The 110,721-nt window shown below is 68.6% G+C and carries 121 protein-coding genes, 4 tRNA genes and 2 pseudogenes (2 of these 127 running past the window's edge); 38 read left to right on the top strand and 89 right to left on the bottom strand.

The annotated features are described in order from the left end of the window. A protein-coding gene (locus OG746_RS08910) for a serine/threonine-protein kinase (RefSeq protein ID WP_266713183.1) crosses the window boundary here: on the bottom strand, positions 1–1,102 show its 5' portion. The gene continues 896 nt to the left of window position 1, outside the view; 1,102 of the gene's 1,998 nt are visible here — the first part of the coding sequence; the start codon lies at positions 1,100–1,102; the stop codon falls past the left edge of the window. Positions 1,103–1,242: 140 nt separating this feature from the next. On the opposite strand from OG746_RS08910, the gene OG746_RS08905 reads away from it, so the two are divergent. Continuing rightward, entirely contained in the window at positions 1,243–2,262 is a 1,020-nt protein-coding gene (locus tag OG746_RS08905) for a serine hydrolase domain-containing protein (protein WP_266713181.1), read from the top strand. A 58-nt stretch (positions 2,263–2,320) separates the two neighbouring features. Here OG746_RS08905 and OG746_RS08900 read toward each other — a convergent pair whose 3' ends face one another. Next, positions 2,321–4,027, bottom strand: a complete 1,707-nt coding sequence (locus OG746_RS08900; RefSeq protein WP_266713179.1) for a glycerol-3-phosphate dehydrogenase/oxidase — start codon at positions 4,025–4,027, stop codon at positions 2,321–2,323. Positions 4,028–4,537: 510 nt separating this feature from the next. On the opposite strand from OG746_RS08900, the gene OG746_RS08895 reads away from it, so the two are divergent. Further along, the gene (locus tag OG746_RS08895) at positions 4,538–5,791 is read left to right on the top strand and encodes a nucleotide sugar dehydrogenase (RefSeq protein ID WP_266713177.1); all 1,254 of its coding nucleotides are present in this window, start codon (positions 4,538–4,540) and stop codon (positions 5,789–5,791) included. A gap of 61 nt (positions 5,792–5,852) precedes the next feature. After that, positions 5,853–6,455, top strand: a complete 603-nt coding sequence (locus OG746_RS08890; RefSeq protein WP_266713175.1) for a hypothetical protein — start codon at positions 5,853–5,855, stop codon at positions 6,453–6,455. A 73-nt stretch (positions 6,456–6,528) separates the two neighbouring features. On the opposite strand, the gene OG746_RS08885 is transcribed toward OG746_RS08890, so the two are convergent. The 4 genes from OG746_RS08885 to OG746_RS08870 form a co-directional block, all read right to left on the bottom strand. After that, complete coding sequence (locus OG746_RS08885; RefSeq protein WP_266713173.1) at positions 6,529–7,653, bottom strand: GuaB3 family IMP dehydrogenase-related protein; 1,125 nt, start codon at positions 7,651–7,653, stop codon at positions 6,529–6,531. Between the two features lie 120 nt (positions 7,654–7,773). Beyond that, entirely contained in the window at positions 7,774–9,285 is a 1,512-nt protein-coding gene (guaB, locus tag OG746_RS08880; RefSeq protein ID WP_266713171.1) for an IMP dehydrogenase, read from the bottom strand. A 129-nt stretch (positions 9,286–9,414) separates the two neighbouring features. Continuing rightward, entirely contained in the window at positions 9,415–10,002 is a 588-nt protein-coding gene (locus OG746_RS08875) for a sigma-70 family RNA polymerase sigma factor (protein WP_266713169.1), read from the bottom strand. 275 nt (positions 10,003–10,277) lie between these two features. Then, positions 10,278–10,889, bottom strand: coding sequence for a response regulator transcription factor (locus tag OG746_RS08870; protein WP_003948568.1), 612 nt, complete (start codon positions 10,887–10,889; stop codon positions 10,278–10,280). A gap of 392 nt (positions 10,890–11,281) precedes the next feature. Here OG746_RS08870 and OG746_RS08865 point away from each other — a divergent pair, with 392 nt between their 5' ends. Next, the gene (locus tag OG746_RS08865; protein ID WP_266713167.1) at positions 11,282–11,623 is read left to right on the top strand and encodes a WhiB family transcriptional regulator; all 342 of its coding nucleotides are present in this window, start codon (positions 11,282–11,284) and stop codon (positions 11,621–11,623) included. Between the two features lie 69 nt (positions 11,624–11,692). Here OG746_RS08865 and OG746_RS08860 read toward each other — a convergent pair whose 3' ends face one another. Further along, the gene (locus tag OG746_RS08860; protein ID WP_266713165.1) at positions 11,693–12,589 is read right to left on the bottom strand and encodes a LysR family transcriptional regulator; all 897 of its coding nucleotides are present in this window, start codon (positions 12,587–12,589) and stop codon (positions 11,693–11,695) included. Between the two features lie 81 nt (positions 12,590–12,670). Here OG746_RS08860 and OG746_RS08855 point away from each other — a divergent pair, with 81 nt between their 5' ends. Together OG746_RS08855 and OG746_RS08850 are read left to right on the top strand one after the other, a co-directional pair. Next, positions 12,671–13,339 carry an MOSC domain-containing protein gene (locus tag OG746_RS08855; RefSeq protein ID WP_266713163.1) on the top strand — a complete coding sequence of 223 codons (669 nt, stop codon included), beginning with the start codon at positions 12,671–12,673 and terminating at the stop codon, positions 13,337–13,339. Between the two features lie 76 nt (positions 13,340–13,415). Beyond that, positions 13,416–14,189 (top strand): SDR family NAD(P)-dependent oxidoreductase, encoded by a 774-nt coding sequence (locus OG746_RS08850; RefSeq protein WP_266713161.1) that lies wholly within the window; start codon positions 13,416–13,418, stop codon positions 14,187–14,189. Positions 14,190–14,325: 136 nt separating this feature from the next. On the opposite strand, the gene groL is transcribed toward OG746_RS08850, so the two are convergent. From groL to OG746_RS08830, 4 genes are all read right to left on the bottom strand, one after another. Continuing rightward, positions 14,326–15,951: a chaperonin GroEL gene (gene groL / locus OG746_RS08845; RefSeq protein WP_266713159.1), complete on the bottom strand. Its 1,626-nt coding sequence runs from the start codon at positions 15,949–15,951 to the stop codon at positions 14,326–14,328. Positions 15,952–16,069: 118 nt separating this feature from the next. After that, entirely contained in the window at positions 16,070–16,378 is a 309-nt protein-coding gene (gene groES / locus OG746_RS08840) for a co-chaperone GroES (protein WP_018528412.1), read from the bottom strand. A 203-nt stretch (positions 16,379–16,581) separates the two neighbouring features. Next, positions 16,582–17,211, bottom strand: coding sequence for a polysaccharide deacetylase family protein (locus OG746_RS08835; RefSeq protein ID WP_266713155.1), 630 nt, complete (start codon positions 17,209–17,211; stop codon positions 16,582–16,584). Further along, positions 17,208–18,164, bottom strand: coding sequence for a polysaccharide deacetylase family protein (locus tag OG746_RS08830; RefSeq protein WP_266713153.1), 957 nt, complete (start codon positions 18,162–18,164; stop codon positions 17,208–17,210). The genes OG746_RS08835 and OG746_RS08830 overlap by 4 nt, the downstream gene beginning before the upstream one ends. Positions 18,165–18,246: 82 nt before the next feature. Here OG746_RS08830 and OG746_RS08825 point away from each other — a divergent pair, with 82 nt between their 5' ends. Then, on the top strand, positions 18,247–19,434 hold the full coding sequence (locus OG746_RS08825; RefSeq protein WP_266718791.1) for a class I SAM-dependent methyltransferase: 1,188 nt from the start codon (positions 18,247–18,249) through the stop codon (positions 19,432–19,434). A gap of 552 nt (positions 19,435–19,986) precedes the next feature. Beyond that, a complete protein-coding gene (locus tag OG746_RS08820; RefSeq protein WP_266713151.1) occupies positions 19,987–20,577 on the top strand; it encodes a class I SAM-dependent methyltransferase in 591 nt (196 codons plus the stop codon). A gap of 19 nt (positions 20,578–20,596) precedes the next feature. Here the strand turns inward: OG746_RS08820 and OG746_RS08815 are convergent, their stop codons facing one another. Genes OG746_RS08815 through tsaB form a run of 4 tightly spaced genes read right to left on the bottom strand, consistent with a single transcriptional unit; the run spans position 20,597 to position 23,112 of the window. Further along, on the bottom strand, positions 20,597–20,845 hold the full coding sequence (locus OG746_RS08815) for a hypothetical protein (protein ID WP_266713149.1): 249 nt from the start codon (positions 20,843–20,845) through the stop codon (positions 20,597–20,599). Continuing rightward, on the bottom strand, positions 20,842–21,936 hold the full coding sequence (tsaD, locus tag OG746_RS08810; RefSeq protein ID WP_266713147.1) for a tRNA (adenosine(37)-N6)-threonylcarbamoyltransferase complex transferase subunit TsaD: 1,095 nt from the start codon (positions 21,934–21,936) through the stop codon (positions 20,842–20,844). The genes OG746_RS08815 and tsaD overlap by 4 nt, the downstream gene beginning before the upstream one ends. Next, positions 21,929–22,420, bottom strand: coding sequence for a ribosomal protein S18-alanine N-acetyltransferase (gene rimI / locus OG746_RS08805; RefSeq protein WP_266718789.1), 492 nt, complete (start codon positions 22,418–22,420; stop codon positions 21,929–21,931). The genes tsaD and rimI overlap by 8 nt, the downstream gene beginning before the upstream one ends. Positions 22,421–22,446: 26 nt before the next feature. After that, a complete protein-coding gene (gene tsaB, locus OG746_RS08800; RefSeq protein WP_266713145.1) occupies positions 22,447–23,112 on the bottom strand; it encodes a tRNA (adenosine(37)-N6)-threonylcarbamoyltransferase complex dimerization subunit type 1 TsaB in 666 nt (221 codons plus the stop codon). Positions 23,113–23,228: 116 nt separating this feature from the next. Between tsaB and OG746_RS08795 the strand changes: the two genes are divergently transcribed. Next, positions 23,229–23,783: a hypothetical protein gene (locus OG746_RS08795; RefSeq protein ID WP_266713143.1), complete on the top strand. Its 555-nt coding sequence runs from the start codon at positions 23,229–23,231 to the stop codon at positions 23,781–23,783. A gap of 327 nt (positions 23,784–24,110) precedes the next feature. Here OG746_RS08795 and tsaE read toward each other — a convergent pair whose 3' ends face one another. The 3 genes and pseudogenes from tsaE to alr form a co-directional block, all read right to left on the bottom strand. Next, positions 24,111–24,650 (bottom strand): tRNA (adenosine(37)-N6)-threonylcarbamoyltransferase complex ATPase subunit type 1 TsaE, encoded by a 540-nt coding sequence (tsaE, locus tag OG746_RS08790; protein ID WP_266713141.1) that lies wholly within the window; start codon positions 24,648–24,650, stop codon positions 24,111–24,113. Then, positions 24,613–25,906 (bottom strand): annotated as a pseudogene (locus tag OG746_RS08785) (alpha/beta fold hydrolase). The gene tsaE and the pseudogene OG746_RS08785 overlap by 38 nt, the downstream one beginning before the upstream one ends. 120 nt (positions 25,907–26,026) lie before the next feature. After that, complete coding sequence (gene alr, locus OG746_RS08780) at positions 26,027–27,235, bottom strand: alanine racemase (protein WP_266713137.1); 1,209 nt, start codon at positions 27,233–27,235, stop codon at positions 26,027–26,029. Positions 27,236–27,336: 101 nt separating this feature from the next. On the opposite strand from alr, the gene OG746_RS08775 reads away from it, so the two are divergent. From OG746_RS08775 to infA (OG746_RS08765), 3 genes are all read left to right on the top strand, one after another. Beyond that, positions 27,337–28,782, top strand: a complete 1,446-nt coding sequence (locus OG746_RS08775; RefSeq protein WP_266713135.1) for an NAD(P)H-hydrate dehydratase — start codon at positions 27,337–27,339, stop codon at positions 28,780–28,782. Between the two features lie 167 nt (positions 28,783–28,949). After that, positions 28,950–29,744: a GNAT family N-acetyltransferase gene (locus tag OG746_RS08770; protein ID WP_266713133.1), complete on the top strand. Its 795-nt coding sequence runs from the start codon at positions 28,950–28,952 to the stop codon at positions 29,742–29,744. After that, a complete protein-coding gene (infA, locus tag OG746_RS08765) occupies positions 29,741–29,986 on the top strand; it encodes a translation initiation factor IF-1 (protein WP_266713131.1) in 246 nt (81 codons plus the stop codon). Before OG746_RS08770 ends, infA (OG746_RS08765) begins: the two co-directional genes overlap by 4 nt. Positions 29,987–30,021: 35 nt before the next feature. Here the strand turns inward: infA (OG746_RS08765) and OG746_RS08760 are convergent, their stop codons facing one another. Together OG746_RS08760 and OG746_RS08755 are read right to left on the bottom strand one after the other, a co-directional pair. Continuing rightward, positions 30,022–30,393: a holo-ACP synthase gene (locus OG746_RS08760; protein ID WP_266713129.1), complete on the bottom strand. Its 372-nt coding sequence runs from the start codon at positions 30,391–30,393 to the stop codon at positions 30,022–30,024. Positions 30,394–30,453: 60 nt separating this feature from the next. Next, on the bottom strand, positions 30,454–30,714 hold the full coding sequence (locus tag OG746_RS08755) for a hypothetical protein (RefSeq protein WP_266713127.1): 261 nt from the start codon (positions 30,712–30,714) through the stop codon (positions 30,454–30,456). 176 nt (positions 30,715–30,890) lie between these two features. Between OG746_RS08755 and coaA the strand changes: the two genes are divergently transcribed. Both coaA and OG746_RS08745 read left to right on the top strand, forming a co-directional pair. Then, on the top strand, positions 30,891–31,904 hold the full coding sequence (coaA, locus tag OG746_RS08750) for a type I pantothenate kinase (protein WP_443063130.1): 1,014 nt from the start codon (positions 30,891–30,893) through the stop codon (positions 31,902–31,904). A 31-nt stretch (positions 31,905–31,935) separates the two neighbouring features. After that, positions 31,936–32,886, top strand: coding sequence for a DUF389 domain-containing protein (locus OG746_RS08745; protein WP_266713123.1), 951 nt, complete (start codon positions 31,936–31,938; stop codon positions 32,884–32,886). A gap of 6 nt (positions 32,887–32,892) precedes the next feature. On the opposite strand, the gene glmM is transcribed toward OG746_RS08745, so the two are convergent. The 3 genes from glmM to rplM all read right to left on the bottom strand — a co-directional run bounded on the left by glmM (position 32,893) and on the right by rplM (position 35,354). Next, the gene (gene glmM, locus OG746_RS08740; RefSeq protein WP_266713121.1) at positions 32,893–34,251 is read right to left on the bottom strand and encodes a phosphoglucosamine mutase; all 1,359 of its coding nucleotides are present in this window, start codon (positions 34,249–34,251) and stop codon (positions 32,893–32,895) included. 99 nt (positions 34,252–34,350) lie between these two features. After that, on the bottom strand, positions 34,351–34,866 hold the full coding sequence (gene rpsI, locus OG746_RS08735; RefSeq protein ID WP_266713119.1) for a 30S ribosomal protein S9: 516 nt from the start codon (positions 34,864–34,866) through the stop codon (positions 34,351–34,353). 44 nt (positions 34,867–34,910) lie between these two features. Beyond that, complete coding sequence (gene rplM, locus OG746_RS08730; protein WP_266713117.1) at positions 34,911–35,354, bottom strand: 50S ribosomal protein L13; 444 nt, start codon at positions 35,352–35,354, stop codon at positions 34,911–34,913. 350 nt (positions 35,355–35,704) lie between these two features. On the opposite strand from rplM, the gene OG746_RS08725 reads away from it, so the two are divergent. Further along, on the top strand, positions 35,705–36,553 hold the full coding sequence (locus OG746_RS08725; RefSeq protein ID WP_266713115.1) for a hypothetical protein: 849 nt from the start codon (positions 35,705–35,707) through the stop codon (positions 36,551–36,553). Positions 36,554–36,577: 24 nt separating this feature from the next. Here OG746_RS08725 and truA read toward each other — a convergent pair whose 3' ends face one another. The 31 genes from truA to rpsJ form a co-directional block, all read right to left on the bottom strand. Further along, complete coding sequence (truA, locus tag OG746_RS08720; RefSeq protein ID WP_266713113.1) at positions 36,578–37,432, bottom strand: tRNA pseudouridine(38-40) synthase TruA; 855 nt, start codon at positions 37,430–37,432, stop codon at positions 36,578–36,580. Positions 37,433–37,511: 79 nt separating this feature from the next. Continuing rightward, complete coding sequence (gene rplQ / locus OG746_RS08715) at positions 37,512–37,997, bottom strand: 50S ribosomal protein L17 (protein WP_266713111.1); 486 nt, start codon at positions 37,995–37,997, stop codon at positions 37,512–37,514. 165 nt (positions 37,998–38,162) lie between these two features. After that, positions 38,163–39,185, bottom strand: coding sequence for a DNA-directed RNA polymerase subunit alpha (locus OG746_RS08710; protein WP_003966937.1), 1,023 nt, complete (start codon positions 39,183–39,185; stop codon positions 38,163–38,165). Positions 39,186–39,345: 160 nt separating this feature from the next. Next, entirely contained in the window at positions 39,346–39,750 is a 405-nt protein-coding gene (gene rpsK / locus OG746_RS08705) for a 30S ribosomal protein S11 (RefSeq protein WP_003948617.1), read from the bottom strand. 68 nt (positions 39,751–39,818) lie between these two features. Then, a complete protein-coding gene (gene rpsM / locus OG746_RS08700) occupies positions 39,819–40,199 on the bottom strand; it encodes a 30S ribosomal protein S13 (RefSeq protein ID WP_266713109.1) in 381 nt (126 codons plus the stop codon). 209 nt (positions 40,200–40,408) lie between these two features. Continuing rightward, positions 40,409–40,522, bottom strand: a complete 114-nt coding sequence (rpmJ, locus tag OG746_RS08695; protein ID WP_003974245.1) for a 50S ribosomal protein L36 — start codon at positions 40,520–40,522, stop codon at positions 40,409–40,411. Positions 40,523–40,580: 58 nt separating this feature from the next. Next, positions 40,581–40,802 (bottom strand): translation initiation factor IF-1, encoded by a 222-nt coding sequence (gene infA, locus OG746_RS08690; RefSeq protein WP_003948620.1) that lies wholly within the window; start codon positions 40,800–40,802, stop codon positions 40,581–40,583. 269 nt (positions 40,803–41,071) lie between these two features. Next, positions 41,072–41,908 carry a type I methionyl aminopeptidase gene (map, locus tag OG746_RS08685; RefSeq protein WP_266713107.1) on the bottom strand — a complete coding sequence of 279 codons (837 nt, stop codon included), beginning with the start codon at positions 41,906–41,908 and terminating at the stop codon, positions 41,072–41,074. Between the two features lie 119 nt (positions 41,909–42,027). Then, positions 42,028–42,675: an adenylate kinase gene (locus tag OG746_RS08680; RefSeq protein ID WP_266713105.1), complete on the bottom strand. Its 648-nt coding sequence runs from the start codon at positions 42,673–42,675 to the stop codon at positions 42,028–42,030. Continuing rightward, positions 42,675–43,988, bottom strand: a complete 1,314-nt coding sequence (gene secY, locus OG746_RS08675) for a preprotein translocase subunit SecY (RefSeq protein WP_266713103.1) — start codon at positions 43,986–43,988, stop codon at positions 42,675–42,677. Before secY ends, OG746_RS08680 begins: the two co-directional genes overlap by 1 nt. 242 nt (positions 43,989–44,230) lie before the next feature. Then, entirely contained in the window at positions 44,231–44,686 is a 456-nt protein-coding gene (gene rplO, locus OG746_RS08670; RefSeq protein ID WP_266713101.1) for a 50S ribosomal protein L15, read from the bottom strand. Between the two features lie 2 nt (positions 44,687–44,688). Further along, complete coding sequence (gene rpmD, locus OG746_RS08665; protein ID WP_030567278.1) at positions 44,689–44,871, bottom strand: 50S ribosomal protein L30; 183 nt, start codon at positions 44,869–44,871, stop codon at positions 44,689–44,691. Next, positions 44,871–45,476: a 30S ribosomal protein S5 gene (gene rpsE, locus OG746_RS08660; protein ID WP_266713097.1), complete on the bottom strand. Its 606-nt coding sequence runs from the start codon at positions 45,474–45,476 to the stop codon at positions 44,871–44,873. Before rpsE ends, rpmD begins: the two co-directional genes overlap by 1 nt. A gap of 67 nt (positions 45,477–45,543) precedes the next feature. Beyond that, positions 45,544–45,927, bottom strand: coding sequence for a 50S ribosomal protein L18 (rplR, locus tag OG746_RS08655; RefSeq protein ID WP_266713095.1), 384 nt, complete (start codon positions 45,925–45,927; stop codon positions 45,544–45,546). Positions 45,928–45,930: 3 nt separating this feature from the next. Further along, positions 45,931–46,470: a 50S ribosomal protein L6 gene (gene rplF / locus OG746_RS08650; protein ID WP_266713093.1), complete on the bottom strand. Its 540-nt coding sequence runs from the start codon at positions 46,468–46,470 to the stop codon at positions 45,931–45,933. 24 nt (positions 46,471–46,494) lie between these two features. Next, positions 46,495–46,893: a 30S ribosomal protein S8 gene (gene rpsH / locus OG746_RS08645; RefSeq protein ID WP_266713091.1), complete on the bottom strand. Its 399-nt coding sequence runs from the start codon at positions 46,891–46,893 to the stop codon at positions 46,495–46,497. A gap of 209 nt (positions 46,894–47,102) precedes the next feature. Beyond that, positions 47,103–47,288, bottom strand: coding sequence for a type Z 30S ribosomal protein S14 (locus OG746_RS08640; RefSeq protein ID WP_003948630.1), 186 nt, complete (start codon positions 47,286–47,288; stop codon positions 47,103–47,105). 5 nt (positions 47,289–47,293) lie between these two features. Further along, complete coding sequence (rplE, locus tag OG746_RS08635; protein WP_266713089.1) at positions 47,294–47,851, bottom strand: 50S ribosomal protein L5; 558 nt, start codon at positions 47,849–47,851, stop codon at positions 47,294–47,296. Then, positions 47,851–48,174, bottom strand: coding sequence for a 50S ribosomal protein L24 (gene rplX, locus OG746_RS08630; protein ID WP_266713087.1), 324 nt, complete (start codon positions 48,172–48,174; stop codon positions 47,851–47,853). Before rplX ends, rplE begins: the two co-directional genes overlap by 1 nt. Positions 48,175–48,176: 2 nt before the next feature. Beyond that, positions 48,177–48,545, bottom strand: coding sequence for a 50S ribosomal protein L14 (rplN, locus tag OG746_RS08625; RefSeq protein WP_003974257.1), 369 nt, complete (start codon positions 48,543–48,545; stop codon positions 48,177–48,179). Between the two features lie 105 nt (positions 48,546–48,650). Next, complete coding sequence (gene rpsQ / locus OG746_RS08620; RefSeq protein WP_266713085.1) at positions 48,651–48,935, bottom strand: 30S ribosomal protein S17; 285 nt, start codon at positions 48,933–48,935, stop codon at positions 48,651–48,653. Then, complete coding sequence (rpmC, locus tag OG746_RS08615; protein ID WP_010036720.1) at positions 48,935–49,159, bottom strand: 50S ribosomal protein L29; 225 nt, start codon at positions 49,157–49,159, stop codon at positions 48,935–48,937. Before rpmC ends, rpsQ begins: the two co-directional genes overlap by 1 nt. After that, complete coding sequence (gene rplP / locus OG746_RS08610) at positions 49,159–49,578, bottom strand: 50S ribosomal protein L16 (protein ID WP_018528356.1); 420 nt, start codon at positions 49,576–49,578, stop codon at positions 49,159–49,161. The genes rpmC and rplP overlap by 1 nt, the downstream gene beginning before the upstream one ends. Positions 49,579–49,583: 5 nt before the next feature. Next, positions 49,584–50,426 (bottom strand): 30S ribosomal protein S3, encoded by an 843-nt coding sequence (gene rpsC, locus OG746_RS08605; protein ID WP_266713081.1) that lies wholly within the window; start codon positions 50,424–50,426, stop codon positions 49,584–49,586. Beyond that, positions 50,426–50,773 (bottom strand): 50S ribosomal protein L22, encoded by a 348-nt coding sequence (rplV, locus tag OG746_RS08600; protein ID WP_266713079.1) that lies wholly within the window; start codon positions 50,771–50,773, stop codon positions 50,426–50,428. Before rplV ends, rpsC begins: the two co-directional genes overlap by 1 nt. A 42-nt stretch (positions 50,774–50,815) precedes the next feature. Further along, on the bottom strand, positions 50,816–51,097 hold the full coding sequence (rpsS, locus tag OG746_RS08595; protein WP_266713077.1) for a 30S ribosomal protein S19: 282 nt from the start codon (positions 51,095–51,097) through the stop codon (positions 50,816–50,818). Between the two features lie 12 nt (positions 51,098–51,109). Continuing rightward, on the bottom strand, positions 51,110–51,946 hold the full coding sequence (rplB, locus tag OG746_RS08590) for a 50S ribosomal protein L2 (RefSeq protein WP_266713074.1): 837 nt from the start codon (positions 51,944–51,946) through the stop codon (positions 51,110–51,112). Positions 51,947–51,984: 38 nt separating this feature from the next. Next, a complete protein-coding gene (gene rplW, locus OG746_RS08585; protein WP_266713072.1) occupies positions 51,985–52,404 on the bottom strand; it encodes a 50S ribosomal protein L23 in 420 nt (139 codons plus the stop codon). Then, on the bottom strand, positions 52,404–53,057 hold the full coding sequence (rplD, locus tag OG746_RS08580) for a 50S ribosomal protein L4 (protein WP_266713070.1): 654 nt from the start codon (positions 53,055–53,057) through the stop codon (positions 52,404–52,406). The genes rplW and rplD overlap by 1 nt, the downstream gene beginning before the upstream one ends. A 7-nt stretch (positions 53,058–53,064) precedes the next feature. Continuing rightward, a complete protein-coding gene (gene rplC / locus OG746_RS08575) occupies positions 53,065–53,709 on the bottom strand; it encodes a 50S ribosomal protein L3 (RefSeq protein WP_266713068.1) in 645 nt (214 codons plus the stop codon). 17 nt (positions 53,710–53,726) lie between these two features. Beyond that, positions 53,727–54,035 carry a 30S ribosomal protein S10 gene (gene rpsJ / locus OG746_RS08570; RefSeq protein ID WP_003948644.1) on the bottom strand — a complete coding sequence of 103 codons (309 nt, stop codon included), beginning with the start codon at positions 54,033–54,035 and terminating at the stop codon, positions 53,727–53,729. A 608-nt stretch (positions 54,036–54,643) separates the two neighbouring features. Between rpsJ and OG746_RS08565 the strand changes: the two genes are divergently transcribed. Further along, the gene (locus OG746_RS08565; RefSeq protein WP_266713066.1) at positions 54,644–56,635 is read left to right on the top strand and encodes a PIG-L family deacetylase; all 1,992 of its coding nucleotides are present in this window, start codon (positions 54,644–54,646) and stop codon (positions 56,633–56,635) included. A gap of 121 nt (positions 56,636–56,756) precedes the next feature. Here OG746_RS08565 and tuf read toward each other — a convergent pair whose 3' ends face one another. The 16 genes from tuf to OG746_RS08485 form a co-directional block, all read right to left on the bottom strand. Beyond that, on the bottom strand, positions 56,757–57,950 hold the full coding sequence (gene tuf, locus OG746_RS08560; protein WP_266713064.1) for an elongation factor Tu: 1,194 nt from the start codon (positions 57,948–57,950) through the stop codon (positions 56,757–56,759). Between the two features lie 152 nt (positions 57,951–58,102). After that, a complete protein-coding gene (fusA, locus tag OG746_RS08555) occupies positions 58,103–60,229 on the bottom strand; it encodes an elongation factor G (RefSeq protein WP_266713062.1) in 2,127 nt (708 codons plus the stop codon). Positions 60,230–60,268: 39 nt separating this feature from the next. Next, a complete protein-coding gene (rpsG, locus tag OG746_RS08550) occupies positions 60,269–60,739 on the bottom strand; it encodes a 30S ribosomal protein S7 (protein WP_266713060.1) in 471 nt (156 codons plus the stop codon). A 2-nt stretch (positions 60,740–60,741) separates the two neighbouring features. Then, entirely contained in the window at positions 60,742–61,113 is a 372-nt protein-coding gene (rpsL, locus tag OG746_RS08545) for a 30S ribosomal protein S12 (RefSeq protein WP_003948652.1), read from the bottom strand. 271 nt (positions 61,114–61,384) lie between these two features. Further along, on the bottom strand, positions 61,385–61,912 hold the full coding sequence (locus OG746_RS08540) for a DUF1707 and DUF4190 domain-containing protein (protein WP_266713058.1): 528 nt from the start codon (positions 61,910–61,912) through the stop codon (positions 61,385–61,387). A 119-nt stretch (positions 61,913–62,031) separates the two neighbouring features. Further along, complete coding sequence (locus tag OG746_RS08535; RefSeq protein WP_266713056.1) at positions 62,032–65,931, bottom strand: DNA-directed RNA polymerase subunit beta'; 3,900 nt, start codon at positions 65,929–65,931, stop codon at positions 62,032–62,034. 96 nt (positions 65,932–66,027) lie between these two features. Beyond that, positions 66,028–69,513: a DNA-directed RNA polymerase subunit beta gene (gene rpoB / locus OG746_RS08530; RefSeq protein ID WP_266713054.1), complete on the bottom strand. Its 3,486-nt coding sequence runs from the start codon at positions 69,511–69,513 to the stop codon at positions 66,028–66,030. A gap of 584 nt (positions 69,514–70,097) precedes the next feature. Further along, positions 70,098–70,484, bottom strand: coding sequence for a 50S ribosomal protein L7/L12 (gene rplL / locus OG746_RS08525; protein WP_266713052.1), 387 nt, complete (start codon positions 70,482–70,484; stop codon positions 70,098–70,100). A gap of 121 nt (positions 70,485–70,605) precedes the next feature. After that, the gene (gene rplJ, locus OG746_RS08520) at positions 70,606–71,136 is read right to left on the bottom strand and encodes a 50S ribosomal protein L10 (protein ID WP_266713050.1); all 531 of its coding nucleotides are present in this window, start codon (positions 71,134–71,136) and stop codon (positions 70,606–70,608) included. Between the two features lie 288 nt (positions 71,137–71,424). After that, a complete protein-coding gene (locus OG746_RS08515; protein WP_266713048.1) occupies positions 71,425–72,363 on the bottom strand; it encodes an SCO4651 family lipoprotein in 939 nt (312 codons plus the stop codon). A 74-nt stretch (positions 72,364–72,437) separates the two neighbouring features. Continuing rightward, on the bottom strand, positions 72,438–73,121 hold the full coding sequence (locus OG746_RS08510) for an SCO4651 family lipoprotein (RefSeq protein WP_266713046.1): 684 nt from the start codon (positions 73,119–73,121) through the stop codon (positions 72,438–72,440). Positions 73,122–73,266: 145 nt separating this feature from the next. After that, entirely contained in the window at positions 73,267–73,998 is a 732-nt protein-coding gene (gene rplA / locus OG746_RS08505; protein ID WP_266713044.1) for a 50S ribosomal protein L1, read from the bottom strand. A gap of 77 nt (positions 73,999–74,075) precedes the next feature. Continuing rightward, positions 74,076–74,510, bottom strand: a complete 435-nt coding sequence (gene rplK, locus OG746_RS08500) for a 50S ribosomal protein L11 (protein WP_040252631.1) — start codon at positions 74,508–74,510, stop codon at positions 74,076–74,078. 203 nt (positions 74,511–74,713) lie between these two features. Next, positions 74,714–75,613: a transcription termination/antitermination protein NusG gene (gene nusG, locus OG746_RS08495; protein WP_266713040.1), complete on the bottom strand. Its 900-nt coding sequence runs from the start codon at positions 75,611–75,613 to the stop codon at positions 74,714–74,716. A 79-nt stretch (positions 75,614–75,692) separates the two neighbouring features. Next, on the bottom strand, positions 75,693–75,971 hold the full coding sequence (secE, locus tag OG746_RS08490) for a preprotein translocase subunit SecE (RefSeq protein WP_266713038.1): 279 nt from the start codon (positions 75,969–75,971) through the stop codon (positions 75,693–75,695). 107 nt (positions 75,972–76,078) lie between these two features. Then, positions 76,079–76,151: transfer RNA gene (locus tag OG746_RS08485), tRNA-Trp, on the bottom strand. Positions 76,152–76,353: 202 nt separating this feature from the next. Between OG746_RS08485 and OG746_RS08480 the strand changes: the two genes are divergently transcribed. Both OG746_RS08480 and OG746_RS08475 read left to right on the top strand, forming a co-directional pair. Next, on the top strand, positions 76,354–77,601 hold the full coding sequence (locus OG746_RS08480) for a pyridoxal phosphate-dependent aminotransferase (RefSeq protein ID WP_266713036.1): 1,248 nt from the start codon (positions 76,354–76,356) through the stop codon (positions 77,599–77,601). Positions 77,602–77,727: 126 nt separating this feature from the next. Then, positions 77,728–78,750, top strand: a complete 1,023-nt coding sequence (locus OG746_RS08475) for an adenosine deaminase (protein WP_266713034.1) — start codon at positions 77,728–77,730, stop codon at positions 78,748–78,750. Between the two features lie 43 nt (positions 78,751–78,793). On the opposite strand, the gene OG746_RS08470 is transcribed toward OG746_RS08475, so the two are convergent. Then, the gene (locus OG746_RS08470; protein ID WP_266713032.1) at positions 78,794–79,408 is read right to left on the bottom strand and encodes a TetR/AcrR family transcriptional regulator; all 615 of its coding nucleotides are present in this window, start codon (positions 79,406–79,408) and stop codon (positions 78,794–78,796) included. Between the two features lie 108 nt (positions 79,409–79,516). Here OG746_RS08470 and OG746_RS08465 point away from each other — a divergent pair, with 108 nt between their 5' ends. After that, on the top strand, positions 79,517–80,149 hold the full coding sequence (locus OG746_RS08465) for an NAD(P)-dependent oxidoreductase (protein ID WP_266713030.1): 633 nt from the start codon (positions 79,517–79,519) through the stop codon (positions 80,147–80,149). Between the two features lie 22 nt (positions 80,150–80,171). On the opposite strand, the gene OG746_RS08460 is transcribed toward OG746_RS08465, so the two are convergent. The 8 genes from OG746_RS08460 to OG746_RS08425 all read right to left on the bottom strand — a co-directional run bounded on the left by OG746_RS08460 (position 80,172) and on the right by OG746_RS08425 (position 84,937). Continuing rightward, on the bottom strand, positions 80,172–81,227 hold the full coding sequence (locus OG746_RS08460; RefSeq protein WP_524540386.1) for a UDP-N-acetylmuramate dehydrogenase: 1,056 nt from the start codon (positions 81,225–81,227) through the stop codon (positions 80,172–80,174). Between the two features lie 82 nt (positions 81,228–81,309). Further along, positions 81,310–82,746, bottom strand: a complete 1,437-nt coding sequence (locus OG746_RS08455) for a DHA2 family efflux MFS transporter permease subunit (RefSeq protein WP_266713026.1) — start codon at positions 82,744–82,746, stop codon at positions 81,310–81,312. Between the two features lie 84 nt (positions 82,747–82,830). Then, positions 82,831–83,385, bottom strand: a complete 555-nt coding sequence (locus tag OG746_RS08450) for a TetR/AcrR family transcriptional regulator (RefSeq protein WP_266713024.1) — start codon at positions 83,383–83,385, stop codon at positions 82,831–82,833. Positions 83,386–83,513: 128 nt separating this feature from the next. Continuing rightward, positions 83,514–83,942, bottom strand: coding sequence for a MaoC family dehydratase (locus OG746_RS08445; RefSeq protein WP_266713022.1), 429 nt, complete (start codon positions 83,940–83,942; stop codon positions 83,514–83,516). 5 nt (positions 83,943–83,947) lie between these two features. Continuing rightward, a complete protein-coding gene (locus OG746_RS08440) occupies positions 83,948–84,400 on the bottom strand; it encodes a MaoC family dehydratase N-terminal domain-containing protein (protein ID WP_266713020.1) in 453 nt (150 codons plus the stop codon). A 98-nt stretch (positions 84,401–84,498) separates the two neighbouring features. After that, a complete protein-coding gene (rpmG, locus tag OG746_RS08435) occupies positions 84,499–84,663 on the bottom strand; it encodes a 50S ribosomal protein L33 (RefSeq protein ID WP_003948671.1) in 165 nt (54 codons plus the stop codon). A gap of 94 nt (positions 84,664–84,757) precedes the next feature. Beyond that, positions 84,758–84,830: transfer RNA gene (locus OG746_RS08430), tRNA-Met, on the bottom strand. Between the two features lie 34 nt (positions 84,831–84,864). Continuing rightward, positions 84,865–84,937: transfer RNA gene (locus OG746_RS08425), tRNA-Thr, on the bottom strand. 231 nt (positions 84,938–85,168) lie between these two features. Between OG746_RS08425 and OG746_RS08420 the strand changes: the two genes are divergently transcribed. Then, positions 85,169–86,419 carry an amidohydrolase family protein gene (locus OG746_RS08420; protein ID WP_266713018.1) on the top strand — a complete coding sequence of 417 codons (1,251 nt, stop codon included), beginning with the start codon at positions 85,169–85,171 and terminating at the stop codon, positions 86,417–86,419. Between the two features lie 70 nt (positions 86,420–86,489). Further along, on the top strand, positions 86,490–87,146 hold the full coding sequence (locus tag OG746_RS08415; protein ID WP_266713016.1) for an SDR family oxidoreductase: 657 nt from the start codon (positions 86,490–86,492) through the stop codon (positions 87,144–87,146). A 168-nt stretch (positions 87,147–87,314) separates the two neighbouring features. On the opposite strand, the gene OG746_RS08410 is transcribed toward OG746_RS08415, so the two are convergent. From OG746_RS08410 to OG746_RS08390, 5 genes are all read right to left on the bottom strand, one after another. Further along, entirely contained in the window at positions 87,315–87,533 is a 219-nt protein-coding gene (locus tag OG746_RS08410) for a hypothetical protein (protein ID WP_266713014.1), read from the bottom strand. 90 nt (positions 87,534–87,623) lie between these two features. Beyond that, positions 87,624–88,244, bottom strand: a complete 621-nt coding sequence (locus tag OG746_RS08405; protein WP_266713012.1) for a DUF5825 family protein — start codon at positions 88,242–88,244, stop codon at positions 87,624–87,626. Beyond that, a complete protein-coding gene (locus OG746_RS08400) occupies positions 88,241–90,112 on the bottom strand; it encodes a RiPP maturation radical SAM C-methyltransferase (protein WP_266713010.1) in 1,872 nt (623 codons plus the stop codon). Before OG746_RS08400 ends, OG746_RS08405 begins: the two co-directional genes overlap by 4 nt. Positions 90,113–90,578: 466 nt before the next feature. Next, complete coding sequence (locus OG746_RS08395) at positions 90,579–90,917, bottom strand: hypothetical protein (RefSeq protein ID WP_266713008.1); 339 nt, start codon at positions 90,915–90,917, stop codon at positions 90,579–90,581. Positions 90,918–91,787: 870 nt separating this feature from the next. Continuing rightward, positions 91,788–92,582 (bottom strand): hypothetical protein, encoded by a 795-nt coding sequence (locus OG746_RS08390; protein ID WP_266713006.1) that lies wholly within the window; start codon positions 92,580–92,582, stop codon positions 91,788–91,790. A 491-nt stretch (positions 92,583–93,073) separates the two neighbouring features. On the opposite strand from OG746_RS08390, the gene OG746_RS08385 reads away from it, so the two are divergent. From OG746_RS08385 to OG746_RS08375, 3 genes are all read left to right on the top strand, one after another. Further along, positions 93,074–93,349 (top strand): hypothetical protein, encoded by a 276-nt coding sequence (locus OG746_RS08385; protein WP_266713004.1) that lies wholly within the window; start codon positions 93,074–93,076, stop codon positions 93,347–93,349. A gap of 306 nt (positions 93,350–93,655) precedes the next feature. Further along, the gene (locus OG746_RS08380; protein ID WP_266713002.1) at positions 93,656–94,891 is read left to right on the top strand and encodes a helix-turn-helix domain-containing protein; all 1,236 of its coding nucleotides are present in this window, start codon (positions 93,656–93,658) and stop codon (positions 94,889–94,891) included. Continuing rightward, positions 94,873–95,451 (top strand): flavoprotein, encoded by a 579-nt coding sequence (locus OG746_RS08375; RefSeq protein WP_266713000.1) that lies wholly within the window; start codon positions 94,873–94,875, stop codon positions 95,449–95,451. The genes OG746_RS08380 and OG746_RS08375 overlap by 19 nt, the downstream gene beginning before the upstream one ends. A 216-nt stretch (positions 95,452–95,667) precedes the next feature. Here the strand turns inward: OG746_RS08375 and OG746_RS08370 are convergent, their stop codons facing one another. Beyond that, complete coding sequence (locus tag OG746_RS08370; protein WP_266712998.1) at positions 95,668–96,063, bottom strand: GntR family transcriptional regulator; 396 nt, start codon at positions 96,061–96,063, stop codon at positions 95,668–95,670. Positions 96,064–96,522: 459 nt separating this feature from the next. Here OG746_RS08370 and OG746_RS08365 point away from each other — a divergent pair, with 459 nt between their 5' ends. After that, positions 96,523–97,338 carry a DUF4097 family beta strand repeat-containing protein gene (locus tag OG746_RS08365; protein WP_266712996.1) on the top strand — a complete coding sequence of 272 codons (816 nt, stop codon included), beginning with the start codon at positions 96,523–96,525 and terminating at the stop codon, positions 97,336–97,338. Here OG746_RS08365 and OG746_RS08360 read toward each other — a convergent pair. After that, positions 97,335–97,796 (bottom strand): hypothetical protein, encoded by a 462-nt coding sequence (locus OG746_RS08360; RefSeq protein ID WP_266712994.1) that lies wholly within the window; start codon positions 97,794–97,796, stop codon positions 97,335–97,337. The two genes, OG746_RS08365 and OG746_RS08360, sit on opposite strands and share 4 nt — an antisense overlap. Before the next feature lie 307 nt (positions 97,797–98,103). Here OG746_RS08360 and OG746_RS08355 point away from each other — a divergent pair, with 307 nt between their 5' ends. From OG746_RS08355 to OG746_RS08320, 8 genes are all read left to right on the top strand, one after another. Further along, positions 98,104–98,394: a hypothetical protein gene (locus tag OG746_RS08355; protein WP_266712992.1), complete on the top strand. Its 291-nt coding sequence runs from the start codon at positions 98,104–98,106 to the stop codon at positions 98,392–98,394. Further along, positions 98,391–99,413, top strand: coding sequence for a DUF2637 domain-containing protein (locus OG746_RS08350; protein WP_266712990.1), 1,023 nt, complete (start codon positions 98,391–98,393; stop codon positions 99,411–99,413). The genes OG746_RS08355 and OG746_RS08350 overlap by 4 nt, the downstream gene beginning before the upstream one ends. Before the next feature lie 326 nt (positions 99,414–99,739). Continuing rightward, positions 99,740–101,926, top strand: a complete 2,187-nt coding sequence (locus OG746_RS08345; protein ID WP_266712988.1) for an FtsK/SpoIIIE domain-containing protein — start codon at positions 99,740–99,742, stop codon at positions 101,924–101,926. 141 nt (positions 101,927–102,067) lie between these two features. Beyond that, positions 102,068–102,319 carry a hypothetical protein gene (locus OG746_RS08340; protein WP_266712986.1) on the top strand — a complete coding sequence of 84 codons (252 nt, stop codon included), beginning with the start codon at positions 102,068–102,070 and terminating at the stop codon, positions 102,317–102,319. A gap of 56 nt (positions 102,320–102,375) precedes the next feature. Next, complete coding sequence (locus OG746_RS08335; RefSeq protein ID WP_266712984.1) at positions 102,376–102,564, top strand: hypothetical protein; 189 nt, start codon at positions 102,376–102,378, stop codon at positions 102,562–102,564. A 10-nt stretch (positions 102,565–102,574) separates the two neighbouring features. Further along, positions 102,575–102,775 carry a hypothetical protein gene (locus OG746_RS08330; RefSeq protein ID WP_266712982.1) on the top strand — a complete coding sequence of 67 codons (201 nt, stop codon included), beginning with the start codon at positions 102,575–102,577 and terminating at the stop codon, positions 102,773–102,775. Continuing rightward, entirely contained in the window at positions 102,772–103,053 is a 282-nt protein-coding gene (locus OG746_RS08325; protein ID WP_266712980.1) for a hypothetical protein, read from the top strand. The genes OG746_RS08330 and OG746_RS08325 overlap by 4 nt, the downstream gene beginning before the upstream one ends. Beyond that, positions 103,050–103,466 (top strand): hypothetical protein, encoded by a 417-nt coding sequence (locus OG746_RS08320; RefSeq protein WP_266712978.1) that lies wholly within the window; start codon positions 103,050–103,052, stop codon positions 103,464–103,466. The genes OG746_RS08325 and OG746_RS08320 overlap by 4 nt, the downstream gene beginning before the upstream one ends. On the opposite strand, the gene OG746_RS08315 is transcribed toward OG746_RS08320, so the two are convergent. Next, a complete protein-coding gene (locus tag OG746_RS08315) occupies positions 103,431–104,030 on the bottom strand; it encodes a hypothetical protein (RefSeq protein WP_266712976.1) in 600 nt (199 codons plus the stop codon). The genes OG746_RS08320 and OG746_RS08315 overlap by 36 nt on opposite strands. Positions 104,031–104,549: 519 nt before the next feature. Between OG746_RS08315 and OG746_RS45605 the strand changes: the two are divergent. The 3 genes and pseudogenes from OG746_RS45605 to OG746_RS08300 form a co-directional block, all read left to right on the top strand. Beyond that, positions 104,550–104,927 (top strand): annotated as a pseudogene (locus OG746_RS45605) (DnaB-like helicase N-terminal domain-containing protein); the annotation flags it as partial. Between the two features lie 69 nt (positions 104,928–104,996). Then, positions 104,997–106,538, top strand: a complete 1,542-nt coding sequence (locus tag OG746_RS08305; protein WP_266718788.1) for a YfjI family protein — start codon at positions 104,997–104,999, stop codon at positions 106,536–106,538. A gap of 542 nt (positions 106,539–107,080) precedes the next feature. Then, positions 107,081–108,442 carry a tyrosine-type recombinase/integrase gene (locus OG746_RS08300; protein ID WP_266712974.1) on the top strand — a complete coding sequence of 454 codons (1,362 nt, stop codon included), beginning with the start codon at positions 107,081–107,083 and terminating at the stop codon, positions 108,440–108,442. A 155-nt stretch (positions 108,443–108,597) separates the two neighbouring features. Here the strand turns inward: OG746_RS08300 and OG746_RS08295 are convergent. Beyond that, positions 108,598–108,679, bottom strand: a tRNA-Tyr gene (locus OG746_RS08295). Between the two features lie 224 nt (positions 108,680–108,903). Here OG746_RS08295 and OG746_RS08290 point away from each other — a divergent pair. Further along, positions 108,904–109,392: a YajQ family cyclic di-GMP-binding protein gene (locus tag OG746_RS08290; protein ID WP_266712972.1), complete on the top strand. Its 489-nt coding sequence runs from the start codon at positions 108,904–108,906 to the stop codon at positions 109,390–109,392. 120 nt (positions 109,393–109,512) lie between these two features. Here OG746_RS08290 and OG746_RS08285 read toward each other — a convergent pair whose 3' ends face one another. After that, the gene (locus OG746_RS08285) at positions 109,513–109,785 is read right to left on the bottom strand and encodes a GlsB/YeaQ/YmgE family stress response membrane protein (RefSeq protein WP_266712970.1); all 273 of its coding nucleotides are present in this window, start codon (positions 109,783–109,785) and stop codon (positions 109,513–109,515) included. A 175-nt stretch (positions 109,786–109,960) separates the two neighbouring features. Between OG746_RS08285 and OG746_RS08280 the strand changes: the two genes are divergently transcribed. Further along, positions 109,961–110,721, top strand: partial view of an APC family permease gene (locus OG746_RS08280; protein ID WP_266712968.1) — the 5' portion only. Its footprint extends 508 nt past the window's final position; only the first 761 of its 1,269 coding nucleotides appear in the window; its start codon is at positions 109,961–109,963; the stop codon falls past the right edge of the window.

Genomic DNA, 110,721 nt, shown 5'->3' with positions numbered 1-110,721 from the left:
TCTCCGCGGTCTCCGCGCTCTTCGCGGCGACACCGGCCGCGGCCGAGGCGGCAGCGGTCCTGGCGGCAGCCGCCCTGGCCGCCGAAGCGCCCTTCTCCCTGGGCTCCTTGCGCTTCTTCGGCGCGGGGGCGGGCGGCAGCGGCACCACCTTCGTGGCCTCGACCGGCTCCGGCTCGGGGGCCGGCTTCGGCTCCGGGGCGTGGATGACGTCGTTGAGCATCGACCGCGCCGCCGCGTCGTCGAGCCGGTGGTCGGGGTCCTTCTCGAGCAGGCCGTAGATCACGGGCTCCAGCGGCCCGGCGTTCTTCGGCGGGTCCACCGGCTCGGTCATCACGGCGGTCAGCGTGGCGATCGCCGACCCCTTGTCGTACGGCGGGACGCCCTCCACGGCCGCGTACAGCAGACCGCCGAGCGACCACATGTCGGCGGCGGGACCCGGCTTGTGGCCGCGGGCGCGCTCCGGCGAGATGTACGAGGGGGCGCCGACCAGCATGCCGGTGGAGGTGATCGAGGGGTCGCCCTCGACCTGCGCGATCCCGAAGTCCGTCAGAACGACGCGACCGTCCTCCGAGATCAGCACGTTCGACGGCTTCACGTCGCGGTGCAGGATGCCCTCGCGGTGCGCGGAGCGCAGCACGTCGAGCACGGCGAGCCCGACCTCGGCGGCCCGCCGGGGTTCAAGCAGCCCGTCCTCGCGGATGGCCTCGGCGAGGGACATGCCCTCGACCAACTCCATGACGATCCACGGCCGGTCGTCCTCGTCGACCACGTCGTAGACCGTCACCGCGCCGTTGTTGCGGATCCGCGCGATCGCCTTCGCCTCACGCAAGGTGCGCGTGATCAGGCGGCGCTTCTCGTCGTCGTCGATGGCGTTCGGGAAGCGCAGCTCCTTCACCGCCACCGTGCGCCCGAGCGTCTCGTCCTTGGCCCGCCACACGGTGCCCATGCCGCCACGGCCGAGCACGTCGCCGAGCCGGTACCGGCCGGCGAGCAGCCGGCCCTCCGGGTCCTTCACGGAAGCCCCCTGAGTGTCCCGACCGGATGAATCCTGGCGAGTGCCCTTGTCTTCACGGGCCTCGCCCGCCCGCTCCGCCTCCGACATGCGTCCCCTCTAGCAACCCGCCCTGACAGAGCCTTCATTGTCCCATCACTGGACCACCACTCCGCGCGCCGGGTCACCCCCACCCGACACGCACAGGAACGTCCCACAATGATGGCCCGCGCCGCCGAAAGGGACCGTCGTTGCCCGCACTCCGGACACTCCTGGCCATACCGCTGGCCGTGGCCGTGCTGTGCCTGGGCCAGGGCAGCGCGCCCGGCCCTACGACACCTGCGGACGACACTCTTCCGCTGCTCGTGACGCGAGGCAAGGCCCCATCGGCCGCGCTCCTCGCAACCGCCGGTTCCACCGGCCACTTCACCACCACCAGCCCCACCCTCACGCGCTCCGATCATGTGCGCGCGGGCAGCATCACCAAGACTTTCATCGCGACGGTCGTCCTCCAACTTGCCGCGGAACACCGTCTGAAACTCTCCGCACGCGTCACCACCTACCTCCCCTCCCTCACAGGCACCCGTACGCTCACGGTCCGCTCGCTGCTCACCCAGACCAGCGGCCTCTACGACTTCACGACCACCACCCGCGGCCACGTCCCGCTTACCCCGACGGCGGTGGCGAAACTCTCCCTGTCCGAGCCGCGCACGACCCAGCGCGGCACCTGGGCGTACTCCAACACCAATTACGTACTCCTGGGCATGATCATCCATCAGGTCACGGGCCACTCCTACGCCACGGAGGCCCGCAGCCGCATCATCGACCCGCTCCACCTCACCGGCACCATGTTCCCCGGCACCCGCACCACGGTCCCGAGCCCGCACGGCCCCGACGCGGTCCGCCTCGACCCACGCACGGCCGGCGCATCCGGCGAGCTGATCTCCACGCTCCCCGACCTGAACCACTTCTACGCGGCCCTCCTGGAGGGCCGCCTCCTCCCACCCGGGGCCCTCCGCACGATGCTCAACACCCGCCCCACGGACGGCCATTACGGCATGGGCCTCTACCCGGAAAAACTCCCCTGCGGCACCACGGTCTGGGGCCACAACGGCCGCATAGCCCACACCTACATCCGCGCAGCAGCCACCCGCACCGGCTCACACGTCGTCACCTACCGCACGACAAAGGCAACTTTGTCGGGCAGCGGGGCCCCTGAGCGCCGAATACTCACGGCAGAGTTCTGCCAGTCCAGCCCCGCCGGCGATTGAGGCGCGGGGCCCGGGGCAGAGCCCCGTGGCCGCAACCCCGCCTCCGCGCAACAGGACGTCAGAGCGGAACGATGTCCGGTGCCCCCAACCTCGCCGCGTCAGCCGTAAGGTCATCCGGCTGCCGCTGCGACTCCCGCTCCGCCTCCACCCGCTTCTCGTAATGCTCGACCTCCCGCTCCACCTGATCCTTGTCCCACCCCAGCACGGGCGCCATCAGCTCCGCCGCCTCCCGCGCACACCGCGCCCCCCGGTCGAACGTCTCGATGGAGATCCGCGTACGCCGCGTCAGCACGTCGTCGAGATGCCGCGCCCCTTCGTGCGAGGCCGCGTACACGACCTCGGCCCGCAGATAGTCGTCGGCCCCGGTGAGCGGCGCACCCAACGCCGGATCGGCGGCCACCAGTTCGAGCACCTCCTCGGCCAGAGCCCCGTACCGGTTCAGCAGATGCTCGACCCGCACCACGTGCAGCCCCGTGCGCGCAGCGATCCGCGCCCGCGCGTTCCAGAGCGCCCGGTACCCCTCGGCGCCCACCAGCGGCACCTCCTCGGTCACGCACTCGGCGACCCGCTGGTCGAGCCCGTGCACGGCCTCGTCGACGGCGTCCTTGGCCATGACCCGGTACGTCGTGTACTTGCCGCCCGCCACGACGACCAGACCCGGCGCGGGATGCGCCACCGTGTGCTCCCGCGACAGCTTGCTGGTGGCGTCGGACTCCCCGGCAAGCAGCGGCCTCAGACCCGCATAGACGCCCTGCACGTCATCACGCGAAAGCGGGACACCGAGAACGGAATTGACGTGCTCCAGCAGGTAGTCGATGTCGGCGCTCGAAGCCGCCGGATGCGCCTTGTCGAGATCCCACTCGGTGTCGGTCGTCCCCACGATCCAGTGCCGCCCCCACGGAATGACGAACAGCACGCTCTTCTCGGTACGCAGGATGAGCCCGGTCGTCGAGTTGATCCGGTCCTTCGGAACAACAAGATGAATCCCCTTGGAAGCCCGCACATGGAACTGCCCGCGCTCGCCGACCATGGCCTGCGTGTCGTCGGTCCACACGCCCGTCGCGTTCACGACCTGCTTGGCCCGGATCTCGTACTCGCCGCCGCCCTCGACGTCCTCCACCCGCGCGCCGACGACCCGCTCGCCCTCCCGCAGGAACCCGGTGACCCGCGCGCGGTTGGCGGCCTTGGCGCCGTACATGGCGGCGGTCCGCACCAGGGTCGCCACATACCGGGCGTCGTCCATCTGCGCGTCGTAGTACTGCAACGCTCCGACCAGCGCGTCCTTCTTCAGGCAGGGGGCGACCCGCAGCGCGTGCTTGCGCGTCAGATGCCGGTGCATCGGGAGGCCGCGCCCGTGCCCGCGCGCCATCGACATCGCGTCGTACAGCGCGACGCCCGACCCGGCGTACACCCGCTCCCAGGCCTTGTGCTGCAACGGATACAAGAAGGGAACCGGCTTCACGAGATGGGGGGCCAGCCGCTCAAGAAGCAGCCCCCGCTCCTTCAACGCCTCTCGTACGAGCGCGAAGTCCAGCATCTCCAGATACCTGAGCCCGCCGTGGATCAGCTTGCTGGACCGGCTCGACGTGCCGGAGGCCCAGTCCCGCGCCTCGACGATCCCGGTGGACAGGCCGCGGGTCACCGCGTCGAGCGCCGTGCCCGCGCCGACCACCCCGGCGCCCACCACGAGAATGTCCAGCTCGCGCTCGGCCATGTCCGCCAGAGCCTGTGCACGCTGCTCGGGTCCCAGTGTCGCTGCCTTCACTGCTGCCTCCCGCTGTCGTCGGCGTGGCTCACGCGTGTGGTGTGCCCGGCCTCATGCCCCTCGAAGCACACGCCGCGCTCTTCCTACATGCCCCGATTCTTCACCCGCTGACCGGTTCGGGCCAGTAGGGCCCTGCTGACGGATCCTGCTGGAGTCGCAGGCCCTGGCACGCACATCTGCGGCGTTGTCGTCGGTTGCCAACGCTCCGCGTTGACGCCCTCCTCCGCCTTGCAGCTGCACGCACCAGGCCCCGCTTGTCGGCACCGGACAGTCACGGCCGCCCGAATCCAGCCTGACCCGTCAGCAGGACCCCAGCAGGCACGCACCTGTGGACAACCTGCGGAGACTCGCGGCGCAACACTCGCAAATCCATCTCCGCGCAATGCCACATATCGGTCATATTTACTCCTAGTCTGACAGTGCGCTCGCTCGTCTTGTCCACAGGGCTTGCGCCCTCGTCCCGCTCCGGTTAATGACCGGTCCGCTCCTCGGGAAAGGACGGCAACCGCCATGCCCGCAGACCTCGCCGTCATCGGCCTCGGCCACCTCGGCCTGCCCCTCGCACAGGCCGCCGTGGCGGCCGGGATCGCGACGATCGGCCACGATCCGGCCCGTGCCAGGGATCTCGCTGCGGGCCGGCTGCCCGGCGGCGGCGACGCGGCGGCCCTGACCGCCGCCGACCTCCGCCGCATGCTCGCCGCGGGCTTCCGCCCCACGGCCAACCCCGCCGAACTCGCGCGCGTCCGCACCGCCGTGATCTGCGCCCCGACCCCGCAGGGCCCCGACGGGGCACCGATGCTCACCCCGGTCGTCGAGGCGACCCGCACCCTCGCCGCCCGGCTCCGGCCGCACACCACGGTGATCATCGAGTCGCCCGTGCCGCCCGGCACCACGCAGACGCTCCTCCTCCCCGTCCTCGAAGAGGGCTCGGGCCTGCGCGCGGGACGCGACTTCCACCTCGCCCACGCCCCCGGCCGCGTCGACCCCGGCAACCGCCTGCACCCCTACACGTCGACCCCCAAGGTGATCGGCGGCCACACCCCCGCCTGCACCGAGTCGGCGGCCACCTTCTACAGCCGGCTGACCGACAAGGTCGTACGCGCGCGTGGTCCACGGGAAGCGGAGACCGTGCACCTCCTGGAGACCAACTACCGGCACGTCAACATCGCCCTGGTCAACGAAATGGCCGTGCTCTGCCACGAGTTGGGCGTGGACCTGTGGGACGTCATCCGCTGCGCGGAAACGAAGCCCTTCGGCTTCCAGGCCTTCCGCCCCGGCCCCGGCGTCGGCGGCCACGCCCTCGCCCAGGACCTCTCGGGCCCGCACCTCCCCACCCGCCCCCTGCGCATGGTCGAACTGGCCCGCCAGGTCAACCACCACATGCCGTCGTACGTGGTCCAGCGCGCGGCCACCCTCCTCAACGAACACGGCAAGTCGGCCCGCGGCGCCCGCGTCCTCCTCCTCGGCGTCACCTACAAGCCCGACCTCGCCGACCAACAGGCCGCCCCGGCCGAGGAGATCGCCACCCGCCTCATGCAACTCGGCGCCGCCGTCAGCTACCACGACCCGTACGTCCCGTCCTGGAACGTCCTGGACCGCCCGGTCCCGCGCGCCGACTCCCTCTACGAGGCCGCGGCCGACGCCGACCTGACGATCCTTCTGCAACAGCACCGCACGTACGACCTGCAAGGCCTGTCCGTAAAGGCCCAACTCCTCCTGGACACAAGGGGAGCCACTCCGGCAGGGGCCGCACACCGCCTCTGACTGCTACATTGCGGCCACTCTGCGCACATCAGCGCCAGGGCTCACACCCCAGGGGGACCGCATGACCCAGCCGCCTCACATACCCGACGGCAACCCGTACGCCCAGCAGCCGCAGCCGCCGCAGCAGCCCCAGTACGGCTACCCGCAGCAGCCCCCTGCCGGGCCTCCGCCGCAGCAGCAGCCGTACGCCCCGTTCCCCCAGCAGCAGGGCATGCCGGGTATGAAGGGCGGTTTCCAGCCGGTGCCGCCGCCCGCCCCCGCCCGCGGCAACCTGGGGCTCGGCATCCTCGCCGGCTTCGTGGCGATGCTGGTCATCGCCGGCGTCTACGGCGGCATCGTCGGCGCAACCGAGCACGAGATCGGTTACGCGGCCGTGGCCGTCGGCGTCGTGGTCGGATTCGCTGCGGGCAAGGTCGGCGGCAACAACCCGGTGGTCCTGATCGTCAGCCCGATCCTGTCGCTGGTGGGCGTCTACCTGGGTCAGCTGCTCGGCGAGTCGATCATCGGCTCGAAGGTGCTGCCGTTCTCCGTGCCCGAACTGCTCTTCCAGCACTTCAACTGGGTCCACGAGGCCTGGAAGACGGACTCGGACCCCATGACCTTCCTCTTCTTCGCCCTCGCCGCGGTGGCCTCCTTCGGCGCCGCGAAGCGAGCATCTTCGTAGGGACGCAAAAGCGGGTGGGCCCCACCTTTCCGATGGGGGCCCACCCGCTTCCCGCTACGACTCAGCGTCAGCGCTACCGCTTATGCGTGGCGTCCGCCACCGTGACCTCGACCCGCTGGAACTCCTTGAGCTCGCTGTAGCCGGTCGTCGCCATGGCCCGCTTCAGCGCGCCGAAGAAGTTCATCGACCCGTCGGGCGTGTGCGAGGGCCCGGTCAGGACCTCCTGGGTCGTCCCGACCGTGCCGAGGTCGACCTTCTTGCCGCGCGGCACGTCCTCGTGGACGGCCTCCATGCCCCAGTGGTGACCGCGGCCGGGCGCGTCCGTGGCGCGGGCCAGCGGGGACCCCATCATCACGGAGTCGGCACCGCAGGCGATCGCCTTGGGCAGGTCGCCGGACCAGCCCACGCCACCGTCGGCGATGACGTGCACGTAGCGGCCACCGGACTCGTCCATGTAGTCACGGCGCGCGGCGGCGACATCGGCCACAGCGGTGGCCATCGGCACCTGAATGCCCAGCACGTTCCGCGTGGTGTGCGCGGCGCCGCCACCGAAGCCGACGAGCACACCCGCGGCACCGGTCCGCATGAGGTGCAGCGCGGCGGTGTACGTGGCGCAGCCACCGACGATGACCGGGACATCCAGCTCGTAGATGAACTGCTTCAGGTTCAGCGGCTCCGCGGCACCGGAGACGTGCTCGGCGGAGACCGTGGTCCCGCGGATCACGAAGATGTCGACGCCCGCGTCCACGACCGCCTTGGAGAACTCGGCGGTGCGCTGCGGGGAGAGCGCGGCGGCGGTGACGACACCGGAGTCGCGCACCTCCTTGATGCGCTGCCCGATCAGGTCGGCCTGGATGGGCGCGGAGTAGATCTCCTGGAGGCGGCGGGTCGCGGCCTCGGGCGACAGCTCGGCGATCTCGTCGAGCAGCGGCTGCGGGTCCTCATAACGGGTCCACAGGCCCTCGAGGTTCAGCACCCCGAGTCCGCCCAGCTCACCGATGCGGATCGCGGTCGCCGGAGAGACGACGGAGTCCATGGGCGCGGCCAGGAACGGCAGCTCGAAGCGGTAGGCATCGATCTGCCAAGCGATCGAGACCTCCTTCGGGTCGCGGGTGCGCCGGCTCGGAACGACGGCGATGTCGTCGAAGGCGTACGCGCGGCGGCCGCGCTTGCCGCGCCCGATCTCGATCTCAGTCACGTTGGGGGGCGCCTTTCACATCTGGGTCCCACTTGGGCCTTGCCTGTCCAGTATCCCTGACACACGCGTGTGGGGCGGTCCCGGTGATCCCGGATCCGCCCCACACGGTCTGACCTGCTGTTACTTGCTGTTGCGGCTGTAGTTCGGCGCCTCGACCGTCATCTGGATGTCGTGCGGGTGGCTCTCCTTGAGGCCCGCCGAGGTGATCCGGACGAACTTGCCGTTGGTCTGCAGCTCCGGAACCGTGCGCCCGCCGACGTAGAACATCGACTGGCGCAGACCGCCGGTGAGCTGGTGCACGACCGCCGACAGCGGGCCGCGGTAGGGCACCTGGCCCTCGATGCCCTCGGGCACGAGCTTCTCGTCGGAGGCGACGCCCTCCTGGAAGTACCGGTCCTTGGAGAAGGACTTCTGGTCGCCGCGCGTCTGCATGGCGCCCAGCGAACCCATGCCGCGGTACGACTTGAACTGCTTGCCGTTGATGAAGAGCAGCTCGCCCGGCGACTCCTCGCAGCCCGCGAGCAGCGAGCCGAGCATCACGGTGTCGGCGCCGGCGACGAGCGCCTTGGCGATGTCACCGGAGTACTGGAGGCCACCGTCACCGATGACCGGGACTCCGGCCTCCTTGGCGGCGAGCGACGCCTCGTAGATGGCCGTGACCTGCGGGACACCGATACCGGCGACCACGCGCGTGGTGCAGATGGAGCCCGGGCCGACACCGACCTTGATGCCGTCCACGCCGGAGTCGATGAGCGCCTTGGCGCCGTCACGGGTGGCGATGTTGCCGCCGATGACGTCGACGCCGCCGGAGTTGGACTTGATCTTGGCGACCATGTCACCGACGAGCCGCGAGTGCCCGTGCGCGGTGTCGACGACGATGAAGTCGGCGCCCGCCTCGATCAGCGCCTGCGCCCGCTCGTAGGAGTCACCGGCGACGCCGACCGCGGCACCGACGAGCAGCCGGCCCTCGGAGTCCTTCGCCGCGTTCGGGTACTGCTCGGCCTTCTTGAAGTCCTTGACCGTGATGAGGCCCTTGAGGATGCCCGAGTCGTCGACCAGCGGAAGCTTCTCGATCTTGTGGCGGCGCAGCAGCTCCATGGCGTCGACGCCGGAGATGCCGACCTTGCCCGTGACGAGCGGCATCGGCGTCATGACCTCGCGGACCTGACGGCTGCGGTCGTTCTCGAAGGCGATGTCGCGGTTGGTGACGATGCCGAGCAGCTTGCCGCCGCCGTCGGTCACCGGCACACCGGAGATGCGGAACTTCGCGCAGATCGCGTCGGCCTCGGCGAGCGTCGCGTCCGGGTGCACCGTGATCGGGTCGGTGACCATGCCGGACTCGGAGCGCTTCACGAGGTCCACCTGGTTCGCCTGGTCGGCGATCGACAGGTTGCGGTGCAGCACGCCGACGCCACCCTGCCGCGCCATGGCGATCGCCATGCGGGACTCGGTGACCTTGTCCATCGCGGCGGACAGCAGCGGGATGTTCACCCGCACGTTCTTCGAGACGTGCGAGGCGGTGTCGATCTGGTCGGGCGCCATGTCCGACGAGCCCGGCAGCAGCAGCACGTCGTCGTAGGTCAGCCCGAGTGTCGCGAATTTCTCGGGCACTCCGTCGACGTTTGCAGTCATGACACCTTCCCCAAATGGCCTTGATCGGTGCGGATGTCCATGCTAACGGCCCGCGGGGGTGTCTCATTCCACGATCAAGATCATCGGCGTTCTTTGGACGTTCACACGTGCGTGACCGAGGCCTCGTGACTACTGCTCGGCGAGCGCCCGCAACCGACTCAGCGCACGGTGCTGCGCGACGCGCACGGCGCCGGGTGACATGCCCAACATCTGCCCGGTCTCCTCCGCGGTGAGCCCGACGGCGATGCGCAGCAGGAGCAGCTCCCGCTGGTTCTGCGGAAGGTTCGCGAGCAGCTTCTTGGCCCACGCGGCATCGCTGTTCAACAGCGCCCGCTCCTCAGGACCGAGGGAGTCGTCGGGCCGCTCGGGCATCTCGTCGGAGGGCACGGCCGTGGATCCGGGCCCGCGCATGGCCGCCCGCTGCAGATCGGCGACCTTGTGCGCGGCGATGGCGAAGACGAACGCCTCGAAGGGCCGCCCGGTGTCCTTGTAGCGCGGCAGCGCGAGCAGCACGGCGACGCAGACCTCCTGGGCGAGATCCTCCACGAAGTGCCGCGCGTCACCCGGCAGTCGGGAAAGACGCGTGCGGCAGTAGCGGATCGCGAGGGGGTGGACATGCGCGAGCAGATCGTGCGTGGCCTGCTCGTCTCCGTCGACGGCGCGGCCGACGAGCGTACCGATGACCCCCTGGGGCGTCGCTGCCTCGTCGTCACGCATCGGTCCATGGTGCCCCGACACCTTCCGGTCCGTGACACCGTGCCCGTAGTTGTGCACCGAAGCGTTATGAGCAGGTGCGCCGGAACTCATCTCCTGCGCCCTCCCCTCTCGCTGACCCTGCTCGCCCGACTCGTCCCCGAGGAACTCCACACCCCCAAGGATGCGGCATCGCGCGCGAAGCGTCGAAAAGCGCGGCGCGACGGGCCGGAGCGGCCCCCCTCACGGCGGGTCCACCGCGCCCCGGAGGGCGCGGGGGTGTGCCGATCAGCGGCTCGTCAGCGAACCAGGCCCCAGCGGAACCCGAGCGCCACCGCGTGCGCACGGTCCGAGGCGCCGAGCTTCTTGAACAGGCGACGCGCGTGCGTCTTGACCGTGTCCTCGGAGAGGAACAGCTCACGCCCGATCTCGGCGTTGGACCGCCCGTGGCTCATGCCCTCGAGCACCTGGATCTCCCGCGCGGTGAGCGTGGGGGCGGCCCCCATCTCGGCCGAGCGCAGTCTGCGCGGGGCGAGCCGCCAGGTCGGGTCGGCGAGCGCCTGCGTCACCGTGGCCCGCAGCTCGGCGCGCGAGGCGTCCTTGTGCAGATACCCGCGGGCGCCGGCGGCGACCGCGAGGGCCACACCGTCCAGATCCTCGGCCACGGTGAGCATGATGATGCGCGCACCGGGATCGGCGGAGAGCAGCCGCCGCACTGTCTCGACGCCGCCCAGACCGGGCATGCGTACGTCCATCAAAATCAGGTCCGAGCGGTCGGCGCCCCAGCGGCGGAGGACTTCCTCGCCGTTGGCCGCGGTCGTCACGCGCTCGACGCCGGGCACGGTCGCGACCGCGCGGCGCAGCGCCTCTCGGGCAAGCGGGGAGTCGTCGCAGACGAGGACGGATGTCATGACCGTCCTCCGCAGCTGATGCGCGTCACCTTGAGCCTCCAGGCTGTGTACGAATCGTCACCTGTGCGGTCGACATTCAACAAGGCAATCGGACACCTGCCCGAGCGCTTGTTCTTTCAACCGCCTCCGCACTCTCAACGACGGTCACTCGAAAGAGTTACGGGTCGGACGGCCTCCTTCGGCACTCTACGTGAGGGCGCGAACACGGTGCGGACAGCGCGGCGGACCCACAAGGTTTCATCACAAGCTATGCCCCATTTGGAAGGTTTTCCTTCCTTTTGCTGGTGTCTGTAGCTAGATTCGCAATGAGTCATATTTTCATCTCCTTAGACAGTAGATGTACGGTCATGGGCACCGTATCCGCGTCTGAACGGCTACAAGGGGACACAGCAATGGCAGATTTCTCCCGCCTTCCCGGACCGAACGCCGATCTGTGGGACTGGCAGCTCCTCGCGGCCTGCCGCGGGGTGGACAGCTCTCTCTTCTTCCACCCGGAGGGCGAACGTGGGGCGGCACGCAGCGCCCGTGAGAACTCGGCCAAGGAGGTCTGCATGAGGTGCCCGGTGCGCGCGGAGTGCGCTGCTCACGCCCTACAGGTGCGTGAGCCGTACGGCGTGTGGGGCGGCCTCACGGAGGACGAGCGCGAAGAGCTCATGGGACGGGCCCGCAATCGGCTCGTCACGGCGTCGGCCCCGAGTGGAGGACAGGCCGCCACAAGCGGCGCGCACAACTGAAGGAACGTTTCTGCACGCGTCTGAACGGCCTGCGGAGGTAGGCGTGCCGAGGCGCGCCCGCCTCCGCGTTCAGCGTGTCGCGGCCTTCGCGAGGTGGTCGAGGGTCGCGCGGACCGCGGGCACCTGGGCCAGATCGGGCAGGGTGAGCGCGACGATCTCGCGGCGCACCGCGGGCTCGACGGTCACTGTGCGTGCACCCTTGGGGCGAACAGACTCGATGGCCAGTTCGGGGAGCACCGCCACGCCGAGCCCGGCGCTGACGAGCCCGACCACCGCCGGGTAGTCGTCCGTCGCGAAGTCGATGCGGGGGGCGAATCCCGCGCCCCTGCACACCTCGACCAGCTGGCGGCGGCAGCGCGGGCAGCCCGCGATCCACGGCTCGTCCGCGAACGCGTCGATGGTGACCGAGCCGGCTCCGGCCAGCGCGTGCCCCTCGGGGACGAGGCCCACGAGCCGGTCCGCGAACAGCGGGCGTACGACGAGGTCTTCCCAGTCCTCTCCGGCGTGCGCGCCCTCGTACCGGAAGGCCAGCGCGACGTCGCAGTCGCCCTCGCGGAGCATCTCCACGGAGCGGGGCGGTTCGGCCTCGACCAGCGACACGCGCGTGCCGGGGTGTTCGGAGCGCAGGGCAGCGAGGGCCGTCGGGACGAGCGTCGAGCTGCCGCTGGGGAACGAGACGAGGCGGACCCGGCCGGCCCGCAGGCCCGCGATCGCGGCGATCTCCTCCTCTGCGGCCGTGAGCCCGGCGAGGATGCCCGACGCGTGCCGCACGAGGGCCTCGCCGGCCTGCGTCAGGCGCATCTCGCGGCCGGTGCGGATCAGCAGCGGGGTGCCGGCCGAGGACTCCAGGGCCTTCATCTGCTGGCTCACGGCGGGCTGGGTGCAACCCAGCTCGCGGGCCGCCGCGGAGAAGGAGCCGGTGGCGGCGACGGCGCGCAGGACACGGAGATGACGGGCCTCGATCACCCCTCAAGCATAAGCGACTCTTGGGGATCGCGCCGGATAATGCGTGGCGGCTTTGGGTGTCGGTCCCGTAGCGTTCCGCACATGAAGCTTCTGTCGCTGAATCTGGGGCGGCCCGAGTCCGCCGAGTACACGGACCAGCCCGAGGGGGTCACGGGCATCGACAAGCGGCCGGTCACCGGCCCCGTGCGGGTGTCGGCGCCGGGCCCCAAGGGGACCGGCGCGAGCGGGCTCGCCGGGGACGCGGTGTGCGACCTGCGGCACCACGGCGGGGACCACCAGGCCGTGTACGCGTACGCGCGTGAGGACCTGGACGCGTGGGGCAAGGAGCTGGACCGTTCGCTGCCCAGCGGCACGTTCGGCGAGAACCTCACGACCGAAGGGGTCGACGTGTCGGGCGCGCGGATCGGCGAGCGCTGGCGGGTCGGGGCCGAGCTCGTCCTGGAGGTCACGTCGAGCCGGATTCCGTGCCGGACCTTCCAGGGGCACCTGGGCGAGCGGGGCTGGGTCAAGCGGTTCACCCGGGAAGGGGCGCCGGGGGCGTATCTGCGGGTGATCGAGCCGGGCGAGATCCGGGCGGGCGACTCCATCGAGGTCGTGCACCGGCCGGACCACGAGGTCACCGTGGCCCTTCAGTTCCGTGCGGTGACGACCGAGCGGGAGCTGCTGCCGCGATTGCTCGCCGCGGGGGACGCGCTGCATCCGGAGTCGGTTCGCTCCGCGCGGGAGTACGTCGAGAAGTACGGCTCGTAGGCTCGTTGCGGCCGGCCGTTCCCACGCCCCGGGGCCGTGATCACGAGCACCACTCCGCGCTCATTAACCTTGGCGCATGACTACCGCCCTGATCACCGGATCCACCGCGGGCATCGGCGCCGCGTTCGCACGGCAACTCGCCGCCGACGGACACAACCTGGTGCTCGTCGCGCGCGACACCAAGCGGCTGCACGAGCAGGCGACAGAGCTGCACGACCGGCACGGCATCGAGGCCGAGGTGCTCACCGCCGACCTGGCCACGGAGGACGGGATCGCGGCGGTCGAGGCGCGCCTGACGGACCGTAAGGCCGCGGTCGATCTGCTGGTCAACAACGCCGGGTTCGGCAACAAGGGGCACTACCTCGAGGTCCCGATGTCCGACGAGCTGACGATGCTGAAGGTGCACTGCGAGGCGGTGCTGCGGCTGACGTCGGCGGCCGCGGGGGCGATGCGCGAGCGTGGGCGCGGTGGCGTGGTCAACGTGGCGTCGGTGGCGGCGTTCGTGCCGCGCGGTACGTACGGCGCCTCGAAGGCGTGGGTCGTGCAGTTCACGCAGGGCGCGGCGAAGGACCTCGCGGGCAGTGGGGTCCGACTGATGGCACTGTGCCCCGGGTTCGTCCGTACGGAGTTCCACGAGCGGGCCGGAATGGGCACGGGCAACATCCCGAAGTGGATGTGGCTCGACGCGGACAAGTTGGTGTCGGCGGCGCTCGCGGACCTCGCGCGTGGCAAGTCGCTGTCGATCCCGGACCCCCGGTACAAGGCCCTGATGGGCGTGGTGAAGGTGACGCCGCGCGTCCTCCTCGGCGGGATCACGTCCCGTACGGGCCGCAAGTACGGGCCCCAGTAAGGGAGTTCCTCCTACACCACGGGGCTCCGCCCCGGACCCCGCGAGTCTCGTCCCAGAGCGGGGCTTAAAGCGCAAAAGCCGAGGCCCGGCCCCCCGCGACGGGGAGCCGGGCCTCGGGTTACTTCAGCGGAGCGGGTCAGTGCGAGTGACCGTGGCCGTGGCCGCCGGCCTCCGGCTCCTCGTCCGCCGGCTTCTCGACGACCAGGGTCTCGGTCGTGAGGAGCAGCGCAGCGATGGACGCGGCGTTCTCCAGGGCGGAGCGCGTGACCTTGACCGGGTCGATGACGCCGGCCTTGACCAGGTCCACGTACTCGCCGGTCGCGGCGTTGTAGCCGCTGCCCTTCTCGAGCTCCTTGACCTTGGAGACGATCACGTAGCCCTCCTGGCCGGCGTTCTCGCCGATCCAGCGGAGCGGCTCGACGACGGCGCGGCGGACGACGGCGACACCGGTGGCCTCGTCACCCTCCTTGCCGAGGGAGTCGTCCAGGACCTTGGAGGCGTGCACCAGAGCGGAGCCACCACCGGAGACGATGCCCTCCTCGACCGCGGCGCGGGTCGCGGAGATGGCGTCCTCCAGACGGTGCTTCTTCTCCTTGAGCTCGACCTCGGTCGCGGCACCGACGCGGATGACGCAGACGCCGCCGGCCAGCTTGGCCAGGCGCTCCTGCAGCTTCTCGCGGTCCCAGTCCGAGTCCGTGTTCTCGATCTCGGCCTTGATCTGCGCGACGCGGCCCTGCACGTCCTCGGACTTGCCGCCACCGTCGACGATGGTGGTGTCGTCCTTGGTGATCGTCACGCGGCGCGCGGAGCCGAGCACCTCGAGACCGGCCTGGTCGAGCTTGAGGCCGACCTCCTCGGCGATGACGGTGGCACCGGTGAGGGTGGCCATGTCCTGCAGCATCGCCTTGCGGCGGTCACCGAAGCCGGGGGCCTTCACGGCGACGGCGTTGAACGTGCCGCGGATCTTGTTCACGACCAGGGTCGACAGGGCCTCGCCCTCGACGTCCTCGGCGATGATCAGGAGCGGCTTGGAGCCACCGTTCTGGATGACCTTCTCCAGGAGCGGGAGCATGTCCTGGATCGAGCCGATCTTGCCCTGGTGGATCAGGATGTACGGGTCGTCGAGGACGGCCTCCATACGCTCCTGGTCGGTGACGAAGTACGGGGACAGGTAGCCCTTGTCGAAGGCCATGCCCTCGGTGAAGTCGAGCTCCAGACCGAAGGTGTTGGACTCCTCGACGGTGATGACACCGTCCTTGCCGACCTTGTCCATCGCCTCGGCGATGAGCTCGCCGACCTGGTTGTCCTGGGCGGACAGACCGGCGACGGCGGCGATGTCGGACTTCTCGTCGATCGGACGGGCGGTCGCGAGGAGGTCCTCGGACACGGCCTTGACCGCGGCGTCGATGCCCTTCTTCAGGGCGGCCGGGGAGGCACCGGCGGCAACGTTGCGCAGGCCTTCCTTGACCAGGGCCTGGGCGAGCACGGTGGCGGTGGTCGTACCGTCACCCGCGATGTCGTTGGTCTTGGTCGCCACCTCCTTCACCAGCTGCGCGCCGAGGTTCTCGTACGGGTCCTCGACCTCTACCTCACGGGCGATGGTGACGCCGTCGTTGGTGATGGTCGGGGCGCCGAACTTCTTGTCGATGACGACGTTGCGGCCCTTGGGGCCGATCGTCACCTTGACCGTGTCGGCAAGCTTGTTGACGCCGCGCTCGAGGGCGCGACGGGCGTCCTCGTCGAACTTCAGGATCTTCGCCATGGAGCTGAATCAGTCCTCTCGAAACGAACCGCGCCCCTCGCACCCGGCATTCTCAGCGGGGGCCAGGGGCGCAGTTCAAAGCGTTCTGCTTCGGTGAAGCTTCAAAAGCCTCGGTGAATTACTTCTCGACGATCGCGAGCACGTCGCGAGCCGAGAGGACGAGGTACTCGTCGCCGTTGTACTTCACCTCGGTGCCGCCGTACTTGCTGTACAGCACGACATCGCCGACCTTGACGTCGAGCGGAAGGCGCTCGCCGTTCTCGAAGCGGCCCGGGCCCACGGCGAGGACGGCGCCCTCCTGGGGCTTCTCCTTCGCGGTGTCCGGAATGACCAGGCCAGAGGCCGTGGTCTGCTCGGCGTCGAGCGGCTGGACCACAATGCGGTCCTCGAGCGGCTTGATGGCAACCTTGGAGCTGGTGGTCGTCACGATCCGGTCTCCCCCTTCGGAGATCTCACGGGGTTAACAGTCTGGGGTGGCGACCAGGTGGATCCGTCGTCGCGGGTGCCGGACCTGCCCGTCGCTGTTGGCACTCTCCAGTGGTGAGTGCCAGGGCCGAGACTATGACTGCGATTAGCACTCGGTCAAGCGGACTGCTAATCGACTCCGCCGCTGATCGGTGGACCGGCGGCTCACAGGTAGTCCTCCAGGGCCGCCACCTCGTACCCCTCGGCCTCGATACGGCGCACGAGAGCCGGCGTGGTCTCCGCCCGCGCCCCGAGGATGTCGCCGGGGCGCAGCCGCTCCGCCGGCTCGCGCCACAGGACGATCGCGTCGACGCCGCACTCGGCCGCCGCCTGGAGCGTGTTCGCGTCGTACGCGCCCCGGGGCGGATGGAACAGGCGGGGCGCCGCCCCGAAGCGGGCCTGGACGCGGTCGCGCTGGCCGCAGATCTCGGCGTGCTGCTCCACGTATCCGAGGCCGGGCAGGAGGGCGTGGGTGAGGGTGCGGTTCTGCACCCGGGCGCCCAGGGCGGTCAGTTCGCCGAGGCGGCCCGCGCCCGGGCCCGCGAGGAACAGCGAGACCGGGAGGCGTCGGTCGCGGACCAGGCCGACGAAGCGGGGGTCCCGCCCGGCCCCGTCCTCGTACGCGAGGAAGACCACCTTGTCGCGGGTGGGGACACGGGAGACGACCGGCGGGACCGCCGCCTCGGCGCCCGCCGCAGGACGCGGAGGCGGGGCGGCCTCTTGCGCGCACCCGGTGAGCAGAACGGCGGCCAGGGCGCAGCCGAGCAGCCGCGCCCGCGGCCCACGCGGTGTCACAGGTAGTCCTCCAGGCGCGCCACCGCGTAGCCCCGGTCGGTGAGGTACTTCATGAGGTTCCGGATCATGTCGGGCATCGTGCCCTTCCAGTCCTTGCGGCCCCTGAAGTGCGTGAGCAGGATGTCGCCCGGATGGATGCTGCGGTCCCACTCTCGGTAGTCCATGCGGTCCACGAACGCCTCTGCGTTCCAGATCGGGGCGTACTCGATGCCGCAGGCCTTGGCGGCGCGCAGGGTGTTCTGGTTGTAGTCGCCGAACGGCGGTCGGAAGAGGGTGGGCCGCTTGCCGTACTTCTTCTCGATGACGTCCTGCATGCCGCAGATCTCGTGCTTCTGACGCGCGTACGAGAGGGCGGGCAGGAACGGGTGGTGGAGCGTGTGGTTGTTGAGGGTGACGCCGCGGGCCTGCATCTTCTTGAAGTAGCCGTACTTCGGCCTGACTTCGGCGTCGGTCAGGAACGCCGTGTACGGGATCCGCAGCTCGCTCATCATCTTCAGGAACCGCGGGTCCTTCTCGGCGCCGTCGTCGATGGTGAGGAAGACGACCTTGTCCTTGGTCGGGATCGTCGTGAACACCGGCGGCAGGCCGAGCTTCTTCTGGCCGTCGACCTCGAAGCCCGTCCGCGCCTCGATGACCGGCTTCTTCGCCGGTGGGCGCGGGGCGGTGAGCGGCACGTCGGCGAGGCCCCAGCGCTTGGTCGCCGCGACGAGCGCGGCCCGCTGGGCGCGCAGCTTCGTCGCGTACGAGTCGAGGGCCCGGGCGGGAGCGGCCTGGAGGCCCTGTTGGCCGGGGGCCGGTTTCACGGGGGTCTTCTCCGGGGTGCCGGCCGCGCATCCGGTGGCGAGGGCGGACGCGGCGAGGAGGCCGGCGAGGAGGCGGACGCCGGTCGTCGGGCCGGGTCTCTCCCGGGTCCCCTTTGAGGCGGATTTCTCATTTTGTCGTACTAGTTGCATGGCGCCGGATCCTTACAGCTCACGGGCCCGTTCCGGAGCCGACACCTCCGCCTGGCGCGCACCGTCGCCCGCCTGGCCCACAATGGGCCGGGTGAACGACCCCGCCGCCTTCTCCGCCCTCCTGGCCCCCGAGGGCCTGGCCCTGCTCGACGAACTCCGCGATCACGATCCGGCCCAGGAGCTCGCCCTCGCCACGAAACTGCGCCGCGAGCACCCCGCCGAGCTCGTCTCGGCCGCGCTCGCCCAGGCGCGGCTGCGGCAGCGGGCGGTGGCGAAGTTCGGGGCCGAGGACGCGGCCCGGATGTTCTTCACGCCGAACGGGGTCGAGCAGGCGACGCGGACGAGCGTGGCGGCGTACCGGGCCGGCGCCTTCGAGCGGCTCGGCGTGCGCTCCGTGGCCGACCTGTGCTGCGGCATCGGCGGCGACGCGATCGCGCTCGCCCGCGCGGGGATCCGGGTCCTTGCCGTCGACCGGGACCCGCTGACGTGCGAGGTGGCGCGGGCGAACGCCGAGGCGCTCGGCCTCGCGGGGCTCATCGAGGTGCGCGAGGCGGACGTCACCGAGGTGGACACGGCCGCGTACGACGCCGTGTTCGTGGACCCCGCGCGCCGGGGTGGCCGGGGCCGGATCTTCGACCCCGAGGCCTACTCTCCGCCGCTGTCCTGGGCCGTGTCCGCCGCGCTCAAGGCGCCGCGCGCCGCGCTGAAGATCGCCCCCGGCATCCCGCACGAGGCGATCCCCGCGGAGGCCGACGCCGAGTGGATCTCGGACGGGGGTGACGTGAAGGAGGCGGTGCTGTGGTTCGGGACCGCTCCCGGGCGGATGCGGGCGACGCTGCTTCCGGGGCCGCGGGCGCTGGTGGGCAGGGGGCTTCCCGACCCCGAAGTACGGCCCGTCGGGCGGTACTTGTACGAGCCCGATGGCGCCGTCATCCGGGCGCACCTGGTCGCCGAGGTGGCCGAGGAGGTCGGCGGCGGGCTCGTCGACGAGACGATCGCGTACGTGACGGCGGACGAGCTGCACGCCACGCCCTACGCCGCCGCGTACGAGATCACCGACCAACTTCCCTTCAACGTGAAGAAGTTGAAGGCGTTGCTGCGGGAGCGGGAGGTCGGCGTGCTGACGGTGAAGAAGCGGGGGTCGGCGGTCGAGCCGGAGGAGTTGCGGCGCAAGGCAATGCCGAAGCCCTTCGGGAGGCGGGCGGTGACGGTGTTTTTGACCCGGGTTGCGGGTGCGCCCACGATGCTTGTCGGCGCGCCGGTGGGTTGAGGCGTCGGGGCTCCGCCCGCGGGGCTGTTTTCGCCGACCCGGCGTTACGGCCACGGGGCTCCGCCCCGGACCCCGCGCCTCAATCGCCGGCGGGGCTGATTTTGCCGAGCCGGCGTTACGGACTCGGGGCTCCGCCCCGAACCCCGCTGCTCAATCGCCGCAGGGGCTTGAATTGCCCACCCGCCGCAGGGGCTTGAATCGACTCGCCCACCCGCAGGCAATCGCCCGGCTCCCGCCCATCTCCCACCCACCCGCCCCCTCCGGGGGCTCGGCTCGACGGGGTACCGCCAGCCGCCTTGGGCGATCCGGCAGCAGCCACAACTCCCCGCCCGCCTCGGGCAACCTCCGCCAGCCACGGCTCCCCGCCCGTCGCGGTCAACCGCACCCGCCTTGGGCAATCTGCCGCCTTGGGCGGCAGGGTGGGCAAGGCGGCACCCCGGTGCAGGCTGCACATGCGGAAGGCGCCGGCCACGGCACCGCCCCAGAACACCGGTGCCGCGTCATCATGGCGCGGGGCCCGACCCCGTCGTCCCGATCCGCCGGAGGCCCGACGTGCCGTTCGATCACAATGACCACTACCACCCGCTACTGCTGCGCCAGTTGCCCCCGCAGGGGCGAACCGCACTCGACGTCGGCTGCGGCACCGGCCGCTTCGCGCGGCGGCTCGTGGCGCACGGGTACCGGGTCGACGCGCTCGACCCGGATCCGGCGACGCTGGCCGTGGCGGAGGCCGCCGGTGGCGGGCCGCGCTACCGCGTCGCCGACGCCGCGCAGGCCGAACTCCCGCCCGCCCACTACGACGTGATCAGCTGCCTGGCGAGCCTGCACCACATGCCGTTCGAGACGCTGACCCGCTTCCGCAAGGCCCTCGCGCCCGGCGGCCGGCTGCTCGTACTGGGCTGCTACGACGGCGTGACGCCGTGGGACGTGGTCGCGTCCCCGACGAACGCGGTGGCGCGCCTCGCCGTGTACGCGGGCGAACGCGCCCGGGGCGTCCGCACTCCCCCGCCGCAACCGCCGGTGCAGCAGCCGGAGATGCAGCTTCCGGAGATCCGCCAGGAGGCGGCACGCCTGCTCCCCGGCAGCGAGGTGCGCCAACTGCTCTTCTGGCGCTACCTGTTGACGTGCACAGCGGACCGCTAGAGCCCTGGGACTTACGGCCCTACGCGGCCTCGAAACGCCAGCGGTGGACCGTGCGGGTCACCAACTCACCGTCCGGTTCCGGAAGTTCCGGAAGGTCCGCGTCGTACGCCGCATCCCACCACGTAATGACGAGCACCCGGTCCCGCGGCGCCCGGAACGTCTCGCGGCGCTCCGGGGCCGGTTCGAGAACCTGCTCCTTCGCCCAGCTCAGCAGCTTCTCGCCACGCCCCTCGACGGCGCGGGCCTCCCACATCAGCGCGACGGTCATGAGTAGAGGTTCTCCTTGCTGACCTCGTGCACGTGGTCGTGATGGTGGTGGCCGGGGACGTGCGGCTCCGTCACCGGGAGCGAGGAGTCCGCGGACAGGTCCCACGAGGACGGCATCCGGTTGCGCGCCACCATTTCCGCGCCGAGCGCCGCGACCATCGCGCCGTTGTCCGTGCACAGCTTGGGCCGCGGCACACGCAGCCGGATCCCGGCCCGCTCGCAGCGCTCCTCGGCGAGGACACGGAGCCGCGAGTTGGCGGCGACGCCACCGCCGATCATGAGGTGGTCGACGCCCTGGTCCTTGCAGGCCTTCACGGCCTTCCGCGTCAGCACGTCCACGACGGCCTCCTGGAAGGACGCCGACACGTCGCGCACCGGCACGTCCTCCCCCGCCGCCCGCTTGGCCTCGATCCAGCGGGCCACCGCGGTCTTCAGGCCGGAGAAGGAGAAGTCGTACGCGGGGTCGCGCGGCCCGGTGAGCCCGCGCGGGAAGGCGATCGCGTTCGGGTCGCCCTCCTTCGCGTACCGGTCGATGACGGGCCCGCCCGGGAAGCCGAGGTTCAGCACCCGCGCGATCTTGTCGAAGGCCTCACCGGCGGCGTCGTCGATGGTCGCACCGAGCGGCCGCACATCGGACGTGATGTCGGTGGACAGGAGCAGCGACGAGTGCCCGCCCGACACAAGGAGCGCCATCGTCGGCTCGGGCAGCGTGCCGTGCTCCAGCTGGTCGACGCAGATGTGCGAGGCGAGGTGGTTGACGCCGTAGAGCGGCTTGTCGAGCGCGTACGCGTACGCCTTGGCGGCCGACACCCCGACCAGCAGGGCGCCCGCAAGGCCAGGACCCGCGGTGACGGAGATGCCGTCGAGGTCCTTCGCCGTGACGCCCGCGTCCTTCAGGGCGCGCTGGATCGTGGGGACCATCGCCTCCAGGTGCGCGCGGGAGGCGACCTCGGGGACGACGCCGCCGAAGCGGGCGTGTTCGTCGACGCTGGAGGCGACGGCGTCGGCGAGCAGGGTGGTGCCGCGGACGATGCCGACGCCGGTCTCGTCGCAGGAGGTCTCGATGCCGAGGACGAGCGGTTCGTCAGCCATGGGTCTTCTCTTCGTTCACAGTGTCGTTCGCGGTGTCGTTCGCGGTGGTCGTGGTCAGGCGCATCACGAGGGCGTCGATGTTGCCGGGCTGGTAGTAGCCGCGCCGGAAGCCGATCGGCTCGAAGCCGAAGCGCTCGTACAGCTTCTGCGCCCGCGTGTTGTCGACGCGCACCTCGAGCATCACCTGGTCGACCTCGAAGGCGGTGGCGTGCCGCAGCAGTTCGGTGAGCAGCCGGGCGCCGAGCCCGGTGCCCCAGTGGTCGCGGGCTGCGGCGATGGTCTGGATGTCGGCAAGGTCCCCGGAGGCGGCGACGCCCCCGTACCCGACCAGCTTCTCGCCCTCGTACGCGACCACGTAGCGCCGCGTGGAACCGACGCCGCGGGCGTGCGCGAGCTCGGACCAGAACATGCCGCGCGACCAGGCGTCGTCCGGGAAGAGGTCCTTCTCCAGGGCGAGCACGGGATCGATGTCCCACCAGCGCATCTCGCGCAGCGATACGTCCACGGCTGTCACTTGGGGGTGACCACCTTGTAGTTCTTGGGGACCTGCGCGTCGGGGCGGCGCAGGTAGAGGGGGCGCGGTTCGAGGAGCTCCTCGCCCGCGGCCAGCCTCTCGGCGGCGAGGGCGGCGAGCGCGGCGGCCGACACGTTCTCGGGCCCGCGCGCGTCCGGGAAGGTGTCCGGGTACAGCCGCGCGCCGGCGCCGACGGCGGGCAGGCCCTCCACGAGGGAGGCGATGTCGGCGGGCCGGTCGACGGCGGCCTCGGTGACGCGGGTCCGCGCATCGTCGTAGCGCGCCCAGTACACCTCCTTGCGCCGCGCGTCGGTGGCGACGACGAAGGGGCCCGCCCCGTCCAGGGCATCCCCGGCCTCGTAAGCGAGCCCGTCCAGCGTGCAGACGCCGTGCACGGGCACGCCGAGCGCGAGGCCGAACGTGTCGGCGGTCATCAGGCCGACACGCAGGCCGGTGTACGGGCCGGGGCCCACGCCCACGACGATGCCGGTGACGGCGTCGAGCCGCAGGCCGGCCTCGGTGAACATCCGGTCGACGGCGGGCAGCAGCAGTTCCCCGTGTCTACGAGCATCCACCTGACTCGACTCGGCTACGACGGAGGTCCCGTCGTGCAGAGCGACGGTGACGGCGGGGGTGGCGGTATCCAGAGCGAGCAACAGCACGCGAACAGCCTACGACCACCGGAAGGCGGACACGTCCGGACTTCCCGCAAGACCGGGCCTCCGGGCCTCGACTGCTACCGTCACCCTGAGGTTCGTACTTGAGAGGCAGGCACCTGGTGGCACGGAGCAGCACCGGATTCGTGACCGCGCTCACGGCGGGGTCACTCGTCGTGGTCGGCTTCCTCGCCTACCAGGCGTCGGCGAGCGCGCCCACCGACCTCGCCGAGAAGAAGGAGGGCTCCTCGCCCTCCGCCTCGGCGTCGAAGACACCCAAGAAGAAGACGGACCCGAAGGCGCTGCCCGCGGGCTCCGGCTCGGGCGAGCGTGTCGTGTACGCGCTCGGCGGGGACCGGGTGTGGCTGGTCGGCGCGGGCAACAAGACGAAGTCGACGTTCCGGGTGACGCCCGGCACGGTGGACCCGGCGCCCGGCTCGTACTCGGTGACCTCGCGCTCCGGCTCCGTCACCGGCACCGACGGCGTCCCGATCGAGCACGTGGTCCGCTTCGCCACCACGAACGGCGTGGCGATCGGCTTCAGCGCCGCCGTCAACGGTTCGACGGCCGCCCCCGACCCCGGCAAGCAGACCGGCGGCATCCGCGAGTCCCGCGAGGACGCCGACGCCATGTGGCAGTTCGCGACGATCGGCGCCAAGGTCGTCGTCGTCAAGTAACGGTTGCCGCGTCCCTCACGGGTGCGCCGACGGGCGCCACTCGCTGCGCTGCGGCTCGCTGCGTGGCTGGACCGGGCGTCCGCGCGGAGCCGGCGGGACCGACACGGCCCGCGCCGCCGCACACGACGCCAAAAGATCCCGCATCGACACTGCGCGCGCGCCTTCACGTTCCGAAGTCGACATGGATGCCTCCCGGCCACGGTCGAGGGGACGTAGTTAGGTAGACCTAACCAACACCGGTCTCCATGTGAACACGCCGAAGCCGCGCCGCGCAAGAATTTGCCGACGCGTTGTCGGGATACGTACGGGACAGGTGCGGATACGAGCTCAGCCCGCGAGCGACCCCAGGTCCGCCTCGGTCCACCGCTCCCCGATCCCGTTGAACGTCACGACCCGGACCTCGTCCGTGGTGTCACCGGTGGCCCGGTCGATGATCACGTGCAGCCGGTCGTCGGACAGCTCCTCGACCTTGCCGTCGCCCCACTCCACGACCACCACGGAGTCCGGCAGGGACACGTCGAGGTCGAGGTCCTCCATCTCGTCGAGGCCGCCCCCGAGCCGGTACGCGTCCACGTGCACCAGGGCAGGACCCTCGCCCAGCGGCGGATGCACCCGGGCGATCACGAAGGTCGGCGAGGTCACCGCGCCGCGTACGCCCATGCCCGCGCCGAGCCCGCGGGTCAGCGTCGTCTTGCCCGCGCCGAGCTCGCCGGTGAGCATGACGAGGTCGCCCGGGCGCAGCTGTTTGGCCAGGGCGAGCCCCAACTCCCGCATCTCGTCCGGGGAGTTGACGGTCACGGTGACCGTGCTGACGGGGGTGGTGGCGGGCTCAGCCGCCGGGCTGTGCGGTGTTGCCGGTGTCTCCATAAATCCCCACGGTAGCGGCTGTCGGCACTCCCTCCCGTCTCCCACCGCCACCCCTACGAGGCCGCGCTTCGCGCCTTTTCCCTTGCACGCACCAAAAGGTCCGCGAGCCGGTCCGTCACGACCTCGGGGTGTTCCAGCATCACGAGGTGCCCGGCGTCCGGCACGAGCACGTACTCGGCGTCCGGCAGCAGCGCCGCGATCGCCTCGCTGTGGTCGCTCGGCGTGACCAGGTCGCGCTCCCCCGCGAGGACGAGCACGGGCAGGTCCGCGAAGTGCGCCAGGGCGTCCGCCTTGTCGTGCTCCTCGAACGCCGGGTAGAACTCGGCCACCACGTCGATCGGCGTCCCCTCGATCATCCGCTCGGCGAACCGGGCGACCGCCGGGTCGACGTCCCGCGAGGCGAACGAGTACCGCTTGATGATCCCGGCGAACAGGTCGGCCGTCGCCCGGCGCCCCTTCTCCACGAGGTCGGCCCGCTGCCCGAGCACCTTCAGTACGCCGGGCAGCACCCGCCGCACCGCGTTCACCCCGGCCACCGGAAGCCCGTAGTTCACCTCGCCGAGCTTCCCCGACGACGTACCGACGAGGGCGACGCCCACGACCCGGTCGCGGATCAGCTCGGGACACCGGTCGGCGAGCGCCATCACGGTCATGCCGCCCATGGAGTGGCCGACGAGGACGAGCGGCCCCTCGGGCGCGGCCGCGTCGATGACGGCCTGCAGATCGCTGCCGAGCCGGTCGATGGAGACGGGCACCCCGTCCTCGACCTGCTCGGCGCCCCGCCCCGAACGCCCATGACTGCGCTGGTCCCAGTACACGCAGCGGACGACGCCGCGCAGCGCAGCGCGCTGGAAGTGCCAGGAGTCCTGGCCCAGGCAGTAGCCGTGGCTGAAGACGACGGTGACGGGCGCCGGGGTCTTGCGGCCGAACAGGCGGCGTCTGCGCGGCGTCGTGCCACCGGCCTCCGGGTCCGCCTCGTCGACCTCGTAGTACAGCTCCGTGCCGTCCTCCGCGTACGCCTTCCCCGGCACGCCGCGCAGTGCTCCGTAGGGCCCCGACGCGTCGAGGGCGAGCCGCGCCTTCCTGCGCATCCCGCGCCCCACGGTCAGCCGCTCGACGGCGACGCCCGCGGCCGCCCCGGCCGCGACCACGCCTATGGCGGCGCCCGCGAGGCCGGCCCGCCGCCAGTTCCCCGATGCGGCCCTTTCCGCCGCTTCGACGACGGCCGCCGTGGCCGGTGCGCTGCTCTCGCTCACGTGCCGCTCCCTGCTCCGCGTCCTGCCTGTCGTCCGGTGTCGGGTTACCCGTTCCGTTGTTGCTTCACATGGTGGCGGCTCGGACGGCTGTGTCGGTGGACCTTCAAGCCGTGACGCCGGTCACGCGCGCGTGGCGCCGCTCTCTTCGTCTACGGTGCCGCCCTCTTCGTGCACGGTGCCGCCCTCTCCGTCTACGTAGACGCGCGGTACTCGGGATCCGATGCGCGTGACGATCTCGTACGCGATGGTGCCCGACGCGACCGCCCAGTCCTCCGCGGTCGGCTCGCCGCCGTCACCGGGTCCGAAGAGCACCGCCTCGTCCCCCGCTGCCGGCTCGTCGCCGCCCAGGTCGACGACGAACTGGTCCATGGCCACCCGGCCCGCGATCGTGCGCCGCTTGCCGTCGATCAGGACCGGGGCCGTGCCGGACGCGTGTCGCGGGATGCCGTCCGCGTAGCCCAACGGGACGAGGCCGAGCGTCGTCTCGCCCGGTGTGACGTAGTGATGCCCGTAACTGACGCCGAGTCCACCCGGCGCGTGCTTCACGAGCGCGAGATTCGCCTTCAGCGTCATCACGGGGCGCAGACCGAAGTCGCCGGGCGTGCCGACCTCGGGGCTCGGCGAGATCCCGTACATCGCGATGCCGGGGCGCACGAGGTCGAAGTGCGTCTCGGGAAGGGTCAGCGTCCCCGGCGAGTTGGCGATGTGCCGGACCTCCGGGGCGACGCCCTCGCCCTCCGCGTGCGCGACCATCTCCCGGAAGGCGGTCAGTTGGGCGGCGATGGACGGATGGCCGGGCTCGTCGGCGCACGCGAAGTGCGACCAGAGGCCTGTGACGTTCACGAACCCGTCCCGCTGCGCCTTCAGCGCCTCCCGCACGAGCTCGGGCCAGTCGGCGGGCAGGCATCCGTTCCGCCCGAGGCCCGTGTCGGCCTTGAGCTGGATACGGGCGACCCGGCCCGTCGCACGCGCGGCGTCGACGACCTCCCGCAGCGCCCACATGCCGCTCACCGACATGTCGAGATCGGCCTCGATGCCCGCCTGCCAGGGCCCGCCGGGCACCCACAGCCAGCACATGATGCGCCCGGTGAGACCCGCCGCGCGCAGCTCCAGCGCCTCCTCGGCGGTGGCGGCCCCCAGCCACTCGGCCCCCGCGTCCTTGGCGGCCCGCGCGACCGGGATCATGCCGTGCCCGTACCCGTCCGCCTTCACAACCGCCATGAACGCGGCCCCGGGCGCATGGGCCCGCAGGGCTCGCACATTGGCCTTGAGCGCGGCCAGGTCGATCTCGGCGCGGGCGCGGAGCGGGGCAGTCACGTTCTCGTTCATGGTGAGGTCAGTGTCTCAGAGGGGTGTGACACGAGATCCGTTGGCCAATCCGGCACAAAACACTTCGGCCGGGGCAACAACCCTGCGAGACACTCGATGGCATGCGACTCGCTCACGACGTAGAGACGGTCAGGTCCGCCGAGCGCGCCCTCATGGCGCGGCTGCCCGAGGGCGCGCTGATGCAACGCGCGGCGGCCGGTCTCGCGACCGCCTGCGCCGATCTGCTCGGCAAGGTGTACGGCTCCCGCGTCACCCTCCTCGTCGGCTCGGGGGACAACGGCGGCGACGCCCTGTACGCGGGCGCCCGCCTCGCCCGCCGGGGCGCGGGCGTCACGGCGCTGCTGCTGAACCCCGACCGGGCCCACGCCGGAGGCCTCGCGGCGCTGCGTGCGGCGGGCGGCACGGTCCTCGACGCACAGGACGAGAACGCCACGGAACGCGTCGGCCGCGCCGACCTCGTCGTCGACGGCATCGTGGGCATCGGCGGCAAGGGCGGCCTGCGCCCCCGCGCGGCAGAACTGGCCGACGCCGCAAGGGGAACCGTCGTGGCCGTCGACCTCCCGAGCGGCGTGGACGCCGACACCGGCGAGGTGCGCGGCGAAGCGGTGCGGGCGGACGCGACGGTCACCTTCGGAACGTACAAGCCGGGTCTGCTCATCGACCCGGCCCGCGGGTACGCGGGCGCGCTCCGCCTCGTCGACATCGGCCTCGAACTCGCCCCTGCCGAAACGGGGTTGGAGGCGCTCCAGTACGCGGACGTGGCGGCGCTGCTCCCCCGGCCGACCGGCGAGAGCGACAAGTACCGGCGCGGCGTCGTCGGCATCGTCGCGGGCTCGGCCCGCTACCCCGGCGCGGCGGTCCTTGCGGTGGCGGGCGCGCTGCACGGCGGGGCGGGCGCCGTCCGGTACGTGGGCCCGGCCGCGGACGCGGTGCTCGCCCGCTTCCCGGAGACGCTCGTCTCGGCCGGACCGCCCGCGAAGGCGGGCCGGGTCCAGGCCTGGGTGCTCGGCCCCGGCCTCGGCGACGACACGTCGGGCCTGCACGACGTCCTGGCCTCGGACGTCCCGGTCCTGATCGACGCGGACGGGCTGCGCCTCGCGGACCCGGCGACGGTCCGCGCCCGCACGGCGCCCACCGTGCTGACCCCGCACGCCGGGGAGGCGGCCGCGCTCCTCGGCGTGACGCGCGACACGGTGGAGGCCGAACGCCTGGAATCCGTACGGGAGTTGGCGGCCCGGTACGACGCCACGGTCCTCCTGAAGGGCTCGACGACCCTGGTGTCGCCGCCGGACGAGACCCGCCCGACCCGTGTGAACCCCACCGGCACCCCGTGGCTCGCCACGGCCGGCAGCGGCGACGTCCTCTCCGGCCTGACCGGCTCCCTGCTCGCGGCGGGCCTCGCCCCCTTGGACGCGGCCTCGGTCGGCGCCCATCTGCACGGGCTCGCGGCGCGGCACGCGGCGGACGGGGCGCCGATCTCGGCGCAGGACGTGGCGGGGGCGCTGCGGAGCGCCTGGCAGGACGTGGTGGAAAACCGCTTCGCCTGACGCCCACCCCTTGCTACTGTCGCCGACGACCGTGCAGTCATAGCTGGGAGGTGAGACCCGTGAACGCAGTCACCCATGGGTGCTCCCTCAGCTCGTCACGGTCCGGCGGCTGACAGCAGGTGTCGCCGGGAGCGCCCCGAGATCGAGGGCTTCCCGAGGAGACACCGATGAACACAAAAAGCACCCGCCCCACAGCCCCACCCCAGCTCACCGTCATCCGCGTCGCGGATCACCAGTGGCATGCCCTGGAGAACGACGAGGTGATCGGCCGCGGCCACGCCGCGCACCGGCCCGACGGCCGCCTCTTCATCAGCGTCGACGCCTGGCACGACACCGCGTTCGCGGCCCTGGCCGAGACCCTGCTGGCGGGCCTGCCGGGCCCGCTGCACACCGTCGTCGACGAGAACGACACCGAACTGACGTCGAAATGGCGGGAGTTCGGCTTCACGATCGGCCGCCGCGAGTGGGAGTACGCGGTACCCACCGACCCCGCCGTCACGGGCCTCGGCGCGGTGCGCCCGCCCGCGGACGTCACCGTCGTCCCGGCCGGCGCGGCGGACGGGACGCGGCTGCGCGCCCTCGACCGCACGATCCGGGACGAGATCGAGGCCACGGTCGGCTGGCGCACCATGCCGGCCGAGGTGCGACCACTGCCACCGGGGATCACCGTCGTCGACCCGACGAAGTACACCGTGGCCGAGGCCCCGGACGGCGCCTACCTGGGCCTCCTGCGCCTGGCGACGGCCACCCGGCGCCCCCGCATCGGGCTGCTCGCGGTCCGCACCGACGCGCGGCGCCGCGGCATCGCGCGGGCCCTCCTGGCCGACGTACTGAACACCCTGCACCGCTCCGGCGTGCAGACGGCGTCCGCCGAGGTCGACGAGTCGAACGAAGCGGCGGCGGCCCTCTTCGACGGCATCGGCGCGCGGCGCGTGAACCGCGCACTGGAGCTGGTCCGATGACCGGGACAAGGGGGACCGCGAAGAACACCGGAGGCGGCGTGCACGCCGAGGGCACCGTCGTGGAGTGCCTGCGCAGCGCGATGTTCACCGTGGAGCTCGACAACGGGCACCGGGTGCTCGCGCACGTCAGCGGCAAGATCCGCAAGAACTACATCAAGATCCTGCTGGCGGACCGGGTCCAGGTGGAGATCACTCCGTACGACCTGACACGCGGCCGGATCGTCTTCCGCCACCGGGCGTAGGGCCTGTGGGCCGAGGGGTAGGGGCGGCGCCGTCCCTACCCCTCGGCCACCACCACCGCCGACGCGACCCCCGCGTCATGGCTCAGCGACACATGGAACCCCCGCACACCCAGCTCGGCCGCCCGCGCGGCCACCGTCCCGGTCACCCGGAGCCGGGGCTGCCCGCTCTCCTCGACCCACACCTCCGCGTCGGTCCAGCGCAGCCCGGCCGGCGCGCCGAGCGCCTTGGCGACGGCCTCCTTCGCGGCGAACCGGGCGGCGAGCGAGGCGATCCCGCGCCGCTCCCCGCTGGGCAGCAGCAGCTCGTCGTCCAGGAAGAGGCGTTCGGCCATGCTCGGCGTGCGCTCCAGCGACGCCGCGAACCGCTCGATCTCGGCCACGTCGATACCGACCCCGATGATGCTCATGCAGCAGACCTTACGGTCGCCGGGCCAGGGGCCGGGCCGCACTCCCCCGTGGATCCGGCCTCAGGCCGTCCATCCCCTGTCGATCCGGTCCTGCGCGTCCCGCACGAGCGCCAGATACTCGATCTCCTCGCAGCGCGGCTTGCTGCCGAAGCGGTAGAAGTCGAGGCAGTCGTCCAGGTCCTCGGCGATGTCCTCGTCGGGCAGTTCCAGCGCGAGTTCGCTGCAGACGTGACTCGCCCAGTCGTCCATCGCGGAGGCATCCATCGCGGAGGCATCCACCGTCCTGCGGCGGACGAAATTCGGCACACGAAGCGCTGCCATCATGGTTCCCCTCCCGACCCGCGGGCAGCCTTGCGTCCCACGGGTGCACGGAATGTATCGCCACCCCCACGTACGGTCCATACCTGTGGCGAACCTGTGACGAACGGGGTTCCCCGATCCCCCGGCGTGACACACCCCACCTGCCGCCGCGCGCCACACTGCCGTAACAATGGACTGTGATCTCTCCGGTCTCCGAGTCCAAGCGACAAGCGACCTCCCGGAGCGCCCACCGGCAGAAGCCGGAGGTGACTCCCTACGTCGACCTCACCCGCACCGAATGGAGCGCACTGCGCGACAAGACGCCACTGCCGCTGACAGCGGAAGAGCTGGAACGGCTGCGCGGCCTTGGTGACGTGATCGACCTGGACGAGGTCCGCGACATCTATCTGCCGCTCTCCCGTCTGCTGAATCTGTACGTGGGCGCGACCGACGGCCTGCGCGGGGCGCTCAACACGTTCCTCGGCGAGACGAACAAGAAGGCCGCCCAGTCCGGCACGCCCTTCGTCATAGGAGTCGCAGGATCCGTCGCGGTCGGCAAGTCGACCGTCGCCCGCCTCCTCCAGGCCCTGCTCTCCCGCTGGCCCGAGCACCCGCGCGTCGAGCGCGTCACCACCGACGGCTTCCTGCTCCCCACCAAGGAGCTGGAGGCCCGCGGCCTGATGTCGCGCAAGGGCTTCCCCGAGTCGTACGACCGGCGCGCCCTGACCCGCTTCGTCGCCGACATCAAGGCCGGCAAGGACGAGGTGACCGCCCCGGTCTACTCGCACCTGATCTACGACATCGTGCCCGGCGAAAAGCTCGTCGTGCGCCGCCCCGACATCCTCATCGTCGAGGGCATCAACGTGCTGCAGCCCGCCCTGCCCGGCAAGGACGGCCGCACCCGCGTCGGTCTCGCCGACTACTTCGACTTCAGCGTGTACGTCGACGCGCGCGCCGAGGACATCGAGGCCTGGTACCTCAACCGCTTCCGCAAGCTGCGCGCGACGGCCTTCCAGGACCCGTCCTCGTACTTCAGGAAGTACACCCAGGTCTCCGAGGAGGAGGCCCTGGACTACGCGCGCAACACCTGGCGCACCGTCAACAAGGTCAACCTTCTGGAGAACGTGGCCCCCACCCGCGGCCGCGCCGGACTCGTCATCCGCAAGGGCCCCGACCACAAGGTCCAACGGCTGCGCCTGCGCAAGCTGTAGCGCGCGGAACGGCAACTGCTAAAAAGACCCCATGCTGCATCTGCGCCTCATCACGCCGTCCGACACCACGGACGACGTGGTGCGTCTGATCGAGAAGACGACCGGGACCACGCACGTCGTGGTCCTCCCGGACGCCGCCCGCAATCCGTCGGGCGATGTCGTCATGTGCGACGTCGCGCGCGAGGCCGGTGACGAACTCATCGGCGGGCTGCGGAAGTTGGGCATCGACCGGTCGGGCTCGATCTCCGTCGAGAACATCGACCTGTCGCTGTCCCTGCGCGCCGACAGGGCCGAGAAGGACGCTCCGGGCGAGGGCGCGGACGCGGTCCTGTGGGAGCAGCTGTCCGACGCCACGCACGAGGAGTCCACGCTCACGGTCACGTACGTGGCGTTCCTGGTCATCGCGACGATGATCGCGGCGTGCGGTGTCGTGCTCGACAACGCGATCCTGATCGTGGGCGCCATGGCGGTCGGCCCGGAGTTCGGTCCGCTCGCCGGATTCTGCACAGCTCTGGTGCGGAAATCGCCGCGCCTCGCGTGGCGTTCCCTGGTCGCCCTGCTCGTCGGCTTCGCGGTGGCGATGGCGGTGACGGTGGGCTTCAGCTACTTCATGGACGCGATGCACCTGTTCAGCGAGGGCAAGCTGGAGGGCGACCGCCCCAACACCAGGTTCATCTGGGACCCCGACGCGTTCTCGTTCGTCGTGGCCGTGCTCGCGGGCGCGGCCGGCACCCTGTCGCTCACCTCGGCGAAGTCCGGCGCCCTCGTGGGCGTCGCCATCTCGGTGACCACGGTCCCGGCGGCGGCGAACGCCGCGGTGGCGCTGAGCTACGACGACATGGGCCAGATGTGGGGCTCGACCCAGCAACTCCTGCTGAACCTGCTGGGGATCGTCCTGGCCGGTACGCTCACGCTCCTCGCCCAGAAGTACTTCTGGGCCAAGCAGCGCGAACGTACCGCCAAGAAGCTCGCGAGGAGCTAAGAGCTACTAGCCGAGCGCCGACTTCACGACGTCGGCCAGGCGCTCCGCGACGGACCGGGCCTGCGCGATGTCCGCGGCCTCGACCATCACCCGCACCAGCGGCTCCGTACCCGAAGAGCGCAGCAACACCCGCCCGGTCGCGCCGAGTTCACGCTCCGCGTCCGCGACGGCCGTCTGCAGCTCCGCGGACGTGGTGACGCGGGACTTGTCCACGTCCGGCACGTTGATGAGCACCTGCGGCAGCCGCTCCATGACGCTCGCCAGGTCCTTCAGCGTCCGCCCGGTCTGCGCGACGCGCGCCGCGAGCAGCAGGCCCGTCAGCGTGCCGTCACCGGTCGTCGCGTGGTCGAGAACGATGACGTGCCCGGACTGCTCGCCGCCGAGCGCGAACCCGTTCTCCTTCATGTTCTCCAGGACGTACCGGTCGCCGACGGCGGTCTGCACGAGGTCGATGCCCTCGCGCTCCATCGCCAGCTTCAGGCCCAGGTTCGACATGACGGTCGCGACCAGCGTGTCGTCGCGCAGTACGCCGCGCTCCTTCATGTCGAGCGCGAGCACCGCCATGATCTGGTCGCCGTCGACCTCGGACCCGGTGTGGTCCACGGCCAGGCAGCGGTCGGCGTCCCCGTCGTGCGCGATGCCGAAGTCGGCCCCGTGCTCGACGACGGCGGCCTTCAGCAGGTCCAGGTGAGTCGAACCGCACCCGTCGTTGATGTTGAGCCCGTCGGGCTCGGCGCCGATCGTGACGACCTCGGCACCGACGCGGATGAAGGCCTCCGGGGAGACCCGCGAGGCCGCGCCGTGCGCCTCGTCGAGGACGATCTTGAGCCCTTCGAGGCGGTTCGGCAGCACGCCCGCGAGGTGCGCGATGTACTGGTCGAGCCCCTCGCCGTACGACTTCACGCGGCCGACGCCGGAGCCCGTCGGACGGCCCCACGGGGCGCCGGTGCGGTGCTCCTCGTAGATCGTCTCGATGCGGTCCTCAAGGGCGTCGTCCAGCTTGTGGCCGCCGCGGGCGAGGAACTTGATGCCGTTGTCCGGCATGGCGTTGTGGCTCGCGGAGAGCATCACGCCGAGGTCGGCGCCGAGCGCGCCCGTGAGGTATGCGACCGCGGGCGTGGGCAGCACGCCCACGCGCAGCACGTCGACTCCGGCGCTGGCCAGGCCCGCGACGACCGCGGCCTCCAGGAACTCGCCCGAGGCGCGCGGATCACGGCCGACCACGGCCACCGGACGATGGCCTTCGAAGCTGCCGACCTCGCCCAGAACATGTGCCGCCGCGACCGACAGACCGAGCGCGAGCTCCGCCGTCAGATCCGCATTGGCGACACCGCGCACGCCGTCCGTGCCGAAGAGTCGTCCCACCTTGATGTCCTCCGAACCTTCACATCGTCATAAGCCGAACGCCCCGGCGGCACGATACGTGCCGCCGGGGCGAACGGAAAAACAAGCAGGCAGCGGAATTTAGCGCTTGCTGTACTGCGGGGCCTTGCGGGCCTTCTTGAGACCGGCCTTCTTGCGCTCGACCGCACGGTCGTCGCGGCGGAGGTAGCCGGCCTTCTTGAGGGCGCCGCGGTTGTTGTCCGCGTCGGCCTCGTTCAGCGCGCGGGCCACGCCGAGGCGCAGGGCACCGGCCTGACCGGAGACGCCGCCACCCGAGATGCGGGCGATGACGTCGTAGCGGCCGTCGAGCTCGAGCACCTTGAAGGGCTCGTTGACTTCCTGCTGGTGGACCTTGTTCGGGAAGTAGTCCTCGAGCGTGCGCCCGTTGACCTTCCACTTGCCGGTGCCGGGCACGATGCGAACGCGCGCGATGGCGTTCTTGCGGCGGCCCAGGCCGGCGGCCGGCTGCGGGTCACCGAAGCGGGCGGGGTTGGACTCCGAGGTGTACTCGCCCTCGACGGGCGCGTCGGACTCGGTGGTGTAGCTCTCGACGTCGGCGATCTCTTCGACCGGCGTCTCGGCAGTGGTCTCGGCCACGATTCTCCTCAGATTCTTTTCTGTCTTAGGGGGTGTGGCCGGAACTACTGCGCGACCTGAGTGATCTCGAACGGCACCGGCTGCTGGGCAGCGTGGGGGTGCTGGTCGCCCGAGTAGATCTTCAGCTTCGAGAGCATCTGACGGCCGAGCGTGTTCTTCGGGATCATGCCCTTGATGGCCTTCTCGACGGCCTTCTCGGGGTTCTTCGCGAGAAGCTCGTCGTAGCGCACGGAACGCAGACCACCCGGGTAACCGGAGTGGCGGTACGCCATCTTCTGGGTCTTCTTGTTGCCGGACAGGTGCACCTTGTCCGCATTGACGATGACGACGAAGTCGCCCATGTCCATGTGGGGGGCGTAGGTCGGCTTGTGCTTGCCACGGAGGAGGGTCGCGGCAGTGGTGGCCAGACGGCCCAGGACGATGTCCTGCGCGTCAATGACGTGCCACTGGCGAGTCACATCGCCGGGCTTGGGGCTGTACGTACGCACTTCGCAGCCTTCTTCTTCAGTAGATGGGTGCTGAACATGGCATCACTGAAGCGATCGTGCAGCTGGGGACGACAGTGCCGGGTTCAGCGCCCGTATGCCGACCACTGGTAACTGCTCCAGGGAACCTACGTAAGGGCCTCTCGCCTGATAACGACCAGGCCGATACGTATAACAACGATCGAGACTACCTGCGCTGCCCCGGATGGGTCAAAACGCGGGCATCGGGAGCCCCGGAGGCCGGGGATTCCGCTCTGTCGTGTCCCCTCGACGCTAACGCGCCGGAAGCCCTCACACCTCCACCACGGGACGAGGCCCGTGCCACACCGGGCCGTACCTCTAAGATGCGCCCCATGAGTTTCGGGCAAGGGGGATCCCCGTGGGGGCCCAATGACGGCGGGTCGACCCCGGACTGGGCGTCCCTCGCGGAGGCATCAGAGGCACGCGCACGCAAGAAGCGCTGGATGGTGATCGGCGGTGCGATCGTGGCCACGCTCGCCGTCGGTTCAGCGGTCGCGTGGGGCATCGTCTCGACCAACAAGAGCAACGAGAACGCCAACAAACCGGCCGACCAGCTGCCGAGCACGGCGGACATCCCCAGCGAGGGCAAATCGGGAGGGCCGTCCTTCGACGCGACGACGCCGCCGCCCCCGCTCGACCCGAACGACTTCATCAACAGCGCCGCGAAGGACAGGGCCCCGATCAGCGCGGACACGCTCTTCCCCGGCAAGAAGCTCACCTTCGGTGACCGCGTCTACACGAAGGGCGCCACGGCCCGCACCACCGACTGCTCGTCCGTCGCGCAGAAGGGCCTGTCCGGGGTCCTGAAGAGCAACAACTGCAACCAGCTGATCCGCGCCACGTACTACAAGGGCAACTCCGCGGTCACCATCGGTGTCGCCGTCTTCAAGACGAAGGCGGAGGCGACGAAGGCCAAGGAGCAGTACGACTTCGACGGCGCGGTGACCTCGCTGCCGGGCTCCGGGGTGCCCTCGTTCTGCCGCACCACGGTGTGCCGCCAGACCGCCAACTCGGTGGGCCGCTACACATACTTCACCAACGGCGGCCTCACCAACGGCCAGGACGCCACCAAGAAGGACACCGTGGTGTTCTCCCTCGGCGACGACCTCCAGGAATTCACCTTCCAGCAGATCAAGCGGCGCGGCGAGATCCAGGCCTCCGCGGCGGCGACGGCGGGCTGACCGCCACCACCCCGGGCGCCGCCCTCAGCAACATCCGGCGCCCGGGAGCGTCCGCTTGTTGCGCGCCTCCTTGTTGCGCGCGGCGAGCAACTCGTCGGCGGGGTAACCGACTTCCTCCAGCGTCAGCCCGTGCGGCCGCACCACGTGCACGGCGGAGTCCCGCACGCCCGCGGCGAGCACCTTGCCGGGCCAGTCGGCCGGACGGTGCCCGTCGCCCACGAACAGCAGCGCCCCGATCAGGGACCGCACCATGTTGTGGCAGAAGGCATCGGCCCGCACGGTCGCGGTGACGATCCCGTCGTCCCCGCGCACGAGGCTGAGCCCCTGCAGCGTACGAATGGTGGTCGCGCCCTCACGCCGCTTGCAGTAGGCGGCGAAGTCGTGCTCGCCGAGCAGCCGCTCGGCGGCCTCGTTCATCGCGTCGACGTCCAACGGCCAGTCGTGCCACAGCACATGGCCCCGCAGCAGCGGATCGACGCCGCCCGGATGATCCGTCACCCGGTACGCGTACCGCCGCCAGATCGCCGAGAAACGCGCGTTGAAGCCGCTCGGCGCCTCGGCCACCGACCACACCCGCACATCCTTCGGTAGCCGCCCCGCGAGCCGCTTCAGCAGCTTCTCCCGGTGCTCGGCCCACACCTGCGCCGGCAGGTCCACGTGCGCGACCTGCCCCCGCGCGTGCACCCCCGCGTCGGTCCGCCCAGCGACCGTCAGGTCGTACGACTCCGCGGACCGCGTCACCGTACGGAGCGCGTCCTCGATCTCCCCCTGCACGGTCCGCCGCCCGGAGGCCTGCTTGGCCCACCCGGAGAAGTCCTTGCCGTCGTAGCTCACATCGAGCCGCAGCCGCACGAAGCCGTCGGCCACCTCATCACTCACAACAAACAATCCTTAAGGAGAAACGGAAAGCGGGCCCGCCCCCGGAAGGGCGGACCCGCTCACACACAAGGCGTCAGCCTCAGGCGTCCTTGGACTCCTCGGCGGCGGCCTCGGCCGGAGCCTCGGTCTGCGCCTCGGTGGCCTCGGCGTCCTTCGCGGCACGCTTGGTGGCGGCCTCGGCCTCACCGGTGGCCTGCTGCTGGACCGTCAGGGCCTCGACCAGCTCGATGACAGCCATGGGCGCGTTGTCGCCACGGCGGTTACCGATCTTGGTGATACGGGTGTAACCACCCGGACGGTTCTCGTAGCGCGGGGCGATCTCGGTGAAGAGCGTGTGGACGACGCCCTTGTCCGAGATGACCTGGAGCACCTGACGGCGGTTGTGAAGGTCACCCTTCTTCGCCTTGGTGACCAGACGCTCCGCGTACGGACGCAGACGACGCGCCTTGGCGTCGGTCGTCGTGATCTTGCCGTGCTCGAAGAGGCTCTTCGCGAGGTTCGCGAGGAGCAGCTTCTCGTGCGCGGCGCTGCCGCCCAGACGGGCACCCTTGGCGGGCTTCGGCATGATTTCTCCTAGGTGTCTGCCCCGGCCGTATCAGGTACCGGAGTCAGTGTCCGAGCGGGCGGGGTTGCCCGTCGGAGACCCCGAGCCCCTGTAAAGGGGCGCGGGGAACTGCGCAACCGCAACCACGGCTCCGCAGCGATTGAACCGACCTCCAAGCGGAGCGGCTCAGTACTGCTCGGTCTCCACGAAACCCGCGTCCGCGTCGTCGTCGGCGCCAAAGGCGTCGGCGGCAGCGGTCGGGTCGAATCCGGGCGGGCTGTCCTTGAGGGCCAGGCCCATGCCGGCCAGCTTCGCCTTGACCTCGTCGATCGACTTCGCACCGAAGTTGCGAATGTCGAGCAGGTCGGCCTCGGAGCGGGCGACGAGCTCACCCACGGAGTGGATGCCCTCGCGCTTGAGGCAGTTGTACGACCGAACGGTGAGCTCGAGCTCCTCGATCGGCAGGGCGAGATCAGCGGCAAGAGCGGCGTCCGTGGGGGACGGGCCCATGTCGATGCCCTCGGCGTCGATGTTCAGCTCGCGGGCGAGACCGAACAGCTCGACCAGGGTCTTACCGGCCGACGCCATGGCGTCACGCGGACGCATGGCCTGCTTCGTCTCGACGTCGACGATCAGCTTGTCGAAGTCGGTCCGCTGCTCGACACGCGTGGCCTCGACCTTGTACGTGACCTTGAGAACCGGCGAGTAGATCGAGTCGACCGGGATGCGCCCGATCTCCTGACCGACCTGCTTGTTCTGCACGGCGGAGACGTAGCCGCGACCGCGCTCGACGGTCAGCTCCATCTCCAGCTTGCCCTTGCCGTTGAGCGTGGCGAGGACGAGGTCGGGGTTGTGCACCTCGACACCGGCCGGGGGCGCGATGTCGGCGGCGGTGACCAGACCCGGGCCCTGCTTGCGCAGGTACATCACGACCGGCTCGTCGTGCTCCGAGGAGACGACCAGCTGCTTGATGTTCAGGATGAGGTCGGTGACGTCCTCCTTGACGCCCGGCACGGTGGTGAACTCGTGCAGGACACCGTCGATACGGATGCTGGTGACAGCAGCGCCGGGGATCGACGAGAGGAGCGTGCGGCGGAGAGAGTTGCCGAGGGTGTAGCCGAAGCCCGGCTCCAGCGGCTCGATCACGAACCGGGAGCGGAATTCGTCGACGACCTCTTCGGTCAACGAGGGACGCTGAGCAATCAGCATGAAGTGAATCCTTCAGTCAGGGGCACCCACTATTTGATGCCCTGAGACCACCAGGCGGAGCCTGATGTCGTACCTGTCAAGAGTACGGGCGGTACGGCCCAGTACAAAGGCCGTACCGCCCGAAAAACTCAGACCAAACGGCCTGCGCTACTGACCGGAATCAGACGCGGCGACGCTTGGGGGGACGGCAGCCGTTGTGCGGCGTCGGCGTGACGTCCTGGATCGAGCCGACCTCGAGGCCGGTCGCCTGCAGGGAGCGGATGGCGGTCTCACGACCGGAACCCGGGCCCTTGACGAAGACGTCGACCTTGCGCATGCCGTGCTCCTGCGCGCGGCGGGCAGCCGACTCGGCGGCCATCTGCGCGGCGAACGGCGTGGACTTGCGAGAGCCCTTGAAGCCGACGTGGCCGGCGGAGGCCCACGAGATCACGTTGCCGGTCGGGTCCGTGATGGACACGATCGTGTTGTTGAACGTGCTCTTGATGTGCGCGTGGCCGTGAGCGACGTTCTTCTTTTCCTTGCGGCGCACCTTCTTGGCAGCGCCCTGACGTCCCTTGGGGGGCATGTCGTTCTCCTACGGGAGGTGGTCGGTCCTACAGCGAAGACCGCTGATGAAGCGTTGTCCGCTGAGGACTACTTCTTGCCCGGCTTCTTCTTGCCGGCGATGGCGCGACGCGGGCCCTTGCGGGTACGAGCGTTCGTGCTGGTGCGCTGGCCGTGGACCGGCAGGCCGCGACGGTGGCGCAGACCCTGGTAGCAGCCGATCTCGACCTTGCGGCGGATGTCGGCCTGAATCTCGCGACGGAGGTCACCCTCGGTCTGGAAGTTCTGGTCCACGTACTCGCGGATCTTGACGAGGTCTTCCTCGCTGATGTCGCGAACGCGAACGTTGCGGTCGACACCGATCGCGTCCAGCGTCTGCTGGGCGCGCGTGCGGCCGATGCCGAACACGTAGGTGAGGGCGACCTCAATGCGCTTCTCGCGCGGGAGGTCAACACCTTCAACGCGTGCCATTCATGGCTCCTGTTGATTCTTCGGAGGTCTGCAGCAGAACCACTCCCAGCCGCCGTCCTCTTTGTTCCAAGAGTCGGTACGAACTGGGTCCCCGGCCTCCGACCGAAGGTGTCGCCACGACGGAACCGTCGTCGGCGGGCTCTGCATATGTACTCAATGTGCTGCGTCGCGCGAACTCTGCGAACGAACTGCAGTTGAACGGGTCTGCGTCAGCCCTGGCGCTGCTTGTGGCGCGGGTTGTCGCAGATCACCATGACCCGACCGTGACGGCGGATCACCCTGCACTTGTCGCAGATCTTCTTGACGCTCGGCTTGACCTTCATGGGTGAGGTTCTCCGGGTCAGTTGCCGGCGGCCCGCCGAGGCGGGACTAGGGCAAGATCTACTTGTACCGGTAGACGATCCGGCCACGCGTGAGGTCGTACGGAGACAGCTCCACCACGACCCGGTCGTCAGGGAGGATACGGATGTAGTGCATGCGCATCTTGCCGCTGATGTGTGCCAGGACCTGGTGGCCGTTCTGGAGCTCGACCTTGAACATGGCGTTCGGCAGAGACTCGACGACAGTGCCCTCGATCTCGATGGCACCTTGCTTCTTGGCCACGCTTCGCCCTTCGAATCGACTACCTTGATCGACTTCCGTGTCCGCATGGAGACATGCGCATACACGAGAGCCGACGAGTCAGTCTACGTCAGTACCCCCGGAAAGACGAATCTCGTGATTCTGCCCTACCAAGGAGATCATTAAGCCCCCACCACGCCCACCTTGACCGCCTTGGGCAATCTGCCGCCAGGGGCGGCAGGGTGGGCAAGGCGGCACCCCGGCGCGGGGCGAGCGCACGTCCAGCCCAGCCCCGTCGCCGCCCCGCGGTATCAGCCCAGCGGGTCAGGCGCCGCAGTAACACCCAGCTCGGCGAGCTTCGCCTTGCCACCGTCCGGCGCAGTCAGGACGAGGGGCCCGTCCTCCGTCAGCGCCACCGAGTGCTCCCAGTGCGACGACCACGTGCCGTCCGTCGTAATAACGGTCCAGTCGTCCGACAACGTCTCCGTCTTCGGCGTCCCGAGCGAAACCATCGGCTCAATGGCGAGGCAGAACCCGGGCACCAGCTTCGGCCCCTTCCCCCGCCGCCGCTCGACGTAGTTCAACAGGTGCGGGTCCATGTGCATCTCGGTCCCGATCCCGTGCCCGCCGTAGTCCTCGACGATCCCGTACTTCCCGCCGCCCGGCTTCGGCTGCCGGCGGATGTACGACTCGATGGCACGGGAGATGTCGACCAGCCGGTTACCGGCCTTCATCGCCGCGAGTCCGGCCCACATCGACTCCTCGGTCACCCGGGACAGCTCGATCAGCTCCGGAGCGTGACCGAACCCCACGAAGGCCGTGTACGCCGCGTCGCCGTGCCAGCCGTCCACGATGGCGCCCGCGTCGATCGAGATGATGTCGCCGTCCTCCAGGACGACCTCGTCGCTCGGGATGCCGTGCACCACGACCTCGTTCTTCGAGGTGCAGATGGTCGCGGGGAACCCCCCGTACCCGAGGAAGTTCGGCTTCGCCCCGTGCTCGGCGAGCACCTTGCGGGCGACCTCGTCCAGATCCTTGGTGGTCGCGCCCGGGACGGCCGCCTCCTTGGTCGCCGCGTGGATCGCCGCGACGACAAGCCCCGCCTCCCGCATCTTGCGAATCTGGTCGGGGGTCTTGATCTGCACCATGGGGGCCTGCGCTCTCCGTCATCCGGTACGAGGGTTACGTACGTCCAGTCCCCACCAACACTAAGGCCGCGATCCCCCCGACGGGGAACCGCGGCCTCAGGCACGTTCTACGGAAGCGCTCAGCGCTTCAGGGCCTCCATGGCCCGCGCCGTGACTTCCTCGACCTTGCCCAGAGCGGAGATCGTCACGACGAGCCCCTGCTCCCGGTAGTAGTCGATGATCGGCTCGGTCTGCGTGTGGTAGACCTCGAGCCGCTTGCGCACGGTCTCTTCCTTGTCGTCGTCACGCTGGTACAGCTCACCGCCGCAGGTGTCACAGACACCCTCGGCCTCGGGCTGCTTGTACGTGACGTGGAAGACGTGTGCCGAGTCGTTACGGCAGATGCGGCGGCCGGCGATGCGCTTGACCACCTCGTCCTCGGGGACCTCCAGGTCGAGAACCGCGTCCAGCGTGACGTCGTCGGCCTTGAGGGCGACGTCGAGCGCCTCGGCCTGCGAGACGTTGCGCGGGAAACCATCGAGCAGGAAGCCGTTCACGGCGTCCGCCTGCTCCATGCGGTCCTTCGCCATCCCGATGGTGACCTCGTCCGGGACCAGCTGGCCGGCGTCCATGTAGGACTTGGCCTTCTTGCCCAGCTCCGTGCCCTGGCTGATGTTGGCACGGAAGAGGTCGCCCGTGGAGATGTGCGGAATCGACAGGTTCTTGGCCAGGAACGCGGCCTGCGTTCCCTTGCCAGCACCGGGCGGCCCGACGAGGACGATACGCATCAGCGGAGGAACCCTTCGTAATTGCGCTGCTGGAGCTGGCTCTCGATCTGCTTCACCGTCTCCAGGCCGACACCCACGATGATCAGGATGCTCGTGCCACCGAACGGGAAGTTCTGGTTTGCCCCGAAACCAACCAACGCCATCGTCGGCACGAGAGCGATCAGGCCCAAGTACAGCGAACCCGGCCAGGTGATCCGGTTGAGCACGTACGAAAGGTACTCAGCGGTCGGTCGGCCAGCCCGGATGCCCGGGATGAAGCCACCATACTTCTTCATGTTGTCGGCGACTTCCTCGGGGTTGAACGAGATCGCCACGTAGAAGAACGCGAAGAAAACGATCAGGAGGAAGTACGTGACGATGTAAATCGGGTGATTTCCCTTGGTCAGGTGGTCATCGATCCACACCTTCCACTGCGAATCTCCACCGGCGAACTGGGCGACCAGCGCCGGAATGTAGAGCAGCGATGAGGCGAAGATGACAGGGATCACACCCGCCTGATTCACCTTGAGCGGGATGTACGTGGACGTACCGCCGTAGGAACGGCGGCCGATCATGCGCTTCGCGTACTGCACCGGGATACGTCGCTGAGCCTGCTCGACGAAGACCACCAGGGCGACCATGACCAGGCCGACGAGGATGACCGTGCCGAACTCGATCCAGCCGTCGGCCAGCGAACCCTGCTTCTTGATGGCCCACAGGGCGGACGGGAAGGTGGCGGCGATCGAGATGAACATCAGGATCGACATTCCGTTGCCGATGCCCTTGTCGGTGATCATCTCGCCGAGCCACATCATCACGCAGGTACCGGCGGTCATCGTGATGACCATCGTGATGGTGATGAAGATGGACTGGTCGGGGACGATCTCGCTGGCGACGGGGCAGCCCTGGAAGAGCGCGCCGGTGCGGGCGGTGGCGACGAGACCCGTGCCCTGAAGGATGGCGAGCGCCACGGTCAGGTAGCGCGTGTACTGAGTGATCTTCGCCGTGCCGGCCTGGCCCTCCTTCTTGAGGGCTTCCAGACGCGGGATCACCACGGTGAGCAGCTGCAGAATGATGCTCGCGGTGATGTACGGCATGATGCCGAGCGCGAAGACCGTGATCTGCAACAGCGCGCCACCGCTGAACATGTTGACCAGACCGAACAGGCCGGAGCTGGAGTTGGCGACGTCCATACACGTCTGGACGTTCTGGTAATCCACGCCTGGAATCGGCACGTGTGCGCCGAGCCGGTAGATCACGACGATGCCCAGCGTGAAGAGCAGTTTCTTGCGCAGGTCGGGCGTCTTGAACGCCCGGGCGAACGCGGTGAGCACGGTGCCTCCTGCGACCCCCGCGCGCGTGCGTCAGAGGTGACGGTCTTGAGGATTCGACAAATACGTAAACGGTCTAACGGCCAAGGACCGGGATAGGTGCCGGGGGCACACTAAGCCCGGAACTTAACAACGGACGCCACCTTACCGGCGTAACTGCCCCCCTTGGAACGACCAACCGGGGATGCCCCATATGTGGGGCATCCCCGGTAGGGACGTTCACGTCATCAAGACGCCTGATTTGTTCAGACGAGCTCGGTGACCGTACCGCCGGCGGCGGTGATCTTCTCCTTGGCGGAGCCGGAGACGGAGTCGACCGTCACCTGCAGCGCCACGGTGATCTCGCCCTGGCCAAGGACCTTGACGAGGCTGTTCTTACGGACAGCGCCCTTCTCCACCAGACCCTCGACGGTGACTTCGCCACCCTCGGGGTACAGCGAGGCGAGCTTGTCCAGGTTCACGACCTGGAACTCGACCTTGAAGGGGTTCTTGAAGCCCTTGAGCTTCGGGAGACGCATGTGGAGGGGCATCTGGCCACCCTCGAAGCGCTCCGGAACCTGGTAACGGGCCTTGGTTCCCTTGGTACCACGACCGGCCGTCTTACCCTTCGACGCCTCACCACGACCGACACGGGTCTTGGCGGTCTTGGCGCCGGGGGCCGGACGGAGGTTGTGGATCTTGAGCGGGTTCTGCTCACCCATGATCAGTCGACCTCCTCGACCGTCACGAGGTGGCGGACGGTCTGCACCATGCCGCGGAACTCGGGACGATCCTCCTTGACGACCTGCGTGTTGATCCCCTTGAGACCAAGGGAACGCAGGGTGTCACGGTGGTTCTGCTTGCTGCCGATGTACGACTTCGTCTGCGTGATCTTGAGCTGTGCCATTACGCAGCACCGGCCCCGGCACGCGCACGCAGCAGGGCCGCGGGAGCGACGTCCTCGAGGGGCAGACCACGGCGGGCCGCGATCTCCTCGGGACGCTGCAGACCACGCAGGGCCTCCACCGTGGCGTGCACGATGTTGATCGCGTTCGACGAACCGAGCGACTTCGACAGGATGTCGTGCACGCCCGCGCACTCGAGCACGGCACGCACCGGGCCACCGGCGATAACACCGGTACCGGGGGAAGCCGGCTTGAGCAGGACGACGCCCGCAGCCTTCTCGCCCGTGATCGGGTGCGGGATGGTGCCCTGGATACGGGGGACCTTGAAGAAGTGCTTCTTGGCCTCCTCAACACCCTTGGCGATGGCGGCCGGCACCTCCTTGGCCTTGCCGTAACCGACACCCACGGTGCCGTCACCGTCGCCCACTACGACGAGCGCAGTGAAGCTGAAGCGACGACCACCCTTCACAACCTTGGCGACGCGGTTGATCGCGACAACGCGCTCAACGTACGCGGTCTTCTCGGCGGCGTTGCCACCGTCGCGACCCTTCCGGTCCCGCCGCTCGCCGCCACCGGCACCGCCACCGCGGCGCTGGGGTCCAGCCATTGGAATTACCTCTCTCTGTTTCCGCTAGCTACGCAGCATCAAAAGGCGCTGCGCGAACGGGCAAGACTCAGAACTTGAGTCCGGCTTCGCGGGCGGCGTCCGCCAGGGCAGCGATGCGCCCGGCGTACTGGTTACCACCACGGTCGAACACGACAGCCTCGACACCGGCAGCCTTGGCGCGCTCGGCGACCAGGGCGCCGACCGACTTGGCCTGCGTGGACTTGTCGCCCTCGCCGCCGCGGATCGACGTGTCAAGGGTCGACGCCGACGCGAGGGTGTGACCCTTAACGTCGTCGATGACCTGCGCCACGATGTTCCGGTTCGAGCGCGTCACGACCAGGCGCGGACGCTCGGCCGTACCCGACATGTTCTTACGGATACGAATGTGGCGGCGCTTGATGGCCGCACGCTTGTAAGCGTCGCCCTTAGCGATCTTCTGACCGTATGCCATGGCTTACTTACCCGCCTTTCCGACCTTGCGGCGGATGACTTCGCCTTCGTACTTGACGCCCTTGGCCTTGTACGGGTCGGGCTTGCGCAGCTTGCGGATGTTGGCCGCAACCTCGCCGACCTTCTGCTTGTCGATGCCCTCGACCGAGAACTTGGTCGCCGATTCGACCTTGAAGGAGATGCCCTCGGGCGCCTCGATCAGGATCGGGTGGCTGTAGCCGAGCGAGAACTCCAGGTTGGAGCCCTTCGCCAGGACGCGGTAACCGACACCGCTGATTTCGAGCTTCTTCACGTAACCCGTGGTCACGCCGGTGATCATGTTCGCCACCAGCGTGCGGGACAGGCCGTGCAGGGCCTTGTTCTGACGCTCGTCGTTCGGGCGGGTGACGGCCAGAACGCCGTCCTCACCCTTGGCGATCTCGATCGGCGCAGCAACGGTGTGGCTCAGGGAACCCTTGGGGCCCTTGACCGCAACCGTCTGGCCGTCGATGGTGACGTCCACGCCGGCGGGAACCGTGATGGGGAGCTTGCCAATACGCGACATAGCTGTTTCCTCCGATTCCTTCCGCTACCAGACGTAGGCGAGGACTTCCCCACCCACGCCCTTCTTGCCTGCCTGCTGGCCGGTCAGGAGACCGTGGGACGTGGAGATGATCGCCACGCCCAGGCCACCGAGAACCTTCGGCAGGTTGGTGGACTTCGCGTAAACACGCAGACCCGGCTTGGAGATGCGCTTGATGCCGGCGATCGAACGCTCACGGTTCGGGCCGAACTTCAGCTCCAGGACGAGGGACTTGCCGACCTCGGCGTCCTCGACCTTCCAGCCGGTGATGAAACCCTCCTGCTGGAGAATCTCCGCGATGTGCGACTTGATCTTGCTGTGCGGCATGGCCACGGAGTCGTGGTATGCCGAGTTCGCGTTCCGCAGACGCGTAAGCATGTCTGCGATCGGATCAGTCATGGTCATGAATTGGCCTTCGGCCTCTCTCGCCGGGGTTTCCTGTATGCGCCATCCCTCTCCCCACACAGGGGCGGGACGGGTGCGGCGCGGGGACCTACGGCGTAGTAAGTCGGTCAGGGCGGCAGACGCCCAACTCTCCTAGCCTAAGCCATGAGAGCTGGGGCCTCTGCCGACCCTCTACTTACCGAGAGATCCGGGCAGTCCCAACTAGGGGACTACCAGGAGCTCTTGGTCACGCCCGGCAGCTCGCCACGGTGAGCCATCTCACGAAGGCACACGCGGCAGAGGCCGAACTTGCGGTACACGGAGTGCGGGCGGCCGCAGCGCTGGCAGCGGGTGTAGCCACGAACACCGAACTTCGGCTTACGAGCAGCCTTGGCAATAAGAGCCTTCTTCGCCATCTCGCTTACGCCTCCTTGAACGGGAAGCCGAGGTGACGCAGAAGGGCACGGCCCTCGTCGTCGTTGGTCGCCGTGGTGACCACGGTGATGTCCATACCCCGGACGCGGTCGATCTTGTCCTGGTCGATCTCGTGGAACATGACCTGCTCCGTGAGACCGAAGGTGTAGTTGCCACGGCCGTCGAACTGCTTGGGGGACAGACCACGGAAGTCGCGGATGCGCGGCAGCGCGAGCGACAGGGTGCGGTCCAGGAACTCCCACATGCGGTCGCCACGGAGCGTGACGTGGGCACCGATCGGCTGACCCTCGCGCAGCTTGAACTGCGCGATGGACTTGCGAGCCTTGGTGATGGCCGGCTTCTGGCCGGTGATCGTCGTCAGGTCACGGACGGCACCGTCCATGAGCTTCGAGTCACGGGCGGCGTCGCCGACACCCATGTTCACGACGACCTTCACGAGACCGGGAATCTGCATGACGTTCTCGTACGAGAACTCCTCCTGCAGCTTCGCCGTGATCTCCTCGCGGTACTTCGTCTTCAGACGCGGGCTGGTGGTGGTCGTCATCAGATGTCCTCACCCGTCCGCTTGGCAACGCGGATCTTGTTGCCGTCTTCGTCGAAGCGGAAACCGACACGCGTGACAACCTTGTTGCCGTCCTTCTCAACGACCAGCTGGACGTTGGAGACGTGGACGGGCGCCTCGGTCGTGACGATGCCGCCGGCCTGCGAACCGCTGGCGGTCGGGCCGGCCTTCGTGTGCTTCTTGACCCGGTTGACACCCTCGACCAGGACACGGTCCTCGCGGGGGAAGGCCGCAATGACCTTGCCCTGCTTGCCGCGGTCCTTACCGGTGATGACCTGGACCAGGTCGCCCTTCTTGATCTTCATGCTTACAGCACCTCCGGCGCGAGCGAGATGATCTTCATGAACTTCTTCTCGCGCAGCTCACGGCCGACCGGGCCGAAGATACGGGTGCCGCGGGGGTCGCCGTCGTTCTTCAGAATGACGGCGGCGTTCTCGTCGAAACGGATGTACGAGCCATCCGGACGGCGACGCTCCTTGACGGTGCGAACGATGACCGCCTTGACGACGTCACCCTTCTTCACGTTGCCACCGGGGATCGCGTCCTTGACGGTGGCGACGATGACGTCACCGATGCCCGCGTAGCGGCGACCCGAGCCACCGAGAACACGGATGGTGAGAATTTCCTTCGCACCCGTGTTGTCGGCGACGCGCAGTCGCGACTCCTGCTGGATCACGTCTATCTCCTGTTTGTCTGCCGGTTCCCGGTGCAGAAGCGCTAGTGACTAGCGCTTCTGCACCGAGCCTGGCGGAACGAACCCTGAGGGATACCCCTCAGAGAATTACTTGGCCTTCTCGAGGATCTCGACGATGCGCCAGCGCTTGCTCGCCGACAGCGGACGCGTCTCCATCAGGAGGACGCGGTCGCCGACGCCGGCAGCGTTCTGCTCGTCGTGCGCCTTGAGCTTGTTCGTACGGCGGATGACCTTGCCGTACAGGGCGTGCTTGACGCGGTCCTCGACAGCGACGACGACGGTCTTGTCCATCTTGTCGCTGACAACAAGGCCCTCACGGGTCTTGCGGAAGCCGCGGGCGGCGGTCTCTTCAGTCACAGTCTTCTCGCTCATCAGGCGCTCTCCACCGTCTCGATGCCCAGCTCGCGCTCGCGCATGAGGGTGTAGATCCGCGCGATGTCCTTACGGACGGCCTTGAGCCGGCCGTGGTTCTCGAGCTGACCCGTCGCCGCCTGGAAGCGGAGGTTGAACAGCTCTTCCTTGGCTTCGCGGAGCTTGTTGAGGAGCTCCTCGTTGCCCAGCTCGCGCAGCTCAGACGCCTTGGTTCCGGCCGACATCACGCTTCACCTGCCTCGCGCTTGACGATCTTGCACTTCATCGGCAGCTTGTGAGCCGCACGAGTCAGCGCCTCGCGCGCGGTCTTCTCGTTGGGGTACGACAGCTCGAACATCACGCGTCCGGGCTTGACGTTGGCGACCCACCACTCCGGGGAACCCTTACCGGAACCCATGCGGGTCTCGGCAGGCTTCTTGGTGAGGGGGCGGTCCGGGTAAATGTTGATCCAGACCTTGCCGCCACGCTTGATGTGACGCGTCATGGCGATACGAGCGGCCTCGATCTGACGGTTCGTCACGTACGCCGGGGTGAGGGCCTGAATGCCGTACTCACCGAACGCAACCTGCGTGCCACCCTTGGACATACCGCTGCGCTTCGGGTGGTGCTGCTTGCGGTGCTTGACCCTACGGGGGATCAGCATTTCGGTCAGGCCTCCGTTCCGGTGCTCTCAGCAGCCGGAGCGGCAGCGGCGGGAGCGTCGGCCTTGGGGGCCTCGGCTGCCGGCGCGGACTGCTGCTGCGGCTTACGACCGCGACCGCCACGCTCGCCACCACGGCCACCACCACGGGCCGGGCGGTCGTTACCGCCACGGGCCGGACGGTTACCGGCGCGGGCCGCGGCGTTCTCGGCGCGAACCTCGGCGATGTTCTTGACGTCGCCCTTGTAGATCCAGACCTTCACGCCGATGCGGCCGAAGGTCGTCTTGGCCTCGAAGAAGCCGTAGTCCACGTTGGCGCGGAGCGTGTGCAGGGGCACGCGGCCCTCGCGGTAGAACTCCGAACGGGACATCTCGGCACCGCCGAGACGACCGCCACACTGGATCTTGATGCCCTTGGCGCCGGCCTTCATCGTGCCCTGCATGCTCTTACGCATGGCGCGACGGAAGGAGACGCGGGAGGACAGCTGCTCGGCAACGGCCTGGGCAACCAGCTGAGCATCGGTCTCGGGGCTCTTGACCTCGAGGATGTTCAGCTGGACCTGCTTGCCCGTGAGCTTCTCGAGGTCACCGCGGATGCGGTCGGCCTCGGCGCCACGGCGGCCGATGACGATGCCGGGACGAGCGGTGTGGATGTCCACCCGCACGCGGTCACGGGTGCGCTCGATCTCAACCTTCGAGATGCCGGCGCGCTCCATGCCGGACGTCATCATCCGACGGATGGCGACGTCTTCCTTGACGTAGTCCTTGTACAGCTTGTCGGCGTACCAACGCGACTTGAAGTCGGTCGTGACACCGAGCCGGAACCCGTGCGGGTTTACCTTCTGGCCCATTACCGGGTTCCTTCCTTGCTGCTGACGACCACGGTGATGTGGCTGGTCCGCTTACGGATCCGGTAGGCCCGGCCCTGAGCACGCGGACGGAACCGCTTCAGGGTCGGACCCTCGTCCACGTACGCCTCGCTGATGACCAGCGAAGAGGCGTCAGGGTGGTCGTAGTTGTGCGCGGCGTTGGCGATGGCGCTGTCGAGCACCTTGCCCACCGGCTGGCTCGCGGCCTGCGGGGCGAATCGCAGGACCGCCTGAGCCTCCGTGGCGTCCATGCCACGGATGAGGTCCACCACGCGGCGGGCCTTCATGGGCGTGACGCGGATGTACCGCGCCTGGGCCCTGGCTTCCATGGTTGTCCCTTCGGTGTTAGTCATAGTCGATTCCACCCCGCCTTAGCGGCGCTTCGACTTCCGGTCGTCCTTGACGTGACCCCGGAAGGTGCGCGTCGGCGAGAACTCGCCGAGCTTGTGGCCGACCATCGACTCGGTGACGAACACCGGGATGTGGGTCTTGCCGTTGTGCACCGCGATCGTGTGACCCAGCATGCTGGGAATGATCATCGAGCGGCGGGACCAGGTCTTGATGACGTTCTTGGAACCGGCTTCGTTCTGTACGTCCACCTTCTTCACGAGGTGGCCGTCGACGAAGGGTCCCTTCTTGAGACTGCGCGGCATCTAAACCCGCTCCTAGCGCTTCTTGTTCGACTTGCGGCGGCGGACGATGTACTTGTTGCTCGCCTTGTTGCGATCACGAGTACGACCCTCCTTCTGGCCCCACGGCGAGACCGGGTGGCGACCACCGGAGGTCTTGCCTTCACCACCACCGTGCGGGTGGTCAACCGGGTTCATGACGACACCACGCACGGTCGGGCGGACGCCCTTCCAGCGCATGCGGCCGGCCTTGCCCCAGTTGATGTTGCTCTGCTCGGCGTTGCCGACCTCGCCGACGGTGGCGCGGCAGCGCACGTCGACCAGGCGGATCTCGCCGGAGGGCATACGAAGGTGGGCCATCGAGCCCTCCTTCGCGAGCAGCTGCACGGAGGCACCCGCGGAGCGGGCGAACTTGGCGCCACCACCGGGACGGAGCTCGATCGCGTGGATCGTGGTACCGACCGGGATGTTGCGGAGCGCCAGGTTGTTACCGGGCTTGATGTCGGCAGCGGGGCCGTTCTCCACCTTGGCGCCCTGCGCGAGACCGCGCGGGGCCAGGATGTAGCGCTTCTCGCCGTCCGCGTAGTGCAGAAGCGCGATGCGCGCAGTGCGGTTCGGGTCGTACTCGATGTGAGCGACCTTCGCCGGCACGCCGTCCTTGTCGTGACGACGGAAGTCGATCACGCGGAAGGCGCGCTTGTGTCCACCACCCTGGTGGCGAACGGTGATCCGACCGGCGTTGTTACGGCCGCCCTTGCTGTGCAGCGGGCGGACCAGCGACTTCTCCGGCGTGGACCGCGTTACCTCGACGAAGTCGGCGACGGAGGAGCCACGGCGGCCCGGCGTCGTCGGCTTGTACTTGCGGATTCCCATTTCTCAGTCCTCGTCCGATATTCGGACCAGGGTCTCCGTTAGGAGGCCTGGCCGAAGATGTCGATACGGTCGCCCTCAGCGAGGGTCACGATGGCGCGCTTGGTGTCGGCACGCTTGCCGAACCCGGTGCGCGTACGCTTCCGCTTGCCCTGACGGTTGATCGTGTTGACGCCGGTGACCTTGACCGAGAAGACCGCCTCGACGGCCTGCTTGATCTGGGTCTTGTTGGCGCCCGGGGCCACGACGAACGTGTACTTGCCCTCGTCGAGAAGCGCGTACGACTTCTCGGAGACGACCGGCTTGACGAGGACGTCGCGCGGGTCCGAGAAGGACTTGCTCAGCGGAGTGGGCTCAACGGCGATCTTGCCCTCGGTGGCAATGCGCTTCGCCTTCGCGACGCGCGCTGCCTTGGCGGCCTTGGCGGCCTTCGAGGCAATGCTCGGGTGACGCGTAGCCATCAGGCTTCGCTCCCTTCGGTGTCAGCGGCCTTGGGGCCAGACACGAAGGACTCGAAAGCGGCCTGGGTGAAGACCACGTCGTCCGAGACGAGAACGTCGTACGTGTTCAGCTGGCCCGGCTCCAGGATGTGGACCTGGGGCAGGTTGCGAGCGGAGAGCAGCGAGGCCTCGTCGGCGCGGTCGATGACCAGGAGCACGTTCTTGCGCTCGCTGACCTTCCCGAGCAGCGACTTCGCGGCCTTGGTGGAAACCGCACCCTCGACCACGCCGGTGACGACGTGGATGCGAGCGTTGCGGGCCCGGTCGGTGAGGGCGTGGCGCAGGGCCGCGGCCTTCATCTTCTTCGGGGTCCGCTGCGAGTAGTCACGCGGCTGCGGGCCGTGGACGACGCCACCGCCGGCGAACTGCGGCGCACGGGTCGAACCCTGACGGGCGCGGCCGGTGCCCTTCTGGCGGTACGGCTTCTTGCCACCACCACGGACTTCGCCGCGGCGCTTGGTCTTGTGCGTGCCCTGGCGGGCAGCGGCCAGCTGGGCGACGACAACCTGGTGAAGCAGCGGAACGCTGATCTTCTCGACGTCGAAGATCTCCGCGGGGAGCTCCACCGTCCCGGTCTTGTCGCCTGCCGGCGAAAGGATGTCAACAGTGCTCATCGTTACCTCAGGCCCCCTTGGTCGCAGTACGGACCAGGACGAGGCCGCCGTTCGGACCAGGAACCGCGCCCTTGATGAGCAGCAGACCCTTCTCCGCGTCAACGGCGTGGACGGTCAGGTTCTGGGTGGTGACCCGCTCGTTGCCCATGCGGCCCGCCATGCGGGTGCCCTTGAACACACGGCCGGGGGTGGCGCAACCGCCAATGGAGCCCGGCTTGCGGTGGATGCGGTGGGCACCGTGGGAGGCCTTGCCGCCCTTGAAGTTGTGCCGCTTCATGCCACCGGCGAAGCCCTTGCCCTTGCTCTGGCCGGTCACGTCGACCTTCACGCCGCCGTCGAACACCTCAGCGGTGATCTCCTGGCCGAGGGCGTACTCGGACGCGTCCGGCGTACGAATCTCGACGAGGTGGCGACGGGGGGTGACATCGGCCTTGGCGAAGTGGCCCTTGAGGGGCTTGTTCACCTTGCGCGGGTCGATCTCGCCGAAGGCGAGCTGGACGGAGTCGTAACCGTCTACGTCGTTGGTGCGAACCTGGGTGATCACGTTCGGACCGGCCTTGACGACGGTGACCGGAACAACACGGTTGTTCTCGTCCCACACCTGCGTCATGCCGAGCTTCTCGCCCAGGATGCCCTTGATCTGCTTAGTCATCTTCAGATCACCGGCCCTCAGAGCTTGATCTCGATGTCGACGCCGGCCGGAAGGTCGAGTCGCATCAGGGAGTCAACGGTCTTCGGAGTCGGGTCGAGGATGTCGATGAGGCGCTTGTGCGTGCGCATCTCGAAGTGCTCGCGAGAATCCTTGTACTTGTGCGGCGACTTGATGACGCAGTACACGTTCTTCTCGGTAGGCAGCGGCACCGGGCCCGCGACCGACGCACCAGTGCGGGTCACCGTCTCGACGATCTTCTTCGCCGAGGAGTCGATGACCTCGTGGTCGTAGGCCTTGAGCCGGATGCGGATCTTCTGTCCCGCCATGGCTACTTAGTAGTCCTGTCTCTCATAACGCTCTGGAACTCGAGGGGCCCTGTTTCACACTTCCTCCGCCCCACGCGGTCGGGCGTGTCGCAGTCCCGCTCACAGAAATATCCGCATGGATGTCCCTGCTAAGGGGTCTGCGGCCTGAACCGCATGTACACGGGGGAAGAAACCCACCGAGCGCCTGGCCGAGGAACCTCGCTGACGCTTCCCGAAAGATTCCCGTACGTCCGGCCGATTGCTACCCCGAGGGATAGATACAGCCGACGAGTACTGTGGGACTCGCTTCCGGTCCTCCCGGCGGGAGGCGCGCAGCATCGGCACTCAACCGAGCAACCCCGACAGTCTGCCATACAGGGCACGTCCGGGGCCAATCGAGCCGAAGAGAGTACCCCCTCAGTGACGAAGGTCAAACCAGGGGTGGCCGTGTCCCGCGCGCACCGGAACCCGCTTGGCCGGTGTCGACAGAGATTCGCGTGTTTGTCTGTGGCGGATCTTCAGCGGAACCCGAGCATCCCATTCCCCCTCTGTTGAGGTGAACCACCTGAACAGAGGCGAGCGCACCACCCCCGAACGCTGCCTCGGCAGCGAACGGAGTGAGCGCCACCGTGCGGGAAAGACCTGCAACACCCCACCCCTGCATACCCGTTGGGCGCGGCCCCGCCCGCCGGAGCACCCTCCTGGGCGTCGCCGCGCTCGCCGCCGCGGGCACCCTCACCGCCTGCTCCCGCAGCTCTCCCGTGCCGCCGCCCCGCGCCACCGTCCCCTCCCCCGCCACCGGCCACGCCGCCGCACAGGCCGAGCGCGCCCTGCTGCTCCAGGTCCTCGCCCACCCCGACGACGACCTGTACTTCATGAACCCGGACACCCGGCACGCCCTGGATGCGGGCACCCCTGTCGTCTGCGTGTACGTCACCGCGGGCGAGGCCGACGGCCGCAACAAGACACCGGCCGACCGCGACCCGGCCCCCGACAAGGCGGCGTACTCCTCGGCCCGCCACCAGGGCCTGCGCCAGGCGTACGCGACCCAGCTCGGCCTGCCCGCCTTCACCCGCTGGACCACGAGCGCCGTCCAGCTGCCCGGCGGCTTCCGGGTCGAGGTCGACTCGCTCCAACACCGGGGCCACAGCGTCGAGTTGGTGCATCTGAACCTCGGCATGCACACCCCGGAGGGCCACATGGGCGTCCCCGCGCTCTGGCGCGAACCGGGCCTCCTGCTGCGCACCCTCGTCCCCGTCGGGTCCCCGCTGGGCGCCGTCCAGACGTACGACCGCGCATCCCTGGTCGACGTGCTCGTCGCGCTCTTCGAGCGGTACCGCCCGACCCTCGTGCACACCCTCGACCCGGACCCCGACATCCAGCACAGCGACCGGCTCACACGAATACGCGACAGCGAGCAGCCGGGCTACTCCGACCACGCCGACCACACGGCCGTCGCCTGCTTCAGCTGGGCCGCGCTGATCCGCTGGACGCAGCGGGCCAAGGGCGGGCCGCCCGCGTTCGCCGCGACCGCCTTCCGCGGCTACTACAACAACCACTGGCCGAAGAATCTGCCGCCGCAGGTGCTTGAGGAGAAGGCCGCCCAGCTCGTCCCGTACGGCGCCGCCCCCGACTGGAGCTGCGGCAACCCCTCAGGCTGCGGCGACTACAACGTCGGCGGCGACCGCCCCCTCACCAACCGCAAGGGCTGGGTCCGCGCCACCCACTACCGCTATCCGGGGCCCCGGCTCGCCCTCGTCCCGAACGCCGACGGACGGCTCACCGCGTACGGCGTGCTGGGGCTGCGCGCCGTCCGCTACACCGAGAAGGACGGTGAGTTCGGCGCCCCGGCCGACCTCGGCGGCGGCCCGCTCGCCCCGTCCCTCACGGCCGTCGCGCTCCCCGACGGGCGCCACCTCGTCGTCGGCCTGCGCCTCGCGTCCGTCCAGGACGGCGCCGACGTGCGCGAGATCGTGGCCCTGGAACGACAGGCGTGGAAGGGCCTCGGCAACCCGGAGAGCGAGCCCGCCCGCGCCCGCCGCATCGGCGTCCCGGTGGCGGCCACCGCTCCGGACGGCCGCGTCCACATCTTCGTACGCAATGCGGGGCAGGGCATCAGCACGCGGGTGCGCGACAGGTCCGGGGGCTGGTCCCCGTGGCGCGAGCTCGGCGGTGGCCCCGTCCAGGACGGGCTCACGGCGGTCGTCGGCGACGACGGCGAGGTGCACGTCTACGCCGCGGGCCGCGACACCGTCCACCACTGGACCCCTGCAGGCCCCGCACCGCTGTCCGGCCTGCCCACCCCCGCCGACGCCGTCGCCGCGTCCGGCGACCGCCTCTACTACCGGCAGCCGGCGTCCGCCGAGCTGCTGTCCAGCGGCGGCCCGCGCGTCGACTTCCCCGGCTACGGGCCGGTGGCGGCAGCGGGCGCGTATCTCCTCGGCCGTGACACCAACGGCGACGTCCGGCTGCACCACGCGGGCCGCACCCTCCGCCCGAGCACGGCGCCGGCCAGCCTGGAAGGACCGGCCCTGGCCCTGACCGCCCGAGGCCCTGCCGCCGCGGGCCTCTCCCCCGACGCCCGGCCATGGCTGTGGCGGCCGACGCAGGCGCGGGCCTGACCCTCGTAGGAACACAGCAGCGTAGGAGCACAGCAGAAAGGGCCCGTACGACCGAAGTCGTACGGGCCCTCTCAGGAGCTCTAGGAGCTACCAGGCATCAAGCCCAACAGGTAAGTGAGACTTACTTGTTGATCTTGGTGACCTGGCCGGCGCCCACGGTCCGGCCACCCTCACGGATGGCGAACTTCAGGCCCTCTTCCATGGCCACGGGCTGGATCAGCGAGACGGACATCTCGGTGTTGTCGCCCGGCATGACCATCTCGGTGCCCTCGGGGAGGGTCACAACGCCCGTCACGTCCGTCGTACGGAAGTAGAACTGCGGACGGTAGTTGTTGAAGAACGGCGTGTGGCGGCCACCCTCGTCCTTGGACAGGATGTAGGCCTGGGCCTCGAACTCGGTGTGCGGCGTGACCGAACCGGGCTTGATGATGACCTGGCCGCGCTCGACGTCCTCGCGCTTGATGCCACGGAGGAGGAGACCGACGTTCTCACCGGCCTGGCCCTCGTCGAGCAGCTTGCGGAACATCTCGATGCCGGTGACCGTGGTGGTGGTCTTCTCGGTCTTGATGCCGATGATGTCGACGGTCTCGTTGACCTTGAGGACACCACGCTCGATACGACCGGTGACGACCGTGCCACGACCGGTGATCGTGAAGACGTCCTCGATCGGCATCAGGAACGGCTTGTCGACGTCACGCTCGGGGGCCGGGATGGCCTCGTCGACGGCCTTCATCAGGTTGAGGACGGACTCGCCCCACTCCTTGTCACCCTCGAGCGCCTTGAGCGCCGAGACCTTGATGACCGGAAGGTCGTCGCCCGGGAACTCGTACTCGGAGAGCAGCTCACGGACCTCGAGCTCGACGAGCTCCAGGATCTCCTCGTCGTCCACCATGTCGGCCTTGTTCAGGGCGACAACGATGTACGGAACGCCGACCTGGCGGGCCAGGAGCACGTGCTCCTTGGTCTGCGGCATCGGGCCGTCGGTGGCGGCGACCACGAGGATGGCGCCGTCCATCTGCGCGGCACCCGTGATCATGTTCTTGATGTAGTCCGCGTGACCGGGGCAGTCGACGTGGGCGTAGTGACGCGCCTCGGTCTGGTACTCGACGTGCGCGATCGAGATCGTGATACCGCGCTGGCGCTCCTCAGGAGCCTTGTCGATCTGGTCGAAGGCCGAGGCCTCGTTCAGGTCCGGGTACGCGTCGTGCAGCACCTTGGTAATGGCGGCCGTGAGGGTCGTCTTACCGTGGTCAATGTGACCGATGGTGCCGATGTTGACGTGCGGCTTAGTCCGCTCGAACTTTGCCTTCGCCACTGAATCCTCCTGCGGAGTGGTTCTGTACGCCTTGCTTCATCGGCGCCAGGTGATCTTTGCTGGAAAGCCGGGTTCCCGGGGCATTTCGCGGCTGTTGCCGGGAAATGCCCCAAGAGCTCCGGAGTCAAGCCTAAAGCGTGAACTCGGGTGAGTTACTCGCCCTTGGCCTTCGCGATGATCTCCTCGGCGACGTTCCGCGGAACCTCGGCGTAGGAGTCGAACTGCATCGAGTAGCTCGCGCGACCCGACGTCTTGCTGCGGAGGTCTCCGACGTAGCCGAACATCTCCGAGAGCGGGACCAGGCCCTTGACGACCCGGGCGCCCATCCGCTCCTCCATGGCCTGGATCTGGCCACGGCGGGAGTTGACGTCGCCGATGACCTCGCCCATGTAGTCCTCGGGCGTGATGACCTCGACGGCCATCATCGGCTCGAGAAGCACGGGACCGGCCTTGCGCGCGGCCTCCTTGAACGCCTGCGAACCGGCGATCTTGAAGGCGAGCTCGGAGGAGTCGACCTCGTGGAAGGCACCGTCGAGCAGCGTGATGCGAACACCGGTCATCTCGTAACCGGCGAGGATGCCGAACTGCATGGCCTCCTGGCAGCCGGCGTCGACCGAAGGGATGTACTCCTTCGGGATACGACCACCGGTGACCTTGTTCACGAACTCGTAGCTCGCGTCGCCACCCTCGATCGGCTCGATCGAGATCTGCACCTTCGCGAACTGGCCGGTACCACCAGTCTGCTTCTTGTGCGTGAAGTCGACCTTGTCCACCGTCTTGCGGATGGTCTCGCGGTACGCGACCTGCGGCTTGCCGACGTTCGCCTCGACGCGGAACTCGCGACGCATGCGGTCGACCAGCACGTCGAGGTGGAGCTCGCCCATACCACCGATGATGGTCTGGCCGGTCTCCTCGTCCGAGTGCACCTGGAAGGAGGGGTCCTCCTCCGCGAGACGCTGGATGGCAACACCCAGCTTCTCCTGGTCACCCTTGGACTTGGGCTCGATGGCGACCTGAATGACCGGCGCCGGGAAGTCCATGGACTCCAGGATGACCGGGTTCTTGTCGTCGGACAGCGTCTCACCGGTGGTGGTCTGCTTCAGGCCCATGACGGCGACGATGTCACCGGCGCCCACCGACGCGATCTCCTCACGCTTGTTCGCGTGCATGCGGTAGATCTTGCCGATGCGCTCCTTCTTGCCCTTGACGGAGTTCAGCACCGCAGTGCCGGCCTCCAGGCGACCCGAGTAAACCCGGATGAAGGTGAGCTTGCCCAGGTGCGGGTCGCTCGCGATCTTGAACGCGAGCGCCGACAGCGGCTCGTCCTCGGACGGCTTGCGCGCGATGACCTTCTCCGGGTCCTTCACGTCGTGACCCTCGATGGAGTCGACGTCAAGGGGAGTCGGCAGGTAGCGCACGACCGCGTCGAGCAGGGGCTGAACGCCCTTGTTCTTGAACGCGGTACCGCAGAACACCGGGGTGACCGTGGTGCCGTCGGACTTGCCGGACGCGATGGTGATACGACGGATCGCGGCGTACATCTGCTCCACAGAGGGCTCCTGGCCCTCCAGGTACAGCTCCATGATCTCTTCGTCGTTCTCCGCGACGGCCTCAAGGAGCTTGCCGCGGTACTCGTCCGCAGCCTCCTTGTGCGTGTCGGGGATCTCGACGGTGTCGTAGGCCTCGCCCTTGGCGGCCTCGGCCGACCAGACGTACGCCTTCATCGTGACGAGGTCGACGACACCCTGGAAGTCGGCCTCGGCCCCGATGGGGAGCTGCATGACGAGCGGCTGGGCGCCCAGGCGGTCCGAGATCATGTCCACGCAGCGGTGGAACTCGGCGCCGGTACGGTCCAGCTTGTTGACGAAGCAGATGCGCGGCACGCCGTAACGGTCGGCCTGACGCCACACCGTCTCGGACTGCGGCTCAACGCCGGCGACACCGTCGAACACCGTCACGGCACCATCGAGCACACGCAGGGAGCGCTCCACCTCAACGGTGAAGTCGACGTGCCCGGGGGTGTCGATGATGTTGATCGTGTAGTCGTTGTCCTCGAGCGGCCAGTGGCAAGTGGTGGCAGCAGACGTGATCGTGATGCCACGCTCCTGCTCCTGCTCCATCCAGTCCATCGTGGCGGCGCCGTCGTGGACCTCACCGATCTTGTACGAGACGCCGGTGTAGAACAGGATCCGCTCAGTGGTGGTCGTCTTGCCCGCGTCGATGTGGGCCATGATGCCGATGTTTCGGACCTTGGCCAGGTCAAGTGAAGTGGTAGCCATAAGGCTTCAGTCTTCTCTCGGTCTCGATGTGGGTTGCGACTACCAGCGGTAGTGCGCGAAGGCCTTGTTGGACTCGGCCATCTTGTGCGTGTCCTCGCGCTTCTTGACGGCAGCACCGAGGCCGTTGGAGGCGTCGAGCAGCTCGTTCGTCAGACGCTCGGTCATCGTCTTCTCGCGACGGGCGCGCGAGTAGCCGACGAGCCAGCGGAGCGCGAGGGTGTTGGCGCGGCCGGGCTTGACCTCAATCGGCACCTGGTAGGTCGCGCCACCGACACGGCGGGACTTGACCTCGAGGGTCGGCTTGATGTTCTCAAGCGCGCGCTTCAGCGTGATGACCGGGTCGTTGCTGGTCTTCTCACGCAGGCCCTCCATGGCGCCGTACACAATGCGCTCGGCGGTGGAGCGCTTGCCGTTCAGCAGCACCTTGTTGATGAGGGAGGTCACCAGAGGAGAACCGTAGACCGGGTCGATGATGACCGGGCGCTTCGGGGCGGGGCCCTTACGAGGCATTCTTACTTCTCCTTCTTGGCGCCGTAGCGGCTGCGGGCCTGCTTGCGGTTCTTGACACCCTGGGTGTCAAGCGAACCGCGGATGATCTTGTAACGAACACCGGGCAGGTCCTTCACACGGCCGCCGCGCACGAGCACGATGGAGTGCTCCTGCAGGTTGTGTCCCTCACCCGGAATGTAGGCCGTGACCTCGATGCCGCTGGTCAGACGCACACGCGCGACCTTACGGAGGGCCGAGTTCGGCTTCTTCGGGGTGGTCGTGAACACACGCGTGCAGACGCCACGACGCTGGGGCGAACCCTCGAGCGCGGGCGTCTTGTTCTTCTCGACCTTGTCCTGCCGGCCCTTCCGGACCAGCTGCTGGATCGTAGGCACTACTTCTCCGGTTTCTGTGTGCCGAGTAGTAAAGCTAACCTGGAACGTTTCCCGACCCACGCGGTCGGGTGTGTCGAATACTGCAGACCCCCACCGAAGGCGGGAAGGCGGCAGATTGCGGTGGCCATGATCGGACTCGCCGTGCGGCAGATGACACGCACACGAGCCCAGGCACACCCCAGGCACAAGGTCTGAGCGTACCTATCTCATACGCTGTGGTCAAAACAAATACCCCGGAGCCAGGACACGCCGGGCGCCCCGCTCGTGGCGACTAGGCCGCGGAGACGACGATCGCGACGATGATCAGGGCCCAGAACGCCACGGAAAGCCACCCGAGCACCAGCCCGCCGACCGCCATCCCGTCGCCGGATTCGCCCCGCTCCCGGATCTCCTTGCGCGCCATGTGGCCCAGGATCACCGCGGGGATCGCCGAGGCCCCGGCACTGAAGAACGTGCCCACACCGCACACCAGCGCCCCGATCGCCTTCCCGTTGGTCGGCGGGGGCGCCGGCAGGAACGTCCTGGGCACGCCCATCATCGGCTGCTGCATCTGCATCTGCTGCTGGGGCGCAGGACCCTGCGGCAGATCGGCGACGAGCATGGTCAGCTCCCCCACGGTGCGCGCCTGATAGGCCCGCTCGATCCGCCGCTCGTACTCGCTCTGCTGCAGCCGTCCCTCCGCGAACCCCGCGCGAAGCACATCGACGGCGCGCTCCCGGTCCGCATGCGCGGCCAGCATCGACGGCTGATGACCCTGATGGCCCGGCCACGGGACCGGCTGCCACGACGGATTCGACACGAGACCACTCCCCCGGGACCCAAACATGTTGTGGTGTCCATCATGCGTCAATACGCCGCAGGGCGGCCACCCCGGTTCTACCCGGGGTGGCCGCCCTGCGGTTTCAAGCAGCTGCTCGCCTACTGGTTGTACGGACCGTAGTCGTAGTCCTCCAGCGGAACGGCCTGGCCGGAGCCGGTGCCGAACGGCGAGTAGTCGATGTCGTCGTAGCCGACGGCCGAGTACATCGCGGCCTTGGCCTCCTCGGTGGGCTCCACCCGGATGTTGCGGTAGCGGGACAGACCCGTACCGGCCGGGATGAGCTTACCGATGATGACGTTCTCCTTGAGGCCGATGAGGCTGTCGGACTTGGCGTTGATCGCCGCATCCGTCAGGACTCGGGTCGTCTCCTGGAAGGAGGCGGCCGACAGCCAGGATTCCGTCGCCAGCGAGGCCTTGGTGATACCCATCAGCTGCGGACGGCCGGAGGCGGGGTGACCGCCCTCGGTGACCACACGACGGTTCTCGCCCTCGAACTTCGAGCGCTCGACCAGCTCGCCGGGCAGCAGCTCGGCGTCGCCGGACTCGATGATCGTCACGCGGCGCAGCATCTGCCGGATGATGATCTCGATGTGCTTGTCGTGGATCGACACACCCTGCGAGTTGTAGACCTTCTGGACCTCGCCGACCAGGTGCACCTGGACCGCACGCTGACCCAGAATGCGCAGCACGTCGTGCGGGTTGGTGGCACCCACGGTCAGCTTCTGGCCGACCTCGACGTGGTCGCCCTCGCCCACCAGCAGACGGGCACGCTTCGAGATCGGGAACGGGATCTCGTCGCTGCCGTCGTCGGGGGTGACGACGAGCTTCTTGGTCTTCTCGGTCTCCTCAATGCGGACACGGCCCGCGGACTCGGAGATCGGGGCGACACCCTTCGGCGTACGAGCCTCGAAGAGCTCGACGACACGGGGCAGACCCTGGGTGATGTCGTCACCCGCCACACCACCGGTGTGGAAGGTACGCATCGTCAGCTGGGTACCGGGCTCACCGATGGACTGGGCGGCGATGATGCCGACCGCCTCACCGATGTCGACCAGCTTGCCGGTGGCCAGCGAGCGGCCGTAGCAGAAGGCACAGGTGCCGACCGCGGACTCACAGGTGAGCACCGAGCGGGTCTTGACGATCTCGACGCCGTGGGCGACGAGGGCGTCGATGAGCACGTCACCCAGGTCGACGTTGGCCGGCGCGATGACCTTGCCGTCGACGACGATGTCCTCGGCGAGCATGCGGGCATACACGCTGGTCTCGACGTCTTCGGTCTTGCGCAGCACGCCGTCGGCGCCACGCTCCGCGATCTGGAGCTTGAGGCCACGGTCGGTGCCGCAGTCCTCCTCGCGAATGATGACGTCCTGCGAGACGTCGACCAGACGACGGGTGAGGTAACCGGAGTCGGCGGTACGCAGAGCCGTGTCCGCAAGACCCTTACGAGCACCGTGAGTCGAGATGAAGTACTCCAGCACCGACAGGCCCTCACGGAAGGAGGCCTTGATCGGACGCGGGATCGTCTCGTTCTTGGCGTTCGACACCAGACCACGCATACCCGCGATCTGACGCATCTGCATCATGTTTCCTCGGGCACCCGAGTCAACCATCATGAAGATGGGGTTGGTCTTCGGGAAGTTCGCGTTCATCGCCTCGGAGACCTCATTGGTCGCCTTGGTCCAGATCGCGATGAGCTCCTGAGTGCGCTCTTCCTTCGTGATGAGACCGCGCTCGTACTGCTTCTGGACCTTCTCGTCCTGCGCCTCGTAGCCCGCGACGATTTCCTTCTTCGCCTCGGGAACGACGACGTCGGAGATGGCCACGGTGACGCCGGAGCGGGTGCCCCAGTAGAAGCCGGCCGCCTTCAGGTTGTCGAGCGTCGCCGCCACGATGACCTTGGGGTAGCGCTCCGCGAGGTCGTTGACGATCTCGCCGAGCTGCTTCTTGCCCACCGAGTAGTCGACGAACGGGTAGTCCTCGGGCAGCAGCTCGTTGAAGAGCGCGCGGCCCAGGGTCGTCCGCAGCCGGAAGCTGTCACCCGGCTGGTACTCGGGCTCACCCTCCTCGACGGGCGGCGGGGTCCAGCCGCGCGGCGGCATGGTGCCCACCGGGAAGCGGATGTCGACGGCCGACTGGAGCGCCAGCTCGCCGGCGTCGAACGCCATGGTCGCCTCGGCCGTGGAGCCGAACGCGCGGCCCTCGCCCTTGACGTCACGGAGCTCACCGTCGGTGGTGAGGAAGAACAGACCGAGGACCATGTCCTGGGTCGGCATCGTCACCGGACGGCCGTCGGCGGGCTTGAGGATGTTGTTCGAGGACAGCATCAGGATGCGGGCCTCGGCCTGCGCCTCCGCGGAGAGCGGCAGGTGCACGGCCATCTGGTCACCGTCGAAGTCCGCGTTGAACGCGGTGCAGACGAGCGGGTGGATCTGAATGGCCTTGCCCTCGACCAGCTGCGGCTCGAAGGCCTGGATGCCGAGGCGGTGCAGGGTGGGAGCACGGTTCAGCAGAACCGGGTGCTCGGCGATGACCTCTTCGAGGACGTCGTACACGACCGTGCGGCCGCGCTCCACCATGCGCTTGGCGCTCTTGATGTTCTGCGCGTGGTTCAGGTCGACCAGACGCTTCATCACGAACGGCTTGAAGAGCTCCAGCGCCATGGCCTTCGGGAGACCACACTGGTGCAGCTTCAGCTGCGGACCGACGACGATCACGGAACGCGCGGAGTAGTCCACACGCTTACCGAGAAGGTTCTGACGGAAACGACCCTGCTTGCCCTTGAGCATGTCGCTCAGGGACTTCAGCGGGCGGTTACCGGGACCGGTCACCGGGCGACCACGACGACCGTTGTCGAAGAGGGCGTCCACGGCCTCCTGGAGCATGCGCTTCTCGTTGTTCACGATGATCTCGGGCGCACCGAGGTCGAGAAGGCGCTTCAGGCGGTTGTTGCGGTTGATGACGCGGCGGTACAGGTCGTTCAGGTCGGAGGTCGCGAAGCGGCCACCGTCCAGCTGCACCATCGGACGCAGGTCCGGCGGGATGACCGGCACGCAGTCGAGCACCATGCCCTTGGGGCTGTTGCTGGTCTGCAGGAACGCGGAGACGACCTTGAGGCGCTTGAGCGCACGGGTCTTCTTCTGGCCCTTGCCGGTACGGATGATCTCGCGGAGACGCTCGGCCTCCTCCTCGAGGTCGAAGGTCTCGAGGCGCTTCTGCAGCGCCGCGGCACCCATCGAGCCGTCGAAGTACGTGCCGAAGCGGTCACGCAGCTCGCGGTAGAGGAGCTCGTCGCCCTCGAGGTCCTGGACCTTGAGGTTCTTGAAGCGCGACCAGACCTCGTCCAGACGGTCGATCTCGCGCTGCGCACGGTCGCGCAGCTGCTTCATCTCGCGCTCGGCACCCTCGCGCACCTTGCGGCGCACATCGGCCTTGGCACCCTCGGCCTCGAGCTCGGCCAGGTCGGTCTCGAGCTTCTTGGCGCGGGCCTCCAGGTCGGAGTCGCGACGGTTCTCGACCTGCTGACGCTCGACCTGGACGTGCGCCTCGAGGGAGGGCAGGTCGCGGGTACGACGCTCCTCGTCGACGAACGTGATCATGTACGCCGCGAAGTAGATGACCTTCTCGAGGTCCTTCGGGGCGAGGTCGAGCAGGTAGCCGAGGCGCGACGGGACGCCCTTGAAGTACCAGATGTGAGTGACCGGGGCGGCCAACTCGATGTGGCCCATCCGCTCACGACGCACCTTGGCGCGCGTGACCTCCACGCCGCAGCGCTCGCAGATGATGCCCTTGAAGCGGACGCGCTTGTACTTGCCGCAGTAGCACTCCCAGTCCCGGGTCGGACCGAAGATCTTCTCGCAGAAGAGCCCGTCCTTTTCCGGCTTGAGCGTGCGGTAGTTGATGGTCTCGGGCTTCTTGACCTCGCCATGGCTCCACTGACGAATGTCGTCAGCGGTGGCCAGACCGATCCGGAGCTCATCGAAGAAGTTGACGTCGAGCACTATGCGTCAATCCCTCTCAGGGTTGTAAGTCTGTGGTCTGAAACGGGGGTCGAGGGGTCGGCGGGGGCCCGTTTCCGGGCCCCTACCGGACTCCCGTCAGACCTCTTCGACGCTGCTCGGCTCGCGCCGGGACAGGTCGATGCCGAGCTCCTCCGCTGCGCGGAAGACGTCCTCGTCGGTGTCGCGCATCTCGATGGACATGCCGTCCGAGGACAGCACCTCCACGTTGAGGCACAGGGACTGCATTTCCTTGATGAGCACCTTGAAGGACTCGGGAATGCCGGGCTCGGGGATGTTCTCGCCCTTGACGATGGCCTCGTAGACCTTCACGCGGCCGGTGACGTCGTCGGACTTGATCGTCAGCAGCTCCTGGAGGGCGTAAGCGGCGCCATAAGCCTCAAGCGCCCACACCTCCATCTCACCGAAGCGCTGGCCACCGAACTGAGCCTTACCACCCAGCGGCTGCTGGGTGATCATCGAGTACGGACCGGTCGAACGGGCGTGCAGCTTGTCGTCGACCAGGTGGTGCAGCTTGAGGATGTACATGTAGCCGACCGAGATCGGCTCCGGGAACGGCTCGCCGGAGCGGCCGTCGAACAGGTGCGCCTTACCGGACGGGAGGACCATGCGGTCGCCGTCGCGGTTCGGCCGGGCGTTCTCGAGCAGGCCCGCGAGCTCGTCCTCACGCGCACCGTCGAAGACCGGGGTCGCGACGTTCGTACGCGGCTCGACCTGGTCGGCGCCGATCGACTGCAGGCTCTGGGCCCACTGGTCGCTCAGGCCGGAGACGTCCCAGCCCTGGCTGGCGAGCCAGCCGAGGTGGATCTCCAGGACCTGTCCCGGGTTCATTCGGGACGGCACACCCAGCGGGTTGAGGATGATGTCGACCGGGGTGCCGTCCTCCAGGAACGGCATGTCCTCGATCGGGTTGATCTTCGAGATGACGCCCTTGTTGCCGTGACGGCCGGCGAGCTTGTCACCATCGGTGATCTTGCGCTTCTGGGCCACGTAGACACGAACCAGCTGGTTCACGCCCGGCGGCAGCTCGTCGCCCTCTTCGCGGTCGAAGACGCGGACGCCGATGACCTTGCCGATCTCACCGTGCGGCACCTTCAGCGAGGTGTCGCGCACCTCGCGCGCCTTCTCACCGAAGATCGCGCGGAGCAGGCGCTCCTCCGGCGTCAGCTCGGTCTCACCCTTGGGCGTGACCTTGCCGACGAGGATGTCGCCGGCGACGACCTCGGCACCGATACGGATGATGCCGCGCTCGTCGAGGTCGGCGAGGACCTCCTCGGAGACGTTCGGGATGTCCCGGGTGATCTCCTCCGGGCCGAGCTTGGTGTCACGGGCGTCGACCTCGTGCTCCTCGATGTGGATCGAGGAGAGGACGTCGTCCTGCACGAGGCGCTGCGACAGGATGATCGCGTCCTCGTAGTTGTGACCCTCCCACGGCATGAACGCCACGAGCAGGTTCTTACCGAGGGCCATCTCGCCCTCTTCGGTTGCGGGACCGTCGGCCAGGACCTGGCCGGTGATGATCCGCGCGCCCTCGTCCACGACGACCTTCTGGTTGACAGAAGTGCCCTGGTTCGAGCGGGAGAACTTGTGCAGGCGGTACGTGCTGTACGTGCCGTCGTCGTTGGCGGTGGTGATGTAGTCCGCGGAGACCTCCTGGACCACACCGTCCTTGTCGGCCTTGAGCACGTCGCCGGCGTCGGTGGCGCAGCGGTACTCCATGCCGGTGCCGACGAGCGGCGCCTCGGACTTAATCAGCGGCACGGCCTGACGCATCATGTTCGCGCCCATGAGGGCACGGTTGGCGTCGTCGTGCTCGAGGAACGGGATCATCGCGGTCGCGACCGACACCATCTGGCGCGGCGAGACGTCCATGTAGTCGACGTCCGTGCCGGGCACGTAGTCGACCTCTCCGCCACGACGGCGGACCAGGACGCGGGCCTCGGCGAAGGTCAGCTCCTCCGTCAGCGGCGCGTTGGCCTGCGCGATGACGAAGCGGTCCTCCTCGTCGGCCGTCAGGTAGTCGACGTCGTCGGTGACGACGCCCTCGATGACCTTGCGGTACGGCGTCTCGATGAAGCCGAACGGGTTGATCCGGCCGTACGAGGCGAGCGAGCCGATGAGACCGATGTTGGGACCTTCAGGGGTCTCAATCGGGCACATGCGGCCGTAGTGCGAGGGGTGCACGTCTCGGACCTCGAAGCCCGCCCGCTCACGGGACAGACCACCCGGGCCGAGGGCGTTCAGACGACGCTTGTGCGTCAGCCCCGACAGCGGGTTGTTCTGGTCCATGAACTGGGACAGCTGCGAGGTCCCGAAGAACTCCTTGATCGACGCCACGACCGGGCGAATGTTGATCAGGGTCTGCGGCGTGATCGCCTCGACGTCCTGGGTCGTCATGCGCTCACGCACGACGCGCTCCATACGGGCGAGACCCGTACGGACCTGGTTCTGGATGAGCTCGCCGACGTTACGGATACGACGGTTGCCGAAGTGGTCGATGTCGTCGGTCTCGACGACGATCTCCCGGCCCGACTCGCCCACCGTCTCCGTCTCGCCCGCGTGAAGCTTCACGAGGTACTTGATGGAGGCGATGATGTCGTCGGTCGTGAGCACGCCGGCGTCCAGCGGCTCCTCGGCACCGAGCTTCTTGTTCACCTTGTAGCGGCCGACCTTCGCGAGGTCGTAGCGCTTCGAGTTGAAGTAGAGGTTCTCGAGCAGCGTCTGCGCGGCTTCACGCGTGGGCGGCTCGCCCGGACGCAGCTTGCGGTAGATGTCGAGCAGCGCGTCGTCCTGGCCCTGGGTGTGGTCCTTCTCCAGGGTGGCGCGCATGGACTCGTACTGGCCGAACTCCTCGAGGATCTGCTCGGTCGTCCAACCGAGAGCCTTCAGGAGAACGGTGACGGACTGCTTGCGCTTGCGGTCGATGCGCACACCGACCATGTCGCGCTTGTCGATCTCCATCTCCAGCCAGGCACCCCGGGACGGGATGATCTTGGCGGAGAAGATGTCCTTGTCGGACGTCTTGTCGATGGAGGAGTCGAAGTAGACACCCGGCGAGCGGACCAGCTGGGAGACAACGACACGCTCGGTGCCGTTGATGACGAAGGTGCCCTTGTTGGTCATGAGCGGGAAGTCGCCCATGAAGACCGTCTGGGACTTGATCTCGCCGGTCTCGTTGTTGGTGAACTCGGCGGTGACGAAGAGCGGAGCCGCGTACGTGAAGTCGCGCTCCTTGCACTCGTCGATCGAGTTCTTCGGCGGTTCGAAGCGGTGGTCGCGGAACGTCAGGGACATCGACCCGGAGAAGTCCTCGATCGGGGAGATCTCCTCGAAGATCTCCTCCAGACCGGACTTCCTGGGGACGTCCTGACCCGACTCGAGAGCCGCCTCGACCCGACTCTGCCAAGCGGTGTTTCCGAGCAGCCAGTCAAAGCTCTCGGTTTGCAGCGCGAGCAGGTTCGGGACCTCGAGGGGCTCCCTGATCTTTGCAAAGGAGATGCGCAGCGGGGCGGTGCTGGCGCCGTTGTTCGTATTCGCGATCGAGGCGTTGCGCGAGGCGGCCAAGAGGGGGTCCTTCCGAGGGCTCGGACTCACTACGCGCGTACCGGTCCCAAGCCATACACGGGACAGAGCCCCTGATCTGGCATATGGCCAGGTCAGAGCCGATTCAATCCACAGTGCTGAGGCGAGGGCATGCCCCTGGTGACGGGCAGGGAGCAGCTAACAGGCAGCGCAAAGGGACAGTGTAGCCAGAAGGCCCACTGATGTCCAGTGCGGGTTTTTTGAGACCCTCGTTGTTCTCATCCGTTCACCGTCTGCGGCGTTCCCTGTGCGCTGAGCGCACATCCTTACTGCCCTCTTCGCCGTCGATCCATGCCTCGGATCCGGATCGTTGTGACGACGCGTCCTGAGAATTGCGCGCTGCGTGCTGTTCGTCAAGGCCCCCTCTTGGCCGAACAGGGGTGGCGCCAGGCACAACGAAGATCACCATACTCTGCACGTCCGACAGCGCAAGGCACCCTCGGCCTGCGATCCGGACAACGCCGAAGGGCGACCACCCAGTTGGGTGATCGCCCTTCGGTACCTCGGCGTTACAGCTCCCGAGGGAGCAATTTCACCGGAGAGGAGTCGACAGACTCGAAGAGGTCTTACTTGACCTCGACGGCCGCGCCGGCAGCCTCGAGCTGCTCCTTGGCCTTCGCGGCAGCGTCCTTGGCGACCTTCTCGAGGACCGGCTTCGGGGTGCCGTCGACGAGGTCCTTGGCCTCCTTGAGGCCCAGGGAGGTCAGCTCGCGCACGACCTTGATGACCTGGATCTTCTTGTCACCGGCGCCGGTGAGGATGACGTCGAACTCGTCCTGCTCCTCGACGGCCTCGGCGGCGGCGCCACCAGCGGCACCGGCGACGACGACGGGGGCGGCAGCGGCAGCCTCGACGTCGAACTTGTCCTCGAAGGCCTTCACGAACTCGGAGAGCTCGATGAGGGTCATCTCCTCGAACTGCGCAAGCAGCTCGTCCTGGGTGAGCTTCGCCATGATGGCGGTCCTTCCACTAAATCGGCAGGTGCCGGATGTACTGGGTGAGGCGGGCGTACGTTCGGGCCCGCTGCGATCCCTGCCGCCCGGTCAGGCGGCGAGGATCAAAAAGCGAGCCGAGTTACTCGGCACCGCCCTGCTCGTCCTGCTTGGCACGGAGCGCGTCCACGGTGCGGACGAGCTTCGTCGGCAGCGCGTTGAAGACGGAGGCAGCCTGCGACTGCTTCGCCTTGAAGGCACCGGCCAGCTTGGACAGCAGAACCTCGCGGGACTCGAGGTCCGCAAGCTTCTTGATCTCGTCGGCGGACAGCGCCTTACCGTCAAGGACACCGCCCTTGATGACGAGATTCGGGTTCTCCTTGGCGAAGTCACGAAGACCCTTGGCCGACTCCACCGGGTCACCGGTGACGAAGGCAACCGCCGTCGGACCGTTGAACAGGTCGTCCAGCGTGTTGATCCCGGCCTCGTTGGCCGCGATCTTGGTCAGCGTGTTCTTCACCACGGCGTACTCGGAGTTCTCACCGAGCGAACGGCGCAGCTGCTTGAGCTGGGCCACGGTGAGACCCCGGTACTCGGTCAGCACAGCGGCGTTCGAGCTGCGGAACTTGTCCGTGAGCTCGGCTACCGCGGCAGCCTTGTCGGGCGTCGGCATAGAGCGTCGGCCTCCTTCCGGGTGATGAGGACCGCTCGCAAGGAGGCTGGGGAAAACGAAACGCCCCGGCGCAGGCGCACGGGGCGTGAGCTCGACCGGATTCCCCGAAGGGGTTCCAGGAGCACTTCCACGGTCACCTGCGCGGGTCGTCCGCAGTTTCAGCGGATCCTTCGGCCACCGAACCCTCTTGCGAGCGCACGGCAACGACCAGCGGTCTTTGGCTTCTGTGGAAGGTTACGTGAAAGAGAGCGTGTCGAGCAAATCCGCTCAGACGCCGCGGTCGACCCCCTAAGAGGCAGAACCGGCGCTGCTGCCGGCGCCGCCGGAGGCCCCGCCGAGCTCCTTGAGCATCTTCATCATGTCGAAGGTCTGGCTCGCGGGCGGCACGTCGGCCTTCACCGCGGCGCCGTAGTCGGAGAACTTCTCCGACACCTGGATGGCGCCCTGCGAGCTGTCCATCGTGACGTCGAGCCGGACCGGCAGGTCGTCCTTGTTGATCCACAGCTCGGTGTCGTAGGTCTTGATACCGGCCTTCTTGACGTTCTTGAGCAGCTGGTCGCGCTCCGACTTGCCGAGGACCTTCAGCGAGTCGTTCTTCGCCATCATCTCGTCGACCGTCAGCTTGCCCTTGTAGTGCTGCGTCTCGGCGCCGTCCACCGTGGCCGAACCGAGGTGCTTCAGGTTGGGCGAGTCCAGCAGGACGGCGATCTGCTGGGCCGGGTCCTGGTTCATGTTGTCCAGGCTGCCGGTCATCTGGCTCGCCAGCTTCTCGTCGCCGGACTTCTTCGCCATGGCGGCGAGGTCCATCTTCATCCAGCGCTTGCCGTCCATGGACTTGGCGGCATTGGCGCCCATGTCCATGTACATCACGTTGTCCTGCATGAGCATGCGGATGTTCTTGGGCGCGTCCGCGCCGCCCCCCGAGAGCGCGGCGCCGGACATCGTCATATCCATGACGGTCGGGTCCCAGCCCATGGTGCCGGACATCTTCATGTCGCCGCCGCCCTGGGCAGCCGTCGGCATCTTCATGGTCATCTCGACCTTGGCGGACTTGGCCGCGGAGGTCTTCGTGTACGCGGCCTTGACGGCCTGCGCGACCGACTGGGACCCCGTCCCGGAGGCCTTGTCGCCGCCCTTGTCGTCCCCGCCACTACAAGCGGCGACGGCCGAACACAGCAGCGCGGTGGCAGCGGCAGCGCCGACCACACGTCGTACGGAAACAGTCATCTTGAATCCCACCCCTTGGTGCGTCTCGATCTGTCCGCACGATAGCGGACGCCTCGGACAGCCCGCCCACAGCTTCATCCGGCGCCGGTGACGTCCGCGAAGTCGACGGTGTCCCGTGCTGCCGGGCGTTCGGCCGCTGCCGGGGCGCCGTATTCGCGGTAGTGGACGGTCACCGTGAAGTCGCCCACGTGCTGGGTGCGCCGCACCAGGAGATGCCGGGCATCGAGCCATACGTCGATGTGCCGGCGGCCGGAGGTCCCCCGGTAGTGGGTGGTCCGTGTGCCGCGCACGGGCTCCCGGCCCACCCTGTGGACGTCCTCGGCCCCGATGAGGTCCTTGAGGGGGTCGGCCGGAGTGAGGTCGCTGCGGGTGTCGTAGGGGCGGCGGATCCAGTGCCGGCCGCCCTGGAGCTCGGCGAACCGGTCGCTCATGCGCGTGTACTGGGCGTCCGGAAGGAAGCGCGTCTGGGACGGGTCGCCACCCAACGCGCGCGTGGAGGTGGCCAGTTCGCCGCCCGTGACCCGTACGGTCACGGTGCCCTCGACGCCGTCCGACCAGCCGAGCGCGCCCGTGCTGCGCGAGGTCAGCCGCTTGCCGGTGGTCATCGTCGCGTCGACGCGCGCCGAGCCCGCCGCGACGACCTGCTGCCGGGCCGTGCGCAGCGCCTCGCGTGCTTCGCGCGCCTCGCCGGCCCCGTGCTCCTGTGTCCCGCCGCAGGCGGTGAGCAGGATGCCCACCACGGCTGCCAGAGTCACCACGCGCGCGTACCGCAGCATCCACTCCCCCAGTCGGTCACCGCGAAGCTAGCGCAGCCACGGCACCGTACGGACCGGAAAAGCGGAACGGGCCCCGCACCTCGAAAGGTGCGGGGCCCGTAGCCGACTTCAGTGAGCCTTAAGGGGCTCAGACCGCGGCCGGGTCCTCCTCGACGAGGAGGTTGCGGGTGCGGTTGGAGTCGAGCTGAATGCCGGGGCCCACCGTGGTGCTGATGGCGGCCCGCTTGATGTAGCGACCCTTGGCGGCGGACGGCTTCAGGCGGAGGATCTCCTCCAGGGCCGCGCCGTAGTTCTCCACCAGCTTGGCGTCGTCGAAGGACACCTTGCCGATGATGAAGTGCAGGTTCGCGTGCTTGTCGACGCGGAACTCGATCTTGCCGCCCTTGATCTCGTTCACGGCCTTGACCACGTCCGGCGTCACGGTGCCGGTCTTCGGGTTCGGCATGAGGCCACGCGGACCGAGCACGCGGCCGAGGCGGCCGACCTTGCCCATGAGGTCCGGGGTGGCGACAACGGCGTCGAACTCGTTCAGGCGGTCGCCCTTGGCGATCTCGGCGATGAGCTCGTCGGAGCCGACGATGTCGGCGCCAGCGGCTTCCGCGGCCGCAGCACGGTCACCGGTCGCGAAGACCAGGACCCGGGCGGTCTTACCGGTGCCGTGCGGGAGGTTCACGGTGCCACGAACCATCTGGTCGGCCTTGCGCGGGTCAACGCCCAGGCGGAAGGCGATCTCGACGGTGCCGTCGAACTTCGACGTGGAGGTCTCCTTGGCGAGACGGACAGCCTCGAGCGGGGCGTAGAGCTTGGCCCCGTCGATCTTGGCGTCCGCAGCGCGGAGAGACTTGCTGCGCTTGCTCACTTGCTTCTCCTGAGTTCTAGAGGAGTCGTGGTGCGGGCCGAGCAGGCCCTGCCACGGATGGATCTACGAGGTGGAGGTCAGCCCTCGACCGTGACGCCCATGGAGCGGGCGGTGCCGGCGATGATCTTGGACGCGGCGTCCAGGTCATTGGCGTTGAGGTCGGGCATCTTGGTGGTGGCGATCTCGCGGACCTGCGCCTCGGTGATCTTGGCGACCTTGGTCTTGTGCGGCTCGCCAGAGCCCTTCTCGACACCAGCGGCCTTGAGGATCATCTTCGCGGCCGGCGGGGTCTTGGTGATGAAGGTGAAGGAACGGTCTTCGTAGACCGTGATCTCCACCGGGATGACCCAACCGCGCTGCGACTCGGTCGCGGCGTTGTAGGCCTTGCAGAACTCCATGATGTTCACGCCGTGCTGGCCCAGCGCGGGGCCGACAGGCGGGGCCGGGTTGGCGGCGCCGGCCTGGATCTGGAGCTTGATAAGCCCCGTGACCTTCTTCTTCTTGGGAGGCATGTGCTCTCTCTCCGGGTCTTAGTGAGAGTGTTCAGCCACCATCCTGATCAAGGCTGATCGATGATCGTCCAGATCATCCGGATGGAGGCATACCGCACAACGATAACGGGTATCCATGCGCGGCTAAAAACCGAGCAGGTCAGACAGGCTTTTCAGCCCGTCTGACCTGTTCGGAAGCGTGTGCCCAGAAGGCGCCGGAAGGGCTAGTTCTTCTGGATCTGGTCGAAGCTCAGCTCGACCGGGGTCTCGCGACCGAAGATCTCGACGAGGCCCTTGACCTTCTTCGAGTCGGCGTTGATCTCGTTGATCGTCGCCTGCAGCGTCGCGAACGGGCCGTCGGTGACGGTGACCGAGTCGCCGACCTCGAAGTCCAGGACCTGGACCTCGACCTTGCGCTGCGGCGCCGGCTTGCCCTCGGACTCGGCGGCCTCGCGGGCGGCCTTCTCCTCGGCCTCCGGGGCCAGCATCTTGACGATCTCGTCCAGGGTCAGCGGGTACGGGTCGTAGGCGTTGCCCACGAAGCCGGTGACGCCGGGCGTGTTACGGACGACGCCCCAGGACTCGTTCGTCAGATCCATGCGGACGAGAACGTAACCGGGCAGCTTGTTCTGCCGGACGTTCTTGCGCTCGCCGTTCTTGATCTGGACGATCTCTTCCTCGGGGACCTCGGCCTGGTAGATGAACTCCTCGACGTTGAGCGAGACGGCGCGCTGCTCCAGGTTCGCCTTCACGCGCTTCTCGTAGCCCGCGTAGGTGTGGATCACGTACCAGTCGCCGGGCAGGAACCGCAGTTCCTCGCGGAGCGCGGTGATCGGGTCGACCGGCTCCTCCTCGACGGCTTCCTCGGCCTCGACGGCTTCCTCGGCCTCGGCGACGGCTTCCTCGGCCTCGGCCGGGACGTCCTCCGCCTGGGCTTCCTCGGCGGCCTCGGCGTCGGCGTCCACCACGGTCTCGACCGCGGCTTCCTCGGCGGGCTCGCCGGCAGCGATGTCGGCAGCCTCTGCCTGGTCCGGGTCCTCGGCGTCCGCCGCCTCGACGATGTCGAGCTCGTCCTCAGCGGACTCGACCGGCTCGATCGCCTCGTTCAGGTTCGGGTCAGACACTGTGGCTGCTTCTTCCTGGATACATAGGGGTGGAACGCGCGAAAGGGGCGCCGGACTTCGGCGCCCTCCGCTTTTCGGCTCAGCCGAATACGTACTTGACAAGGTGGTTGAAGCCATAGTCAATCACGGTGACAAGACCGATCATGATGACGACGAACACAATCACCACTGTGGTGTACGTCGAGAGCTGATTGCGAGTCGGCCAGACGACCTTGCGGAGTTCCGCGACGATCTGGCGGTAGAAGAGCGCGAGACGGCCGAAGGGGCCCTTCTTTCCGCGCTTGCCGCCCTTACGGGCCTTCTTGGACTCCAGTGCCTCAGCATCAGGCTTGTCGATGGAGCCCACGGCGTCCGTCACTCGTCCTCACCTGATTCCGGGTCGTGGCCGTGCCGCGCCCGGTGGAGCCGCACGGCGGTGCAATGCAGTACGTACATGCGCACACATCCTGGCGAAGGAGTGTGTAGCAGGGCCGGAGGGACTTGAACCCCCAACCGCTGGTTTTGGAGACCAGTGCTCTACCAATTGAGCTACGACCCTTTGTCTCCCCCAACGTACCGCATCCGCCCTGACGCACGGAGTGCAGTCGGAAGGCGCGGCCGTTGAAGGCCAACGAGCAGTGAGTGTACGTGTTCCGGAGCCCCCCGTCGAACGAGCAACATCCGCAAGTGGATCAAGAGTGGATCCCATGCTCTTCGAAACCCGTGTGCCGGGCGGGTTTCCGGTCTGGAACGATGGGGTCATGAGCGCTGCAACTCCTTCTCCGTCCGCAGGTTCCTCTCCCACCGAGCGTCGGGTGTCGGCCCGGGTCGGTTCGATCTCCGAGTCCGCGACCCTCGCCGTCGACGCCAAGGCCAAGGCCCTCAAGGCCGCCGGGCGCCCGGTGATCGGCTTCGGCGCCGGTGAACCCGACTTCCCGACGCCGGACTACGTGGTCGAGGCGGCCATCGAGGCCTGCAAGAACCCGAAGTTCCACCGCTACACCCCGGCCGGCGGTCTGCCCGAGCTGAAGGCCGCGATCGCCGCGAAGACGCTGCGCGACTCCGGCTACGAGGTCGACGCCTCGCAGATCCTGGTGACGAACGGCGGCAAGCAGGCCATCTACGAGGCGTTCGCCGCGATCCTCGACCCGGGCGACGAGGTCATCGTCCCGGCCCCGTACTGGACCACGTACCCGGAGTCGATCCGCCTCGCGGGCGGTGTGCCGGTGGAGGTCGTCGCCGACGAGACGACCGGCTACCGCGTCTCCGTGGAGCAGCTGGAGGCCGCGCGCACCGAGCGCACGAAGGTCGTGCTGTTCGTGTCGCCGTCGAACCCGACGGGCGCCGTGTACAGCGAGGCCGACGCGGAGGCCATCGGCCGCTGGGCCGTGGAGCACGGCCTGTGGGTGATGACGGACGAGATCTACGAGCACCTCGTCTACGGAGACGCGAAGTTCACGTCGCTGCCGGCGCTCCTTCCGGAGCTGCGCGACAAGTGCATCGTGGTCAACGGTGTCGCGAAGACGTACGCGATGACCGGCTGGCGCGTCGGGTGGATCATCGGCCCGAAGGACGTGGTGAAGGCCGCGACGAACCTGCAGTCGCACGCCACTTCGAACGTCTCCAACGTGGCGCAGGCGGCCGCGCTCGCCGCCGTGTCCGGCGACCTGACGGCCGTGGAGAAGATGCGCGAGGCCTTCGACCGGCGTCGTAAGACGATCGTGCGGATGCTCAACGAGATCGACGGCATCGTCTGCCCGGAGCCCGAGGGTGCCTTCTACGCGTACCCGTCGGTGAAGGGTCTGCTCGGCAAGGAGATCCGCGGCAAGCGCCCGCAGGACAGCGTCGAGCTGGCCGCGCTCATCCTGGAGGAGGCCGAGGTCGCGGTGGTTCCGGGCGAGGCCTTCGGCACGCCGGGTTACCTGCGGCTGTCGTACGCGCTCGGTGACGAGGACCTCGTCGAGGGCGTCTCGCGCATCCAGAAGCTGCTCGCCGAGGCGCGCGACTGAGCTTCTACGTAAGCGTGTGCAAGCGGGCCGTCTCCCTCCGGAGGCGGCCCGCTTGTTCGTTCGGACGGGTCCCCGAAGGTGGAAAGGCGCTACCGGTACGACAGGTGCGTACGGCAGGATCTTGGGATGGAGCGTGTAGGACGTGATGTACGTCAGTTGCCGAAGGCCCACCTGCATCTGCACTTCACCGGGTCGATGCGGCCCACGACCCTGTTGGAACTCGCCGACAAATACGGAGTGCGGCTCCCGGACGCGCTGACCGGGGCCGAGCCACCGAAGCTGCGGGCGACGGACGAGCGGGGCTGGTTCCGCTTTCAGCGGCTCTACGATGCGGCGCGTTCCTGTCTGCGGGCTCCCGAGGACATTCAGCGTCTGGTGCGGGAGGCCGCGGAGGAGGACATCGCGGACGGGTCCGGGTGGCTGGAGATCCAGGTCGATCCGACCTCGTACGCGCCGCGTCTCGGCGGCCTGATCCCGGCTCTGGAGATCATCCTCGACGCCGTGGACAGCGCCGCGCGGGAGACCGGGCTCGGGATGCGCGTCCTCGTCGCCGCGAACCGGATGAAGCACCCGCTGGACGCCCGTACGCTGGCGCGGCTCGCGGTGCGGTACGCGGACCGGGGCATCGTCGGTTTCGGGCTCTCCAACGACGAACGGCGGGGCATGGCGCGGGACTTCGACCGGGCCTTCGCCATCGCGCGCGAGGGCGGGCTGCTTTCGGCGCCGCACGGGGGCGAGCTGACCGGCCCCTCGTCCGTGCGCGACTGCCTCGACGACCTGGATGCCACGCGGGTCGGCCACGGCGTGCGGGCAGCCGAGGATCCGCGACTGCTGAAGCGCCTCGCGGACGGGGGCGTGACCTGCGAGGTGTGCCCGGCCTCGAACGTCGCCCTCGGCGTCTACGAGAAGCCCGAGGACGTGCCGCTGCGCACGCTGTACGACGCCGGGGTGCCGATGGCGCTGGGCGCCGACGACCCGCTCCTGTTCGGCTCGCGGCTCGCCGCCCAGTACGACATCGCGCGTCGCCACCACGGCTTCTCCGACGCCGAACTGGCCGAACTCGCCCGGCAGTCGGTGCGCGGCTCGGCGGCCCCCGAGGACATCAGGGAGAAGCTTCTGAGCGGCGTGGACGAGTGGCTCGCGGCCTGAGCCGACCGTCCGACCGGCCGACCGCCGACTCAGGCGATCCCGCTCAGGCGATCCCGCTCAGTAGGGTGCGCGCGATGTGGGCCGCGAACTCGTCCACCGGCTGGGGCGGTCTGCCGTCCGGGGACATCTCGTAGGCGAAGGCGCGCTGGGAGCACGCACCCAGGAGGAGCGAGGCGGCCGCATACGTGTCGGCTTCGGCGCTGATGCGTCCGGACTTCTGTTCGGCCCGCAAGTAGGCGTCAAGGCCCTGGATCGGCTTGTGCGGGCCAGTGCCCAGTTCCCGCATCACCTCTTCGTGGCGGCGCTTGAGCTTGGGCTCCGCATACAGGGACGCGGCCATCGGGAACGTCTGCTCGTAGAAGAGCGCCGCTTCACGGGCGATCTCGGTGAGGTTCTGCTCGACCGTACGGCCGGGGCCTCCCGCGCCTTCCGTGCCTTCCGTAAGGAGTCGGCCGAGAAGAGAACCCAGCTTCGGGAGGCGCTCGTTGAGCACCGTCACGAAGAGCTCCTCCTTGTTGGCGAAGTACTTGTAGAGCGCCGCTTCGGAGCAGCCCGCCGCCTTGGCGATCTCCTTGGTGGTCGTGCGGGCGAGCCCGATGCTCAGCATGAGCTCGTGGGCCGCCTCGACGATGCGGACACGGGCCGGCTTCTGGTCCATGTGGGCTCCAACCAACCTTGACGCGGGGGTGAGTACTCACTCACTCTAAAGGTGAATCGAGGTGAGTGAATACTCACCCACCAAGCGATGCACACCTGGAGGTACGCCATGAAGCTCACGGTTTTCGGTGCGACGGGCGGGATCGGACAGGAGATCGTCAGGCAGGCCCTGGAGGCCGGGCACGAGGTCACGGCGGTGGTCCGCGACCCCGCGAGGCTCATCGTGACCGGCGAGCGCCTGGAGGTGGTCCGCGGCGACCTGAAGGACCCCGAGTCGCTGCGCCCGGCGGTCGCGGGCCGGGACGCCGTGCTGTCCGGCCTGGGCGCCCGCAGGCGCGCGGACGCGGGCATCGCCACCGAGCTCACGCGGTCGGTCCTGAAGGCGATGGAGGCGGAGGGCGTGCGCAGGCTGCTGGTGGTCAGCGCGGGTCCGGTGGGTCCCGAGCCGGCGGGCTCGCCGCTGATCGACCGCGTGATGCTGAAAATGGTCGGCGCGATCCTCAAGGGCGTCTACGTCGATCTGACCGCCATGGAGGCCGAGTTGGCGCGCAGCGCCACGGACTGGACCTCGGTGCGGCCGCCCCGCCTCCAGGACAAGCCGCTCACCGGTTCGTACCGCACGGTCGTCGGCGGCTTCCCGCGCGCGGGTCGCTTCGCCGGCCGCGCGGACGTGGCGCACGCGATGCTGGCGATGGTGGACGACCCGGCGACGGTGAAGCAGGGCGTCGGGGTCGCCTACTAGGCGGCCCGGGGCCGGGGGCGGCTCAGAGGCTGACGCCGACCGTCACCGGCTCGTTGACCAGCGTCACGCCGAAGACGTCCCTGACCCCGGCGACGACCTCACGGGCGAGCGCGAGCAGGTCCTCCGTGGTGGCCTCGCCGCGGTTCGTCAGGGCGAGCGTGTGCTTGGTGGAGATGCGGGCGGGGCCGGTCCCGTAGCCCTTGGTGAAGCCCGCCTTGTCGATGAGCCAGGCCGCGGAGGTCTTGGTGAGGCCCTCCCCCGCGGGGAACGCGGGGGCCTTCGCGTCCGTCCCCAGACGCTCGACCACGCGCGCGTGGAAGGCCGCGAACTCCGCATCCGTAAGGATCGGGTTGGTGAAGAACGAGCCCGCCGACCATGTGTCGTGGTCCTCCGGGGCGAGCACCATGCCCTTGCCGCCGCGCAGCTTCAGGACCGTCTCGCGCGCGAGGGCGGCGGACACGCGCTCGCCCGCCTCGACGCCGAGGGAGCGCGCGGTCTCCGGGTACTTGAGGGGCGCGCTGAGGCCGCCCGCGTCCTCCAGCTCGAACCGCACACGCAGCACTACGTAGCGGTCGGGTTCGGCCTTGAAGCGGCTGTGCCGGTACGAGAAGGCGCACTCGGCGTTCGGGATCGTGACGGTCTCGCCGGTCGTGCGGTCGTAGGCGATCACCTCGGTGATCGTGGAGGAGACCTCCTGGCCGTACGCACCCACGTTCTGGATCGGCGTCGCGCCCGCGGAGCCGGGGATCCCTGCGAGGCACTCGACGCCCGCGAGCCCGGCCTCGACGGTGCGCTCGACGGCGTCGGTCCAGGTCTCACCGGCCGCCAGTTCCAGCTTCGTACCGTCGAGTTCGAAGCCCTTGGTGGCGATGCGCAGGGCCGTGCCCGCGAAGCCCTTGTCGCCGATGACGAGGTTGCTGCCGCCGCCGATGATCAGCAGCGGCGTACCGGCGGCGTCGGCCTCGCGCACCGCGTCGACCACCTCGGTGTCGGTGGTCGCGGTGAGCAGCCGGGTGGCGGGCCCGCCGAGCCGGAAGGTGGTCAGGGGGGCGAGAGGGGCGTCCTGGAGTTCCTGCACGCGCTCAAGGGTACGAGAACGGCCCCGCCGCTCGGACGGGGCCGCCATTGCCGTGGCCGGGCTCACTGGAAGCCCGGAACGATCAGGCGTTCTCCAGGGCCGGAGCAGGCTCGGAATCCGGTGCGCCGGGCTTGGCGCGCCCCTCACGCGGGATGAACAGGGCGGCGACACCGGCCAGGGCCACGAGCGCTGCGCCCACCCACAGCGCGGGCTCGATCCCGTTCACGAAGTGCTGTGCGGAGTCGTAGCCGCCCTGAGCCGAGAAGACCGACGCCATGACCGCGATGCCGAGCGCACCGCCGACCTCGCGCAGCGCGTTGTTGGCGCCGGATGCGATGCCCTGCTCCTGCGGAAGGACGCTGGACATGACCAGGTTGGCGGCCGGAGCGAAGTAGAGGGCCATGCCGACGCCGCTGACGATCAGGGCCGGCAGCTGGGCGGCGTACGAGACGTCGGCGGCGACCACGGCGGCGAACCAGCCGAGTCCGACGGCCTGGAGGAACAGCCCCGCCGCGACGACGGGCCGGCCGCCGATGCGGTCCGAGAGGATGCCGGCGATCGGTGCGACGAGCATCGGCATGCCGGTCCAGGGCAGCATCCTGAGGCCCGCCTCGGTCGGCGAGTAGCCGAGCACACCCTGGAGGAACTGGCTGAGCAGGAAGATCGAGCCGAACATCCCGAGGAACATCAGCAGGCTCGCGGCGTTTATCCCGGAGAAGGCCCGGGAGCGGAAGAGCCGCATGGGCAGCATGGAGTTCTCGTTGCGGATTCCGTGGTGCACAAACCCGGCGAGCAGCGCCGTCCCCGCGAACAGGCCGGTCAGCACGAGGGGATCGGTCCACCCGACGACGGGCGAGCGCACCAGGCCGTACACGATGCCGAACAGACCGCCGCTGGCGAGCAGGGTGCCCACGATGTCGAGCCGTGCGCCGGGGCCGTACGACTCCTTCAGGCGCAGCCGGGCGAGCGGCAGCAGGGCGAGGCCCAGCGGAACGTTCAGCCAGAAGATCCAGTGCCAGGAGATGTGCTCGGTGAGGCTGCCGCCGATGAGCGGCCCCGAGGCGACCGCGAGCCCGTTGACCGCGCCCCAAATCCCGTATGCGAGGCCGCGCTTGGCCGCCGGGACGGCCGCGGTGAGCAGCGTCAGGGTGAGCGGCATCATGATCGCGGCACCGACGCCCTGCACGGCGCGGGCGACGATCAGCGCGTCGATGCCGGTGGACATGGCCGCGGCCGCGGAAGCGCCGGTGAAGATCGTGATCCCGACCAGGAAGAGCCGCCTGCGCCCGAACCGGTCGCCGAGCGCCGCGCCGAACATCAGCAGGACGGCGAAGGTGAGCGTGTACGCGCTGACCGTCCACTCCAGGTCGTCGAGCGCGCCGCCGAGATCCTGCCGGATGGACGGCAGGGCCGTGGTGACGACGAGGTTGTCGAGGGCCGCCATGAATCCGGCGATGCTGGTGATGACGAGGGCCCAGACGGCTCCCCCGCGCTGCGCTGGTGCTGTGGTGCCTGACATTGCTTCCCCCAGTGACCTTTGGTTAGTTATTGATGACTAACTTTCGTGGGTACAAAAGTGCGCACCCCTGTGACACACGCCGTGCTACTTGGACTTCGGTGACGCGAAACAGCCGGTCCAGACCCGGTGCTCGGGCGGGAACCCCATCGACACCAGGACGTTGATCAGCATCCCCACCGCGAGGAACTGGCTCGCCTCTTCGACGTCCGCCCCCATCGCCAGCAGGACGGTGTCGTACATCTCCATCCACAGGCCGCGCAGTTCTTCGCCGAACTCCGGGTCGCCGGACGCTTCCGCCGCGGCCACGGCGACGTACATCTGCATCTGCATGAGCAGCATGTCCGGGTCGTCCGCGATGAGCGACAGATAGGCCGCACCCAAGGCCTCCTCGACCTCGGCCGCCTCCACCCCCTCGACCGCCCTCCGGAACACCCCGGTGACGCCTTCGCAGCAACGCCGGGACGCGGCAAGGAAGATGGCTTCCTTGCCCGGAAAGAGCCGGAAGAGATACGGCTGCGAGACACCCACACGCTTGGCGATCGCCTCGGTGGACGTGCCCTTGTAGCCGCCGCGGGCGAATTCGACCATCGCCGCACGGGTGACGCTCTCGCGCCGCTCCTCCGCGCTCATCCTGACCATGCGAGAAAGTTAGTGGCCAATCACTATCTAAGTCAACCCCCACATGTGAGCAGGGACACACGTAAGGGGCACCCTCAAAGAGGGTGCCCCTTACGCACAGCTACGTAGATGGCGATCAGACCGAGCGGTCAGACCAGCTGAACGACCGCCCGCGACATCCCGAGCACCTTCTGCCCCGCGCTCATGGCGGTCAGGTCGACCCGTACGCGGTTGTCGTCGAGCTTGGCCGCGACCTTGGCGCTGACCTCTATCTCGGCGCCCTTGTCGTCGTTCGGCACGACGACCGGCTTGGTGAAGCGGACGCCGTACTCGACGACGGCGGCCGGGTCGCCGGTCCAGTCGGTGACGACACGGACCGCCGCGGCCATGGTGAACATGCCGTGCGCGATCACGTCCGGCAGGCCGACCTCGACCGCGAACTTCTCGTTCCAGTGGATCGGGTTGAAGTCACCGGAGGCGCCCGCGTACTGCACGAGCGTGGCGCGCGTCACGGGGAAGGACTGCGCGGGCAGCTCGGTGCCGACCTCGACATCGGCGTACTTGATGTTCGTCGCCATGGCGATCAGGCCTCCTCAGCGGCGCGCGAGACGAGCTTGGTCCAGGCGGTCACGACGTGCTCACCGGCCTCGTCGTGCACCTCACCGCGGACGTCGATGATGTCGTTGCCCGCAAGGGACTTGATGCCCTCGATGGTGGAGGTCACGGTCAGCGTGTCGCCGGCCCGCACCGGGCGCGTGTAGGCGAACTTCTGGTCACCGTGCACGACGCGGCTGTAGTCGAGCCCCAGCTCCGGGTCGTGGATGACCTCGCCCGCGGCCTTGAAAGTGATCGCGAACACAAAGGTCGGCGGCGCGATCACATCGGGGTGACCGAGCTCCTCGGCGGCGGCACGGTCGACGTACGCGGGGTTCGTGTCCCCCACCGCCTCCGCGAACTCACGGATCTTCTCCCGGCCGACCTCGTACGAGGTGGTGGGCGGATAGGTCCGCCCCACGAAGGACTGGTCGAGCGCCATGGGCTCGGTACCTCCTGGATGTGTTCTTGATCTGCCTGATCTACGAAACGACACGAGGCCGCCCCCGAAGTGGGGACGGCCTCGTGTACGAGCCTGATTTATCGCGTTTCGCGGTGCGCGGTGTGCGCGTTGCAACGCGGGCAGTGCTTCTTCATCTCAAGACGGTCCGGGTTGTTACGCCGGTTCTTCTTGGTGATGTAGTTCCGCTCCTTGCACTCCACGCAGGCCAGCGTGATCTTCGGGCGGACGTCGGTGGCAGCCACGTGAGTGCACTCCTTGACGAACGGATGGGACAAAGGTTTAACGCATAAAAGAGTAGCCGATCGAAGGACCGACCCCAGAATCGGCTACTGTCAGTAGCGGTGACCGGACTTGAACCGGTGACACAGCGATTATGAGCCGCTTGCTCTACCGACTGAGCTACACCGCTGTGATGCAAGCGACGCGAACGACGTCTGCACCAGAGCCCCAATGCGGAATCGAACCGCAGACCTTCTCCTTACCATGGAGACGCTCTACCGACTGAGCTATTGGGGCGAGCGATGAAGACATTACACGGTTGCGCGCCGATCGCCCAAATCCGTTTCACGCCCCCGCCCGCCGGGAACGATGCCGCCTTCTCACGAGGGGCACATGAGCCCCTCGGACCCCACCAGTACGACTATTTCGGCGGTCCTCGAAACGCCCCTGTCACGGTCCTAGGGTCGACCCACCCTTCGTGATCTTGTGAGGCGCGATACGCGTCCTCGCCGAGCCCTCGGGAGCGCGATGCCCCACAGTTCCTCACAGCAGCCACCGTCACCCGACGTGCCCGAGGGCTCCGGACTGCTCCTGAGCGGCGCCCGGCTCCCCGACGGCAGGACCGTGGACGTGCGGCTCGGCGGCGGGCGCATCGAGGCGGTCGGCACGGCCGGCAGCCTCACCGCGCACGGCTCGCGCCTGGACCTCACCGGCTGCCTGCTGCTCCCTGCCCCCGTCGAGCCGCACGCGCACGCGGACACGGCCCTCTCGGCCGACTGTGAGGGCCCCGTCCCGTACGACCCCGTGGACGTCCAGCGCCGGGCCACCGAGAGCGCCCTGCTGCAGCTCGGCCACGGGGCCACCGCCCTGCGCTCCCATGTGCGGATCGGCGACATGGAGGGGCTCGGTTCGATGGAGGCGGTGCTCCAGGCGCGGCGTTCGCTGGTGGGGCTCGCGGATCTGCGAACGGTGGCGATGCCCCGGCTGCTGACCGGGCTCGCCGGGGCCGACGGGCTCGCCATGTTGCGGGACGCCGTCAAAATGGGCGCCTCCGTAGTAGGCGGTTGCCCCGACCTGGACCCCGATCCAACGGGCTACGTAGAGGCGGTTCTTGAAGTCGCCGCCGAACACGGGTGCCCGGTCGACCTGCACACGGACGGGGCCGATCCGGCGCGGCTCGGGCGGCTCGCGGCGGCGGTCGGCGGGCTTCGTGCGGGCGTCACCGTCGGACCGCTGGGCGGGCTCTCCCGGCTGCCGGAGGAAGCGGCACGGCCCGCCGTGGACCGGCTCGCGGCGGCCGGGGTGACGGTGACGTGCCTGCCGCAGGGAGGGTGCGCGGGGGTGGACGAGCGGGCCGTCGCGCCGGTGCGGCTGCTGCGGGCGGCCGGGGTGCCGATCGCGGCGGGCAGCGGGGCGCTGCGCGACGTGTCGAACCCTGTAGGTCGCGGCGACCCTCTGGAGGCCGCCTACTTGTTGGCATCGCGCTACGGGATGCGCCCGGAGGACGCCTACGAAGCGGTGAGTTCGACGGCCAGGGCGGCGCTCGGCCTGCCGGAAGTGCGCGTGGAGGCGGGGTTTCCCGCGGAGCTGCTCGCGGTGCGGGGCGACCGGCTCGCGGGCGTGCTCTCCCTCGCGTACAGCCGGATCGTCGTGCACCGGGGACGCGTCGTGGCGCGGACCAGCGCGGTGCGGGAGTACTGCGACTCGGCCGCCGCGGTCGCCCTCGATCTGCCGCGGCAGGGCCGGGCGGCCAAGTACGGCGGCGGGGGCCCCGCTTGAACACCCGTACGTGGCCGGGGCGCGCATGGTTGCACGGTGAACCTTCCGCCTCGGGCGTACCGTCGGAGACATGCGCATTGTCATCGCTGGGGGTCATGGTCAGATCGCACTGCGGCTCGAGCGGCTGCTCTCCGCGCGCGGAGACGAAGTAGCCGGAATCATCCGCAGGTCGGAGCAGGGTGACGCCCTGCGGTCCGCCGGTGCGGAACCCGTTCTGTGCGACCTGGAGTCGGCGTCCGTGGAGGAGGTCGCGGCGCATCTGCAGGGTGCCGACGCGGCCGTCTTCGCGGCGGGCGCGGGTCCGGGCAGCGACGCCGGCCGGAAGGACACCGTGGACCGGGACGCCGCCGTGCTGTTCGCGGATGCCGCGCAGCGGGCCAAGGTGCGCCGCTACATCGTGGTGTCGGCGATGGCGGCGGACGCCGCGCACCAGGGCGACGACGTCTTCGACGTCTACCTGCGGGCCAAGGGCGCGGCCGACGACGACGTACGGCGCCGTACCGGGCTCGACTGGACGATCCTGCGGCCGGGGCAGCTGACGAACGACGCGGGCACGGGGCTCGTCCGTCTGGAGGCCTCGACCGGGCGCGGACCGGTGCCGCGCGACGACGTGGCCGCCGTCCTCGCGGATCTTGTGGACACGCCCGCCACGGCGGGGCTCACGCTGGAGCTGATCTCCGGTTCCACGCCGGTCACGGTGGCGGTGAAGTCGGTCGCGGGCAACTGAGTCGTCTGAGCCGTGGCGTACGCGGGCGGGCGGCCTGGGTGCGTGGCGTGTGCGTGTGCGCCTCAGGGAAGCGGCGCCGTACGTCTCGGGACAGCGGCACCGTATGCCTCGAACGGCGGCGCCGTATGCCTCAGAGCAGCGGTGTCGTATGCCTCAGAGCAACGGACTTCAGAACAGCGGCATCTGGCCCGGCACGTGCGGGACCACGTACCCGTCGAGCGCGTCCTGGACGGCGCCGAGCTGGGCGGGGCGGCGTGAACCGGGGCAGGAGACCAGCTCTCCCGCGGCGCGGGTGCCGGGAGGGTCGTGGCGGGCGAAGCGGCCTGCCACGACCGCGATCTCGCGGCGGCATTCGGGGCAGTGTCGGCGGCGGGATGTGGTCGGCATGGGTTCAGTCTGCTTTGTGATCGTCGCGGGCACACGCTGAAACCCCCTCAGGAAGGGTCCTGAGGGGGTTTCTTGTACGGCGACGCGGCGTCAGATCCCCATGCACGGCACGGGCCAGCGGCGCATGCGGGGCGGCAGCGCCACCGCCCACCCGTCCACGATCAGCGCCAGCTCCTCCTCCGCCAGGTGGAGGGCCGCCTCATGGTGTGCGGGGGCGAGCGTGTCGAGCCGTGTGGCGTCGCTCAGCGCGTCGAAGGCGGCGAGCAGGTCGGGGTGGTCGAGCGTGAACCGCGCCGGGGCGGGGCGCTCCCGGCGGTCCATGACCGTGACGAATCCCGGGCCGCGACGGTGGTAGAGCATCCCGTAGGTGTGCTCGGCGCGCCAAGCCGTCAACTCGCTTGGTGAGTCGGGCTGTTGGGCCGGGGGTGGGAGGTGGTGCAGGGTGCGGAGGTTGTACGTAACACGGTTTGCGGCGGCGGTTCCGTCATACGTAACACCTGCCGCGCCCTCAGGAGCCTCGGTTCCGTCATACGTATGACGCGGGGCGGCGGCCGTCTCCCAGTGGGTACTCAGTCCCGCGGCCTGGCACTCGCGCAGGAACTGGACCGCTCGTGTGGTGGCGCGGCCGTCGCCGTGCAGGAGCAGCGGCTCGGTCACGCGGACGCGGTTGCCGATGACGCGGTGCGGGGCGAGGGCGGGGAGCACGGTCATCCGGAGGCCGCCCGGACGGTGGGGCCGGAGGGTTCGTTCCCGATGCGGATCGGCGCGGCGCGGGTGGGCAGGGAGACGTAGGTTCCGGTGTCGCGGAAGAGGAGGCCGAACGTAACGGCCTGTGCGACCCACTCCCCCAGCTCTTCGGCCGGTACGTCGTGGCCTGCGGCGGCGAGTCTGCGCTGCAGGGCGGGTTCGCCGGCGCCCTCCTCCAGGATGCGCAGAGCGGCCGCCTCCCAGCCGTTGAACCAGTAGGTGCGGCGCGGCCAGCCCTCGCGGCGGTCCCGTACGAGGAGCGTGTTCTCGTCCTCGCCCGCCTGCTCCATGACGAGGGTCGACGTGGCGTGCTGCGCGCGCCATTGCGCCACGGCCCGCAGCAGCCGGTCCTCCGTGTCGCCACCGATGCCGGCGTCCTCGGTGTCGAACAGGTAGACCAGGTCGGCGAGTTCGGACTCCGGGAGCTCGTACACGTGCTGGTACATGTCGGCGGGGCGCCGCTTGCCGAAGCCCAGGGTGGGGTCGGTGAAGTGCGGGCTGAAGCGTTCCAGTTGGATCCGGAAGGCGCCGCTCGGCGGCTGGAGGTGCACGAGGGCGGGCATCTGGTCGAGCACGCGCGCGTAGTCCCGCACGGTCTCGCCGGGGAACCCGTAGAGGTAGTTCCAGGTGCAGGTGATCTCGTGGTTGTCGAACTCGCGCAGCGTGCGGATGTTGCGGGCGCCGGTGACGCCCTTGTCCATCAGGTCGAGGACGCGGTTGCTGAGGCTTTCGATGCCGGGCTGGATCAACACCACGCCGGCGGCGCCGAGTTGGGCGATCTGCTCCCGGTTGAGGTTGGACTTCACTTCGTAGTGGATCCGCAGGTCCCAGCCGCTGTCGGCGGCGAGCGGCAGGAAGTCCTTGAAGTACGCCATGTCGATGATGTTGTCGACGGTGACGATGTCGAGGATGCGGTGGCGGCGCACGAGGCGTTCGATCTCGCTCCACAGCCGCTCGCCGGGCTTGGCGCGAAACGCCATGGTGCTGCCGTTGAGGCCGCAGAAGGTGCAGTGATGCTTCTCGCCCCACCAGCAGCCGCGGGCGCCCTCGACGACCAGCTTGGGATACACGTGTTCGAGGACCGGCGATGCCTCGATCTCCGCCTGCCACTGGTCGTAATCGGGCGACGGTATGTGGGCCGGAACCACGGTGCGTTGGGGTTCCGTGTTGGTCCGTGAGACGCCGCCGTCCCACCAGCAGAGGCCCGAAACGTCGTCGGGGGGCGTGCCCGCGTCCAGGTGGGCGAGGAGGGCCGGGAAGGCGTACTCCCCTTCGCCGCGCACGACATGGTCCACGTAGGGGTGGTTGCGGTGCAGGGCGTGGCCCATGGGGCCTTCGCAGTTACTGCCTCCGAAGACGACGGTCAGCTTCGGGTGACGGCGCTTGAGCTCCTTGGCGAGGGCGAGGGACGCCACGTTCTGCATGAACGTGCTCGTGAAACCGACGACATCGGGCTCGTGCGCCAGCACCTCGGTCGCGCAGCGCTCGATGTACGCGGCGGCATGGCGGCGCATCTCGAAGGCCGTGTCCAGGATGTCGGCGGGCACACCGCGCTCACGCGCGTACGACCGCAGCTGTGCGGCGCCCCAGTCCTCGTCGTCGTAGAGGACTCCGGAGAACACCCAGTCGCCGATCCCGTGGAAGATCGAGTCGCTGCCGATCGCCTCGTAGTCGCTGGGGCCCAGACGGCCACCCGAACACTCGAGAAGCAGCTCCGCCCAGCGCAGCGAGCCGTGGAACTCGCGCACCTCGTCGTCCGGGCGAACCTCGCGCAGCAGCTGGTGCAGCAGGCCCACCTGGAGGGAGGGCAGGTCGATCGCGTGCCAGGGCATGGTCACCAGCCCAACGCGCATACCGCCCCGCCTCTTCTTGCCGCCACAAGCCGGCTCACCCTATGGGCGTCCCATCCGTCACACAAGGGCGTTCGGGCGGGCTGCGTAGATCCCCACAGATCTGGGCAATGTGACGCAGATCACCGCATTTCGATTCCACCCGCAAGATCACCCCCAAACACGACGAAGCCCCCTCTGAACTGCATTTACGCAGTTCAGAGGGGGCTTCCCCCAAGTGTGGCGGCGCCAGGATTCGAACCTGGGAAGGCTGAGCCGGCAGATTTACAGTCACCCGCCAATCGTCCACAATCACCCCTCCCGACCTGCATAGACGACCGCTGGGGTGCCATTCGTGACCCTTGCCGTCCATGTGTCGTCCACCGGCCGCGTCGCTTCCCTCAAAAACAAGGGGCCGATATAGGCGGGTCCGGAGGAGTACCTGGCGCCCTGCCACACCGCGTGCTGATCAGTTGCAGTGCTTTTGCGCGTACTCCATGAGCGCCACGCGGCGGGCATGCGCCTTCGCACTCACATCGAAGGAGCTCGGTCGAGCTTGCTTCCCGTAAAACTCCATGGATTCCGCCGCACTCTCAGCACTCACTCCGTCCGAGAGCTTGCACATCGTCTCGCGGTTCCGCGAAGTCAGGGCCTCCCACTCCGCCTCAAGAGGGTCCCGCACGTCCCCGTCGGCAGCCGGAGCGCTCGCCTCGACCTTCGAGTCGCTCTGGGCACTCTCGGGCCCTCCGCAAGCCGTCAGCGTCAGCACAGCAACAGACAGCCCGACTAAGGCACCAAACTTGTTCATCGCTCCCATTCCTTCATCGGACGGCGCCCAGCATGTGACGTCCACACAGCTGCAGCAGCCTGGTCGTTGACCAATCGGACCACATAGGATCCCGTCATCTTGAAGGGCGACAACACTGCGGGGGCTCGTGAGCACGCCATTGGCAGGACCTGACCTGCAAACCTGCGTAGACCGCTATGGCCGCGCGCTGAGCGTTCCATCGAAACTGCTTGAGTTGCACCCCAGAAAGCAGGGCAACCCAGGTCCAGCCGCCGCCCTCGCTCCGGCGATCGTCCTCGGGGTCATTGCGCCGTTTGAGGACTTCGCTAGGAACTTCATGGCCACCGCCCTGCAGCAGAGGGGGCACCACCCTCGTCAGGTCGCCAGCGTCATCGGGTTCAGGTCGAACCCCGACGTCAAGGCATTCGAGAAGCTCGTTGAGGACTGGTTCCCTTCACTAAGCGGGCAGTTCGGCCAGAGCTTCAGCGCACCCATCTTCAGCCCGGATCGACCAGAAGACGAGACGCGTTGGCCAGGCTGGAAGGGCTGGTGGGACGCGGAGCTCGACTGGGACAACACCAAGCGCCACGCTGCCGGCTGGATGGAAGTTCGGCACTGCCTAGCTCACGGTCTGAATAGCGGTTGGCGAAGCGAAATATGGGCTCCCCCTATCAAGAACAAGGATTCGCCCAGTAGGGAACCAGCACATGCGTCGGACGTTCTCCGAGCGACAAGGGACGGCAAGCACTCCCTGGCGCTTCACGGGGCTCTGTCGTGCGCGAGCATTTACAACGAGGCCGCTCGCCATCTAGCCGACCTCGTCGCAGCCGAGCTTGGAGAGAGCCTCTCCTGGTCCAGCGTGCCCAGGCTCCCCCTATAACCCGAGGACAACTACCGGTAGTAGCGGCCACCCATTTCATCGGCGGCTCGTGCGGCCTTATCCGCTGCCGCTTCAAGGATCCGGGCATTGTCGGGAAGCCCCTCCAGGCTGTCCATAAGTTTCCCTGCTGCGCGGTCGGCCCTGGCAGCCGCCCGCGCCAGAGTGGAAGCGTCGTCAGAGAGTCCCACGAGACCATCAGCTGCGTCAGCGAGCGTGTTTGCACTGTCCGGGAGGTGCGTTACCTTCTGGGCCGCGTCAGACAGCAGGGAAGCCGTGTCCTGGAGATGCGTTAGCTTCTGGGCCGCTTCAGACAGCAGGAAAGCTGTGTCCTGAAGGTGGGAAAGGCCGTCGGAGGATCGACTCAGCGCATTGACCTCGTCCTCAGACAGACCAAACCCATGCACGCGAGGATCCGCCAATTCCTTGAGGGTGACCTTGAGAAGCGCGGCGAGCTCTGGAGCGAACTTCCCGAACTCCTCCAAGGCAGGTTCGATGCGGTCAACCAGTGAGGTCTGAGCCTCGCTGATCATCTCGCCGAGCCTGTGCTCCGTGAGGTCCCCCAGGCCAGCCAACGCGCTGAGCCCATCAGCCTCGCGCTCGCGCTTCCAGCTCTCCAACACATCGATGGGGTACTGGTCACTCTTCGTCCCATCAATTTCCTTGTGGTGGGGATGGCACAACAAGATGAGGTTGGCGAAACCGTTGCGCTCGCTGATGGACCACTCCGAGTCGAAGCGCTTGCCGCCCTCTTCGAATGCCCGAATGTGCGCGATCTCCAGGTTCAGGCGAGGCTCGCCGTTGACCATCCGGACGGTAGGTACGCCACACCGTGGCCAGTAGCACGCACCTCGGGCGAGCGTCATAAGTCCGGCAAGCGTCGCGTTGCTGTAGTTGCGTCGCGGTGTACTGGCCACGAACCCCCCTCGTGTTGACGGACCAAGAAGGACCGTGCCACGTACGTGCGCAATGCACAGGCTCAGTTCAAGCCAGCTGATGGCCCAGCTGAAACCTCTGAAAACGTGCCTTCCGACCTCTAACTCGCGATCTTGAAGTCAGTCAGAGACATGTGGGCAGCGTCTACGAACGCTGATCGGTTCGCTTCTACCTCGTCCCTGGCACGTTGGACCTTGGACCACCAATCGTCCGTCCCTTCAAGCTCAAGCGGTGGGCCCGCTTGCGGAATCAAAGCATCGGTTAGGTGCGCCAGGTCAGTTCGCGCAGCACGCACGCTCGCTCGCAGTGCGTTCGCTTGCTGAGAGACGACGGCAGGGCCCAGCATGAGGATCTTGCCTAGTTGGTGGTCGAGTCCCCCTTCGAGTCGCTGTGCGTCGAGGTAGACCTCCACATCAACGCACTCAAGGGCGCCCTCATACAGCGACATGTTCTCTGTAGCTTCAGCTGTGCCGAGAGCGAGGACACATGCATCGAGGCCATCGAGAAAGGCGTCGCAAGCACTGAGAAGGGACACGTACCCTTCCTGGCGCTGTTGCAGGAGCCACTGCTGATGGACTGCCAGACCCTGATCACGAACTTGCCTGCGCCCCGCCTTGTAGGCCAGAAGACCGCTAAGTAGAGCGCTCCCGCCACCTGCGACCAGGCCGATCACTGCGGCTCCGACCGTCGCTATCCCACCGTCCATCGAGCCATCATCTCCAAAGCCGACACCGTAAGGGTGCGGCGCTCTCGGGCGGCCTACGGATGGCCCGGCCAAGCCCCAGAAAGCGCGAGATTACAGACCCGGACAGAGTGTCCGGGTCTCGCCGTTGTGGGCACCTCACCCTGATACCTAAGCGGGAAGAGGCCAACGCCCGTTACCCGCCCCATCAGTGGCTCTGTACCGTGAAACTGGCCCCTCACCACCAGTAGGAGGCAAGACGCAATGCGTGGTCTTGGAGATCACCTCAGCATCGGCGAACGGATCGCGTTCTACCGCAGGCGTCGCGGCCACACGCAGGAGGTCTTGGCCGGGCTTGTCGGCCGAAGCACCGACTGGTTGGCGAAGATCGAACGAGGGAGCCGGAATCCTCCCCGCGTCGACATGCTCGCCGAACTGGCGCGCATCCTGCGCGTTCCGCTCGGGGACCTGCTCGGACAGACCGTGCTCATGGAGGACGAGCGGCAACAGGACGACGTACCTGCCGTGCGTGACGCCCTCATGAGCCCGCGCCGGCTGTCCCGCTTGCTCTTCGGCCCCGAGGCCGAGACTCAGCTCCCGACCCCCGCGCCGGCAGCCGTGCGCGTAGAGCAGTCGTGGAATGACTACCAGGGCGGACGGCTCGGCAGCGTCATCGCGGCTCTTCCGGGTCTGCTCCAGACTGCGCAAGAACTGGAGGAACGAGCGACACGGCGCGGAGAGGATCGCGGAGATTGCTGGGCCGTGTCCGCCCGCACTCACCACCTCGCCGCTACGACGCTCGCGAAGATCGGCGAATCCGACATCTCATGGCTGGCTGCTGAGCGCGCGATGCGGGCCGCTGACGAGTCGGACAACCCGCTCGTGCTCGCGTCGGCGGCACGCTCCGGCACCCACGCCCTGCTCGCAAATGGCCGGTACGACGATGCCCTGGAGCTGGGCAACACTGCCGCCGCGTGGCTCTCTTCACAGGTCACCGACCACGATCCGGCAGCGCTGAGCTTGCTGGGCATGATTCACCTGCGTGCGGCCGTAGCGGCTGCTCGGCGTCCGGACCGCTCCACCGCGACGAGCCTGTTGGATCGGGCCGAGGAACTCGCCGACGACCTCGGATCCGATGAGAACTACTGGCAGACCGGGTTCGGACCCACGAATGTCCTGCTCCACCGCCTGTCCATCGAACTCGACCTGGACAACGTCTCGTACGTCGTCGAGAACGGCGGGATCAACGTCGACCACATGCCGCAAGAGCGCAGCGTCTCGCACCGCATCGACTACGCGCGTGCGCTGTCGCTGGCCGGACAGGGTGACAAATCCTTCGCTGAGCTGCGGACTGCCGAGCGCACGTCCCCGCAGCTCGTACGCAACAATCCCAGGGTGCGCGAGACACTGCGGGACCTGATGAAGCAGGCTCCCGTTTCCGGTGGCTCGCGTTCGTCCGAAGTGTTCGTGATGGCTCAACGATGCAGGGCGGTGCAGTGAGTTCAAGCAAGCGCGGGGTGCTCGGAGTCGTTGGATCGGCGGCCGGAGGCGTAGAGGCGCTGCGTACCGGCCTCGTAGAACCTGCGATCGAACGTGGGTGGCAGGTGGCCGTGACGCTCACGCCAACCGCCGGGCAGTGGCTTCGACTCAGTGGTGAGGTGGAGCGCCTGGAAAAGGCCACCGGCTTGCCCGTCCGGGACGAACCGCGGCTCTCTGGCGAGGCCCGGCCACACCCACAGGTGGACTGCTACGTGGTCGCCCCTGCGTCGGCCAACACGGTGGCCAAACTCGCCATGGGGCTCATGGACAACCAGGCCCTGACGCAGGTGGGCGAGGCCATCGGCACGCTCTCGCTGCCGGTTGTCGTCTTCCCACGGGTCAACGCGGCGCACGCTCGCCACCCGGCCTGGAAGCACCACATCGAGGCGCTGCGGGCCGGTGACGTGCGCGTCGTCGACGACCCGGACGTATGGCCGCTGTACGAGCCGAGGGAGGCGCCGGCGGGGCGTGACCTCCCGTGGGGTGCGGTGCTGGATGCCGTGGACGCAAGCATCGGATGACAAGTCGTCAACCCGCCTGACCTGCAAGGGAAGAGGACCCGGACACTGTGTCCGGGTCCTCCGTCGTTCCGTGCCACATCCTCATTGGCATGTCAGGCATCAACGAGCAGAGCGGCGAACTGCAAGGCATGTCCCCTGCTGAACTCGCCTTGATCAAAGCGAGTTTGAGGGAGGCGCGCGCCACCGTGGAACGACTGGTGGGGCGTGCCGACGAACTCACGGTGCGGGTGGAGTCTCGCTACCCACGATCTGCTCAAGGCGGTCCAGGCGCTCACCGAGTACACGCAGGGCGTCATGGATCGTGCTGAGTTCAGTCGCCAGGGCGGTGAACGCGGGGCTGCTCCCCGGTTCTGTGCCGAGAGGGACGGACGGATCGCGGACGAACGTGCCACGACCCTGCTGGGTGAGCACAAGCCCTTCATCCCGAAGCTGGCTGTAGGCGCTCTGCACGGTCATGAGCTGAACACGCAGATCCTTGGCGAGCCCACGGGCGGCGGGAAGACGGTCTCCGGGCTTGTACTCGCTGTCAGGGTCCGTGATCTTCGCGCGGTACTCGGCTGCGATCTCTTTGGCCGTCGGCGGCTGCTTGGGCGCTTCGGGGCTCTCATCCATACCTCCGAGCGTAGCTGGACCTAGGTCAATCTCCGGTTCCTCCGTGGGACCGCTTGACACCCAGATTGACATGGGTCAATCTGAAATCGCGCTGGAACACACCGCCGAGCTTGGTCCCGGTGGGCCCATCGCTAGTGCTTGACCTGCTTAAACGCCCGGAGGGCTCCGTGAAACGGGCTCGAAGGAAGCGACAGATCTTTGAGAACTCAACAGCGAGCTTTGAGGGAATCCCGCCCCACCTCACAAGCCCGAGGGGCGGGCGCGCACGGGTCCTGTCCCGTGCGCGGAACAAGCGCATCCCTTCGCAGCGCACCGCGCTGCGAGCCCCGGACCAGCCGCGATGGCGCGGATCGAATCCGCTCCGGGGCGCTGGGCGGCTGCCTCTCACCACAGCAAGGCCGCAGCCGCTCTCTCCCGCGCGATTCGCGCGTTCCTCCAACACCTCTTCAGGAGTCGGCCATGACCGAACGCACCATTGCCGTGGACAACTTCGGCCCGATCGCTCTCGACCTGACGATGAACGCCGGCAGCATCCGCCTCGCCGTCGACCCGACGCTCAAGCAAGCCCGCATCGTCCTGAACACCGAGGCCACCTCCGGCCCGTCCGCCGACGCCATCCGCAACACCGCGATCCGGCAGAGCGGACAGCGCGTCACCGTCCGCGTCCCGGACGTCGAGGGCTCCGGCGCAGGACAGACCACCATCCAGGTGGGCGGCAACACGATGACCTTCTCCGGCGGCAACGGCGTCTCGTTCGTGGGCGGCAACGTCTACGTCTCCGGCAACCGCGGCGGCCGGGTCTTCATCAACGGCCGCGAAGTCACCGCCAACAGCGCGGGCGACACGTCCGCGCCGACGCCGATCGAGGCGACCGTCTACCTGCCCGCCCGATCCGAGGCGCAGATCAGCACGCACTCCGCTGACACCGTCGTCACGGGCGAGCTGGCCCGGCTCGACTACGACGGCTACTCCGGCACCGTCACCGCCGAGCGGGTCGGCGACCTGGACGCCGGCATGACCTCCGGCAGCCTCCGGATCGGCGAGGTGACCGGCACGCTCGCCGCGAACCTGACCTCCGGGAACTTCACGGTCGGCGCCTACAGCGGCCATGACGCCCGCCTGGCGATGACCTCCGGCAACGTCCGGGTCGGCGCCACATCACAGTCCAGCGGGCGCCTCGCGGTCAGCGTCACGTCCGGGAACGCTGTCGTCACTGGCGCCGGTCACCTGAACGTCCGCCGCCGCGTGACCAGCGGCAACCTCCACATCAGCTAGGCGACGAACCCTGCATCGCCACCCACGTTGGTGATCATCCGCCGCAGTACCTTGATCGCGGCGACGTACTCCTCGTCGCCGACTCCCGCGCGCAGCCGCGTTTGCGCGGCCGGAATGACCTCGCCGGTGACCTGCTTCCAGGCCGTGGTCCCCGTCTCGGTCCGTGTGAGCAGTCCCTGCTGGTCCTCCGTGAGCCAGCCCCATTCGACGAGGTCCCCGATCGCTCCGTCGATGACGGACACGTCGACGTACGGTCGCGTCTCGGCGACCTGCTTGGCCGCCTCGTCCCGGGTGAACCCACCCTCGCTCTCACCCACCCGGAACAGGGACCAGGCGTGCGGCTGCCGGATTCCGAGCTGCCCGAGGGAGTCGTTCATGTGCCCGACGATGGCCTGCTGGGCGGCTCCAGCCCAGTAGCCCATGGGCTGGGTGAGGAGTTCGGCATCGGTGAATTCCATCGCGGGGCCTCGCAGTTCGCGTCGAAGGTGTCCTGTTTGCTGAACACCTCGAACGCTAGGACCTCAAGCAAAGTTGAGGTCAAGCCGTTGGAGGAATGGGGCGGCTTCCGGGGGAGCGGCACAACTGCCCCATTCGCAACACGCCCTAGTCGCAGTACCGCCCCGATGGTCGTAGGCCGGGTTCGACTCCCGGCCGGGGCGCCGCCTCGCCGCTCTGCGGCTTGAGGCTGACGGGCTGCTCGCCTCTCACCAAGGCACCGCGAGCGGCCTGGTTCCTTCTCCGTCCCTCCAAGATCAGGAGCACGCCATGCGTACGTACATCGGTGACCACCAGGCCGTTGACGGCACCGACTTCGTTGAACTCGCCCTCGGCACTCCCGTTGAGCTGTGGCTCGGCGTCGACGGCGAGAGCGAGATGGAGCGCGCAGCCCGACTGGACGCGGCCCGCGACATCCTCGCCGAGAATCGGCACTTCCCGGACGACGCGATCCGCATCGCCGCCGAGGCCATCGAGGAGCACGCCCCGAGCCTGTTCAACGTCGTGCCGCTCGCGCGGCCCGCCGGCCGTGCTCGCCGTGTCCGTAAGGCGGCGGCATGAAGGTAGCCACGATGACGCCCAAGCAGATCGCGGGCGCGGAACGCACGCTGAGCCTGGGCACCTGGACCATCACCTTCGGCGCGATCCTCTTCAGCGTCCTCACGGTCACGCCGCTCGTCGAGCGCGTGACCCCGGACGGGTGGGGCTGGACGGCGCCGATCCTGCCGCTCGTCGTCGACTCCGCTGTCGTCATCGTGATCCGTCTGGACTCCACGGTGGCCCGCCTCGGGGGCGAGGCCGGACGGTGGCCGGCCATCCTGCGCTGGCTCACCGGATTGATGACTGTCGCGCTCAACATCGGCGACTCCGCGCTCAGCGGCAATCTGGTCGGCGTGGGTGTTCACCTCGTCGCCCCGGTCCTGCTCATCGCGACCGGGGAAGCCGGGCTCGCCTACCGCCGCGCGATCACTCGGCGGCTCGACGAGATTGCTCGTGAACAGGCGGAGCAGGCCGAGCGTGAACGCTCCCAGCGCGAGGCCCGTGAACAGGCCGCCCGCGAGGAGCGTGAACGCGACCGCGAAGCCCGTGAACGCGCCGAGCGCGAGAAGCGCGAGCACGCCGAACACCTCGAAACCCAGCGGGCCGAGCGTGAGGCCGCTGAGCGCCGTGAGCAGCGCGAACACGAGGAACGGCTCCGCCGCGAGGAAGCCGAGCGGCAGGAGCAGGAACGGCGCGAGCAGCGCCAGTACGAGTTCCAGCGTGAGGAGCGCGAGCGGGCCGCCCGCGAGCGCCGTGAACAGCAGGAGCGGGCCGAGCGTGAACAGCATGAACGCGAGGCTCGTGAACGCGCTCAAGCCGCCGCTCGTGAACGCGCCGCACGCCCCAAGGCGACCCCGTCCCCACGGCCGGTGAACACCACCGCCACGGACAAGTTGAACGAGGCGGACGCGCTCGCCGCGGTCCGCGCCGGGCATGCGGCGGGCGATTCAGTGCGCGCTATCGCCGACCGGACGGGTTGGTCGGTGGGCTGGGTCAGCGCCCGCCTTCAGGACCTCCGCGACGAGCGGTTGGCTGCCTGAGTGCCCATGGGCCGTGTTGGTCCTGCGCGTCCCGCATCTGCCCACACCACAGGCAACCGTCCGACGCATGCAAGGGCGAATCCATCCAGTAAGCCCCGGTCAGTACGGCGCCCTGCCCCGCCCACGGACGCTCTGCGTCGAATCCATCCATGCCGTGCTCAACGAGCCCGGCTCCTCCCCGTGGGCCGTCAGCTTCTGATCGTCACTCAGCCCACACCTCCCGAGCACAGCAAGCCGCTTGAGCGCGGCACGGGCCCGATCGCTCACCTCTCACAGCACGCGATCGGGCCCGCCATCCCTCACACCCGGAAGTGGAAGGAAGCCCAGTGAAGCACCCCGACGACGACCGCGAACTGTTCGCCCGGCTCGAAGCCGAAATGACCACCGAGGATGACCACACGGGCGACAACGTGGTCGATCTCGACAAGGCCCGCTCGGCCCGCACCACCACTGAGGCCCCGGTCGAGCCGGAGCCCGAGGCCGACCCAAACACGACCGTGATGGTCGATCAGCCGACCCGCGCCACAGGGCCGGGCTACCTGGGCCGCCTCATGAACGCCAAGCGGCGTGAGGTCATCCCCGTCTGGCTGCGCTCGATCGCGGAGTTGAAGACCGCCACCACGTGGGTGGCCAGGCACTATCTGCATTCGGCCGGGTACCACGCGCTGCGCTCCCCGGTCTACGCCCTGCGCCTCGCACTCCAAGCCCCCACGGGGGCCGCGAAGTTCGTCGGCTCCACCATGCGGTGGGTCGCCGACCGCGAGGGCGAGCCCGTGCGGCTCGCCGCTGTACGCCGTGAGGACGCGGCCGAGTACCTGAAGCTGTCCCGGCAGCGCGACGGCCGCGTACGGCTGCGCACGCTGGTCACCGTGCTCGCGATGTTCATGGGGCTCGGCACGGCGCTCGCGATGTACGTCCTGGCCCCCGACTGGCTCCAGGCGGTGTCGGTGTCGGCGCTGGTCATGGCGCTCGGCTTCAACGGCCGGCGGGCCGATGACCCGGTGATTCAGCGGGCGGTGGAGATGCCGACCGCTATCAAGCTGACCTCGGACATTGTGCTGCGGGCACTCGGCTCGCTCGGCATCCCCGCGATCAATCAGGCGCAGGCCAAGGGCCGGGACGGCTTCGAGTTCACCGCCCCGATCACCCGCGACGGCCCCGGCTGGCGCGCGGAGGGCAACCTCCCGTACGGGGTCACGGTCACCGACATCATCGAGCGCCGCGACCGGCTCGCCTCCGGTCTGCGCCGCCCGCTGGGCTGCGTATGGCCCGAAGCGGTGGCCGACGAGCACACCGGCCGCCTGGTCCTGTGGGTCGGCGACCAGGACATGAACAACTCGCAGCAACCGGCCTGGCCGCTGCTGAAGGCGGGCACGGTCGACCTGTTCAAGCCGGTCGACTTCTCCACCGACCAGCGTGGGCGCTGGGTCGGCCTGACCTTCATGTACATCGCGGCGATCATCGGTGCGATCCCGCGCATGGGCAAGACGTTCCTGCTCCGCCTGTTCGCCCTGATCGCCGCGCTCGACCCGCGCGCGGAGCTGCACACCTACGACCTCAAGGGAACCGGCGACCTTGACCCGGTCGGCGACCAGGTCTCCTACCGGCACCGGGCCGGTGAGGAGGCCGAGGACATCGAGTACGCGATCGCCGACATGCGCGAGGTCCGCAGCGAGCTGCGGCGCCGCGCGAAGGTGATCCGCTCGCTGCCTCGGGACATCTGCCCGGAGTCCAAGGTGACCAGCGACCTCGCCTCCAAGCCGTCGCTGGGGCTGCACCCCATCGTCGTGACCGTGGATGAGTGCCAGGTGTGGTTCGAGCACGACAAGTACGGCAAGGAGTTCGAGGAAATCTGCACCGACCTGGTCAAACGCGGCCCCGCGACCGGGATCGTTTTGATGCTGGCCACCCAGCGCCCGGACGCGAAGTCGCTGCCCACCGGGATCTCCGCCAACGCGGGCGTCCGGCTGTGCATGAAGGTGATGGACCACACCGCCAACGACATGGTGCTGGGCACCTCCGCCCACCGGCGGGGCGTGCGCGCCACGATGTTCGCCTGGGCGGACAAGGGCATCGCCTACTTCGTCGGCGACGGATCGGACGCCCGCATCATCCGCAGCGTCTACGTCGACGCGCCCACGGCCGAACGCCTCGCGCTGCGCGCCCGCGCGGCCCGCGAAGCGGCCGGCACCCTCGCCGGATACGCGCTGGGCCAGGAACCGGAGTTGACCGCGAGCGCGTACGACCTGCTCGCCGACATCCTCGCCGTGGTCCCCGCCAAGGAGGCCAAGGCCTGGTCCGAGACGGTCGTCGCGCGGCTCGCGGAGCTGCGGCCGGAGGTCTACGACGGCTGGGAGCCCGACGCGCTCGCCGCCGCGCTCAAGCCGCACGGCATCACCACCATCCAGGTGGGCCGCCGCGTGGACGGCAAGGTCGTCAACCGGCGCGGCATCGACCGCTCCCACATCACCACCGCGATTGCGGAGCGTGACGGAAAGCGGGACGCGGGCTGACTGTCCGGGGCCGCTAGCGCTAGCGGCAACCCCCGCTAACGTTAGCGGCCCCGCTAGCGCCCCAAACCCGTTCTGATCAGGTCGCTAGCGGATAGCGGCCCACCTGCGAAAACCCCTGGAAACCGCTTGGGAGGGCCCGTCATGAGCTCCGCCCTGCTCGCTATCGTCCTCATCGTCGGTGTCACGTTGTGTTACATCGCGGCGTGTGCTGCGGTCCCGTTCCGTGACTGCCCGCGCTGCGACGGCATGGGCCACGACATCAAGACCGACCGTAAGGGCCGCATGAAGCGCGGCAAGGACTGCCGCCACTGCAAGGCCACCGGCAAGCGCATCCGGTTCGGCCGGCACCTCTACAACCTCTGGCTCGGCATCCACCGCGACGGCACCCGCTGACACCCGTCCCGCGTCGCGCTCGGCTCCACCATCAACTCGTCGAGAGGAGAGCCGACATGGCTCTGACCGTCTCTCTGGTCGCCCTGTTCGGCCTGGTCCTGTTCTTCCTGCTGCGCTCCCGCACGCTCGGCTACGGCAGCGCGTTCATCGCCTGCGGCTTCGGCTTCTTCCTCGCCTCCACCGGCGCGGCCGGGCCCATCAACCAACTCGCCATCGCGGTCATCGAAGCCGTCCAACAACTGTGAGGAGCCTGCCGTGTCTCAACACCCGACCCTGATGGCCGCGGGCGAACTGCGCGCCGCGCTGGAGGCGCACGCCCGTGGCGACGTACCCGCCACCGTGGCCGCGCTCATGAGCATCGACGCCACATCCTGGAACGCGATCCGCGACCGGCTCGCCGCACTCGGCGGCACCCTGCCCCAACTCCTGGACACCATCGAGCGGGAGCGGACATGAACGGCGACCTCATCGCCGCGACCGTGCTCGCCACCCCGGCCGCACTGTTCGCCGCGATCGCCTTCACCGGCCACGCCCGCGCCCGCCGCGCCGACGACGCCCTCGCCACGGCCCTGGCAACCACCACGCCGACGAGCGGGCCGGGCGGCCCCGGAGAGCCACACCCCGCGCCCGAGGCCGAGGGCAGCGAGCCCGGCGCGGCCGTTATCGCCTTCCCCCAGCACCGAGCCCGCACCGCCCCAACCATCCCGAACACTGTTGAGGAGAACGCCGCATGACCACGCACCCCACCCCCGCCGCGCTGGCGGACCAGGCCGCTGAAGCGGTCCGCAGCCTCAACCACGCCACCCAGCTCCTCAAGGGCGAACTGACCTACCCGAGCGACGCGTACGAGGTGGTCGCCTCCCTCAAGTCGCTCACCCAGCGCCTGCCGCAGAGCTTCGACCAGCTCTCCACCTTCATGGAACGACTCGGCAAGACCGGACGCGTCGCGGCTGACTACGGCGACGCGGAGGAGCACGTCGGGGAGGCTCTTTCCACGCTCGCCTCCGCCCAGCTCATCGCCGAGACGCTCACCGAGCACCTGGACCGCGCACACAGCGCGCTCTCCCCGCTCGGCTACCTCGTCCCGGACGACGACTCCCTCGCCTGCCCCTCAGTAGATGGAGAGCGGTGGCACAACGATCGATGAGCCGTTGTCTCGTAGTTTTGCCTGCCACTGGGCTTCGATGTCGGGACGCAGTTGCCGAATCTGCCGCCAGCCCTCAACCGAATCAGGCAGAGCGTCCCCCCTCGACCAGGCCCCCATCAGCATGCGGGTCTCGCTCCGGGACAGGAACGCAACTTCCGGCAAGGAGTAGCCGGGCACACTGTCGGACAGGGCCATGTCCACGAGGTAGCAGATTTCCGCGACGCGGAGGCGTAGCTCCTTGTCCAGCAAGAACGACTGCTCGAATCCCAAGGTGGCGCATATCTTGGTGGCGCTCTCCACAGTGTCGTCGGGCGGCTGGTTGAGCAGCATGATGGGGTGTTCCAAGTAGGCGCCCAGTATGTTTTCGACCGCGCTGCGCTCCCGGTCCGCCTTGGCAGCCCTGCTCTCGTCTTCAATGGCTCGCCTTCGGGCCGCCTCCGCGTCCTCCAAGGATTCCTGCCGGGCCCTCTGGGCTTGGCGACGGGCGCCGATCCTTCCGATGGTGTCGCCGCTGAGGCCTATAAGCCCGCCGACGGCAACGCTGACGACAGTTCCCCACTCCATGGGCTTCCCCCCGTGTAGTTGAAGCGCCACCTGGGTGTACGACGACCGGGGCGCAGTGCTAAGACGGCCACCATCTACTTGGCCTGACTCCACATCGCAGGCATTTTCCTCTGGTCCGCAGGATGATCCAACCGAGAGCCCTAGCTCCGGCCGGGCGGGCACCTCCCACCACACGACCGCCCGGATTCTGCCGTCCCTCCACGAGGGCGAGGAACCGCCGGCACTTCGCCACCCGTGGGGCGAGAGCCGGGCCGCTTTCGAAACTCTTGGGCCTCCCACAGCGGCCCAAGAGTTTCGGAAGCTACAGCTTGCTGCGCTTCGCGCTCGCCTCTCGAACGGCCACTCCGGCCTGCGAGCCGCGCAACCTACACCCGAGCTCCCGGCCTCCGATAACCCGCCGCTGCGTGGATTCTCGAAGTCCCCGGGCTCCTGAAATAAGGCCGGGCGGACGCCTCTCACCACAAGCCGCGCCCGCCCGGTTTCTCCCGTCCCTCCAACAGAACAAGGAGAGATCCCAGCATGACACCTGAGCCCGCGCACGGACAGCACGCCCGCGTGCTGCCCATGCGCGACCGCACCGCCTCTGACGACGACTTCACCCTCACCCCGCCCAACGACGTGGACGCCGAACAGGCCGTCGTCGGCGCCCTCATGCTCGCCCCCGACGTCATCGCCGAAGTGTCCGCGCTCATGGAGCCGGCCGACCACTACCGGCCCGCCCACGAGACCATCCACCGCGCGATCCTCGACCTGAACGGCCAAGGTCACGCGGTCGACCCGATCACGCTTGGGCACCACCTCGAGCAGACCGGCGACCTGCCTCGCGTCGGCGGACGGGCCTATCTCCACACCCTCGTGGGCGCTGTGCCTTCCGCCTCGAACGCCGCCTACTACGCGGAGATCGTGCACGGCCACGCGCAGCGCCGCCGCAGCATCGAAGCAGGTACCCGCCTCGTCCAGGCCGGGATGACCCCGGACGCCACCCCCGAGGACCTGCGCGAGGCCCTCGCGGTGAGCGCGGAGAGTCTGCCGGGCACGTGGGGCGAGCCGATCCCGCTCACCACACAGCCGCAGCTTCCGCCCTTCCCCAGCCACGTACTGCCCACCTGGCTTCGGGAGTTCGTGGACGCCGTCGCCGAGGAGACACAGACCCCCGCCGACCTTGCCGGGACGCTCGCTCTTGCCGTGCTCGCCACGGCGGCCGGCGGGCGCGTCATCGTGCAGCTGCGCGGACGCTGGCGCGAGCCCACGAACCTGTTCACCGTCGTCGCGCTGCCGCCCGGCAATCGCAAGTCCGCTGTCTTCTCCGCCCTCACGTCCCCGCTGCGGGCCGCCGAGAAGCTGCTCGTGTCCTCGGCCGCCGGGCGCATCGCCGAGGCCGAGGTGACCGCCAAGATGGCCCGTGAGGCCGCCGACAAGGCCGCCACTCAGGCCGCCAAGGCCGAGGGCATGGAGCGCGACGGACTCACCGCCGAAGCCATCGCCCTCGCTCAGGCCGCCGACAGCCTCGAAGTCCCCAACGCGCCCAGGCTGCTGGCCGACGACTCCACCCCGGAGACCGTCACCACGCTCATGAGCGAGCAGGGCGGACGGCTCTCGGTCATGTCCGCCGAGGGAGGCATCTTCGACATCATCGCGGGCCGCTACTCCGGAACCCCCAACATGGAGGTCTTCCTCAAGGGGCATGCCGGGGACTGGCTGCGCGTGGACCGGCGCACCCGCGCCGAGAACATCGAATCCCCGGCCCTGACCATGGGGTTGGCCGTGCAGCCCTCCGTACTCAAGGACATCGGACAGAACCGCGTAATGGACGGCCGTGGGCTGCTGGCGCGTTTCCTGTACGCGCTGCCGGAGTCCCTGGTCGGCTACCGCAAGGCCAACCCCGACCAGGTCCCCGAGCACGTCGCCGAGGCGTACGAGCGCACCGTCACCGGGCTCACGCTCTCGCTCGCCGAGTGGACCGACCCCGCCATCCTGCGTCTCACCCCCGAAGCTGACGCGGTGCTGGGCGAGTACAACGAGCGCGTGGAGCCGCAGCTCCGGGCCAGGGGCGGCCGGTTGGGCCACGTCACCGAGTGGGCGAGCAAGCTCGTGGGCGCCACCGCCCGTATCGCGGGACTGTTGCACCTGGGCGAGCACCTGGAGACCGGCTACACGAAGCCGATCGCCGCCGACACGATGAGCGCCGCGGTCGAGCTGGGCGACTACTTCGCCGCCCACGCCCTGACCGTCTTCGACCTCATGGGCGCCGACGCCACCCTCGCCCGCGCCCGCAGCCTCCTCACCGTCCTTCAGGACAACGGCTGGGAGAGCGTGACCCGACGCGACCTGTTCGCCAAGGTCTCCCGCTCCGAGTTCCCCACCGTCGCCGACCTGGAGCCCACCGTCGCGCTCTTGGAGGAACACGGCTACTTGCGCAGCGAGACCCCGCCCCGCACGGGCAAGCGCGGGCGCCCGCCGGCCCCGCGCTACGTCATCCACCCCGCTCTGCGGGAGGCCAAGGTATGAGCCCGCGCACCCGCTCCCGCGCAGAGGCCCCTACGCAGAAACCGCAAAATCCGCAGAAACCAGGGGCCGCCCGGTCCCACCTGCGGCGACGCCCCACGCGCCCCGCCGCCGCAAAAAGCCGAGAAACCGCCGCACAAATCAGCACCGCCGCCGGGCCGCAGCGCGGGCCCGGCCCCGCCGCCTATTTCTGCGGCGATTCCCGCGATTTTTGCGGCAACCACCCCCACACCCCCGCCGCCGCAGGTCAGACCGCCCGCACCCACCTTTTTGCGGATTCTGCGGTTTCTGCGGCGCTGGCCCTCTGTCCGCATGGCCCCGAGTACGCAGAGGAGACCCGCGTATGACCACGCCTCGCAAGCGCAAGTCCGCCGACGAACTCCTCCCCCTGAGCGTGGTCTTGGACGAGATCGGCATCAGTCGCGCCGCCTGGTACCGCTGGCGCAATCGCGGCTTGGGCCCCAGGCCCACCGCCTTCCGAACGGACATCTGCGCGTCTGGCGCAGCGACTTGGACGACTTTCTCAACACGATGGAGGCTGCGTAGTGGAGTGGAGCTACACCGTGCGGGTGTGGGCGATCCGAAAGCGCGACTATCGGAAGCCGTTCCAGCTCCGTTGGAAGGTCGGCACCAAGGCGCACTCCGAGTCGTTCATGACTCTCGGCCTCGCAGAGAGTCGCCGTGCCCAACTCATCACGGCGGCTCGTGAGGGCGAACCGTTCGAGGTGAGCAGCGGAATGCCCAAGTCGTTGGTCGCCAAGGAAAAGGACATCAGTTGGTACGAGCACGCCCGCCGGTACATCGAGATGAAGTGGACCCATGCCCCCGGCTCCACACGGCGGACGCTCGCCGAAGCCATGGCGAGCGTTACTCCCGCGCTGGTCAAGGACACACGGGGCATGCCCGACGTTCACGCCGTTCGCACGGCGCTCTATAGCTGGGCGTTCAACAAGAACCGATGGGACCAAGAACCGCCGGCGGACGTCGCCAAGACGCTCGCCTGGTTCGAGCGGAAGTCTCTCCCCACTTCGGCGCTCGCCGACCGGATGCGGGTACGTGCAGCGCTTGACGCTCTCACGAAGAAGTTGGACGGCACGACCGCCGCGGCCTCCTCTATCCGGCGCAAGCGCGCAATCTTCCACAACGCACTCGTCTACGCGGTCGACGCGGGGCTTCTGAACGACAACCCGCTCCCCCAAGTCCGCTGGAAGTTGCCGGAGCAGGTTGAAGAGGAAGTGGACCCGGAATGCGTGCCGGACCCCGAGCAAGGCGCGGCACTCCTGACGGCTGTGCGCGAGCAGAGTCCTCGTGGGCGCCGACTCGTGGCGTTCTTCGGGTGCATCTACTACGGGGCCGCGCGGCCGGCCGAAGTCATCGGCCTGCGAGAGCAGGACTGCGAGCTTCCGCGCCGAGGCTGGGGAACCCTGCGCTTGCGGGAAACGCGCCCGCGCTCAGGGTCGGCGTGGACGGACAGTGGCGAGGCTCACGACAGGCGGGGCCTGAAGCACCGCCCACGAAAGGCAATGCGGGCCGTCCCCATCCCGCCGGAGCTGGTCGCGCTACTGCGCTGGCACATCACGGCGTACGGCACCGCGCCCGATGGTCGCCTGTTCCGTACGAGCCGCGGCGGCCTGATCCAGGACACCGGGTACGGGGAGGTCTGGGCTGAAGCCCGTAGGCGCGCTCTCACGCCCGCTCAGCGAGCCTCGACACTCGCGAAGCGCCCGTATGACCTTCGTCACGCCGCAGTCTCTACGTGGCTCAGCTCCGGCGTGGAGCCTCAGCTCGTGGCCAAGCGGGCGGGGCACAGCGTCGCCGTGCTGTTCCGGGTGTACGCGAAGTTCCTCAGCGACGGAGACGAGGCGGCGAACGCCAAGATCTCCGCCCGGCTGAACGGGCGAGGCTGAGGGCCCGAGAATCCCGTCCACGCCCCGTCCACACACTCTGAGACGGAGCGTTCGAAACCGAGAAGGAGTGAGACAGTCCAGCCCAGCTGAGAGCACACACCAAAAAGGCCCCTGGCCTGCTGTTTCAGCAGGCCAGGGGCCTTTTTGCTTCCAAGTGGCGGCGCCAGGATTCGAACCTGGGAAGGCTGAGCCGGCAGATTTACAGTCTGCTCCCTTTGGCCGCTCGGGCACACCGCCTTGGGTTTGCTGCCCCGGGCCCCGCTTTGCGGCGGTGCTCGCTGGCAACGACGTAAACAATACCTGATGCACGGGGGTGCTTCGCCACCCGATTGATCGGCGGCCGGGCGCGGCACGGTGGCTAGGCTGCTCTTGGCGCGACTTCCCCGGCGCGCAACCAGAGCAGAACCCGGTCGTAACCCGACCAGTACCCGATCCACCCCCGATACAAGGAGCCACAGGACATGGCCGACTCCAGTTTCGACATCGTCTCGAAGGTCGAGCGGCAGGAGGTCGACAACGCCCTCAACCAGGCCGCCAAGGAGATCTCGCAGCGCTACGACTTCAAGAACGTGGGCGCATCCATCTCCTGGTCCGGCGAGAAGATCCTGATGGAGGCGAACGGCGAGGAGCGGGTCAATGCCATCCTCGACATCTTCCAGACCAAGCTGGTCAAGCGCGGGATCTCGCTGAAGTCGCTGGACGCGGGCGAGCCGCAGCTCTCCGGCAAGGAGTACAAGATCTTCGCCTCCATCGAGGAGGGCATCTCCCAGGAGAACGCCAAGAAGGTCGCGAAGACGATCCGCGACGAGGGCCCGAAGGGCGTCAAGGCGCAGGTGCAGGGCGAAGAGCTGCGCGTCAGCTCGAAGAGCCGTGACGACCTGCAGACCGTCCAGCAGTTGCTCAAGGGCAAGGACTTCGACTTCGCGCTGCAGTTCGTGAACTACCGGTAGGACTACTGCCTACAGGGATGCTTCGCGGCTCGCAGTGGCCTACGTAGCGCCCGTAAGCGCCTACGTAAGCGAAGGGGCGGCACCCGACGGGTGCCGCCCCTCCTTGCTGCCGGCTGCAGCTCAGCGGCGACTGCGCGAGTCGCCGAAGAAGATGCGGTAGGCGATCAGGAGGACGAGCGCGCCACCGATCGCGGCGATCCAGGTCGCGCCGTCGTAGAAGTCCGTGGATACGGGGCGGTCGAGCCAACGGGACGATATCCAGCCGCCGATGAAGGAACCCGCGACGCCGATGAGGGTCGTACCGATCAAGCCGCCCGGGTCCCGGCCGGGCAACAGGAACTTGGCGATGGCACCGGCCAGCAGTCCAAGGATGATCCAGCCGATGATGCCCATGCCGCGTTCTGCCCTTCAGTAGTGCTGTGGCGCGTACTGCCTTCTGCCTTGCTGCAGCGCCTTGTTGCGTCGTTCTTGACGGGTCGCCGAGTGCGTCGTCGCCCTGGCTCCCTGCTGCCCAGAAGGACGACAGGTAGGCATGATGTGGTTGCACGAGCCCTTTAGTGTGCGGCACATGACACAGCCGGGAACTCCCCTTCGCAGGGCGCTGGGTGTGCGGGACGCCGTGCTCGTCGGCCTCGGGTCGATGATCGGGGCGGGCGTCTTCGCGGTGCTCGGGCCCGCGGCGCGGGTGGCCGGTACAGGGGTGCTGTACGCGCTCGCGGTGGCGGCCGTGGTGGCCTACTGCAATGCGATGTCGTCAGCGCGGCTCGCGGCTGTGTATCCCGTGTCCGGAGGCACGTATGTGTACGGGCGGGAGCGGCTCGGTCCCTTCTGGGGGTATCTGGCGGGCTGGGCGTTCGTCGTCGGCAAGTCGGCCTCGTGCGCGGCGATGGCGCTGACCGTGGGGACGTACGTGTGGCCGGGGCAGGCACACGCGGTGGCGGTCGCGGCGGTCGTGGCGCTGACCGCCGTGAACTGCTTCGGGGTGCAGAAGTCGGCCTGGCTGACGCGGATCGTCGTCGCGGTCGTGCTCGCCGTCCTGGCGGCCGTAGTGGTGGCGTGTGCGGGGTCGGGGAGCGCCGAGGCCGGGCGGCTCGCTCCCGGGCTCTCCGAGGGCGAGAGCGGCGTGCTGAGCGGCGCCGGGCTGCTGTTCTTCGCGTTCGCCGGGTACGCGCGCGTGGCGACGCTCGGCGAGGAGGTGCGGGATCCGGCGCGGACCATTCCGCGGGCGATCCCCATGGCGCTCGGGATCACCTTGGTCGTGTACGCCGCCGTGGGCGCCGCCACCGTCGCCGTGCTCGGCGTGGACGGGCTCGCGCGGGCCTCGGCCCC

The sequence above is a fragment of the Streptomyces sp. NBC_01016 genome (assembly GCF_026341035.1).
Classification (GTDB): Bacteria; Actinomycetota; Actinomycetes; order Streptomycetales; family Streptomycetaceae; genus Streptomyces.
The sequence above is the reverse complement of the archived record's forward strand: the minus strand, read 5'-3'. Positions and strand labels throughout refer to the sequence as shown.

Bases quoted from the DNA above. Each gene is read 5' to 3' on its own strand.
- OG746_RS08895 (WP_266713177.1), top strand. From the start codon at position 4,538: ATGCCCGCAGACCTCGCCGTCATCGGCCTCGGCCACCTCGGCCTGCCC.
- OG746_RS08890 (WP_266713175.1), top strand. From the start codon at position 5,853: ATGACCCAGCCGCCTCACATACCCGACGGCAACCCGTACGCCCAGCAG.
- guaB (WP_266713171.1), bottom strand. From the start codon at position 9,285: ATGACTGCAAACGTCGACGGAGTGCCCGAGAAATTCGCGACACTCGGG.
- OG746_RS08875 (WP_266713169.1), bottom strand. From the start codon at position 10,002: ATGCGTGACGACGAGGCAGCGACGCCCCAGGGGGTCATCGGTACGCTC.
- OG746_RS08870 (WP_003948568.1), bottom strand. From the start codon at position 10,889: ATGACATCCGTCCTCGTCTGCGACGACTCCCCGCTTGCCCGAGAGGCG.
- OG746_RS08865 (WP_266713167.1), top strand. From the start codon at position 11,282: ATGGCAGATTTCTCCCGCCTTCCCGGACCGAACGCCGATCTGTGGGAC.
- OG746_RS08855 (WP_266713163.1), top strand. From the start codon at position 12,671: ATGAAGCTTCTGTCGCTGAATCTGGGGCGGCCCGAGTCCGCCGAGTAC.
- OG746_RS08850 (WP_266713161.1), top strand. From the start codon at position 13,416: ATGACTACCGCCCTGATCACCGGATCCACCGCGGGCATCGGCGCCGCG.
- groL (WP_266713159.1), bottom strand. From the start codon at position 15,951: ATGGCGAAGATCCTGAAGTTCGACGAGGACGCCCGTCGCGCCCTCGAG.
- OG746_RS08830 (WP_266713153.1), bottom strand. From the start codon at position 18,164: ATGCAACTAGTACGACAAAATGAGAAATCCGCCTCAAAGGGGACCCGG.
- OG746_RS08825 (WP_266718791.1), top strand. From the start codon at position 18,247: ATGGGCCGGGTGAACGACCCCGCCGCCTTCTCCGCCCTCCTGGCCCCC.
- OG746_RS08815 (WP_266713149.1), bottom strand. From the start codon at position 20,845: ATGACCGTCGCGCTGATGTGGGAGGCCCGCGCCGTCGAGGGGCGTGGC.
- tsaD (WP_266713147.1), bottom strand. From the start codon at position 21,936: ATGGCTGACGAACCGCTCGTCCTCGGCATCGAGACCTCCTGCGACGAG.
- rimI (WP_266718789.1), bottom strand. From the start codon at position 22,420: ATGCGCTGGTGGGACATCGATCCCGTGCTCGCCCTGGAGAAGGACCTC.
- tsaE (WP_266713141.1), bottom strand. From the start codon at position 24,650: ATGGAGACACCGGCAACACCGCACAGCCCGGCGGCTGAGCCCGCCACC.
- alr (WP_266713137.1), bottom strand. From the start codon at position 27,235: ATGAACGAGAACGTGACTGCCCCGCTCCGCGCCCGCGCCGAGATCGAC.
- OG746_RS08775 (WP_266713135.1), top strand. From the start codon at position 27,337: ATGCGACTCGCTCACGACGTAGAGACGGTCAGGTCCGCCGAGCGCGCC.
- OG746_RS08770 (WP_266713133.1), top strand. From the start codon at position 28,950: ATGAACACAAAAAGCACCCGCCCCACAGCCCCACCCCAGCTCACCGTC.
- infA (WP_266713131.1), top strand. From the start codon at position 29,741: ATGACCGGGACAAGGGGGACCGCGAAGAACACCGGAGGCGGCGTGCAC.
- OG746_RS08760 (WP_266713129.1), bottom strand. From the start codon at position 30,393: ATGAGCATCATCGGGGTCGGTATCGACGTGGCCGAGATCGAGCGGTTC.
- OG746_RS08755 (WP_266713127.1), bottom strand. From the start codon at position 30,714: ATGGCAGCGCTTCGTGTGCCGAATTTCGTCCGCCGCAGGACGGTGGAT.
- OG746_RS08745 (WP_266713123.1), top strand. From the start codon at position 31,936: ATGCTGCATCTGCGCCTCATCACGCCGTCCGACACCACGGACGACGTG.
- OG746_RS08725 (WP_266713115.1), top strand. From the start codon at position 35,705: ATGAGTTTCGGGCAAGGGGGATCCCCGTGGGGGCCCAATGACGGCGGG.
- rplQ (WP_266713111.1), bottom strand. From the start codon at position 37,997: ATGCCGAAGCCCGCCAAGGGTGCCCGTCTGGGCGGCAGCGCCGCGCAC.
- OG746_RS08710 (WP_003966937.1), bottom strand. From the start codon at position 39,185: ATGCTGATTGCTCAGCGTCCCTCGTTGACCGAAGAGGTCGTCGACGAA.
- rpsK (WP_003948617.1), bottom strand. From the start codon at position 39,750: ATGCCCCCCAAGGGACGTCAGGGCGCTGCCAAGAAGGTGCGCCGCAAG.
- rpsM (WP_266713109.1), bottom strand. From the start codon at position 40,199: ATGGCACGCGTTGAAGGTGTTGACCTCCCGCGCGAGAAGCGCATTGAG.
- rpmJ (WP_003974245.1), bottom strand. From the start codon at position 40,522: ATGAAGGTCAAGCCGAGCGTCAAGAAGATCTGCGACAAGTGCAGGGTG.
- map (WP_266713107.1), bottom strand. From the start codon at position 41,908: ATGGTGCAGATCAAGACCCCCGACCAGATTCGCAAGATGCGGGAGGCG.
- OG746_RS08680 (WP_266713105.1), bottom strand. From the start codon at position 42,675: ATGCGTATCGTCCTCGTCGGGCCGCCCGGTGCTGGCAAGGGAACGCAG.
- rplO (WP_266713101.1), bottom strand. From the start codon at position 44,686: ATGGGTGAGCAGAACCCGCTCAAGATCCACAACCTCCGTCCGGCCCCC.
- rpmD (WP_030567278.1), bottom strand. From the start codon at position 44,871: ATGGCACAGCTCAAGATCACGCAGACGAAGTCGTACATCGGCAGCAAG.
- rpsE (WP_266713097.1), bottom strand. From the start codon at position 45,476: ATGGCTGGACCCCAGCGCCGCGGTGGCGGTGCCGGTGGCGGCGAGCGG.
- rplR (WP_266713095.1), bottom strand. From the start codon at position 45,927: ATGGCATACGGTCAGAAGATCGCTAAGGGCGACGCTTACAAGCGTGCG.
- rplF (WP_266713093.1), bottom strand. From the start codon at position 46,470: ATGTCGCGTATTGGCAAGCTCCCCATCACGGTTCCCGCCGGCGTGGAC.
- rpsH (WP_266713091.1), bottom strand. From the start codon at position 46,893: ATGACCATGACTGATCCGATCGCAGACATGCTTACGCGTCTGCGGAAC.
- OG746_RS08640 (WP_003948630.1), bottom strand. From the start codon at position 47,288: ATGGCGAAGAAGGCTCTTATTGCCAAGGCTGCTCGTAAGCCGAAGTTC.
- rplE (WP_266713089.1), bottom strand. From the start codon at position 47,851: ATGACGACCACCACCAGCCCGCGTCTGAAGACGAAGTACCGCGAGGAG.
- rplX (WP_266713087.1), bottom strand. From the start codon at position 48,174: ATGAAGATCAAGAAGGGCGACCTGGTCCAGGTCATCACCGGTAAGGAC.
- rpsQ (WP_266713085.1), bottom strand. From the start codon at position 48,935: ATGAGCGAGAAGACTGTGACTGAAGAGACCGCCGCCCGCGGCTTCCGC.
- rpmC (WP_010036720.1), bottom strand. From the start codon at position 49,159: ATGTCGGCCGGAACCAAGGCGTCTGAGCTGCGCGAGCTGGGCAACGAG.
- rplP (WP_018528356.1), bottom strand. From the start codon at position 49,578: ATGCTGATCCCCCGTAGGGTCAAGCACCGCAAGCAGCACCACCCGAAG.
- rpsC (WP_266713081.1), bottom strand. From the start codon at position 50,426: ATGGGCCAGAAGGTAAACCCGCACGGGTTCCGGCTCGGTGTCACGACC.
- rplV (WP_266713079.1), bottom strand. From the start codon at position 50,773: ATGGAAGCCAGGGCCCAGGCGCGGTACATCCGCGTCACGCCCATGAAG.
- rpsS (WP_266713077.1), bottom strand. From the start codon at position 51,097: ATGCCGCGCAGTCTCAAGAAGGGACCCTTCGTCGACGGCCACCTCGTG.
- rplB (WP_266713074.1), bottom strand. From the start codon at position 51,946: ATGGGAATCCGCAAGTACAAGCCGACGACGCCGGGCCGCCGTGGCTCC.
- rplW (WP_266713072.1), bottom strand. From the start codon at position 52,404: ATGGCTACGCGTCACCCGAGCATTGCCTCGAAGGCCGCCAAGGCCGCC.
- rplD (WP_266713070.1), bottom strand. From the start codon at position 53,057: ATGAGCACTGTTGACATCCTTTCGCCGGCAGGCGACAAGACCGGGACG.
- rplC (WP_266713068.1), bottom strand. From the start codon at position 53,709: ATGACTAAGCAGATCAAGGGCATCCTGGGCGAGAAGCTCGGCATGACG.
- rpsJ (WP_003948644.1), bottom strand. From the start codon at position 54,035: ATGGCGGGACAGAAGATCCGCATCCGGCTCAAGGCCTACGACCACGAG.
- fusA (WP_266713062.1), bottom strand. From the start codon at position 60,229: ATGGCTACCACTTCACTTGACCTGGCCAAGGTCCGAAACATCGGCATC.
- rpsG (WP_266713060.1), bottom strand. From the start codon at position 60,739: ATGCCTCGTAAGGGCCCCGCCCCGAAGCGCCCGGTCATCATCGACCCG.
- rplL (WP_266713052.1), bottom strand. From the start codon at position 70,484: ATGGCGAAGCTCACCCAGGACGAGCTGCTTGCGCAGTTCGAGGAGATG.
- rplJ (WP_266713050.1), bottom strand. From the start codon at position 71,136: ATGCCGACGCCCGACAAGGCTGCCGCGGTAGCCGAGCTCACGGACAAG.
- OG746_RS08515 (WP_266713048.1), bottom strand. From the start codon at position 72,363: ATGACTGTTTCCGTACGACGTGTGGTCGGCGCTGCCGCTGCCACCGCG.
- rplK (WP_040252631.1), bottom strand. From the start codon at position 74,510: ATGCCTCCCAAGAAGAAGAAGGTCACGGGGCTTATCAAGCTCCAGATC.
- OG746_RS08480 (WP_266713036.1), top strand. From the start codon at position 76,354: ATGAGCGCTGCAACTCCTTCTCCGTCCGCAGGTTCCTCTCCCACCGAG.
- OG746_RS08475 (WP_266713034.1), top strand. From the start codon at position 77,728: ATGGAGCGTGTAGGACGTGATGTACGTCAGTTGCCGAAGGCCCACCTG.
- OG746_RS08470 (WP_266713032.1), bottom strand. From the start codon at position 79,408: ATGGACCAGAAGCCGGCCCGTGTCCGCATCGTCGAGGCGGCCCACGAG.
- OG746_RS08465 (WP_266713030.1), top strand. From the start codon at position 79,517: ATGAAGCTCACGGTTTTCGGTGCGACGGGCGGGATCGGACAGGAGATC.
- OG746_RS08455 (WP_266713026.1), bottom strand. From the start codon at position 82,746: ATGTCAGGCACCACAGCACCAGCGCAGCGCGGGGGAGCCGTCTGGGCC.
- OG746_RS08450 (WP_266713024.1), bottom strand. From the start codon at position 83,385: ATGGTCAGGATGAGCGCGGAGGAGCGGCGCGAGAGCGTCACCCGTGCG.
- OG746_RS08445 (WP_266713022.1), bottom strand. From the start codon at position 83,942: ATGGCGACGAACATCAAGTACGCCGATGTCGAGGTCGGCACCGAGCTG.
- OG746_RS08440 (WP_266713020.1), bottom strand. From the start codon at position 84,400: ATGGCGCTCGACCAGTCCTTCGTGGGGCGGACCTATCCGCCCACCACC.
- OG746_RS08420 (WP_266713018.1), top strand. From the start codon at position 85,169: ATGCCCCACAGTTCCTCACAGCAGCCACCGTCACCCGACGTGCCCGAG.
- OG746_RS08415 (WP_266713016.1), top strand. From the start codon at position 86,490: ATGCGCATTGTCATCGCTGGGGGTCATGGTCAGATCGCACTGCGGCTC.
- OG746_RS08410 (WP_266713014.1), bottom strand. From the start codon at position 87,533: ATGCCGACCACATCCCGCCGCCGACACTGCCCCGAATGCCGCCGCGAG.
- OG746_RS08405 (WP_266713012.1), bottom strand. From the start codon at position 88,244: ATGACCGTGCTCCCCGCCCTCGCCCCGCACCGCGTCATCGGCAACCGC.
- OG746_RS08400 (WP_266713010.1), bottom strand. From the start codon at position 90,112: ATGCCCTGGCACGCGATCGACCTGCCCTCCCTCCAGGTGGGCCTGCTG.
- OG746_RS08395 (WP_266713008.1), bottom strand. From the start codon at position 90,917: ATGAACAAGTTTGGTGCCTTAGTCGGGCTGTCTGTTGCTGTGCTGACG.
- OG746_RS08390 (WP_266713006.1), bottom strand. From the start codon at position 92,582: ATGGTCAACGGCGAGCCTCGCCTGAACCTGGAGATCGCGCACATTCGG.
- OG746_RS08380 (WP_266713002.1), top strand. From the start codon at position 93,656: ATGCGTGGTCTTGGAGATCACCTCAGCATCGGCGAACGGATCGCGTTC.
- OG746_RS08375 (WP_266713000.1), top strand. From the start codon at position 94,873: ATGCAGGGCGGTGCAGTGAGTTCAAGCAAGCGCGGGGTGCTCGGAGTC.
- OG746_RS08370 (WP_266712998.1), bottom strand. From the start codon at position 96,063: ATGGATGAGAGCCCCGAAGCGCCCAAGCAGCCGCCGACGGCCAAAGAG.
- OG746_RS08365 (WP_266712996.1), top strand. From the start codon at position 96,523: ATGACCGAACGCACCATTGCCGTGGACAACTTCGGCCCGATCGCTCTC.
- OG746_RS08360 (WP_266712994.1), bottom strand. From the start codon at position 97,796: ATGGAATTCACCGATGCCGAACTCCTCACCCAGCCCATGGGCTACTGG.
- OG746_RS08355 (WP_266712992.1), top strand. From the start codon at position 98,104: ATGCGTACGTACATCGGTGACCACCAGGCCGTTGACGGCACCGACTTC.
- OG746_RS08350 (WP_266712990.1), top strand. From the start codon at position 98,391: ATGAAGGTAGCCACGATGACGCCCAAGCAGATCGCGGGCGCGGAACGC.
- OG746_RS08340 (WP_266712986.1), top strand. From the start codon at position 102,068: ATGAGCTCCGCCCTGCTCGCTATCGTCCTCATCGTCGGTGTCACGTTG.
- OG746_RS08335 (WP_266712984.1), top strand. From the start codon at position 102,376: ATGGCTCTGACCGTCTCTCTGGTCGCCCTGTTCGGCCTGGTCCTGTTC.
- OG746_RS08325 (WP_266712980.1), top strand. From the start codon at position 102,772: ATGAACGGCGACCTCATCGCCGCGACCGTGCTCGCCACCCCGGCCGCA.
- OG746_RS08320 (WP_266712978.1), top strand. From the start codon at position 103,050: ATGACCACGCACCCCACCCCCGCCGCGCTGGCGGACCAGGCCGCTGAA.
- OG746_RS08315 (WP_266712976.1), bottom strand. From the start codon at position 104,030: ATGGAGTGGGGAACTGTCGTCAGCGTTGCCGTCGGCGGGCTTATAGGC.
- OG746_RS08305 (WP_266718788.1), top strand. From the start codon at position 104,997: ATGACCCCGGACGCCACCCCCGAGGACCTGCGCGAGGCCCTCGCGGTG.
- OG746_RS08290 (WP_266712972.1), top strand. From the start codon at position 108,904: ATGGCCGACTCCAGTTTCGACATCGTCTCGAAGGTCGAGCGGCAGGAG.
- OG746_RS08285 (WP_266712970.1), bottom strand. From the start codon at position 109,785: ATGGGCATCATCGGCTGGATCATCCTTGGACTGCTGGCCGGTGCCATC.